This is a genomic window from Pseudoduganella aquatica, assembly GCF_009857595.1.
Taxonomy (GTDB): domain Bacteria; phylum Pseudomonadota; class Gammaproteobacteria; order Burkholderiales; family Burkholderiaceae_D; genus Rugamonas; species Rugamonas aquatica_A.
Map to the genome: position 1 here is coordinate 1 of NZ_WWCU01000008.1, position 112608 is coordinate 112608.

General features: G+C 65.1%; 107 protein-coding genes, 1 tRNA gene and 2 pseudogenes (1 of these 110 only partly in view). 42 read left to right on the forward strand and 68 right to left on the reverse strand.

Annotated features, from left to right (window positions below):
- Together GTP77_RS31200 and blaOXA are read left to right on the forward strand one after the other, a co-directional pair.
- Positions 1-618, forward strand: a pseudogene (locus GTP77_RS31200) (M56 family metallopeptidase); the annotation flags it as partial.
- Between the two features lie 87 nt (positions 619-705).
- Positions 706-1512, forward strand: coding sequence for a class D beta-lactamase (blaOXA, locus tag GTP77_RS31205; RefSeq protein WP_371869343.1), 807 nt, complete (start codon positions 706-708; stop codon positions 1510-1512).
- Here blaOXA and GTP77_RS09380 read toward each other — a convergent pair.
- The 3 genes from GTP77_RS09380 to GTP77_RS09390 form a co-directional block, all read right to left on the reverse strand.
- The gene (locus tag GTP77_RS09380; protein WP_161072056.1) at positions 1507-1902 is read right to left on the reverse strand and encodes a PPC domain-containing DNA-binding protein; all 396 of its coding nucleotides are present in this window, start codon (positions 1900-1902) and stop codon (positions 1507-1509) included. The two genes, blaOXA and GTP77_RS09380, sit on opposite strands and share 6 nt — an antisense overlap.
- 2 nt (positions 1903-1904) lie before the next feature.
- Positions 1905-2282 carry a glutaredoxin gene (locus GTP77_RS09385; RefSeq protein ID WP_161071916.1) on the reverse strand — a complete coding sequence of 126 codons (378 nt, stop codon included), beginning with the start codon at positions 2280-2282 and terminating at the stop codon, positions 1905-1907.
- Positions 2283-2365: 83 nt separating this feature from the next.
- Positions 2366-3568: an MFS transporter gene (locus GTP77_RS09390; RefSeq protein WP_161071917.1), complete on the reverse strand. Its 1203-nt coding sequence runs from the start codon at positions 3566-3568 to the stop codon at positions 2366-2368.
- Between the two features lie 99 nt (positions 3569-3667).
- Here GTP77_RS09390 and GTP77_RS09395 point away from each other — a divergent pair, with 99 nt between their 5' ends.
- Complete coding sequence (locus tag GTP77_RS09395) at positions 3668-4576, forward strand: LysR family transcriptional regulator (protein ID WP_161071918.1); 909 nt, start codon at positions 3668-3670, stop codon at positions 4574-4576.
- Positions 4577-4607: 31 nt separating this feature from the next.
- Here the strand turns inward: GTP77_RS09395 and GTP77_RS09400 are convergent, their stop codons facing one another.
- The 4 genes from GTP77_RS09400 to GTP77_RS09415 all read right to left on the reverse strand — a co-directional run bounded on the left by GTP77_RS09400 (position 4608) and on the right by GTP77_RS09415 (position 11163).
- A complete protein-coding gene (locus GTP77_RS09400; protein ID WP_161071919.1) occupies positions 4608-6809 on the reverse strand; it encodes a DUF3466 family protein in 2202 nt (733 codons plus the stop codon).
- A gap of 194 nt (positions 6810-7003) precedes the next feature.
- Positions 7004-9166, reverse strand: coding sequence for a putative bifunctional diguanylate cyclase/phosphodiesterase (locus GTP77_RS09405; RefSeq protein ID WP_161071920.1), 2163 nt, complete (start codon positions 9164-9166; stop codon positions 7004-7006).
- Entirely contained in the window at positions 9159-10130 is a 972-nt protein-coding gene (locus tag GTP77_RS09410) for an EAL and HDOD domain-containing protein (RefSeq protein WP_161071921.1), read from the reverse strand. The genes GTP77_RS09405 and GTP77_RS09410 overlap by 8 nt, the downstream gene beginning before the upstream one ends.
- Before the next feature lie 115 nt (positions 10131-10245).
- A complete protein-coding gene (locus GTP77_RS09415; protein WP_161071922.1) occupies positions 10246-11163 on the reverse strand; it encodes a LysR substrate-binding domain-containing protein in 918 nt (305 codons plus the stop codon).
- 153 nt (positions 11164-11316) lie between these two features.
- Here GTP77_RS09415 and GTP77_RS09420 point away from each other — a divergent pair, with 153 nt between their 5' ends.
- From GTP77_RS09420 to GTP77_RS09435, 4 genes are all read left to right on the forward strand, one after another.
- Positions 11317-12018, forward strand: a complete 702-nt coding sequence (locus GTP77_RS09420) for a pirin family protein (RefSeq protein WP_161071923.1) — start codon at positions 11317-11319, stop codon at positions 12016-12018.
- Between the two features lie 136 nt (positions 12019-12154).
- The gene (gene ribA / locus GTP77_RS09425; protein ID WP_161071924.1) at positions 12155-12805 is read left to right on the forward strand and encodes a GTP cyclohydrolase II; all 651 of its coding nucleotides are present in this window, start codon (positions 12155-12157) and stop codon (positions 12803-12805) included.
- A gap of 36 nt (positions 12806-12841) precedes the next feature.
- Entirely contained in the window at positions 12842-14260 is a 1419-nt protein-coding gene (locus tag GTP77_RS09430) for a S1 family peptidase (protein WP_161071925.1), read from the forward strand.
- On the forward strand, positions 14257-15240 hold the full coding sequence (locus tag GTP77_RS09435) for an FHA domain-containing protein (protein ID WP_161071926.1): 984 nt from the start codon (positions 14257-14259) through the stop codon (positions 15238-15240). Before GTP77_RS09430 ends, GTP77_RS09435 begins: the two co-directional genes overlap by 4 nt.
- Positions 15241-15302: 62 nt before the next feature.
- Here GTP77_RS09435 and GTP77_RS09440 read toward each other — a convergent pair whose 3' ends face one another.
- From GTP77_RS09440 to GTP77_RS09555, 25 genes are all read right to left on the reverse strand, one after another.
- Positions 15303-15710, reverse strand: coding sequence for a VOC family protein (locus GTP77_RS09440; protein WP_161071927.1), 408 nt, complete (start codon positions 15708-15710; stop codon positions 15303-15305).
- A 9-nt stretch (positions 15711-15719) separates the two neighbouring features.
- Positions 15720-16022 carry a hypothetical protein gene (locus GTP77_RS30180; protein ID WP_187358669.1) on the reverse strand — a complete coding sequence of 101 codons (303 nt, stop codon included), beginning with the start codon at positions 16020-16022 and terminating at the stop codon, positions 15720-15722.
- Between the two features lie 395 nt (positions 16023-16417).
- Positions 16418-16909, reverse strand: a complete 492-nt coding sequence (ispF, locus tag GTP77_RS09445; protein ID WP_161071928.1) for a 2-C-methyl-D-erythritol 2,4-cyclodiphosphate synthase — start codon at positions 16907-16909, stop codon at positions 16418-16420.
- Positions 16906-17643 (reverse strand): 2-C-methyl-D-erythritol 4-phosphate cytidylyltransferase, encoded by a 738-nt coding sequence (ispD, locus tag GTP77_RS09450; RefSeq protein ID WP_161071929.1) that lies wholly within the window; start codon positions 17641-17643, stop codon positions 16906-16908. Before ispD ends, ispF begins: the two co-directional genes overlap by 4 nt.
- Before the next feature lie 10 nt (positions 17644-17653).
- On the reverse strand, positions 17654-18373 hold the full coding sequence (locus tag GTP77_RS09455) for a hypothetical protein (RefSeq protein ID WP_187358670.1): 720 nt from the start codon (positions 18371-18373) through the stop codon (positions 17654-17656).
- 5 nt (positions 18374-18378) lie between these two features.
- A complete protein-coding gene (locus GTP77_RS09460) occupies positions 18379-18936 on the reverse strand; it encodes an NUDIX domain-containing protein (RefSeq protein WP_161071930.1) in 558 nt (185 codons plus the stop codon).
- Positions 18937-18972: 36 nt separating this feature from the next.
- Positions 18973-19326, reverse strand: a complete 354-nt coding sequence (locus GTP77_RS09465; protein ID WP_161071931.1) for a DUF2818 family protein — start codon at positions 19324-19326, stop codon at positions 18973-18975.
- A complete protein-coding gene (gene nuoN, locus GTP77_RS09470) occupies positions 19326-20831 on the reverse strand; it encodes an NADH-quinone oxidoreductase subunit NuoN (RefSeq protein ID WP_161071932.1) in 1506 nt (501 codons plus the stop codon). Before nuoN ends, GTP77_RS09465 begins: the two co-directional genes overlap by 1 nt.
- Positions 20832-20853: 22 nt before the next feature.
- Complete coding sequence (locus GTP77_RS09475) at positions 20854-22335, reverse strand: NADH-quinone oxidoreductase subunit M (protein WP_161071933.1); 1482 nt, start codon at positions 22333-22335, stop codon at positions 20854-20856.
- A 37-nt stretch (positions 22336-22372) separates the two neighbouring features.
- Entirely contained in the window at positions 22373-24457 is a 2085-nt protein-coding gene (gene nuoL / locus GTP77_RS09480) for an NADH-quinone oxidoreductase subunit L (protein WP_161071934.1), read from the reverse strand.
- A gap of 36 nt (positions 24458-24493) precedes the next feature.
- Positions 24494-24802 (reverse strand): NADH-quinone oxidoreductase subunit NuoK, encoded by a 309-nt coding sequence (gene nuoK / locus GTP77_RS09485; RefSeq protein WP_008450334.1) that lies wholly within the window; start codon positions 24800-24802, stop codon positions 24494-24496.
- Positions 24799-25431 carry an NADH-quinone oxidoreductase subunit J gene (locus GTP77_RS09490; RefSeq protein WP_161071935.1) on the reverse strand — a complete coding sequence of 211 codons (633 nt, stop codon included), beginning with the start codon at positions 25429-25431 and terminating at the stop codon, positions 24799-24801. The genes nuoK and GTP77_RS09490 overlap by 4 nt, the downstream gene beginning before the upstream one ends.
- 28 nt (positions 25432-25459) lie before the next feature.
- Positions 25460-25948 carry an NADH-quinone oxidoreductase subunit NuoI gene (gene nuoI, locus GTP77_RS09495; RefSeq protein WP_056397264.1) on the reverse strand — a complete coding sequence of 163 codons (489 nt, stop codon included), beginning with the start codon at positions 25946-25948 and terminating at the stop codon, positions 25460-25462.
- 9 nt (positions 25949-25957) lie between these two features.
- A complete protein-coding gene (nuoH, locus tag GTP77_RS09500; RefSeq protein WP_161071936.1) occupies positions 25958-27040 on the reverse strand; it encodes an NADH-quinone oxidoreductase subunit NuoH in 1083 nt (360 codons plus the stop codon).
- The gene (gene nuoG / locus GTP77_RS09505) at positions 27040-29370 is read right to left on the reverse strand and encodes an NADH-quinone oxidoreductase subunit NuoG (RefSeq protein WP_161071937.1); all 2331 of its coding nucleotides are present in this window, start codon (positions 29368-29370) and stop codon (positions 27040-27042) included. Before nuoG ends, nuoH begins: the two co-directional genes overlap by 1 nt.
- A 17-nt stretch (positions 29371-29387) precedes the next feature.
- Positions 29388-30683 (reverse strand): NADH-quinone oxidoreductase subunit NuoF, encoded by a 1296-nt coding sequence (nuoF, locus tag GTP77_RS09510; protein ID WP_161071938.1) that lies wholly within the window; start codon positions 30681-30683, stop codon positions 29388-29390.
- On the reverse strand, positions 30680-31168 hold the full coding sequence (gene nuoE / locus GTP77_RS09515; RefSeq protein ID WP_161071939.1) for an NADH-quinone oxidoreductase subunit NuoE: 489 nt from the start codon (positions 31166-31168) through the stop codon (positions 30680-30682). Before nuoE ends, nuoF begins: the two co-directional genes overlap by 4 nt.
- A gap of 18 nt (positions 31169-31186) precedes the next feature.
- The gene (locus tag GTP77_RS09520; protein ID WP_161071940.1) at positions 31187-32440 is read right to left on the reverse strand and encodes an NADH-quinone oxidoreductase subunit D; all 1254 of its coding nucleotides are present in this window, start codon (positions 32438-32440) and stop codon (positions 31187-31189) included.
- Positions 32440-33033, reverse strand: coding sequence for an NADH-quinone oxidoreductase subunit C (locus GTP77_RS09525; protein WP_161071941.1), 594 nt, complete (start codon positions 33031-33033; stop codon positions 32440-32442). Before GTP77_RS09525 ends, GTP77_RS09520 begins: the two co-directional genes overlap by 1 nt.
- 18 nt (positions 33034-33051) lie before the next feature.
- Positions 33052-33528 carry a NuoB/complex I 20 kDa subunit family protein gene (locus GTP77_RS09530; protein WP_056397301.1) on the reverse strand — a complete coding sequence of 159 codons (477 nt, stop codon included), beginning with the start codon at positions 33526-33528 and terminating at the stop codon, positions 33052-33054.
- A 3-nt stretch (positions 33529-33531) separates the two neighbouring features.
- Positions 33532-33891: an NADH-quinone oxidoreductase subunit A gene (locus tag GTP77_RS09535; protein WP_093556298.1), complete on the reverse strand. Its 360-nt coding sequence runs from the start codon at positions 33889-33891 to the stop codon at positions 33532-33534.
- Positions 33892-34079: 188 nt separating this feature from the next.
- Positions 34080-34164, reverse strand: a tRNA-Leu gene (locus GTP77_RS09540).
- 125 nt (positions 34165-34289) lie between these two features.
- Positions 34290-34727 (reverse strand): preprotein translocase subunit SecG, encoded by a 438-nt coding sequence (gene secG / locus GTP77_RS09545; protein ID WP_161071942.1) that lies wholly within the window; start codon positions 34725-34727, stop codon positions 34290-34292.
- Positions 34728-34781: 54 nt separating this feature from the next.
- Entirely contained in the window at positions 34782-35543 is a 762-nt protein-coding gene (gene tpiA / locus GTP77_RS09550) for a triose-phosphate isomerase (RefSeq protein ID WP_161071943.1), read from the reverse strand.
- A 98-nt stretch (positions 35544-35641) separates the two neighbouring features.
- On the reverse strand, positions 35642-36619 hold the full coding sequence (locus GTP77_RS09555) for an NAD(P)H-quinone oxidoreductase (protein WP_161071944.1): 978 nt from the start codon (positions 36617-36619) through the stop codon (positions 35642-35644).
- A 196-nt stretch (positions 36620-36815) separates the two neighbouring features.
- On the opposite strand from GTP77_RS09555, the gene GTP77_RS09560 reads away from it, so the two are divergent.
- The 5 genes from GTP77_RS09560 to GTP77_RS09580 all read left to right on the forward strand — a co-directional run bounded on the left by GTP77_RS09560 (position 36816) and on the right by GTP77_RS09580 (position 41935).
- Positions 36816-39200: a TonB-dependent receptor gene (locus GTP77_RS09560; protein WP_229202139.1), complete on the forward strand. Its 2385-nt coding sequence runs from the start codon at positions 36816-36818 to the stop codon at positions 39198-39200.
- 124 nt (positions 39201-39324) lie between these two features.
- Positions 39325-40425 (forward strand): alpha-hydroxy acid oxidase, encoded by a 1101-nt coding sequence (locus GTP77_RS09565; RefSeq protein WP_161071945.1) that lies wholly within the window; start codon positions 39325-39327, stop codon positions 40423-40425.
- On the forward strand, positions 40419-41102 hold the full coding sequence (locus GTP77_RS09570; RefSeq protein WP_161071946.1) for a Fe2+-dependent dioxygenase: 684 nt from the start codon (positions 40419-40421) through the stop codon (positions 41100-41102). Before GTP77_RS09565 ends, GTP77_RS09570 begins: the two co-directional genes overlap by 7 nt.
- Positions 41103-41136: 34 nt before the next feature.
- Positions 41137-41400, forward strand: a complete 264-nt coding sequence (locus GTP77_RS09575; RefSeq protein ID WP_161071947.1) for a PepSY domain-containing protein — start codon at positions 41137-41139, stop codon at positions 41398-41400.
- Complete coding sequence (locus GTP77_RS09580) at positions 41390-41935, forward strand: cytochrome b/b6 domain-containing protein (protein WP_229202140.1); 546 nt, start codon at positions 41390-41392, stop codon at positions 41933-41935. Before GTP77_RS09575 ends, GTP77_RS09580 begins: the two co-directional genes overlap by 11 nt.
- Here GTP77_RS09580 and GTP77_RS09585 read toward each other — a convergent pair.
- From GTP77_RS09585 to GTP77_RS09610, 6 genes are all read right to left on the reverse strand, one after another.
- Positions 41932-42549, reverse strand: a complete 618-nt coding sequence (locus GTP77_RS09585; RefSeq protein WP_161071948.1) for a tetratricopeptide repeat protein — start codon at positions 42547-42549, stop codon at positions 41932-41934. The genes GTP77_RS09580 and GTP77_RS09585 overlap by 4 nt on opposite strands.
- Before the next feature lie 67 nt (positions 42550-42616).
- The gene (locus GTP77_RS09590) at positions 42617-43393 is read right to left on the reverse strand and encodes a GIN domain-containing protein (RefSeq protein ID WP_161071949.1); all 777 of its coding nucleotides are present in this window, start codon (positions 43391-43393) and stop codon (positions 42617-42619) included.
- 126 nt (positions 43394-43519) lie between these two features.
- On the reverse strand, positions 43520-44575 hold the full coding sequence (locus tag GTP77_RS09595) for a zinc ribbon domain-containing protein (protein ID WP_161071950.1): 1056 nt from the start codon (positions 44573-44575) through the stop codon (positions 43520-43522).
- A 9-nt stretch (positions 44576-44584) separates the two neighbouring features.
- Positions 44585-46042: an ATP-binding protein gene (locus GTP77_RS09600; RefSeq protein ID WP_161071951.1), complete on the reverse strand. Its 1458-nt coding sequence runs from the start codon at positions 46040-46042 to the stop codon at positions 44585-44587.
- Positions 46035-46748: a response regulator gene (locus tag GTP77_RS09605; RefSeq protein ID WP_321170365.1), complete on the reverse strand. Its 714-nt coding sequence runs from the start codon at positions 46746-46748 to the stop codon at positions 46035-46037. The genes GTP77_RS09600 and GTP77_RS09605 overlap by 8 nt, the downstream gene beginning before the upstream one ends.
- Before the next feature lie 6 nt (positions 46749-46754).
- Positions 46755-48026, reverse strand: coding sequence for an ABC transporter substrate-binding protein (locus tag GTP77_RS09610; RefSeq protein WP_229202141.1), 1272 nt, complete (start codon positions 48024-48026; stop codon positions 46755-46757).
- A gap of 342 nt (positions 48027-48368) precedes the next feature.
- Between GTP77_RS09610 and GTP77_RS09615 the strand changes: the two genes are divergently transcribed.
- The 7 genes and pseudogenes from GTP77_RS09615 to GTP77_RS09655 all read left to right on the forward strand — a co-directional run bounded on the left by GTP77_RS09615 (position 48369) and on the right by GTP77_RS09655 (position 57049).
- Positions 48369-49637: a maltoporin gene (locus GTP77_RS09615; RefSeq protein WP_228895744.1), complete on the forward strand. Its 1269-nt coding sequence runs from the start codon at positions 48369-48371 to the stop codon at positions 49635-49637.
- A 61-nt stretch (positions 49638-49698) separates the two neighbouring features.
- Positions 49699-50949 (forward strand): ABC transporter substrate-binding protein, encoded by a 1251-nt coding sequence (locus GTP77_RS09620; RefSeq protein WP_161071953.1) that lies wholly within the window; start codon positions 49699-49701, stop codon positions 50947-50949.
- 149 nt (positions 50950-51098) lie between these two features.
- The gene (locus GTP77_RS09625; protein ID WP_161071954.1) at positions 51099-52043 is read left to right on the forward strand and encodes a carbohydrate ABC transporter permease; all 945 of its coding nucleotides are present in this window, start codon (positions 51099-51101) and stop codon (positions 52041-52043) included.
- The gene (locus tag GTP77_RS09630) at positions 52033-52911 is read left to right on the forward strand and encodes a carbohydrate ABC transporter permease (protein ID WP_161071955.1); all 879 of its coding nucleotides are present in this window, start codon (positions 52033-52035) and stop codon (positions 52909-52911) included. Before GTP77_RS09625 ends, GTP77_RS09630 begins: the two co-directional genes overlap by 11 nt.
- Before the next feature lie 10 nt (positions 52912-52921).
- Positions 52922-54061: an ABC transporter ATP-binding protein gene (locus GTP77_RS09635; RefSeq protein WP_161071956.1), complete on the forward strand. Its 1140-nt coding sequence runs from the start codon at positions 52922-52924 to the stop codon at positions 54059-54061.
- Between the two features lie 125 nt (positions 54062-54186).
- Positions 54187-55342 (forward strand): annotated as a pseudogene (locus GTP77_RS31410) (methyl-accepting chemotaxis protein); the annotation flags it as partial.
- A gap of 96 nt (positions 55343-55438) precedes the next feature.
- Positions 55439-57049, forward strand: a complete 1611-nt coding sequence (locus GTP77_RS09655; protein WP_161071960.1) for an Ig-like domain-containing protein — start codon at positions 55439-55441, stop codon at positions 57047-57049.
- 18 nt (positions 57050-57067) lie between these two features.
- Here GTP77_RS09655 and GTP77_RS09660 read toward each other — a convergent pair whose 3' ends face one another.
- Positions 57068-58081 (reverse strand): aldo/keto reductase, encoded by a 1014-nt coding sequence (locus GTP77_RS09660; protein WP_161071961.1) that lies wholly within the window; start codon positions 58079-58081, stop codon positions 57068-57070.
- Between the two features lie 98 nt (positions 58082-58179).
- Here GTP77_RS09660 and GTP77_RS09665 point away from each other — a divergent pair, with 98 nt between their 5' ends.
- Entirely contained in the window at positions 58180-59076 is an 897-nt protein-coding gene (locus tag GTP77_RS09665) for a LysR substrate-binding domain-containing protein (RefSeq protein WP_161071962.1), read from the forward strand.
- A gap of 15 nt (positions 59077-59091) precedes the next feature.
- Here the strand turns inward: GTP77_RS09665 and GTP77_RS09670 are convergent, their stop codons facing one another.
- Positions 59092-59529, reverse strand: coding sequence for a DUF29 domain-containing protein (locus tag GTP77_RS09670; protein ID WP_161071963.1), 438 nt, complete (start codon positions 59527-59529; stop codon positions 59092-59094).
- A gap of 107 nt (positions 59530-59636) precedes the next feature.
- On the opposite strand from GTP77_RS09670, the gene GTP77_RS09675 reads away from it, so the two are divergent.
- On the forward strand, positions 59637-61079 hold the full coding sequence (locus tag GTP77_RS09675; RefSeq protein ID WP_161071964.1) for a c-type cytochrome: 1443 nt from the start codon (positions 59637-59639) through the stop codon (positions 61077-61079).
- Here GTP77_RS09675 and GTP77_RS09680 read toward each other — a convergent pair whose 3' ends face one another.
- A complete protein-coding gene (locus tag GTP77_RS09680; RefSeq protein WP_161071965.1) occupies positions 61080-61439 on the reverse strand; it encodes a c-type cytochrome in 360 nt (119 codons plus the stop codon).
- A gap of 245 nt (positions 61440-61684) precedes the next feature.
- On the opposite strand from GTP77_RS09680, the gene GTP77_RS09685 reads away from it, so the two are divergent.
- From GTP77_RS09685 to GTP77_RS09700, 4 genes are read left to right on the forward strand one after another with little or no spacing between them, the layout of a single operon-like run.
- On the forward strand, positions 61685-62959 hold the full coding sequence (locus GTP77_RS09685; protein ID WP_161071966.1) for a dicarboxylate/amino acid:cation symporter: 1275 nt from the start codon (positions 61685-61687) through the stop codon (positions 62957-62959).
- A 23-nt stretch (positions 62960-62982) separates the two neighbouring features.
- The gene (locus tag GTP77_RS09690; protein ID WP_161071967.1) at positions 62983-64077 is read left to right on the forward strand and encodes a porin; all 1095 of its coding nucleotides are present in this window, start codon (positions 62983-62985) and stop codon (positions 64075-64077) included.
- A 35-nt stretch (positions 64078-64112) separates the two neighbouring features.
- Positions 64113-65978: a sensor histidine kinase gene (locus tag GTP77_RS09695; RefSeq protein WP_161071968.1), complete on the forward strand. Its 1866-nt coding sequence runs from the start codon at positions 64113-64115 to the stop codon at positions 65976-65978.
- Positions 65978-67312 carry a sigma-54-dependent transcriptional regulator gene (locus GTP77_RS09700; RefSeq protein ID WP_229202142.1) on the forward strand — a complete coding sequence of 445 codons (1335 nt, stop codon included), beginning with the start codon at positions 65978-65980 and terminating at the stop codon, positions 67310-67312. The genes GTP77_RS09695 and GTP77_RS09700 overlap by 1 nt, the downstream gene beginning before the upstream one ends.
- Before the next feature lie 226 nt (positions 67313-67538).
- Here GTP77_RS09700 and pnp read toward each other — a convergent pair whose 3' ends face one another.
- Positions 67539-69665: a polyribonucleotide nucleotidyltransferase gene (gene pnp / locus GTP77_RS09705; protein ID WP_161071969.1), complete on the reverse strand. Its 2127-nt coding sequence runs from the start codon at positions 69663-69665 to the stop codon at positions 67539-67541.
- 198 nt (positions 69666-69863) lie between these two features.
- Positions 69864-70133 (reverse strand): 30S ribosomal protein S15, encoded by a 270-nt coding sequence (gene rpsO / locus GTP77_RS09710; protein WP_056405183.1) that lies wholly within the window; start codon positions 70131-70133, stop codon positions 69864-69866.
- A gap of 166 nt (positions 70134-70299) precedes the next feature.
- Here rpsO and bamE point away from each other — a divergent pair, with 166 nt between their 5' ends.
- A complete protein-coding gene (gene bamE / locus GTP77_RS09715; protein WP_308807705.1) occupies positions 70300-70785 on the forward strand; it encodes an outer membrane protein assembly factor BamE domain-containing protein in 486 nt (161 codons plus the stop codon).
- 35 nt (positions 70786-70820) lie between these two features.
- Here the strand turns inward: bamE and GTP77_RS09720 are convergent, their stop codons facing one another.
- The 3 genes from GTP77_RS09720 to GTP77_RS09730 form a co-directional block, all read right to left on the reverse strand.
- Entirely contained in the window at positions 70821-72368 is a 1548-nt protein-coding gene (locus tag GTP77_RS09720) for a 2-isopropylmalate synthase (protein WP_161071971.1), read from the reverse strand.
- A gap of 43 nt (positions 72369-72411) precedes the next feature.
- A complete protein-coding gene (gene pssA, locus GTP77_RS09725) occupies positions 72412-73290 on the reverse strand; it encodes a CDP-diacylglycerol--serine O-phosphatidyltransferase (RefSeq protein WP_161071972.1) in 879 nt (292 codons plus the stop codon).
- A gap of 116 nt (positions 73291-73406) precedes the next feature.
- Entirely contained in the window at positions 73407-74174 is a 768-nt protein-coding gene (locus tag GTP77_RS09730) for an SIMPL domain-containing protein (RefSeq protein ID WP_161071973.1), read from the reverse strand.
- Between the two features lie 145 nt (positions 74175-74319).
- Here GTP77_RS09730 and GTP77_RS09735 point away from each other — a divergent pair, with 145 nt between their 5' ends.
- Positions 74320-74736, forward strand: a complete 417-nt coding sequence (locus tag GTP77_RS09735) for a YidB family protein (RefSeq protein WP_161071974.1) — start codon at positions 74320-74322, stop codon at positions 74734-74736.
- A 19-nt stretch (positions 74737-74755) separates the two neighbouring features.
- Here the strand turns inward: GTP77_RS09735 and GTP77_RS09740 are convergent, their stop codons facing one another.
- Positions 74756-76555, reverse strand: a complete 1800-nt coding sequence (locus GTP77_RS09740) for a putative bifunctional diguanylate cyclase/phosphodiesterase (protein ID WP_161071975.1) — start codon at positions 76553-76555, stop codon at positions 74756-74758.
- 174 nt (positions 76556-76729) lie between these two features.
- On the opposite strand from GTP77_RS09740, the gene GTP77_RS09745 reads away from it, so the two are divergent.
- On the forward strand, positions 76730-77269 hold the full coding sequence (locus tag GTP77_RS09745) for a BPSL0067 family protein (protein ID WP_229202143.1): 540 nt from the start codon (positions 76730-76732) through the stop codon (positions 77267-77269).
- Positions 77270-77275: 6 nt separating this feature from the next.
- Entirely contained in the window at positions 77276-77728 is a 453-nt protein-coding gene (locus GTP77_RS09750; protein WP_308807706.1) for an STY0301 family protein, read from the forward strand.
- Between the two features lie 42 nt (positions 77729-77770).
- Here the strand turns inward: GTP77_RS09750 and GTP77_RS09755 are convergent, their stop codons facing one another.
- Entirely contained in the window at positions 77771-79885 is a 2115-nt protein-coding gene (locus tag GTP77_RS09755; RefSeq protein WP_161071977.1) for a DUF4214 domain-containing protein, read from the reverse strand.
- A 161-nt stretch (positions 79886-80046) separates the two neighbouring features.
- On the opposite strand from GTP77_RS09755, the gene GTP77_RS09760 reads away from it, so the two are divergent.
- A complete protein-coding gene (locus GTP77_RS09760; protein WP_161071978.1) occupies positions 80047-80757 on the forward strand; it encodes a hypothetical protein in 711 nt (236 codons plus the stop codon).
- A gap of 64 nt (positions 80758-80821) precedes the next feature.
- Here the strand turns inward: GTP77_RS09760 and ilvC are convergent, their stop codons facing one another.
- From ilvC to GTP77_RS09775, 3 genes are read right to left on the reverse strand one after another with little or no spacing between them, the layout of a single operon-like run.
- Complete coding sequence (ilvC, locus tag GTP77_RS09765; RefSeq protein ID WP_161071979.1) at positions 80822-81838, reverse strand: ketol-acid reductoisomerase; 1017 nt, start codon at positions 81836-81838, stop codon at positions 80822-80824.
- A 38-nt stretch (positions 81839-81876) separates the two neighbouring features.
- Positions 81877-82368: an acetolactate synthase small subunit gene (gene ilvN / locus GTP77_RS09770; RefSeq protein ID WP_055935546.1), complete on the reverse strand. Its 492-nt coding sequence runs from the start codon at positions 82366-82368 to the stop codon at positions 81877-81879.
- Positions 82368-84092, reverse strand: coding sequence for an acetolactate synthase 3 catalytic subunit (locus GTP77_RS09775; protein WP_161071980.1), 1725 nt, complete (start codon positions 84090-84092; stop codon positions 82368-82370). Before GTP77_RS09775 ends, ilvN begins: the two co-directional genes overlap by 1 nt.
- A 482-nt stretch (positions 84093-84574) precedes the next feature.
- Here GTP77_RS09775 and GTP77_RS09780 point away from each other — a divergent pair, with 482 nt between their 5' ends.
- From GTP77_RS09780 to GTP77_RS09795, 4 genes are read left to right on the forward strand one after another with little or no spacing between them, the layout of a single operon-like run.
- Positions 84575-85144 (forward strand): RNA polymerase sigma factor, encoded by a 570-nt coding sequence (locus tag GTP77_RS09780; protein WP_161071981.1) that lies wholly within the window; start codon positions 84575-84577, stop codon positions 85142-85144.
- Entirely contained in the window at positions 85141-85548 is a 408-nt protein-coding gene (locus GTP77_RS09785; RefSeq protein WP_161071982.1) for a DUF3619 family protein, read from the forward strand. Before GTP77_RS09780 ends, GTP77_RS09785 begins: the two co-directional genes overlap by 4 nt.
- 2 nt (positions 85549-85550) lie before the next feature.
- Positions 85551-86318 (forward strand): DUF3106 domain-containing protein, encoded by a 768-nt coding sequence (locus tag GTP77_RS09790; RefSeq protein ID WP_161071983.1) that lies wholly within the window; start codon positions 85551-85553, stop codon positions 86316-86318.
- 1 nt (position 86319) lies between these two features.
- The gene (locus GTP77_RS09795; RefSeq protein WP_228895707.1) at positions 86320-86841 is read left to right on the forward strand and encodes an RDD family protein; all 522 of its coding nucleotides are present in this window, start codon (positions 86320-86322) and stop codon (positions 86839-86841) included.
- Between the two features lie 94 nt (positions 86842-86935).
- On the opposite strand, the gene GTP77_RS09800 is transcribed toward GTP77_RS09795, so the two are convergent.
- The 13 genes from GTP77_RS09800 to GTP77_RS09860 form a co-directional block, all read right to left on the reverse strand.
- Positions 86936-88462: a tetratricopeptide repeat protein gene (locus tag GTP77_RS09800; protein ID WP_161071985.1), complete on the reverse strand. Its 1527-nt coding sequence runs from the start codon at positions 88460-88462 to the stop codon at positions 86936-86938.
- Positions 88463-88521: 59 nt separating this feature from the next.
- Positions 88522-89250: an rRNA pseudouridine synthase gene (locus GTP77_RS09805; RefSeq protein ID WP_161071986.1), complete on the reverse strand. Its 729-nt coding sequence runs from the start codon at positions 89248-89250 to the stop codon at positions 88522-88524.
- Positions 89247-90266, reverse strand: coding sequence for a low-specificity L-threonine aldolase (gene ltaE, locus GTP77_RS09810; protein WP_161071987.1), 1020 nt, complete (start codon positions 90264-90266; stop codon positions 89247-89249). Before ltaE ends, GTP77_RS09805 begins: the two co-directional genes overlap by 4 nt.
- A gap of 18 nt (positions 90267-90284) precedes the next feature.
- Positions 90285-91193 (reverse strand): class I SAM-dependent methyltransferase, encoded by a 909-nt coding sequence (locus GTP77_RS09815; protein ID WP_161071988.1) that lies wholly within the window; start codon positions 91191-91193, stop codon positions 90285-90287.
- Positions 91180-91374 (reverse strand): Fe-S cluster assembly protein IscX, encoded by a 195-nt coding sequence (gene iscX / locus GTP77_RS09820; RefSeq protein ID WP_161071989.1) that lies wholly within the window; start codon positions 91372-91374, stop codon positions 91180-91182. The genes GTP77_RS09815 and iscX overlap by 14 nt, the downstream gene beginning before the upstream one ends.
- A gap of 10 nt (positions 91375-91384) precedes the next feature.
- Complete coding sequence (gene fdx, locus GTP77_RS09825; protein ID WP_056405212.1) at positions 91385-91726, reverse strand: ISC system 2Fe-2S type ferredoxin; 342 nt, start codon at positions 91724-91726, stop codon at positions 91385-91387.
- 14 nt (positions 91727-91740) lie between these two features.
- Positions 91741-93621, reverse strand: coding sequence for a Fe-S protein assembly chaperone HscA (gene hscA, locus GTP77_RS09830; RefSeq protein ID WP_161071990.1), 1881 nt, complete (start codon positions 93619-93621; stop codon positions 91741-91743).
- A gap of 4 nt (positions 93622-93625) precedes the next feature.
- On the reverse strand, positions 93626-94141 hold the full coding sequence (gene hscB / locus GTP77_RS09835; protein ID WP_161071991.1) for a Fe-S protein assembly co-chaperone HscB: 516 nt from the start codon (positions 94139-94141) through the stop codon (positions 93626-93628).
- A 26-nt stretch (positions 94142-94167) separates the two neighbouring features.
- Complete coding sequence (gene iscA, locus GTP77_RS09840; protein WP_161071992.1) at positions 94168-94491, reverse strand: iron-sulfur cluster assembly protein IscA; 324 nt, start codon at positions 94489-94491, stop codon at positions 94168-94170.
- 15 nt (positions 94492-94506) lie between these two features.
- Positions 94507-94899, reverse strand: a complete 393-nt coding sequence (iscU, locus tag GTP77_RS09845) for a Fe-S cluster assembly scaffold IscU (protein WP_161071993.1) — start codon at positions 94897-94899, stop codon at positions 94507-94509.
- A 24-nt stretch (positions 94900-94923) separates the two neighbouring features.
- Positions 94924-96189: an IscS subfamily cysteine desulfurase gene (locus GTP77_RS09850; protein ID WP_161071994.1), complete on the reverse strand. Its 1266-nt coding sequence runs from the start codon at positions 96187-96189 to the stop codon at positions 94924-94926.
- A 34-nt stretch (positions 96190-96223) separates the two neighbouring features.
- On the reverse strand, positions 96224-96697 hold the full coding sequence (gene iscR / locus GTP77_RS09855; RefSeq protein WP_056405225.1) for a Fe-S cluster assembly transcriptional regulator IscR: 474 nt from the start codon (positions 96695-96697) through the stop codon (positions 96224-96226).
- Positions 96698-96896: 199 nt separating this feature from the next.
- Positions 96897-97508: a LysE/ArgO family amino acid transporter gene (locus GTP77_RS09860; RefSeq protein ID WP_161071995.1), complete on the reverse strand. Its 612-nt coding sequence runs from the start codon at positions 97506-97508 to the stop codon at positions 96897-96899.
- A gap of 112 nt (positions 97509-97620) precedes the next feature.
- Between GTP77_RS09860 and argP the strand changes: the two genes are divergently transcribed.
- The 7 genes from argP to GTP77_RS09895 all read left to right on the forward strand — a co-directional run bounded on the left by argP (position 97621) and on the right by GTP77_RS09895 (position 108405).
- Positions 97621-98511 (forward strand): HTH-type transcriptional regulator ArgP, encoded by an 891-nt coding sequence (argP, locus tag GTP77_RS09865; protein WP_161071996.1) that lies wholly within the window; start codon positions 97621-97623, stop codon positions 98509-98511.
- Positions 98512-98577: 66 nt separating this feature from the next.
- Positions 98578-102315, forward strand: a complete 3738-nt coding sequence (locus GTP77_RS09870) for an ATP-binding protein (RefSeq protein ID WP_223149326.1) — start codon at positions 98578-98580, stop codon at positions 102313-102315.
- A 39-nt stretch (positions 102316-102354) separates the two neighbouring features.
- A complete protein-coding gene (locus GTP77_RS09875) occupies positions 102355-103578 on the forward strand; it encodes an efflux RND transporter periplasmic adaptor subunit (RefSeq protein WP_228895690.1) in 1224 nt (407 codons plus the stop codon).
- Positions 103575-104273, forward strand: coding sequence for an ABC transporter ATP-binding protein (locus GTP77_RS09880; RefSeq protein ID WP_161071997.1), 699 nt, complete (start codon positions 103575-103577; stop codon positions 104271-104273). The genes GTP77_RS09875 and GTP77_RS09880 overlap by 4 nt, the downstream gene beginning before the upstream one ends.
- Positions 104274-104282: 9 nt before the next feature.
- Positions 104283-105440, forward strand: a complete 1158-nt coding sequence (locus tag GTP77_RS09885; protein ID WP_161071998.1) for an ABC transporter permease — start codon at positions 104283-104285, stop codon at positions 105438-105440.
- A complete protein-coding gene (locus tag GTP77_RS09890) occupies positions 105440-106606 on the forward strand; it encodes an ABC transporter permease (RefSeq protein WP_161071999.1) in 1167 nt (388 codons plus the stop codon). Before GTP77_RS09885 ends, GTP77_RS09890 begins: the two co-directional genes overlap by 1 nt.
- A gap of 89 nt (positions 106607-106695) precedes the next feature.
- Positions 106696-108405 (forward strand): GGDEF domain-containing protein, encoded by a 1710-nt coding sequence (locus tag GTP77_RS09895; protein WP_229202144.1) that lies wholly within the window; start codon positions 106696-106698, stop codon positions 108403-108405.
- 100 nt (positions 108406-108505) lie between these two features.
- Here GTP77_RS09895 and maiA read toward each other — a convergent pair whose 3' ends face one another.
- Genes maiA through GTP77_RS09910 form a run of 3 tightly spaced genes read right to left on the reverse strand, consistent with a single transcriptional unit; the run spans position 108506 to position 110712 of the window.
- Positions 108506-109150, reverse strand: coding sequence for a maleylacetoacetate isomerase (gene maiA / locus GTP77_RS09900; RefSeq protein WP_161072000.1), 645 nt, complete (start codon positions 109148-109150; stop codon positions 108506-108508).
- Positions 109150-110172, reverse strand: coding sequence for a fumarylacetoacetate hydrolase family protein (locus GTP77_RS09905; RefSeq protein ID WP_161072001.1), 1023 nt, complete (start codon positions 110170-110172; stop codon positions 109150-109152). Before GTP77_RS09905 ends, maiA begins: the two co-directional genes overlap by 1 nt.
- A gap of 3 nt (positions 110173-110175) precedes the next feature.
- Entirely contained in the window at positions 110176-110712 is a 537-nt protein-coding gene (locus GTP77_RS09910; protein ID WP_161072002.1) for a VOC family protein, read from the reverse strand.
- Positions 110713-110801: 89 nt separating this feature from the next.
- On the opposite strand from GTP77_RS09910, the gene GTP77_RS09915 reads away from it, so the two are divergent.
- Complete coding sequence (locus GTP77_RS09915) at positions 110802-111695, forward strand: LysR family transcriptional regulator (protein WP_161072003.1); 894 nt, start codon at positions 110802-110804, stop codon at positions 111693-111695.
- A gap of 7 nt (positions 111696-111702) precedes the next feature.
- Here the strand turns inward: GTP77_RS09915 and GTP77_RS09920 are convergent, their stop codons facing one another.
- Positions 111703-112608, reverse strand: the 3' portion of a protein-coding gene (locus GTP77_RS09920; protein WP_161072004.1) for a LysR substrate-binding domain-containing protein. Its footprint extends 9 nt past the window's final position; only the last 906 of its 915 coding nucleotides appear in the window; its start codon lies off the right edge, out of view; it ends in the stop codon at positions 111703-111705.

Below are 112608 nucleotides of genomic sequence, written 5' to 3' on the forward strand. Positions count from 1 at the left end.
GGCCCCACCGCGCCGCCGTCCGCCGCCGGTACGGCCGCCGCCGGCGCCGCCCAGCTCCAGCCGGCCTCCTGGCTCACGCGCGCCGCGCAAGCCTGGCTGCTGGCCTACCTGCTGGGCCTGGGCTACACCGTGTTCCAGCTGCTGCAGGCGCGCCGCATGCTCAACGGCCTGGCCGCCAGCGGCAGCCGCGTGCCCGCAGCCATGGCCGCCGCGCCTGCGCCCGCCATGATCGAAGTGGACGCCCCGATTTCCCCCATGCTGTTCGGCCTGCTCAAGCCGCGCCTGCTGCTGCCGCGCCACCTGCGCAGCTTCGACGCGGCCCAGCAGCAGCTGATCGTCGAGCACGAGCTGACGCACTGGCGCCGCCGCGACCTGCAATGGATGAGCGTCGGCATCCTGCTGCAGACCCTGCTCTGGTTCAATCCCTTCATGCGCCTGCTGCGCGGCAGCCTGTCCTGGGCGCAGGAACTGGGCTGCGACCGCGACGTGCTGCGCGGCCGCCCACCGGCCCAGCGCAAGGCCTACGCGGCGGCGCTGGTGGCCCAGCTGCGCCTGCAGCACGGCACGCCCAAGACCGCGCTGGCCTTCGGCGGCGTGTGCGCCAGCACCCTGGCCTCGCGCATCGCGCTGATACGCGAACCGGGCCGCGAGCAAGGCCGCCGGGCGCGCGGCGCCCGCCTGCTGGCGCTGGCCGGCCTGGCCTGCGTGTTCGCCGCCAGCCTCGCCTTCCAGCCCGCGCTGGCGTGGCGCATCGCCCCCGCCGCCTCGCAAACGCCCTTCGTCTGCACCGTGCTGATGGACGCCGCCAGCGGCAGGGAGCTGGCGCGCGAAGGCCATTGCGAGGAACGCGTCACGCCCGCCTCCACCTTCAACATCCCCGTCGCGCTGATGGGCTACGACAGCGGCTTCCTGCGCAGCGAACACGCGCCGGTGCTGCCGTTCAAGGGCGGCTACCCCGCCTACATCCCGTCCTGGCGCGCCGCTACCGATCCCAGCAGCTGGCTGCAGAACTCGGTGCTCTGGTACGCGCAGCAAGTGACGGCGCAGCTGGGCGCCAGGCGCTTCCAGGACTACGTGGCGCGCTTCGGCTACGGCAACCAGGACCTGTCCGGCGATCCCGGCAAGGCCAATGGACTGTCGCAGTCCTGGGTCGGTTCCAGCTTGCGCATTTCGCCGCTGGAGCAAGTGGCCTTCCTGCGCCAGCTGGCCAACCGCACGCTGCCGGTATCGGAACAGGCCTATGCGCTGACCGAGCGCATCATGCCGCGCCAGGTGCTGGAGAATGGATGGGAAGTGTTCGGCAAGACCGGCACCGCCTCGGCGCTGCTGCCGGACGGCGCCGACGACCCGGCCCGCCAGTACGGCTGGTATGTGGGCTGGGCGAAAAAAGAAGGACGCACCGTGGTGTTCGCCCGCCTGGCGATGGATACGAAACAGCCAGAGGCCATGGGCGGCGCGCGCTCCCGCGAGGCGATGCTGCGCGAGCTGCCCGCGCGGCTGGGCGCGCTATAGCGTCCGCACCACCAGCTCCTTGTAGCCCGAGGCCGGATCGGTCTCGCGGCTGAAAGCGTGGCCGGGCAGCAGCGCCAGCAGCACTTCGGCCGTGGTGCGCACCACGCAGCCCGGCGCCACATGGCCGCCGGACACGCGGCCCTGCCCGTCCGACACGGACATATGCAGATGCGCGCCATCCGGCGCCACCGAACCCGCCAAGGTCAGGATTTCCAGGTCGCCGCGCAGCTCGCTCGCCGACGGCATGCCCGCATAGCGCAGCTGCGCCACGCTCAGGCTGCCGATGCCCTGCACCACAAAAGCCGCCTGCGCGCCCAGCTCGGCGGCGGCCGCCTCGATGGCCGCGCGCAGATCCGCGCCCGGCCCCAGCCTGAGCGGATGCGCTCGCAGGCTCATAGCAGCTTGGGCGCCACCAGCGCGGTGAACTCGCCGCTGTCGACCAGCTTCTTCAAGTCCTGGAAGCCGCCCACCAGCGTGCCGTTGATAAACACCATCGGCAGCGTGGGCCAGCCGCTCCACATCTTCAGCGCGGTGCGGCGGCGCCACTGGCTCAGGTAACTGCCGTATTCAAGGTAGACGTAGGGCGCACCCTGCGCATCGAGCAGCGCGCGCGCCTTGCGGGGGAAGGGATTCATCGCCATGCCGACCACCACCACCTTGTTGGCGGCGACGGCGGCCTGCACTTCCTGCACGATGTCGGCGTGCAGGCCCTCGATCTTGCTGCGGATGGCGGGATGGATGCGGGATGCTTCTAAAACGGGACGGCTCATGGCGCCTCCAGGGATATTGCGGATGACGCAATGTATCCGGCATCGCGCGCCTTGACAAGCGCGCGCTCCGGCTCAGGTCCAACTCAGTGGGCGGCCACCGCGCCGGCCGGCGCGCCGATATTGCGCCGCGCCAGCCAGGCCAGCGGCGCCAGCGCCGCCAGCGAGATCGCCACGCCGGCCCACGGCGTTGCGCCCATCAGGCTGCGCGCCACCATCAGGCCGCCCAGCGAGGAACCGAAGGAGATGCCGAAGTTGAAGGCCGAGATGTTCAGGCCGGACGCGAAGTCCACCGCCTTCGGCGTGTAATGCTCGGCCGTGGCCAGCATGCCGGCCTGCAGGCCGGGCGACAGGCCGAAGGAGAACAGGCCCCACAGGAACAGCAGCGGCACCAGCGCCCAGGGCGTATGCAGCGACAGCGCCAACCCTGCGTGCGTCACGGCCAGTAGCACCAGCATCATGCGCAGCGAACGCTGCCAGCCCAGATTGCTGCTCAGATAGCCGCCCGCCAGGTTGCCGGCAAAGGTGGCCGCGCCGAACACGATCAGCAGCGCGCTGGCGGTGGTGGCCGAGAAGCCCGCGATTTCCGTCAGGATGGGAGTGACATAGGTGAAGGCGGCGAAGATGCTGCCGAAGCCCAGCGTGGTCACCGCCATCATGGTGAGGATATGGCGGTCGCCCAGCGCGGCCAGCTGCGTCGACGCCTTGCCGCTGGCCGCTTGCGCCATGCCGGACGGCAGCCAGCGCAGCATGGCCAGCAGGCCCGCCAGCGCCATTGCCGCCACCGCGAAGAAGGGCAAGCGCCAGCCCATCAGGTTGCCCAGGAAGCTGCCCAGCGGCACGCCCAGCACCATGGCCAGGGTCAGGCCGCCGAACATGACCGAGATCGCCTTGCCCGCCTGCCCCTTGGGCGCCAGCGACGCGGCCACCGTGGCGCCGATGCCGAAGAAGGCGCCGTGCGCCACCGCCGTGATCACGCGCCCGGCCAGCAGCACGCCGTAGCTGGTGGAAAACGCCGCCAGCAGGTTACCGAGCAAGAACACCGCCATCAGCCCGGCCAGCACCTGCTTGCGCGGCAGGCGCGACAAGCCCAGCACCGCCAGCGGCGTGCCGAGCGCCAGCGCCAGCGCGTACAGGCTGACCAGCGCGCCCGCCGCTTCCAGCGACACCTTCAAGTCCGCCGAAATGGCCGGCAGCACGCCCACCACGATGAATTCCGTCACGCCGATGGCAAACGCGCCCACCGACAGCGACAGCACGCCCGGGTGCATTTTTTCCTGGTTGTTCATGGAGTACTCCATTTGTGAATTAATTGACTCCATTGTAGAACCCGGCGCACTGATGATATAGACTCTCAAATAGCCAAACTCTTATGAAATGGATTCACTATGGCCCGGCAGGAGATCAACCGCGCGGCGGAAATGGCGGTATTTGTGGACGTGGTGGACGCGGGCGGCTTCAGCGCGGCCGCCCAGCGCCTGAAGATGACGCCGTCGGCCGTCAGCAAGCTCATTGCGCGGCTCGAAGCGCGCCTGGGCACGCGGCTGCTGCACCGCTCCACGCGGCAGGTGCGCGCCACGCCCGAAGGCGCGGCCTTCTACAGCCAGTGCGTGCGCATCCTGGAAGACATGGACAGCGCCGAGCGCGAAGCGGCCACCACCGGCGTGCCGCGCGGGCGGCTGCGCATCAACTGCTTCGTGCCCTTCTTCATGCTCTACCTGCTGCCCATCCTGCCCGAATTCCTGCAGCGCTACCCCGACATCACGGTCGACATCGCGAGCACCGACATGGTGGTGGACCTGCTGGAAGACCGCACCGACATCGCCATCCGCGCCGGCAGCCTGAAAGACTCCAACCTGGTGGCGCGCAAGCTGGGCGAAGGCCGCATGGCGGTGCTGGCCTCGCCCGATTATCTGGCCCGGCACGGCACGCCGCAGACCCCGGACGACCTGGCGCGGCACAACCTGCTCGGCTTCAATTTCCGCCGCCAGGTGCCGCTCTGGCCCTTCCTGGACGGCAAAGGCGGCATGCTGCAGCTGCGTCCGGAAGGCAACGCGCTGCTGGGGGATGGGGAAAGCATGCGCCACATGGCGCTGGCCGGCGTGGGCCTGGTGCGGCTGTCGCGCATGCACACCAAGCACGACATTGCCGCCGGGCGGCTGGTGCCGGTGCTGGAAGACTACAACCCGGCCGACCTCGAAGCGGTGCACGCCGTCTTCCTCGGCCCCGGCAAGCAGCTGCCGCCGCGCGTGCGCGTGATGCTGGACTACCTGATCGAAAAAATCCGCCTCGATTAAGCCGTGTCTCCGCAGGGTGCCGCAAGACGGCTCAGCCGCCCCGCTGGCGCAACCGGCCGCGCGCCACCGCCACCGCGCCCATGCCCGCCGCCAGCATACCCCAGCTTGCCGGCTCCGGAACCGGGCTCAGCAGCGCCGAATAGCACAGGTCGCCATTGCGGCAAGCCAGGCCCACGATCTGGCCGCCGTCGTTGATATCGGCCGCGCTCGCGATGTGCCAGCCCGGCGCATCGGCCAGCAGGGCATCCAGATCGCTCTGCACCCCACCGCTGTACAGATAGCTGTGCCGGTCGGCCGGACCATCGCCGGCCTTGGAGAAATAGCCGACCACGTCGCCCCGGTTGTTGACCGCGACGGCCGCGTTGTCCCCCTCCAGGCTGCCGATCGCCCGCATGCGCCCGCCTTCGTACAGAAAGGAATGCTGGTGCAGCGCGCCGCCGCCATAGGTGGCGCCGCCGACCACCGCGCCGGCCTCGTTCATGCCCCTGGCCACCGCCACGGCGGATGGCGCGCTCGACAACAGTCCCAGGTCGATCACGCGGCCGCGGTCGTACAGCACGGCACGGCCGCCGCTGGCGCCGGCCACCTGGCCCGCGTCGTTGATCGCCGCAGCCGTGTCCATCGGCAGCACCGTGATGACGCCGCCGGCGTAGGTATACGCATGGTCTCCGCCGGGCCGATGGCTGTTGACCAGCAAGGTGCCGCTGCTGTTCACGCCCTGCGCGGCGGTGTAGCCGGAGGGCCGCGCGGGGTCGCCAGGGAAGGCCTCCGGCACGGCGCCCGCCTTGCCCTCGTAATAACTGGCGGCGTGCAGCTCGAACCAGCCGGGGCCGACGCTGGTCAACTGGCCGATCCCGGCGACGTGGCCGCGCTCGCTGACGGCCAGGGCCATGCTCATGTCCAGCTCCGGCAGCCATGTCATCTGGCCGGCTTTCCACATGAAGGCGCGCCCCTCCCCCAGCATCTGGCCGTAGTCGCTCGACATGCCGCCAACCACCACGCCGGCGTTGTTGATGGCCCGCGGCACGCTGGCGCGCGCCACGCCGTCAAGCAGGGTCAGGCTGTAACGCGCCGGCGACGCCATGGCGCAGGCGCCGGCGCCGCCTAGCAGGATGGCAGCCGCACAGCGGCTGAGCCTGGGCCTGGGCCGCCGCGGCCGGCGCAGCCATGCGAGTACGCCGAGGCCGGCCGCCAGCATGCCCCAGGCCGCAGGCTCGGGTACCGGCGTCAGCAGCGCGGCGAAGCAGGCGCCGGCCGTGTCGCAGGCCTGGCCGATGATCTGGCCCGCGTCGTTGATGTCGGCCGCGCTCACCAGCCGCAGCGCCGGGTCCGGCCCCAGCAGCGTGTTCAGGTCGTACACCAGGCCGCCCTGGTACAGATACGGGCTGCCCTGCCCGGAAGGCCCTTGCACCGTGCCCACCACCGCGCCATCATTGTTCACCGCGTTGGCCTGGTTGTCGGTCAGCCAGTCGCCGATGGCCTGCATCTGCCCGTTCCGGTAGACAAAGGAATGCGTGTGCTGGCCCGGCCCGGTGCCGTAGGTGGAACTGCCGACCACCCAGCCGTGGTCGTTCAGGTCGCTGGCGTTGCTGAAGCGGCCCTGCTCCAGCGCGCCCAGGTCGATCACGCGCACGCCGTCGTACAGGGCCGCGTGCTCACTGTTGCCAAAGAAGGTGCGGCCGGCCACCTGGCCCTGTTCATTGATGGCGCTGCTCCACATCATGGGCAGCACCGTCAGCGCCTGGTTCGCGAACAGATAGGCGCTGGTGCGCCGGTTGGCCCCGGCGTTGCCCACCACCGTGCCCGCGCTGTTGACCCCGACCGCCGTGTTCACCTCGAACGGCGGCGCGCCTTGCGGATCGGCGCTGAAGGGATTGGGGACCGTACGCAGCTCGCCCTGGTAATACAAGGTGGCGTTGCGGAACGTGAAGCCCTGCACCGTGACGGTGTTGGTGGCGCCGGCGATGTGGCCCTGGCCGCTGATCGCGCGTGCGGTGGCCATCGGTTCGGGCAGCACGCTCATCTGGCCGGAACGCCAGGCAAACGCCCGCTGCACGCCCGTCAGCGGATCGCGCCAGTCGCCGGCGATCTCGCCCCGGCTGTTGATCGCGTTGGCGCTGCTGGCGTTGGGCGCCGGATCGAGCAGCGTCAGCCGGTACTGCGGCGTGGCGGCGGCCGCGCCGGCCAGCGCCAGCATCAGCAACGCCGGCAAGGCATGGAAACGAAAGACCATGGGTATCTCCTGAGCACCATCGACGAAAGATGGGGCCATCCTATGCTCGCGGGAAGAGCGCACGGTTGCTACACGCAGCTTGTTTGCGCCAGATCGAAAACGCGTCAAGGCACAATCGTGCGCGCGCCGCGCGGGTATAAACTAAGGAAGGCCAGATCGAGGCGCCCAGGCTGCAGGGGCCGGCGTGCGGCGTGTTACCGCGCGCCGAAGGCCAGCCGCTTGCCCTCGCGCAGCATGCGCTCGAAGTCGTCGGCCGGCACCGGCTGGCTGAACAGATAACCCTGCAGCTGGTCGCAGCCCAGCTCGCGCAGGAAGCTCATCTGCTCGGCCGTCTCCACGCCCTCCGCCACGATCTCCTGGCGCAGCTGCTGCGCCATGGTCACGATGGCGCGCGCAATGGCGCAATCGTTCTCCTCATAAGGCAGGCCGATCACGAAGGACCGGTCTATCTTCAGCGTACTGATGGGGAACTTCTTCAAATAAGCCAGGCTGGAATAGCCGGTGCCGAAATCGTCCAGCGCCAGTGCCAGCCCCATCGCCACCAGCTCGTTCATGATCGCCACCACATTCTCGGTGCCGCGCACCAGCAGGCTTTCGGTAATCTCCAGCATGATCTGCTCGGGATGCACCTGGTGGCGCTGCAGCACGTCGGCCATGCGCGCGGGCAGCTGGCGGTCGAACTGGCGCGCCGACAGATTGACCGCAATCGGCGGCATGATCAGGTTGGCGTCCTTCCACGCGCGCACCTGGCGGCAGGCCTCCTCCAGCACCCAGTTGCCCAGCTCCAGTATCAGCCCGGTCTCCTCGGCCACCGGAATAAACACGCCCGGCGACACCAGGCCGCGCACCGGATGGCGCCAGCGCAGCAGCGCCTCGGCGCCCACGATGCGGCCGCTGCGCAAGCTCACCTTGGGCTGGTAGTACAGCTGCAATTCGTCGTGCTGCAAAGCCTGCCGCAGCTCGCTCTCGATGCGCAGATGCTCCTTGGCGCGCTGGTTCATCTCCTCGCTGTAGAACAGGAAGGCCGACTCGGCCTGCACCGCCTTCGAGGTGGCCACGTCGGCGTGGCGTATCAGCGCGCCGGTCTCCAGCCCGTCCTCCGGGTACACGGAAATGCCGATGCTGCAGCCCACCTGCAGGCTGTGCGCGGCCAGCTGGATGGGCGCGGCCAGTGTCGACGCCAGCTTCTGCGCCACGATGGCGGCGTGCTCGCGCTTTTCGATATGCAGCAGCGCCACGCCGAAGCGGTTGCCGTCCAGCCGCGCCAGGATGTCGGCGTCGCGCAGCGCGGTGCGGAACAGCTTGCCGATCGCGCTCAGCAGCTCGTTGCCCACGTCGTGGCCCAGCGTGTCGCTGATCGAGCCCAGGCGGCTGATCTCCACCACCAGCAGGGCGCCGTGCTCGTGGTTGCGGCGCGCCTCGGTCAAGGCCTGCGTCATCAGCTGCGTCAGCAGGCACTGGTTGGGCAGGCCGGTCAGCGTGTCGTAGTTGGCCATGCGCTGCATGCGCGCCTCGGCGTCCTTGTGCACGCTGATGTCGGAAAACAGCGAGAAGGTGTGGCTGACCTTGCCCTCGCCGTCGCGCACCGCGCTGATGGTGACCGACTGCGGGAACAGCTCGCCGTTCTTGCGCCGGCCGACGATCTCGCCGCGCCACGGCCCCTCGCCGTTCATGGCGGCGCGCACCTTGGCGCGGAACTCCGCGTCGTGCACGCCCGAGCGCAGCAGGTCCGGCGTCTTGCCCAGCGATTCGCCCGGCGTGTAGCCGGTGATGCGGGTGAAGGCGCTGTTGATGGAGACGATGCGCTCCTTGGCGTCCGTGATCAGCACGCCCTGGTCGCTGTCCTCGATAATCCGGGCGTGCAGGCTGATCTTGTCGTGGTCCGACAGCGGCTCGCTCACGTGCGCCATGCGCACCCGCATGCCCTGCGGCTCGCCCAGCTCGTCCTGCAGCAGCGCCAGCGCCAGCTGCACCCAGATCACCTCGCCGGACTTGCGGCGCCGCCGCACCTCGGCCATGCCGCCGTCCTGCTCGTGCAGCAGCTCGGCCAGCGCGCCGTCGTCGTCCTCGGTGTACAGGAACAGGATGTTCTGGCCCAGCGCCTCCGCGGCCGGGTAGCCGAACAGGCGCTCGGCGCCCGCGTTCCAGGCGGTGATGTAGCCGGCCAGGTCCAGCTCCAGCATGGCGCCCGGGTCGGCGCCGCTGCCGCTGTCCGCGCCGCGCTGGGCGGCGCGCGCGGCGGTCAGCTCGGCCAGCGCCGTGTCGAGTTCGGCCAGCGTGGCGGCCAGGGTGTCGCCCTGTTGCGTCCGGGCGGCCTGGCTCAGGGCCAGGCAGCGCGCGATCGCCGCGTCAAGCATGGCCACCGCCGGCCCGGTCCGTGGCTACCGTCAGCATCCATAAATGGGCGTCGGCCACCACGCGGTTGAACTCGGCGGCCTCCAGCTGCACCGCCTCCAGCCGGCCCGCCACGGCGGCGAAGTCGCCGCGCTCGGCCGCTTCCAGCAGCGCCAGCAGCTCGCCCAGCTCGCCCCATTCGCCGGGCTTGCCCAGCAGCGCCTGCTGCGCCGCCTCGCTGATGGTGAGCGGCTCCAGCACCTCGGCCAGCGGCATGCCGAACAGCACGCCCAGCAGCGAAAACATGCCGACCATGAAAGCCTGCTCCTGCTGCGGCTTGCCCAGGCCGGTGCTGCGCGCCAGCAGTTCCAGCGCATGCGCGCGCACCGCCACCCGCGCCAGCAGCATGGGCGAACGGATGTCGCCCTCGCGCGCCGAGAACAGCATCAGGTTGAGCCAGCGGCGCAGTTGCTGGCGTCCCAGGATCAGGATGGCCTGCGCAAAGCTGCTCACGCGGCGGCTGCTGCCCATGCCCAGCGAATTGACCAGCTTGAGCAAATGGTAGGACAGCGTGGGATCGCGCCGCAGCAGCGCCTCGATTTCATGGGTGTCGCCGTCGTTGCTGACCAGCTGCACCAGCTGCAGCGCCAGCGCGCGCGAGGCCGCCTGCGCGCCCACCGCCTTGGCGGGCGGCGCCAGCGGCCAGTTGCCTTCGATCAGCACCACCCCGGCCGGCAGCGCGGCCTTGTCGAACACCGTGTCGGCCCGCACCATCTGGCCCGGCAGGGCCAGCCAGCCGGCCTCCAGCCAGGCCTGCGCATGCTCCAGCCCGGCCCGCACAAAACAGGGGAACTGGCCCGCCAGCGCGTGCATCTGCTCGTCCGGCAGCGCGGCGGCGCCGCCGTCCAGCACCAGCCCGGCCGGCTTGCCGTTGCGGTCGGCCAGCAGTTGCAGGAAAACGGGTGGAGTGTCGGTGATTACGGTCATGTTGTGGTTCCGGGTGTAGCGCGAGGCTGGGCCTTTAATGATTCCATCATGTTACTCCGAAAGCATTGGCACTGGTCAACAAAGCTGCCGCTTGGACACGACGGCGGCGCAACACTCAGTTCGATAAAAACCGGCACAAATGGGCGAACATGCCCGGCTGCCGCATGCGCTCTATCCACCAGCTCAGCGCCGCGCCCTCCTCGCCCGTGCGCCAGGCCAGGTAGAAGGTCTCGTCCGGCTTGGGCTCCTCCACCTCCTTCTCCACCAGGCGCCCGGCCGCGATGGCCGCGCGCGCGCACTGCTCGGGCAGGAAGCCAAAGCCCAGGCCGGCCTCCTGGTACTGGAACTTGGCGTGCATGGTGGGCACGGTCAGCGTGTCCTGCCCCAGCAGCAGGCCCACGGTGCGCGGCGCCATCTGGCGCGCCGAGTCGGCCATGACGATGGCGCGGTGGTGCTGCAGCTCGTTGCGGCCCAGCTTGCCCGTGGCCGAGGCCAGCGGATGGCTGGGCGCCACCGCGAACACGAACTTGATCGTGCCCATGGGGTGCGACACATAGCCGCCGCCGGCCGGGCCGTCGCCGGGCGCGCCCACCAGCAGATCCACCCGGCGCGCCAGCAGCGCCTCCCAGGTGCCGGACAGCGCCTCCTGCACGATGCGCAGCCGGGTCTGCTGCGCCACTTCATAGAAGGCGCGCACGTCCTGGTCGAAGGCCACGGCCGAGAACATGGAATCGATGCCCAGTGCCAGCTCGGTTTCCCAGCCGGACGCCACGCGCCGCACGCGGTGCTCCAGGTCCAGCGCCGCCTTCAGCAGGTAGCGCCCTTCCTTGAGCAGCTCGCGGCCGGCGCGCGTCAGCTCCACGCGCGGGCCGTTGCGCTCGAACACCTGCACCCCGAGATCGTCCTCCAGTTTGCCCACGGTGTAGGAGATGGTGGACGGCACACGGTGCAATTCCTTGCCGGCGGCCGAGAAGGAACCGCGCCGGTCGATAGCGTCCACGATTTGCAAGGCTTCCAGGCTCAGTCTAAGCATTCGATTTTTTCGATGATAGGTCCATAAATTTTCCGTTTTTTGAAACGGCTGCGCAGGCCTATACTTTGACCTATCGATGCAGCGAATTCAAGGCTCAAGTAAGAAAACCCTTCGAATTTATCGCACATAACCTGAAAAGAAACGGAGTTCACCATGTTGCAAGTACGTAAAAGCGAAGAACGCGGTCTGGCTAATCATGGTTGGCTGAATTCGCGCCACACTTTCTCTTTCGGCCATTACCATGACCCGAAACACACCGGCTTCGGCCCGCTGCTGGTCATCAATGAAGACAAGGTCACCCCGGCGCAAGGCTTCGGCACCCACGGCCACCGCGACATGGAGATCATCTCCTACGTGCTGGAAGGCGAGCTGGCCCACAAGGACAGCATGGGCAACGGCTCGGTGCTGAAATACGGCGACGTGCAGCGCATGAGCGCAGGCACCGGTGTGCGGCACAGCGAGTTCAACCACTCGGAAACGCAAGGCGTGCACTTCCTGCAGATCTGGATCCAGCCCAATGTGACCGGCATCCAGCCCAGCTACGAAGAGAAGCACTTCGCGCCGGAAAGCAAACAGGGCCAGCTGCGCCTGGTTGCCTCCAGCGACGGCCGCGACGGTTCCGTGCTGATCCACCAGGACGCGGCGATCTACGCCACCATCCTGAACGGCGCCGACGCCCTGGAGCACACGCTGGAAAAAGGCCGCACCGCCTACGTCCACGTAATCCGCGGCAACGTGACGGTGAACGGTGTGGACCTGAAAGGCGGCGACGCCCTGAAGGTCACCGGCGAGCCCGGCCTCACGCTGGCGCGCGGCGACGCGGCCGAAGTGCTGGTCTTTGATTTGCCCTATTGAAATAGGGATAACAGGGCCTAACATATCTATAGCGTAATTTTTGCTATGATGGCAGGGCGCGCGCGATCCGCAGGACGGTTCGGCGCGCCCTTTTTAGTTTCAAGCACCTGAATTTAAAGCAATAGAGAGTACAGCCATGCAGTCCGCCGCCGAAGCACCAGTGAAAGAAGAACTCGATTACGTGACCTCCTGCGCGCTCCCCACGCCATGGGCGCAGTTCACGCTGCACGCGTTTGTCGAACACGCCACGGGCAAGGAGCACCTGGCCATGGTGCTGGGCGACATCAGCGACGGCGCGCCCGTGCTGGCGCGCGTGCACTCCGAGTGCCTGACGGGCGACGTGCTGTTCTCGCAGCGCTGCGACTGCGGCGCCCAGCTGGAAGGCGCGCTGAAGAAAGTGGCGGCCGAAGGACGCGGCGTGGTGCTCTACCTGCGCCAGGAAGGACGCGGCATCGGCCTGATCAACAAGATGCGCGCCTACCGCCTGCAGGAAGCCGGCGCCGACACGGTGCAGGCCAACGAACAGCTCGGCTTCAAGGCCGACCAGCGCAACTACGCGCTGGTGGAGCCCATGCTCAAGCAGTTCGGCGTGCAAAGCCTGCGCCTGATGACCAACAACCCGCGTAAGATCGCCGCCATGGAAGCGCTGGGCATCCCGGTGGCCGAGCGCGTGCCGCTGCTGGTCAACCGTAACAAGTTCAACCAGAATTACCTGAATACCAAGGCCGCCAAGCTGGGCCATATGATGACCCCGCCTCCGGCGGCCGCCGAGGACGGCGAACTGTAAGCGCCAACGCCCCCGTCCCCAAGTCACAAGGAATGCATGAAACTTACCCGTCTTGCCACCGTATTGACCATGACTTGGGGCTGCGCCCAGGCGCTGGCGGCCCCGCCAACGGCGCCGGCGCCCTCGGCAACGTCAGTCCCGCCCACGCCCAGCATCGTCCAGCGCCCCATTCCCGGCTCGCCGCCGCAAATTCAGCCCGGCCAGCCGCCTTCCGCTGAAGCCGGCCAGCCGCTGCCGCCGCCGTCCAGCGCGGCGCAAAAACTGTACTCCTCCGCCAAGGCCGACCTGCTGCAGGTGCGCTCGCTGCTGAAAAGCGGCCGCACGCAGTCCTCGGTCGGCTCCGGCTTCCTGGTCGGTAACAGCAATCTGGTCGTCACCAACTACCACGTGGTCTCGCAGTTTGCGCTCGATCCGGACAACTACGTCGGCGAATGGGTGGACACCGGCGGCCAGCGCGGCAACGTCGAGCTGCTGGCCGTGGACGTGCTGCACGACCTGGCCGTGGTGCGCGTAAACCGCAACGGCACCGGCGTGTTCAAGGTGCCCGAACAGCTGGCGCGCCTGAGCCAGGGCCAATACCTGTATTCGCTGGGTAACCCGCTCGACCTCGGCTTCGCCATCTCGGAAGGCTCCTACAACGGCGTCATCACGCGCAGCTTCTACGACCAGCTGATGTTCACCGGCCCCATCAATTCCGGCATGAGCGGCGGCCCCAGCGTGACGGTGGACGGCGACATCGCCGGCGTGAACGTGTCCAAGCGCCTGGACGGCGAACTGGTGAGTTTCCTGGTGCCGGCCCGCTTCGCGCAGGAATTGCTGAAGAAAGTGCCGCAGGACAAAGCGCCGCCGCGCAACTTCACTTCGGTGGTGGTGGAGCAATTGCTGCAGCACCAGAAAGCCATGGTGGACCAGCTGCTGGCCACGCCCATGACCATGAAGCCCATGGGCCCCTATATGGTGCCGGTGCGCGAGTCCGAACAGATGCGCTGCTGGGGCCGCTCCAACGTCAAGGCCAACAAGCCCTACACGGTGGACATCACCAGCTGCTCGATGGAATCGGCCATTTTCGTGTCCGGCACCCTGCAGACCGGCGCCATCGGCATCCGCCACCAGTTCATGCGCAGCACCGGCCTGGACCCGCTGCGTTTCGCCCAGCTCTCGAGCGCCTCTTTCCAGAATGAGAATTTCGGCGGCAACAAGGACGCGCACCTGACCGGCCCGCAATGCACGGAAATGTTCGTCAAGAACCAGACCCTGCCGCTGCGCGCCGTGCTGTGCGTGCGCGCCTACCGCAAATTCACCGGCCTGTACGACTTCGCGCTGCTCACCGCCAGCACCGATGAAAGCATGATGAATCTGCAAAGCCGCATGGACGCGCGCGGCGTGTCCTACGACAACGGCATGCGCGCCACGCAGGCCTTCCTGCAGGCGCTGGCGCGGGGAGCGGTCAAATGACGCCACCCTATTTCATCGAAGTGCTGGCCGCCAACGGCGACGTGCTGCAGCGGCAGCGCATCGAGCACCTGCCCATCCACATCGGCCGGGGCTACGGCAACGACTTCATCCTGGACGACGCCCACACCGCCGAACGCCACGCCGTGGTGGAAGCGGACGACAACGGCCATCTGGTGCTGCACGACCTGGGCACGCACAACGGCGTGATCCATCTCGGCAAGCGCCAGCTCAGCGTGCCGCTCAGCGGCACCACCGTGGTGCGCCTGGGCCACACCCGCCTGCGCGTGCGCGACGCCAATTTCCCCGTGCCGCCGGAAGTGGCGGACACCACCATGCACGCCTGGGAGGGCGGCGCTCCGGCGCTGGCCGGCCTGGCGCTGATCGCGCTGTTCATCGGCGCCGAGGCCGCGCTGGTGGATGCGGAGACGCAATCCTTCCAGACCATCCGTTATCTGCTTGTCATTGCATCCGGCCTGGCCGGCGGGCTGGTGTGGAGCGGCCTGTGGGCGCTGGCCAACCGCCTGTTTGGCGGCCACGCCCGCATGGGGCGGCATCTGTTCATCCTCGGCTCCGGCCTGGTGATGGCGGGCGCGTGGCGCGTGCTGAGCAATGTGCTGGCCTATGCGTGGTCGCTGGAGTGGCTCACCCGCTACGGCAATCTTGTCACCTTGGCCATCGTCTGCGGCGTGATCTTCTTCCACATGCGCACCATCAAGCCGCGCAATCCGAAGACGCTGATGAAGGGCTGCATGGTGCTGATGGCCCTGGGCTCAGGTTTGATACTGGCAAGCAATATGCAGAATTCCGGCCGGCTGGCGGACGAGCTCTACATGTCCGTGCTGCTGCCGCCGGTGGTGCGCCAGAGCCCGGACCATCCGGTAAGCGACTTCATGGCCGAAGCCGCCAAACTGAAAACCCAGGCCGACGCCGCCCGCGCGCGCGCCGGCAAATCCGAGCCGGACGACGACGACCAGGATTAAAAAGGCAGGCTCACACCTCACACCGTAGGGCGGGTTAGCGCAGCGTAACCCGCCATGCCGGCTCAATCCCAGGCCGGCCCTTTTAATTCCACAGTATTACCTTCCGGGTCGTCGACATAAATCGATGGCCCCTCTCCTTCCGCGCCATAACGCGATTCCGCAGGCCCGGCGACAATACCCGCCGCAGCCAGCTCGGCCAAAATAGCCGCCTCGTCAAAATCCTCCACCCGGAAACAGAAATGGTCCATATTGCGGCCTTCCTTGCCGGGCGCCGCACCGCCCATTTTCCCGAGTTTGCCGTCCACCGGCACCAGATCCACCAATGAGCTGCCTGCGCGCAATTGAATCAGCCCGATTGCCTCCTGCCGCTTTTCAATAGTGCATCCCAGCACCCCGGTATAAAACTGGACCATCTTATCCAGATCCACTACCCGCAGCACGATATGGTCAATTTCCCGCAGTTTAATCATTACGCCTCCTTAAATACGGCCACGAATGAACTTGCCGAGGAAAGTATCGCATTCCTTCGGGGTCAATACTTTCACCGGATCGCCATGATAAACGTAAAGAAACGGCGTCCCCCCCAAACGATCGGTTAATTTAGCCGATACCAGGAATTGCGTTCCCAAGGGATAAGTTTCCGTATCACTCATGCTGCGCGCGCAATGCACCAGCAGGGAATTGGAATAAGCCTGTCCCGGCACGGGGCAAATCTTCACCTGCCCATCCCGCCAGCAAGACTCCACCGCCACATCCCGATAAGCATAAACATCGCGCGCCATTGCCACTCCTCATTGAAAACCAATCCTCATTATACCCACGCCAAGGCGCAGCAGCCACGATCATGCCTTTTCCCGGCATGAACAAGCTAATAATTAGCATACCAAGCCCGTGACGATGAGCGAACTCAAGGCGAGAGTATGCGATTCACATCAAGATGCTATAACTTGCACTGGATTGGGGAGCCGCTAAAATGAAGACAGAGCGCCTCACCTGGGATGAATCCAAACGGCCGAGCAATATGCGCAAGCCTGTTTCTGTCATTTATACGGAGAATGAAAATGAAATCAGAATTATCTCGCTCCGAAAAACAACTCGATCCGAAGAAAAAATCCTCACCCGAGATCTCCCTGACTGAATGGGAGCGCTTAGAAGATACGTCCTAACAAATAGATTATCAAGCCAAAATAAGCAGCGCAACTGCATCCGCATTAATTCCTTCTTCGCGGCCGAGATAACCCATCTTTTCGTTGGTCTTGGCTTTGATATTCACCTGGCCAACTGCCACGCCCAAATCCTCAGCAATATTCGCGACCATCGCGGGGATATGCGGCGCCATTTTAGGGCGCTGGGCGATAATCGTGGCGTCGATGTTGCCAATGTCATAGCCGGTGGCTTTAACGCGTTTCGCGGCTTCGCGCAGCAATGCCCGTGAATCCGCGCCCTTGAATTCAGGGTCAGTATCCGGGAAATGCTTGCCGATATCGCCCAGCGCGGCGGCGCCCAATATTGCGTCGGTAATAGCGTGCAGCAAGGCATCCGCGTCGGAATGGCCCAGCAGGCCGAGATGATGGGGAATATCCACCCCGCCCAAGATCAGTTTGCGGCCTTCCACCAGGCGGTGGCAGTCATAACCCTGGCCAATTCGGAATGGGAGTTGCACGGTCATTTTTCTTCCTTTTCTGGATGCGCCAGATACATTTCGGCGATGCGTATGTCGCTGGGTAAAGTAACTTTCAGGTTGCGCGGATGGCCTTCCACCAACTGCGGCGATAGGCCCAGCAGCTCGACGGCGCTGGCGTCGTCGGTGATCGCGCTGGGGTCGGCGGCACTCGACAGGGCGCGCAGCAGCAGTTCATAGCTGAACATTTGCGGCGTCTGCGCCAGCCACATGCCGTCGCGCGGGATGGTGGCGGTGGCGCCGGAACGGGTGGTTTTAACGGTGTCCACCACGGGCAAGGCCAGCAGGCCGCCGGCGGGATTGCCGCCCGCTTCCGTGATCAGTTTGGCAATTAATCCCGGCGTCAGGCCGGGGCGCGCAGCGTCGTGGACCAAGACCAGATCGGCGGCCCCAATACGCTCACCGGCGGCGCGCAGACCGTTCAGAATGCTGTCCATGCGCGTTGCGCCGCCGCAGCGCAGCACGGTGACGCGCGCCTCGCCGGCGGCAAGGACACTGGCGCCCTCACCCGCCTCCGGCAGCACGCCGGCGATATAGCCGTCCGCCTCGCTCACGACCACGAAGACATGCGCAATCAGCGGGCTGGCCAGGAAGGCGTCCACCGTCAGGCGCAGCATCGGTTTCCCGTTGATGGGCAGATACTGCTTGGGACTGGCCGCCGCCATGCGGGCGCCGACGCCCGCCGCCGGGATCAGCGCGAAATACTGTATTTGTTCTGTCATTCTGCTCTCATTATCGGCGGCCCAGGCCCTTGCTCAGCACGGCCTGGATCTCGCCATTGCACGCCTTGCTCAGGCGCATATACTCTGCCGGCGCGTCGATCTGCGCCTGCACGGTTTCCACTTTGGCCATCTCGGCCTTGATATAGGGCAGCCAGCCGGTATCGATTTCCCGCGCCAGCGCCGTCCTGGCCGTGCCGCCCGGCGCATACAGCGGCTTGCCGCCATAGCGGTTGGCCAGCGCTGCCCGCACGGTCTGCTCCACCTTGGGCAGGTGGTCCATATACGCTTTCATATGGCGGAACTCGTGCTCCAGGATCTCCTTGTAGCCGCAGCTGCCCGGCGGGAATTCGCTGCTGACGTAGATCAGCACCGGCGCATAGCTCAGCTTGACCGACACCTGCGGCGATACGCACTCGTAGCCCGTGACCGGATCGGTCAGCATGGCGCCGTCGGACGCGATGGCCACGCGGGAATCGGTCTTGGTCAGTCCCAGCACATAGGTGTTGGCGCGCGCCGCCCCCTTCATGACGGTAAGCGCGCGGAAGGACAGGCGGTTGTCCACGCTGTAGCCGTTCTGTTGCGCCGTCAGGATGGACACGGACTTGTTGATGCTGTCCTCGCAGCGGGCCTGGAACGGCGTGCGGCCCGCGCCTGCGGCAGCGGCCGGGCTTGCGGCCAGCCAGCAAAGCGCCAGGCACCAGCCCGGCAGCGCGCACGCCAGTTTGCTCATCGCGCTCAGCCCGGCTGCCACGCTCCGGCCAAGATTTTCTCCAGCCAGAACGCGCCTATCATGGTTTTCACGTCCGTGATCTCGCCGCTGCGCACCCAGTCGAGCATCTGCTCCACGCTCACGGCCATGGTTTCCACGAACTCGCCCTCGTCCAGCTTGGGCGGGCCGGCGGTCAGCCCGCGCGCCAGGAAGATGTCCAGGTGCTCGTCCGAGTAGGCGATGGCGTTGTGGATGGTGCAGACGAACTGCCAGTCGCTGGCTGTATAGCCGGTTTCTTCCTCCAGCTCGCGCTTGGCGCCCTCGAGCGCGGTCTCGCCGGCGTCTTTCTTGCCTGCGGGGAGTTCGATGAATACGCGGTCGAGCGGATAGCGGAACTGGCGTTCCAGCAGCACGCGGCCGTCGTCGAGTACGGGAATGATCACCACCGCGCCGGGGTGCTTGATGTATTCGCGGCCGGTGGGCTTGCCATCCGGTAGCGTTACGCGGTCTTTGTGGACTTTGAGGAAATAGCCGTCATAGGCCAGGCCGCCGTCGATCTTGGTTTCTTTCAGGTGCGCATCCATGCGCCCTCCTCTTGCTGAGACAGAAACCGCAGTGTATCAGTGACGGGGCTTGTACAGGTAGCGCAGGACGAAACCGGGGAAGGCCAGCACGATGAACAGGCAGGCGGAGATGGCGTAGAACTCCCACGATTGCGGGAACACGGTGCCGATGCGGCCTTCCAGCAGCACGGCCACGCCGCCTACCAGGAAGTACAGCACGGCCAGTTCCGCCAGCCGCACCAGGAAGGTCTTGTGCGGGGAGGAACCGGCGCGCCGGCTGGCCGAAGGCGCGCCCGAGGTGAGCGCGGCCTTGACCGGAATAACTGCGAATACCTTGTCGTTGAAGAAAGGCAGATTGGCGCCCGCAACCGCGAGCAGGATGACCAGCCAGCTGGAGGCGCCAATATCCATCAGGCCGCCAGGGTCTTGCGCATGGCGTCCAGGCAGGCGTTCAGCAGCGGGCCCGGAATCATGCCCATGCCCACCACGGCCAGCGCGTTCAGGCCCAGCACCAGGCTGGTGTCGGCGTTCACGGCCAGCGGCGCGGTGTCTGCAGGCTCGTCGAACCACATCACTTTCACAACGCGCAGGTAGTAGAACGCGCCGATCAGCGAGAACATCACGGCCAGCACGGTCAGCCATACGGCGCCGGTGTGCAGCACGGATTGCAGGACCGAGAACTTGGCGGCAAAGCCCACCAGCGGCGGTACGCCGGCCAGCGAGAACATCATGATGGACATGATCAGCGCGTACCAGGGCGAACGCTTGCTCAGGCCCTTGAAGTCGTTCAGCTCGTCGGCCTCGAAGCCGGCGCGCGACAGCACCATGATCAGGCCGAAGCTGCCCAGCGTGGTCAGCACGTAGACGATGGAGTAGTACATCGCGGCGCTGTAGGCAGCGGCGGCGTTGCTCTTGTCCACGCCGGTTACGCCGGCCAGCAGGCCCAGCAGCACGAAGCCCATTTGCGCGATGGTCGAGTACGCCAGCATGCGCTTCAGGTTGGTCTGCGCGATCGCGGTCAGGTTGCCGATGCCCAGCGACAGCACGGCCAGTATCATCAGCATCTGCTGCCAGTCGTTAGCCATAGGCAGCAGGCCTTCCACCAGCAGGCGCACGCAAATGGCGAACGTCGCCAGCTTGGGCGCGGCGCCCAGCAGCAGGGTCACCGGCGTCGGCGAGCCCTGGTACACGTCCGGTACCCACATGTGGAACGGCACGGCGCCCAGTTTGAAGGCCAGGCCGGCAACCACGAACACCAGGCCGAACACCAGGATGGCAGGCTTGATGGTGCCGTCGGCGGCTTTCGCGGCCACGGCGTTCAGTTCCATGGTGCCGGTGGCGCCGTACAGCATCGAGATGCCATACAGCAGGAAGCCGGAAGCCAGCGCGCCCAGGATGAAGTACTTCATGGCCGCTTCGGTCGATTGCGCGTGGTTGCGGCGCAGCGCCACCAGGGCGTACAGCGACAGCGACATCAGTTCCAGGCCCAGGTAGATCGACAGGAAGTTGTTACCCGAGATCATGACCATCTGGCCCAGCAGCGCGAACAGCGCCAGCACGTAGAACTCGCCGCCCAGCTCGCCGCCCAGCATGCCGCGCTGGTGCGCGTACTGGCGGGAGTAGATCAGCGTCAGCGCCACGGCCACGTAGGACGCGATCTTCAGCAGGTTCGCCATCGGGTCCGAGATGAACATGTCGTTGAAGGCGTACACCGTGGTGCCGGCGTTGAAGTCGGCGAAGGAGAACACCGCGCAGCCCGCCAGCGTCAGCAGCGAGAGCACGTAGGTGATGCCGCGCTTGCTCTCACCGAGGAACATATCGATCAGCAGGATGGCCGAGGCGGCCACCAGCAGGAAGATCTCGGCGGAGAGCGGCGCCAGTGTGGCCACGTGGGTGGCCTGAGTGATTGGATTCATGTAGAGCTTTCCCGTTTATTTCTTATGGCAGCTTGGTCTGCGCGACATGCTTGAGCAGGTCGGCCACCGAGGTTTGCATGGTGTCGGTGAATGGCGCCGGGTACAGGCCCATCACCAGCACAGCGATTGCCAGGATGCCCAGCATCAGGAACTCGCGGCCGTTGATGTCGGTCAGTTCCGCCACGTGGTGGTTGGTCACTTTGCCGAAGATCACGCGCTTGGCCATCCACAGCGAGTACGCCGCGCCCCAGATCAGCGCCGAAGCAGCCACGATGCCGGTCACGAAGTTGAACTGCACCGCGCCCAGGATCACCATGAACTCGCCCACGAAACCGGAGGTCGCTGGCAGGCCGCAGTTGGCCATCGAGAACAGGATGAAGAAGGCGGCGAATTTCGGCATCTTGTTCACCACGCCGCCGTAGTCGGCGATGTTGCGCGAGTGGGCGCGGTCATACAGCACACCGATGCACAGGAACATGGCGCCGGAGATGAAGCCGTGCGAAATCATCTGCACGATGCCGCCCTGCACCGACATGTCGTTGAACATGAAGAAGCCCAGCGTGACGAAGCCCATGTGGGCGATCGACGAGTAAGCAACCAGCTTTTTCATGTCCTTCTGCACCAGCGCCACCAGGCCGATGTAGACCACGGCGATCAGCGACAGGCCGATCACGAACCAGGCCAGTTCGCGCGATGCGTCCGGCACGATAGGCAGCGAGAATCGGAGAAAACCATATGCGCCCAGTTTCAGCATGATGGCGGCCAGCACGGCGGAACCGCCGGTCGGCGCTTCCACGTGGACGTCCGGCAGCCAGGTGTGGACCGGGAACATCGGCACTTTCACGGCGAAGGCCATGAAGAAGGCGAAGAAGATGGCGATCTGCTCGTTCATCGTCAGCTTGGCCGCATGCCAGTCCAGCACGCTGAAGCTGCCGGTCTTGTTGTACAGGTAGATGATGGCGACCAGCGTCAGCAGCGAGCCAAAGAAGGTGTACAGGAAGAACTTGAACGACGCGTAAATGCGGTTCGCGCCGCCCCACACGCCGATGATGATGTACATCGGGATCAGCGTGGCTTCAAAGAAGAAGTAGAACAGCAGGCCGTCGGTGGCGGTGAAGACACCGATCATCAGGCCGGACAGGATCAGGAAGGCGCCCATGTATTGCGCCACGCGTTCCTGGATCACTTCCCAGGCCGAGATCACCACGATGATGGTGATGAAGGCGGTCAGCGGCACGAACCACAGCGACAGGCCGTCGATGCCCAGCGAGTAGAAGATGTTGAAGCGCTCGATCCACGGCGACTTCTCGACGAACTGCATGCCGTGGGCGGCGTTGTCGAAATGCGAGATCAGCGGCAGCGTCGGCAGCAGCGAAACGATGGAGCCGATCAGGGCCATGACACGCACCATGCCGGCGCGCGAATCGCGCCCGGTAGCCAGCACGATCAGGCCTGCCAGTATCGGCATCCAGATCGAAAGGCTCAAGTAAGGAAGATTATTCATTGTTGACTGTATCTTTTTTCTAGTTGCGTGTCAGCTGTTAAGCGTGCCAAAACGGCAGGAAGTAGACCAGGAAACCGACAATGCCCAGGATCATCACGAACGCATAGTGGTAGATGTAGCCGGTCTGCGCCAGGCGGGTCAGCGAGGAGAACCACGCCACCACTTTTGCACTGCCGTTCACCACCAGGCCGTCGATCAGGGTACGGTCGCCCACTTGCCACAGGCCGTTGCCCAGCACGCGCGCGCCGCCGGCGAACACTGCCTGGTTGAACTTGTCCATGTAGTACTTGTTGTCCAGCAGGGTGTGGATCGCCTTGAACTTGGCGTAGAACCAGGCCGGTACGCGTGGATTGATCATGTAGCAGTAGTACGCGGTCGCAACGCCGGCGATGGCCAGCCACAGTGGCAGCGAAGTCAGCGAATGCACGGCCATGGCCCAGGCGCCGTGGAATTCTTCGGTCAGGATTTCCATCGCCTTGTGGTTCTCGCCGATGGTGATCACGCCTTTGAAGAAGTCGCCATGCAGCATAGGTGCAATGGTGAAGTAGCCGATCAGGACCGACGGAATCGCCAGCATCACCAGCGGGAACCAGACCACGAATGGGGACTCGTGCGGTTTCTCGCCCGGCGCCAGGCCGTGGTGCTCGTGCTCGTCATGGTCGTCGTGACCGTGGTCGTCGTGCGCGGCGTGGGCCGCGGCGGGAGCATGCGCATCATGGCCATGTGCTTCGTGCGCGTGGGCCTTGCCGAAACGCTCTTCGCCGTGGAACACCAGGAAGTACATGCGGAAGGAGTAGAACGCGGTCACGAACACGCCGGCCAGCACGGCGAAGTTCGCAAAGCCTGCACCCCAGATATGGGTTTCATGCACGGCTTCGATGATCGAATCCTTCGAGTAGAAGCCCGAGAACAGCGGCGTACCGATCAGCGCCAGGGAACCCAGCAGCGAGGTGAACCAGGTGATCGGCATGTACTTGCGCAGGCCGCCCATGTTGCGGATGTCCTGGTCGTGGTGCATGCCGATGATGACCGAACCGGCGCCCAGGAACAGCAGTGCCTTGAAGAACGCGTGCGTCATCAGGTGGAACACGGCCACCGAGTAGGCCGAAGCGCCCAGCGCCACGGTCATATAGCCCAGCTGCGACAGCGTGGAGTAAGCCACCACGCGCTTGATGTCGTTCTGGATAATGCCCAGGAAGCCCATGAACAGCGCGGTAATCGAACCGATCACCAGCACGAAGGACAGCGCGGTGTCCGACAGCTCGAACAGCGGCGACATGCGGGTCACCATGAAGATGCCTGCGGTAACCATGGTTGCGGCGTGGATCAGCGCGGAGATCGGGGTTGGACCTTCCATCGAGTCCGGCAGCCACACGTGCAGCGGGAACTGGGCCGATTTGCCCATGGCGCCGATGAACAGGCAGATACAGGCCACGCTCAGCAGCATCCAGTCGGTGCCCGGCAGGTGCAGCAGCGCCAGTGCGTCCTTCTTGGCGAACACTTCCTGGTAGTCCATGGTGCCGGCGTAGGCCAGCAGCAGGCCGATGCCCAGGATGAAGCCGAAGTCGCCCACGCGGTTGACCAGGAAGGCCTTCATGTTGGCGAAGATCGCGGTTGGACGGGTGTACCAGAAACCGATCAGCAGGTAGGAAACCAGGCCCACTGCTTCCCAGCCGAAGAACAGCTGCAGGAAGTTGTTGGACATGACCAGCATCAGCATCGAGAACGTGAACAGCGAGATGTAGGAGAAGAAGCGGTTATAGCCTTCGTCGTCCTTCATGTAGCCGATGGTGTAGATGTGAACCATCAGCGACACGAAGGTCACCACGTTCATCATCATGGCCGTCAGCGCGTCGACCTGGAAGCCCACGGCCAGCTTCACGCCGGCCACGGTCATCCAGCGGTACACATCGCCGTTGTAGGATGCGCCGTCCAGCACTGCGAGCAGGGTCTGGAAGGAAATAATGAATGCAATCAGCACGCCCAGGATGGTCGCAGTGGTTGCCACTTTTCGGCCAACTACGTTGCCGAAGAATTTGGTGCCGAGCAGGCCCGCAATTGCTGAGCCCGCCAGCGGAGCCAGCGGTACAGCCAAAAGGAGGTTAGGGTTAAGCCCCGTCATGATGAACCTTAATGTTTATTATTCGAGGTTGTTAACTCAGCCTTTGAGGCTGTCCAGGTCTTCCACGTTGATGGTGTCCAGGTTACGGAACATCACCACCAGGATCGCCAGGCCGATTGCCGATTCGGCAGCCGCCACGGTCAGAATGAAGAAGACGAAGATCTGCCCGGCCGCGTCGCCAAGGTAGTGCGAGAAGGCGATGAAATTCATGTTCACTGCCAGCAGCATCAGTTCGATGGCCATCAGCAGGACGATGATGTTCTTGCGGTTCAGGAAAATACCGACGATCGAGATCGCGAACAGGATCGCGCCCAGGACCAGGTAGTGAGCCAGAGATAAAGTCATTGAGCCTCCTTCGGTGCTACGTTCGTTGCCGCGTCGCGGGCGGTCGCCTTCATCTTGACGATGCGCAGGCGGTCGTTGCGCTTGACGCGCACAGCGTCAGCAGGATCGAAGTACTTGATGTCCTTGCGCTTGCGCAGGGTCAGCGCCACGGCGGCGATAATCGCCACCAGCAGCACCACGGCCGCGATTTCGAAGGCGTAGATGTACTTGGTGTAGATCAGCATGCCCAGCGCCTTGGTCGAGCCGATGTGGCCGGCCGCTTCCGGCGCGGTGGCGCCGTTGATGCCGAAGGAGCGCCAGATCACCGACGCCATTTCCAGCACGATGATGCCGCCGATCACGCCGGCGATGGGCAGGTAGCCCCAGAAGCCTTCGCGCAGCTTGGCCACGTGGATGTCCAGCATCATCACCACGAACAGGAACAGCACCATCACGGCGCCGACATACACCAGCACCAGCACGATGGAGAGGAATTCAGCTTTGAGCAGCATCCAGATGCCGGCCGCCTGGAAGAAGGCCAGCACCAGGAACAGCGCGGCCTGAACCGGGTTCGGGGCCGTGATTACGCGGATCGACGCCAGCACGAGGATGGCGGAGAACACGTAGAAAAGAATGGTTGTAAAGTCCATTTGTAGTCCAGATCAGTATCGGTGGCGATCAGCGGTACGCTGCATCCGCTTCGCGGTTGGCGGCGATGTCGGCTTCGTAGCGGTCGCCCACTGCCAGCAGCATCTCTTTGGTGTAGTACAGATCGCCGCGCTTCTCGCCGTGGTATTCCAGCACGTGGGTTTCCACGATGGAGTCCACCGGGCAGGATTCTTCGCAGAAGCCGCAGAAGATGCACTTGGTCAGATCGATGTCATAGCGCGTGGTGCGGCGCGAGCCGTCGTCGCGCTGTTCCGATTCGATCGTGATGGCCATGGCCGGGCACACCGCTTCGCACAGCTTGCAGGCGATGCAGCGCTCTTCCCCGTTGGGGTAGCGGCGCAGCGCATGCAGGCCGCGGAAGCGCGGCGACATCGGCGTCTTCTCTTCCGGGTACTGCACCGTGATCTTGCGGGCAAACATGTACTTGCCCGTCAGGGCCATGCCTTTGATCAGTTCCGACAGCATCAGGCTGCCGAAGAAGTCTTTAACTTTTTCCATGTCGCTTCCTTACTTCCAAATATTCCACGGCGAATTGATCACGCCTGCTACCAGCACCAGCCAGACCAGGGTCAGCGGGATGAAGACTTTCCAGCCCAGACGCATGATCTGGTCATAGCGGTAGCGTGGGAAGGTACCGCGCACCCAGATGAAGATCGAGACGATGGCGAAGGTTTTCGCGAACAGCCAGAAGAAACCGCCGAAACCGCCGCCGAACTCCAGGAACTTGAACGGTGCAGCCCAGCCGCCCAGGAACATGATGGCGGCCAGCACGCCGACCAGGATCATGTTGGCGTATTCGGCCAGCATGAACATGGCGTAGGACATGCCCGAGTATTCCACCATGTGGCCGGCCACGATTTCCGACTCGCCTTCCACCACATCGAACGGGTGGCGGTTGGTCTCGGCCAGGCCGGAGGTCAGGTAGATCACGAACAGCGGCAGCAGCGGCAGCCAGTTCCACGACAGGAAGTTCATGCCCATCTCCACCATCTGGCCCTTTTCCTGGCCCTGGACGATGTCGATGAAGTTCAGCGAGCCCGATACCATCAGGATCACCACCATCACGAAGCCCATCGGGATCTCGTAGGAGATCATCTGGGCCGAGGCGCGCATGGCGCCCATGAAGGAGTATTTCGAGTTGGACGACCAGCCGGCGATGATGATGCCGTACACCTCCATCGAGGTGATCGCCAGCAGCAGCAGCAGGCCCGCGTTCACGTTGGCCAGCACGGCTTCCGGACCGAAAGGCACCACCGACCAGGCGGCCAGCGCCGGCATGATGGTCATCACGGGACCGATCACGAACAGGCCTTTGGCGGCCTTGCTCGGAATAACGATCTCTTTGAGCAGCAGTTTCAGCGCGTCGGCGATAGGCTGCAGCAGGCCGCCGGGACCGACGCGGTTAGGGCCGATACGGATCTGGATCCAGCCGATCAGCTTGCGCTCCCACAGGGTGGCGTAAGCGACCAGGCCCATCAGCGGCAGCAGCACGCACAGCAGCTTGATCATGGTCCAGACAAAGAACCACACTTGCGGACCCAGCAGAGCCGAGCCGTTGGTGGTGATGGTGTTGACGAATTCCAGCGCCATTACTTGGCCTCCCCTGCTTTGGCTACGGTGATGGCGCCGAACATGGCGCCCAGCTTGGCGGTCGACTCATGCGCGGCCGGCACGCGGACCACATTGGCCGCCAGGCCAGCGTCGATCACGGCTTCCAGCACGGCAGTACCACTGCCCTGGGTCACGGTCACTTTGTCGCCGGCCTTGACGCCCAGCGAGGCGGCGGTCGCCACCGAGATGCGCGCCACGGGGGCGGCGCCGTCGATGGTGGCCAGCAGCGGACCGGAACGGCGCGCGATGGCGTCGGCGAAGTGGATAGGCACGTCGGCCAGGCGCTCCAGCGAACCGGCGGTGCCGAACTTGGCGGCGGCGACAGCTTGCTTGGACACGTTGTTCAGCTTGCCCGACAGGTCGGTCACGCCCTTGCCCAGCAGCTCGTCGCGGATCGCTTCCGAGGTGTCGTAGTCGAAACCGGACAGGCCCAGGATGTTGCCCAGTACGCGCAGCACTTTCCAGCCCGGACGGGTTTCGCCCAGCGGCTTGACGGTGGCGTTGAAGCTTTGCGCGCGGCCTTCGGCGTTGACGAAGGTGCCGGAGGTTTCGGTGAACGGCGAAATCGGCAGCAGCACGTCGGCGTGGTCCATGCCATGCTTGAAGGCGGACAGCACGACGACCATCTCGGCCTGCTTCAGCGCGGCGGCGGCCGTTTGCGGGTTGGCCGCATCCAGTTCCGGTTCCGCGTTCAGCAGCAGATAGGCTTTCTTCGGTGCGGAGAACGCAGGAGCGGCGCTTTTCGCGGTGGCGTTGGCCAGGTAGCCGCCCACGGTGTTGGCGGCTTCCACCAGGTAGCCCAGCTTGGCGCCGGTCTGTTCGGCGATCCACTGCGCGGCGGCGTGCAGCGCGGACGCTTGCGGATGCGCGGCGGCGGCGTTGCCCAGGAAGACGGCCTTGCGCTCGCCGGACAGCAGCGAAGCAGCGATGCCCTTGGCGGCGTCCGAAGCTTCAATGCCTTCGAAGCCTGCGGGAGCGGCCACTTCTTTCGCGGCGGCCACGGCCACAACGACTTGCGACAGCGCGGCCAGCCAGTCCGACGGCGCGGCGGTGATCTGGTTTGCCACGTTGATCAGGCTGTCGTCTGCGGTGCCGTTCAGCACGGACAGCTTGGCGCCCGATTTGACGGCGGCGCGGATGCGGGTTGCCAGCAGAGGGTGATCCTTGCGCAGGAAGGAGCCGATGACGAACACGCGCTGCAGCGACGTCACGTCGGCAACCGGCATGCCCAGCCATGGCGACACCTGGCCGTCCAGCGCGAAGTCGCTCTGGCGCAGGCGGAAGTCCACGTGCTCGGAACCCAGCGAACGGGTCAGCTTTTGCAGCAGGTGCAGTTCTTCGGTGGTCGAATGCGCGGTCGCGTAGGACGCGATCGCGTCGGCGCCGTGTTCATGCTTGATGTTTTTCAGGCCGTGCGCCACGTATTCCAGCGCGGTCTGCCAATCCACTTCTTTCCACTCGCCGCCTTGCTTCAGCATGGGCTGGGTCAGGCGTTCGGCGCTGTCCAGCGCTTCGTAGGAGAAACGGTCTTTATCGGAGATCCAGCATTCGTTGACCGCGTCGTTTTCCAGCGGCAGCACGCGCATGACCTTGCCAGCCTTGACCTGGACCACCAGGTTGGCGCCCAGCGAGTCGTGCGGCGAGACCGATTTGCGGCGCGACAGTTCCCAGGTACGGGCGCTGTAGCGGAAAGGCTTGGACGTCAGTGCGCCCACCGGGCACAGGTCGATCATGTTGCCGGACATTTCGGAGCTGACCGCTTCGCCGACGAAGCTGGTGATTTCCGAGTGTTCGCCGCGGCCCACCATGCCCAGCTCCATCACGCCGGCCACTTCCTGGCCGAAACGCACGCAGCGGGTGCACTGGATGCAGCGCGCCATTTCCTGCATGGACACCAGCGGGCCGGCCTGCTTGGGCGTGACCACGCGCTTGTCTTCCTGGTAGCGCGATTCGCCCTTGCCGTAGCCCACGGCCAAGTCCTGCAGCTGGCATTCGCCGCCCTGATCGCAGATCGGGCAGTCCAGCGGGTGGTTAATCAGCAGGAATTCCATCACGGACTTCTGCGCCTGCACAGCCTTGTCGCTGGCGGAGCGCACGATCATGCCGGCGGACACGGGCGTGGCGCAAGCGGGCAAAGGCTTGGGCGCCTTTTCCACTTCGACCAGGCACATGCGGCAGTTCGCTGCGATCGACAATTTCTTGTGATAGCAGAAGTGCGGGATGTAGGTTCCCAATTTGTTGGCAGCGTCCATCACCATGCTACCAGCAGGGACTTCGACTTTCTTGCCGTCTATTTCGATTTCAACCATGGTGATCGTTACGCAGCTTAGAGGTAAGCGGGCACCAAGCAATGCTTGTGCTCGACGTGATATTCAAATTCTTCGCGGAATTGCTTGACGAAGGCGCGTACCGGCATCGCGGCGGCATCGCCCAGAGCGCAGATGGTGCGGCCCTGGATGTTGTCGGCGACCGAGTTCAGCAGGTCCAGATCTTCCGGACGGCCCTGGCCGTTCTCGATGCGGTGGACCACGCGGTACATCCAGCCCGTGCCTTCGCGGCATGGGGTGCACTGACCGCACGATTCTTCGAAGTAGAAGTAGGACAAGCGCTCCAGCGCCTTGACCATGCAGCGCGTCTCGTCCATGACGATGATGGCGCCCGAACCGAGCATGGAGCCGGCCTTGGCGATCGAGTCATAGTCCAGATCGGTTTGCATCATCAGTTCGCCGCGCACCACCGGGGCCGAGGAGCCGCCGGGGATGACCGCCTTGATCTTCTTGCCGCCGCGCATGCCGCCGGCCAGTTCCAGGAACTCGGCGAAGGGGGTGCCCAGCGGGACTTCGTAGTTGCCCGGACGCTCGACGTCGCCCGAGATCGAGAAGATCTTGGTGCCGCCGTTGTTCGGCTTGCCCAGCGCCAGGTAGTTCTCCGGACCCATGTTCAGGATGAAGGGAACAGCGGCGAAGGTTTCCGTGTTGTTGATGGTGGTCGGCTTGCCGTACAGGCCGAACGACGCAGGGAAAGGCGGCTTGAAGCGCGGCTGGCCTTTTTTGCCTTCCAGCGATTCCAGCAGCGCGGTTTCCTCGCCGCAGATGTAGGCGCCGTAGCCGTGGTGCGCGTGCAGCTGGAAGCTGAACTCGCTGCCCATGATCTTGTCGCCCAGGAAGCCGGCGGCGCGCGCCTCTTCCAGCGCTTCTTCAAAGCGCAGGTACTCGGCGAAGATTTCGCCGTGGATGTAGTTGTAGCCCACCGTGATGCCCATGGCGTAAGCGCCGATGGCCATGCCCTCGATCAGTGCATGCGGATTGTAGCGCATGATGTCGCGGTCCTTGAAGGTGCCCGGCTCGCCCTCATCTGTATTGCAGACGAGGTACTTCTGGCCCGGGAACTGGCGCGGCATGAAGCTCCACTTCAGGCCGGTCGGGAAACCCGCGCCGCCGCGGCCGCGCAGGCCGGAGGTTTTCAGGTCGGCGATGATGGCTTCGGGCGCGATCTTCTCTTCGATGATGCGGCGCAGCGCCGAATAGCCGCCACGTTTCACGTAGTCGGCCAGGTGCCAGTTGTCGCCGTTCAGATCCTTCAGGATCAGCGGCTTGATGTGACGGTCGTGCAGACTGGTCATTTGTTAGCTTCCTTCAGTTCCACCACCAGCGCGTCGATCTTGTCGTTGCTCATGAAGGAGCACATGCGGTGGTTGTTCACCAGCAGCACCGGCGCGTCGCCGCAGGCGCCCATGCACTCGCCTTCCATCAGCGTGAATTCGCCGTCTTCGGTGGTGTCGCGGTAGTCGATGCCCAGCTTCTGCTTCAGGTGGTGCGCAGCGCGCTCGCCGCCCGACAGGGCGCACGGCAGGTTGGTGCACACGGTGATCTTGTGCTTGCCGACCGGCTTGGTGTTGTACATATTGTAGAAAGTAGCCACTTCCTGCACGGCGATGGCCGGCATGCGGATGTAGTCGGCCAGTTCCTGCATCACATCGGTCGACACCCAGCCCAGTTCAACCTGGGCGTGGGCCAGCGCGGCCATCACGGCCGATTGGCGCTGGTCGTCCGGATACTTGGCCAGTTCGCGGTCAATTTTTTTATAGCACTGCTCTGATAACAACATTCTCTTTGCCTCTCGGACTTAGCGGTCAATACTGCCGAACACGATGTCCTGTGTACCAATAATGGTCACGGCATCGGCAATCATGTGGCCACGCGCCATTTCGTCCAGCGACTGCAGGTGGGCGTAGTCTGGCGCGCGCAGCTTCATGCGGTACGGCTTGTTCGCGCCGTCCGACAGCAGGTAGATGCCGAACTCGCCTTTCGGGTGCTCCACCGCGGCGTATGCTTCGCCCGGCGGCACGTGGAAACCTTCGGTGAACAGCTTGAAGTGGTGGATCAGCGATTCCATATTGGTCTTCATGTCCACGCGCGACGGCGGCGCCACCTTGCGGTTGCTGGACATGACAGGACCCGGATTGTTGCGCAGCCACTCCACGCACTGCTTGATGATGCGGTTCGACTGGCGCATTTCTTCAATGCGCACCAGGTAGCGGTCGTAGCAGTCGCCGTTGGTGCCCACTGGAATGTCGAAGTCCATCAGGTCGTACACTTCGTATGGCTGCTGCTTGCGCAGATCCCACTCGATGCCCGAACCGCGCAGCATGGCGCCGGTGAAGCCCATGGCCAGCGCGTCTTCCGGCGTGACCACGCCGATGCCGACGGTACGCTGTTTCCAGATACGGTTGTCGGTCAGCAGCGTTTCGTATTCGTCGACATAGGTCGGGAAGCGGCGCGAGAAGTCTTCGATGAAGTCGAGCAGCGAACCCTGGCGGTTGTCGTTCAGTTCCTTGATGGTCTTGGCCGACTTGATCGGCGAAGCCTTGTGCTGCGGCATGGTGTCCGGCAGGTCGCGGTACACGCCGCCCGGACGGTAGTAGGCCGCGTGCATGCGCGCGCCCGATACCGCTTCGTAGCAGTCGAACAGGTCTTCGCGGTCGCGGAAGGCGTACAGGAAGGGACCCATGGCGCCCACGTCCAGCGCGTGCGCGCCCAGCCACATCAGGTGGTTCAGCAGGCGCGTCATTTCGTCGAACATCACGCGGATGTACTGTGCGCGCAGCGGGACTTCAACGCCCAGCAGCTTCTCGATCGCCATCACGTAGGCGTGCTCGTTGCACATCATCGACACGTAGTCCAGACGGTCCATATAAGGCACGGACTGCAGGTAGGTCTTCTGCTCGGCCAGCTTCTCGGTGCCGCGGTGCAGCAGGCCGATATGCGGGTCGGCGCGCTGGATGACTTCGCCGTCCAGCTCCAGCACCAGGCGCAGCACGCCGTGCGCTGCCGGGTGCTGCGGACCAAAGTTCAGGGTGTAATTCTTAATCTCAGCCATTATTTCATCCCGTAGTTTTCTTCGCGGATCACGCGCGGCACGTTTTCGCGCGGCTCGATCGTGACAGGCTGGTAGACCACGCGCTTCTGTTCTTCGTCGTAGCGCATTTCCACATAGCCGGAGACCGGGAAATCCTTGCGGAACGGATGGCCCACGAAACCGTAGTCGGTCAGGATGCGGCGCAAGTCGTTGTGGCCTTCGAACAGGATGCCCAGCAGGTCGAACGCTTCGCGCTCGTACCAGTTGACGGCGCGCCAGATCGGCATGACGGACGCCACCACGGGCATGTCGTCGTCCGGTGCGAACACGCGCACGCGCACGCGCCAGTTGTGCTTGACCGACAGCAGGTGCGACACGGCCGCGTAGCGCAGGCCGTCCCAGCTACCGTCGCCGTAGGTCGAATAGTCGACGCCGCACAGGTCGATCAGCTGCTCGAAATGCAGCGTGGGATCGTCGCGCAGGGTCTGCATGACGGCGTAGTAATCGGCCGCTTTCACGGTCAGGGTGATTTCACCCAGCGCTACTACCGTAGTAACGCGATCGCCCAGGGCCGTAGCCAGGGCGTTTTGCAAGACTTCCAATTGTGTACTCATAGTTCTGAAGCGCCCCGTTTAGCGTGCGATCGTGTTGGTACGCTTGATCTTGTTTTGCAACTGCAGGATGCCGTACAGCAGCGCTTCGGCCGTAGGCGGGCAGCCCGGCACGTACACGTCCACCGGTACGATGCGGTCGCAGCCGCGCACCACGGAGTAGGAATAGTGATAGTAGCCGCCGCCGTTGGCGCAGGAGCCCATCGAGATGACCCAGCGCGGCTCGGACATCTGGTCGTAGACCTTGCGCAGCGCCGGCGCCATCTTGTTGCACAGCGTGCCGGCAACAATCATCACGTCGGACTGGCGCGGCGACGGACGGAACACGATGCCGAAGCGGTCCAGATCGTAGCGGGCTGCGCCCACGTGCATCATTTCAACCGCGCAGCAGGCCAGGCCGAACGTCATCGGGAACATAGACCCGGTGCGCGCCCAGTTGATCAGCTTGTCGGCTGTGGTGGTGATGAAACCTTCGTTTAATACGCCTTCAATAGCCATGGCTTATTCCCAATCAAGGGCACCTTTCTTCCAGATATACCAAAAACCGACCACGAATTCGGCGATAAACACCATCATCGTAATGAAACCTTGCCAGCCCAGTTCGCGCATGGAGACGCCCCATGGGAAGAAGAATGCCGTTTCCAGATCGAACAAAATAAACAGAATTGCGACGAGGTAGTATCGTACGTCGAATTTCATGCGTGCGTCTTCGAAGGCCTCGAAACCGCATTCGTAGGGGGACAATTTGGCCGCGTCAGGCTTGTGTGGACCGAGCAGACGGCCAAGCACCTGGGGAACTACGCCGACACCGAGGCCGACGAGCAGGAATAAGAGAACGGGGAAGTAATTTTCGAGGTTCATTGATGAGCTTAATGTTGAACGATCGTTTAGGAAGGCACCGCGCTACCCTGCGGTGCAGTAAACGCTCGACCCCAATCAACATTGAGACCAGGATCAAACGACACATCCTCGTAAAAAAACCAGCTTAGGCCGGGGTGGAGGGATTATTTCCCCTGCCCTGGCGCACCTGCTGGCTTTCTGTATTTCTTTGGTGCCGACGACGAGACTCGAACTCGTACAGCTTTCGCCACTACCCCCTCAAGATAGCGTGTCTACCAATTTCACCACGTCGGCGTTAAGCCCGTTATTCTACAGTGATTTCACTGCTTTGTTAATGCGTATTGCGGCAAAACAAGAAGAAAACGGTAAAGCTTGACTGAATTCCTAGAGTATCAAGGATATCAGGGATATCGAGGGGATTACTTTTGCGGCGCCGGGGCCGGAGCGGACGCAGGCGCGGCAGGCGCCGATGCGGCTGCCGGAGCAGGCACACCGGCGGCGGCGGCAGTGTCAGCGGCGCTCGGCGCGGCTGGCGCGGCGGCCGGGATCGCTGCCGAACCCTTGGTCGGAGCCGGGGTGGTGACCTTGTCCATCACGCCGCCGCCGGTGCTCACGCCCGGGTTGGTGGCCATCGACGCCAGCGCCAGGGTGGCGGCGAAGAAGATGGCCGCCGCCACGGCGGTCGACTTCGACATGAAGTTCGACGAGCCGCTGGCGCCGAACAGGCTGCCGGATGCGCCGGAACCGAAGGCTGCGCCCATGTCCGCGCCCTTGCCGTGCTGCAGCAGCACCAGGCCAATAATAGCCAGCGCCGACAGCACCTGGACGACGACGATGAGGTTGTGCAAAGTGTTCATGCTATTCCATTTCCAATTGAGGGTATTTCAGTTAAATCGTTTTCGGTTAATACATTATTCCGCAGCGTGCACGATGGCGAGGAAATCCGCCGCCTTCAGTGCCGCACCGCCGATCAGGCCGCCGTCGATATCCGGCTGGGCCATCAATTCCCCGGCGTTTTCCGGCTTCATGCTGCCGCCGTACAAAATCTGCACGCCGCCGGCCACCGCCGCGTCGCGGGTGGCCACTTGCTTGCGCAGCTGCGCATGCACCTCCTGCGCCATGGCCGGGGTGGCGGTCTTGCCGGTGCCGATCGCCCATACCGGCTCGTAAGCCAGCACGATCTTGCCCAGTGCCGAAGTTTCCAGCACGTCCAGCACCGCTTGCAGCTGGGCGCACACCACCACATTGGTCTGCCCTGCTTCGCGCTCGGCCAGCGTTTCACCCACGCACACCACCGGGGTCAAGCCAGCAGCCAGCGCAGCCAGCGCCTTCTTGGCCACCAGCTCATTGCTCTCGTGGTGATAGGCGCGGCGCTCCGAGTGGCCCACGATCACATAGCGGCAGCCGAAGTCGGCCAGCATGGACGCGGCAACCTCGCCGGTGTAAGCGCCTGCGGCGTAAGCAGAGACATCCTGCGCACCCCATGCGACGGGCGAACCTTGCAGCGCAGCCTGGCACTGGGCCAGGTAAGGCGCAGGCGCGCACACGGCGCAGTCAGCCTGCCTGGCCGCAGATTCGGCGGCAACGCCAGCCGCAATGCCGGACAACAGCGCAGCGTTGCTGTCGCGGCTGCCGTTCATTTTCCAATTTCCGATGACGAGTTTGCGTCGCATAGTAGCCTAAAATTCAATAACCCGTTATTTTAACGCGAGCCGCAAACCGGGGTCAAACCAGCATCGCTGGAGTGTTGCTCATTGGCTTGATTATTTGCTCATATTTCAAGCATGATCTTGCCCACGTGGGTGCTGCTTTCCATCAGCGCGTGCGCGGCGGCGGCCTGCTCCAGCGGGAACACCTGGTGTATCACCGGCTTGATGGCGCCCGACTCCAGCAGCGGCCAGACGCGCGCGCGCAACTGCGCCGCAATACGCGCCTTGAAGGCCACCGGGCGCGGGCGCAGCGTGGAGCCGGTGACGGTAAGGCGGCGGCGCAGCACCTGGCCCAAGTCCAGCGTGGCCTTGGCGCCGCCCAGCAGCGCGATCACGGCGATGCGGCCGTCATCGGCCAGGCAGTTGATTTCGCGCGGTAAGTAGTCGCCACCCACCATGTCAAGGATCACGTCCACGCCTTTGCCGCCGGTCAGCTCCTTGGCGATGGCGGCAAAATCCTCGGTCTTGTAGTTGATGCCGCGCTCGGCGCCCAGCTGTTCGCAGATGCGCGCCTTCTCATCGCTGCCGGCGGTGGCGAACACGCGGTGGCCCATGGCTGCGGCGAGCTGGATCGCCGTCACGCCGATGCCGGACGTGCCGCCCTGCACCAGCAGCGTTTCGCCCTGCATCAAATGGGCGCGGTCGAACACATTGCTCCACACGGTAAAGAAGGTTTCCGGCAGCGAAGCCGCCTCCAGCATGGACAGGCCCTTGGGGATGGGCAGGCACTGGTCGGCCGGCGCGGTGCAGTATTCCGCATAGCCGCCGCCCTGCGCCAGCGCGCACACCAGGTCGCCCTTGCTGAAGCGGCTGCCGGCCAGGTCGCCGTCGACGATCTCGCCCGCCACCTCCAGGCCCGGCAGGTCGGACGCGCCCGGCGGCGGCGCATAGCTGCCCAGGCGCTGGAACACGTCCGGCCGGTTGATGCCGGCCGCGCGCACCTTGATCAGCACCTCGCCGGCCTTGAATTCGGGTATGGGACGCTCGCACAGGCGCAGCACGTCGGCCGGGCCGGGCTGGCTGATCTCTATTGCACGCATGGCTGCCCTCTCCTAAGTTCATCGCTGAAAAAGGCGATTGTACGCGAGCGGAGACAGCCGCGCAGCCAGCCCCTGCCACCGTCCGCAGCACTGAACGATATTAGTAGTGATAATGAGATCGATTCCTATTTACTTTTTATCTTGGGGAAACTATACTTTCGGGAACTTATAAAACCAGCATCTTCCCGGGAACTCCATGAAACAGCCAGCTATCAGCAAGCCTAAAAGCCTCCGCCTCGAACAAGACAGCGCCCTGAGCGCCATGGCCAAGACCACCCTGGCCGTGAGCATTTCCACCGCCATGCTGATGCCGCTGGCCGCGCATGCGGACAACGGCGCCGACACCGCCGCTGCCGAGAAGGACGAAAAAACCGGCTCCGTCATCATCCTGGGCAAGCGCCTGGACCCAAATCCGAACGCCGAACAAGGCGCCGCTTATAAAGCCAAGACCTCGGCCGATAGCCGCCACACCCGCCCTATCGCTGAAACGCCGCAAACCATTTCCGTGGTGACCAAGGCGGCCATCGACGACTCCGGCCTGACCGACCTGAAACAAATCCTGGGCGCGCAGCCCGGCGTGACCCTGGGCACCGGCGAAAACGGCAACGCCTTCGGCGACCGCTACATCATTCGTGGCCAGGAAGCCCGCAGCGACGTCTTCGTCGACGGCCTGCGCGACCCCGGCATGAGCACCCGCGAAAGCTTCGCCATCGAGCAGCTGGAAATCTCCAAAGGCCCGAACTCGAGCTTTGCCGGCCGCGGCACCGCCGGCGGCGCCATCAACGCCATCACCAAGCAAGCCACGCTGGACCACGACTTCACCCGCGTTTCCGCCGCCGTCGGCAGCGACAGCCACCACCGCGTGTCGACCGACATCAACAAGGGCTTCGGCGAAAACTTCGCCCTGCGCGCCAACCTGCTGGACGCCAAGGAAGACGTGCCTGACCGCTCGCCGTCGAGCCGCCAGCGCCAGGGCGTGGCCATTTCCGGTCTGTACGAAGCGAGCAAGGACCTGTCCGTCACGCTGGACTACTACGGCCTGCGCACGCACGACAAGATGCCGGACCTGGGCACCTACCTGAGCGGCACCGTGCCCAACCGCGTGGCCGTGACCAACATCCCCGTGTACGCCCAGCAGAGCGACTTCCTGAAGTCCGACGTCGACACCGGCACCGCCCGCATCAACTGGACCATCCAGCCCGGCCTGAAGCTGACCAGCCTGACCCGCTACGGCAAGTCCAGCAACGCCTACGTCACCACCGGCGCCTCCGGCGGTACCCGCTACGACGGCGCCACCGGCAAGGCCTACACCACCTCCTACATCGACAGCGGCCACACCGGCTGGCAAGACATCGACTACTTCGCGCACCAGAGCAATCTGCGCTGGGACAAGCAGCTGGGCGGCCTGAAGCATGAATTCATCTTCGGCCTGGAATACACCGACCATCAGGTCGTGTCGGGCAACTACAACCTGAACAACAGCGGCTTCAACTGCCGCAGCGCCACCGGCAACGCCACCAGCCCCTTCATCGGCCCCAACAACGCCCTGTGCTTCACCAACAGCGCCGGCGTGCCGGTGGCCAACCTGAGCACACTGGCCGTGCGCAACGTCCAGCGCCTGAGCTGGAACCAGGACTGGCGCGTGAAGACCACCTCGCTCAGCGTTATGGACACCGTGGACCTGAGCGACAAGTTCACCGCCTTCGGCGGCCTGCGCGCCGACTACTTCGACCTGTCGCTGGTACGCCGCAACAACACCACCGACGTCATCACCGGCAGCTACGGCTATAACGACACCCTGGTCAACGGCCACTTCGGCCTGAGCTACAAAGTGGCCAAGGACGCCATCGTCTACGCCAGCGCCGCCACCGCGCAGGACATCAACGGCGGCGAGGCCGACGCCGGCACCGCCAGCGGCTACGGCGGCGCCGTGCTGTACAACAACCAGATCGCCGGCGCCAAGCCAGAGACCTCGACCAATCTGGAACTGGGCACCAAGTGGGACCTATTCGACCACAAGCTGCTGGCTACCGCCGCACTGTTCCAGACCACCAAGAAGGACGTGATGGAAGGCGCCAACTACGACACCATCGGCACCTTCAACACCGGCAAGAACCGCGTGCGCGGCATTGAATTCGGCCTGGTGGGCAACTTCACCGAAAACCTGTCCGGCCAGCTGGGCGGCGCTTTCATGAACTCGAAAGTACTGGCCTCGGCCACCGCCAGCAACCTGAACAACCCGCTGAGCAACTTCGCCAAGCAGACCTACTCGGCCCAGCTGAAGTACCAGGCCACCGACGCCTTCTCCTTTGGCGGCACGGCGCGCCATGAGAGCGACCGCTGCGGCGGCCAGCCCGACACCGGCGCGGCCGTCACCGGCGGCGTGTGCCAGCAGCCGGTGCCTGCCTTCACCGTGTACGACGCCTTCGCCAGCTACCGCTTCAGCCGCCGCTTCGACCTGCGCCTGAACGTGCTCAACCTGAGCAACAAGGACTACTACACCGCCGTCTACCGCGCCGGCTTCTTCATGTACAAGGGCGATGCGCGCGCCGTGCGCCTGACCCTGAACTACGAGCTGTAATCCCTCGTGTAGGGCGGGTTAGCGTAGCGTAACCCGCCATAGCCGTCGAAATGCATGCGAACGGCGGGTTACACTACGCTAACCCGCCCTACAGCGCATACCACTTCCCGGCATTTCTTCATTCATGAGCCACTCCATTCCTCCCGACATACGCTGCGCGCAGGACTACGAAGCGCTGGCGCCGCGCCACCTGGCCGCGCCCACCTTCGCCTATGTGGCCGGCGGCAGCGGGCACGACCTCACCGTGGCGGCCAACCGGGCCGCGTTCGGGCAATGGCATATCGTGCCGCGCCTGCTGCGCGACGTCGGCACGGGCAACACCCGCATCACACTGGCCGGCGAGGACTACGCCCATCCACTGTTCCTGGCGCCGGTGGCCTTCCACAAGCTGGTGCACGGCGCGGGCGAAATCGACACGGCGCGCGCCGCCCACGCGGTGGACGCCTGCATGATCACCAGCACGCTGGCCTCCTGCACGCTGGAAGACGTGGCGCGCGCGGGCGGGCCGCAGCGCTGGTTCCAGCTCTACTTCCAGCCGCAGCGCGAAGCCACGCTGGACCTGCTGCGACGCGCCGAGGCCGCCGGCTACGGCGCCATCGTGGTGACGCTGGACGCACCCATCCAGGTAGCCAGCCGGGGCGCCCTGGCGCTGGACTTCCGGCTGCCGCCGGAGTGCGTGGCGGCCAGCCTGGCGCCCTACCCCGCCGCCGCCCCGGCCCAGCTGGCGGACGGCGAGAGCCGCATCTTCCAGGGCGTGATGCGCAGCGCCCCCACCTGGGACGACCTGGCTTGGCTGCTGGCGCAGGCCCGCGTGCCGGTGTGGGTGAAAGGCGTGCTGCACCCGGACGACGCCACCGCCCTGCGCAGCGCGGGCGTGGCCGGCATCGTGGTGTCCAACCACGGCGGCCGCAGCCTGGACGGCGCGCCTGCCAGCCTGGACGCCCTGCCCGCCATCCGCGCCGCGCTGGGACCGGATTTTCCGCTGCTGTTCGACGGTGGCATCCGTTCCGGCGCGGACATCTTCAAGGCGCTGGCCCTGGGCGCCAGCGCCGCCGCCGTGGGCCGCCTGCAGCTGTACGCGCTGAGCGTGGCCGGCGCGCTGGGCGTGGCCCATATGATGAAACTGCTGCTGGAGGAACTGGAAGTGTGCATGGCCCTGGCGGGCTGCGCCACGGTGGACCAGATCACCGCCAGCGCCCTGCAAGCGAAAAGGACGCCATGCTGATTACCATAGACAATGTGCTGAGCAAGGACGAAGTGGGCCAGTTCCGGGCCTGGCTGGACCGCGCCGAATGGCAGGACGGCGCCGCCACCAGCGGCAGCCAGGCGCGCCGCGTGAAGCACAACCTGCAGCTGGCCGACGGCGTGGAACCGGCCGTCAGCCTGGGCAACCATATCCTGCGCGCGGTGGCCAGCCATCCGCTGTTCGTGTCGGCAGCGCTGCCGCGCCGCATCTACCCGCCCAAGTTCAACCGCTACCAGGACGGCGGCACCTACGGCACCCACGTGGATAGCGCGGTGATGCAGCTGCCCGGCGGCGGACAGGCGCTGCGCAGCGACCTGTCGGCCACGCTGTTCCTGGCCGAGCCGGACGAATATGAAGGCGGCGAATTGGAAATCGAGGGCGAGTTCGGCGTGCAGGCGGTCAAGCTGGCGGCGGGCAGCCTGGTGCTGTACCCGTCGTCCAGCCTGCACCGCGTGGCGCCGGTGACGGCCGGCGCGCGCCTGGCCTCCTTCTTCTGGATCGAAAGCCTGGTGGCGGACGACGGCGAGCGCAGCATGCTGTTCGACCTCGACCAGTCCATCCAGCGCCTGACACCGGCGCTGGAGCAGCATCAGCGGGAACTGGTCAAGCTGACCGGGATCTACCATAATCTCTTACGGCGCTGGGCCACCACCTGAAGCAGCGCCATACATAACATTCCAAGGACAAGCCATGAAATCGAAAATCATCCTGCCGCTGCTGCTCGCACTGGCCACCAGCGGCGCCTGGGCGCACGGCGACGTGAAATGCACCAAGGCTCCGAAAACCGAGTGGAAATCGCACGAGGAACTGGAGCAGAAACTGACCAAGGAAGGCTGGCAGATCCGCCGCATGGAAGCCACCACTTCCTGCTACGAGGTGTACGCCAAAGACCCCAAGGGCAAGCGTGTGGAAGCCTTTTTCGACCCTGTGACTTTCGCCCGCGTTGAAGAATAAGCTGAAAATCTGGGACCTGCCGGTGCGCCTGCTGCACTGGCTGCTGGTATCGAGCATCGCCGCCGCCTGGTACACCAGCGAGGACATCGGCCCGCTGCACGAGTACTGCGGCTACGCGGCCGCGTCTGCCGTCGCGGCGCGCTTGCTGTGGAGTTTTGCCGGCAGCAGCTATGCGCGCTTTCCGCAGTTCGTGCTGGGCGCGGGGCCGACCATGGCCTATCTGCGCCAGGTGCTGGCCGGCACGGCGCCGCGCTACCTGGGCCACAATCCGCTGGGCGGATGGATGGTGGTGGCGCTGCTGTCCTGCGTGGGCCTGGTGGCGTTCACCGGCTGGCTCACCACCACCGAGCTGCTGTGGGGCTACGCCTGGCCGGTGCGCATCCATGAAAGCCTGGCCTGGCTGCTGGTGGCGCTGATCGCTGCCCATGTGGGCGGTGTCATCTTCACCAGCTGGCAGCACCGCGAGAACCTGGTTGCCGCCATGTTCAGCGGTAATAAGTCCCCCGAAGAGTCCCCCGAAACGCCCGCCGACTAGCCGCCGCCGGTGCGCGACTGCTTGGGCAGCGGCGTGCCGACTTTCCACGCGGCCGACAGCGCCTGCCCTTCCTCGATCTGCTCCGGCGTCATCTTCCGCACCACGGCCGCGCGCTGCTCGGCCGCGTTCATGGAGCCGCTGGCGGCCGCCAGGTTCCACAGCATATAGGCCAGCACGTTATCCTGCGGCATGCCGCCGATGTGATAGCGGTACATCAGCCCCAGCGTCTGCTGCGCATCCGGGTGGCCCTGCTCGGCGGCCTTGCGGAACCAGATCACCGCCTGCTTGTGGTCCTGGATCACGGCGTTGCCGGTGTAGTACATGGCGCCCACCACGTATTGCGCGTCCGCCTTGCCCTTCACGGCCGCCTTGCGGTGCCAGTTCAGCGCCTGCTTGTAGTCCTGCGGCACGCCGCGGCCCATGTAATACATCAAGCCGAGCAGGTGCTCGGCGTCCGTGTTGCCGTTGCGCGCCAGCGGTTCGATTTCCTTGTACGCCAGGCTGTAGTTCCGGTTGTTGTAGGCCGTGGCCCCTTCCGCGAAGCCGGCCTGCGCGGCGCCTTGGGCGCCCAGCACCAGACCGATCGCGATCATCGCTAGTAGTAGTTTTTTCATGTTGCTCAAGAAATGGGTACTTGTATCCGTACTTGTGTTTTATTGCCGCGCCAGCGCGCGGCACCATTTACTTCCAGCTGACTTTGCCCAGGCCGTCCACGCTGACATTGCGGCTGGCCGGCTTGCCATAGACTGTGACCGAGCCCAGACCGGAGAGGTTCAACGTGGCGTTGTCGCGCGCGGTGACGGTGGCGTTGCCCAGGCCGCTCAGCTCCAGGTTCACGCTGTCGGCCTGGAACTGCTGCGCGTTCAGGCCGCCCAGGCCGCCCAGCGTGGCCTTCAGCATCTTGCTGCGCCCGCCGATGGTGACGTAGCCGGCGCCCTGCAGGTCCAGTTCCACGCTGTCGTTCTCGCTGGCCCACACGTGCATGCTGCCCACGCCGCCCAGGTTGACGCGCATCGTTCGGTAGTCACACACCACCTTCATGCTGCCGGCGCCCTCCAGCGTCAGCTCGATGTCGTCGCCGCTGAAACCCGTCACTTCGGTGGTGCCCACGCCGTCCGACACCACCTGGCGCAGATTCGGCAGCACCAGCTCGGCGCGCACCAGGCTGTGGTTGAACTTGAAGCTGCGCACGTCCGACTCCAGATGCAGCGTGTCGCCCGACTGGGCGCTGGTGATTTTGCCCATGTAGCGCTTGTCGGCGATGATGGTGAGCGAAGGCGTGTCGCCTCGTCGCAGTTTCAGGTCCAGCACCCCGTCCAGCTTGACCCGCACCACGCGCGCATCGATGGTGCGGCTCTCGGTGACGGTATCGTCGGCGGCGCGGGCGCCCGGCAGCAGCAGGCCGAAAGCGGCCAAAATCAGGCCCAGGCGGAACAGAATACGGGAAGAAATGGTCATATCAGGAATCCTCGGTAGGCGGGATGGCCGCGCATTATCGGTATTCCAGCACTATACCCAAGCCGATGCCGCCCCGGCCGCTTTTGCGACGAACTGCAAAAAACGCGGGGCAGATTACAGTTCAGGTCACCCAGTCTGCTGGGGTGCAGCCGGTGCGGAGGTGCCGCAGGCGTGGCAGAAGCGGCTGAAGGCGCTCTTGCGGGTCTGGCAGTGGCCGCAGTGGTCGAACAGGCCAATGCCGCAGTGCGGGCAGAAGTCGATGGACGGGTCTTTCAGGTCGACCTTGCGCTCGCAGCCGGGGCACACGCTTTTGGCCAGCCGCGCCAGCGCCACGTCGTATTGCAGCGTTTCGCGGCGTTCGCGGTCCGGCATGGCTTCGGCGGCCTTTTGCCGCTCCAGGTAGCGCTGCAGCGAGACTATCGCCTGCCGCCCCACCAGCACCGTCAGCGCAATGCCCACGATGTAGCGCACATAGCCGCCGTAGCTGGGCAGATAGGGCACAAGCTCGACGAAGAAGGCGAATCCGGCAAAGATGATGAAGCCCCACACGAAAGGCCAGTACTTGCCCTTGCGCCGGGTCTTGAACAGCCAGCCTGCCAGCGCCAGCAGCGGCAGCGTGAGCAGCAGGCGATAGCCGAACACGCGCAGCTCCCTGGCCCGCAGCGCGTCGCCGTAGGGCTCGCGCGCGGCCTCCTCCAGCACCTGCCATTGCGCCTGCGCCTTGTCGGTGGCCTGGCTGGCGTCCAGGTAGGCCTGCTCCTGGGCTTCCACCAGCGCCAGCGCCTGGCGTTCCGCGCCGGCCAGCCCGTCCAGCTCGCGGGTGCGTTTGATCACTTCCGGATCCTGCTCCGAGCGCGCGGTGACGCTGCGGGTGGCCAGCCAGTTGTCAAAGGTCTCGCGCGTGCTGTGGCTGTTGGCGACCGCCACCTGGTGCTTCTGGCGTGCCTGCAAGAGGGCCGCGTTGGCCTCGGCCTGGCGCTGGCGCTGCTGCGCCAGCGTGGCCTTGAGCTGCGCGGCGCGCGGCTGCTGCATGAACTGCTCCAGCGTCAGCGTGTCCTCCACGCCGCCCAGGTTGCCGACGATCTTGCCGCCCAGGCCGATCAGGAACCACGCAAACGCCAGCGCCACCAGCCACAGCCCGCGCTGGAACCATTTCTCGGACAACCGCAGCGATTTGCTCATGCCTGCCTTTCAAAGTGGAACGAAGGCGCCGCCCGGCAAAACGATGGTGGCGCGGAAGCCGCCGCCGGGGGCGTTGGCCAGCAGCAGTTCGCCGCCGTGCGCCTGAACGATACCACGGGCGATGCCCAGCCCCAGACCCATGCCGCTGCTGTTCTGGCTGCGCCCGTGTTCCAGCCGCACATACGGTTCGCACAGGCCGGCCAGCGCGGCCTCGGGCACGCCGGGGCCGTGGTCGCGCACCTCGATTTCAATATTGCCGGCCCGCTCGCGCACCGCCAGCTCCACCTTGTCCCCGTAGTGCAGCGCGTTGTTGAGCAGGTTGCCGATGGCGCGCTTGAGCGCCAGCGGCTTGGCCGCCACGCTCAGCCCTGATGCGCTGAACAGCACCGCGTGTCCTGCCAGCTGCGCGTCGCGCACCATGCGGCCCAGCAGCGCGTCCAGCCGCACCTCGGTGGGGTTCTCGTGGATGTCGCTGTCCTTCACGGTTTGCAGCGCGCCCTTCACCATCATGTCCAGTTCGTCCAGGTCGTCGTGGAATTCGCTTTGCATGGCCTCGTCGTCCAGCAGTTCGGTGCGCAGCTTGAGCCGCATGATGGGCGTGCGCAGGTCGTGCGAAATGGAGACGAACAGGCGTTCTCGGTCTTCGATGTAGCGCTGGATGCGCTGGCGCATGGCCTCGAAGGCGCGCGCCGTGTTGACGAACTCGCGGCTGCCCGTCTCCGGCAGCGCGGGACCGTGCTCGCCCTTGCCGAAGGCGGTAGCCGCTTCGGACAGCGCGGCCAACGGCCGCGTGATCCAGCGCACCACCATGATGGACAGCAGCAGCACCGCCGCCAGCGACAGCGCCTGCAGCAACAGCCGGTCGCGCGTGAGCGGATTGCCGGTTTCGAGGAAATAGGGATTGGGCATCAGCGTGGCCAGGTAGAGCCAGTGGCCGGGGTCCATTTCCACCTGGATCAGCAGCACCGGCGCCGGCTTGGTCAGCATGATGTGCTGCACCCAGGTGTCCGGCAGGTCGGCGATGGTGGCGCCGTTGTCACCCACCGGCAGCTTGTCCGGCCAGGCAAAGGCCAGCCGCACTTCCGAGATATTGGGCAGGTCTTCCTTCAGCGTGGCGCGCACCTGCTTGAGCGCGGCGTCCGCCAGTTCCTGGCCCGCAATGGCGCGCGCCGGCACCGGCGCCTGGTTGATGTTGACCAGGAAGCGCGTGCCGCCCATCTCGCGGAACTGCTGGATGATCAGCGGCCGGTAATTGGGCGGCAGGCTGAGAAAGAAACGCACCGCGCTGGAAGCACTGTGCGCCAGGTGCTGCGCGGCGGTGCCGGTTTCGCTGAGCGCCTCCGCGCGGCGCTGCGCGGCCCAGATGAAGTTGCCCACCAACTGGGTCAGCAGCACGCCGATCACCATCACCAGCGTGAGGCGGCCTTGCAGGGATTGCGGCAGCAGGCGCGCCAGGAATTTAGGCATTGGAAGCGGTAACGTCGGCCGAGAACACATAGCCCGCGCCGCGCACCGTCTTGATGAGCAGCGGATTGCGGCCGCCGTCGTTCAGGCGCAGGCGCAAGCGGCTGATCTGCACGTCGAGGAAGCGGTCCAGCGGCCCGGAGTCGCGCCCGCGCGTGCCTTCGCACAGCGCGCTGCGGTCCAGGATGTCGCCCGCGTGCTCGACGAAGTATTTAAGCAGCTGGAAGTCCAGCCCCGTCAGCGGCACGATCTCGCCGTCCGCGCCGGTGACGGTGCGCGCCACCGTGTCCAGCGTGAAGCCGACGAAGCGGTAGTAGCGCGGCGCGGCCGCATTGTCCATGCCGGTGCGGCGGTGGATGGCCTTGATGCGCGCCAGCAGCTCGCGCGGGCTGTAGGGCTTGGACACATAATCGTCCGCGCCCAGTTCCAGGCCCACCACGCGGTCGGTCTCGTCCGAGCTGGCGGTGAGCATGATGATGGGCACATTGGAGCGGCTGCGCACCGCCTTGCACAGCGCGAAGCCGTCCGTATCGGGCAGCATCACGTCCAGTATCACCAGCGACAACTCGTCGGCGTAGCGGTTGAACTCGGCCATGAAGGTCTGGCCGTCCTGGGCCAGGCCGACGTCGTACTGGTTTTTCTCCAGGTAGGCTTTCAGCAGGGTCCGCGTTTTTTGGTCGTCGTCGACGATCAGGATCTTGCGCATGATGAGCTTCTATTTTGTCTTGGTAAAAGTGCGGGCGATGGCGGCCAGCCTGCGCTGGGTGTCGGCCACACCGGCATTATCGTCCAGGAAGTAGCGGTGCACCTCGGCCACGATGGCGTCGCGCACCACTTCCTCGGTCGCCATGCGGTGCACCAGGCTGGGCACCAGCGCTTCCGGGCCGCTGTTAAAGAGCTTCCACGAGGCGCGCGCGCACACGTCCATCTTCGCCAGCGCGGGATTGCGCAGCACGGGGATGGAGCCCTTGATCTGATTGTAGTCGTTCTGCACGGCGGGCGACATGATGAGCGCGGCCAGCTTTTCCTGCGCCATGCGGTGCGGCTCGCGCGTGGCCAGCATGCCCAGCGTGTCGATGTTGTACAGGTGGTAGCTGGCGGTGCCGGGCGCGGCGGCGCAGCCGAAGCCCTCCTCCACCGTCAGCCCGCGCGACACCAGTTCGCCCTTGGCCCAGTCGCCCATCACCATGAAGGCGGCGCGGCCGTCCGCCAGCTCGCGCACGCCCTCGTCCCAGCTGCGCTCGACGATGGGGCTGCCCATCCATTTCTTCAGGCCGCGCAGGCGCTGCAAGGCCGCAGCCAGGCGCGGGTCGGCGTAGGCGGCGGCATTGCGGCGCTGGAACAGGTCGCGGTGGAACTCGGCGCCTTCGGACAGCACCAGCGCTTCGAACAAGGTGGTCACCTGCCACGGCTCGCTGCTTTGCGCCAGCGGCACCACGCCCGCCTGGTGCAGCCTGGCGGCGGCCTGCTCGAACTGCGCCCAGGTCTCCGGCACGGCCAGGTTCAGGCGCGCCAGCAGCTTGCGGTTGTAGAACATGGTGTTCATGCGGTGGACGCCCAGCGGCGCCGCATACACATGGCCGTCCGACTTGATGGCGTCGGCCACGGTGGGCAATAACTGTTTATCCCATTTTCCGGCCGCAGCCACGGCGTCCAGGTCGAGCAGCAGGTCCAGCCTGGCCCAGTCGCGGATGACGATGCCGTTCACCTGCGCCACCTCCGGCGCGTCCTTGGCCAACATGCGGCTGCGCAGCACGATGCCGGCGCCCGCGCCCGAGCCGCTGGGGATCATGCTGTCGCGCCAGCCGATGTCGGACTCCGCCAGCCGCAGCGCGATCAGGTCGACCGCCCTGCGCTCGCTGACGGACTTCCACCAGTGCAGTACCTGCAGGGACTCCGCGCGCGCACTGGCGCACGCCATGGTCGATAGCAGAATGGATAGCAAGCAGGCGGCCAAGCGCAGCTTGTGGCTGATGGTTTCCGTCATGTCTCTGAGATTTTTTTGTAGCCATTCCAGGATGGCGTTTTGTGTGCCCAGACTATAACCCAAAGCATTCTTGAAACGATGGTAAGGATGCAAAGCATTTTGCAAGAAAGCGTATGGATTTATTGCGAAATGTTGCAGCCGCTGCGGCGCAGCACACAGGAGCTGTGTAAGTTTATGTTAGCGGCCGGCCTGCGTGGAAAGTACTATTTTTCATAAAAATCAACTACTTAAGCAACACTTTCCTGCCCTCCGCGCGCCTGCTGGAATCACATTTCGGCCGGTGCTACTGTCCGTCCCGGTAGCAAAAAACACAAAACAAACTTATACCGGAGACCTGACCTTATGATGACCCGATTCGTCCGCCTTTCCCTGCCCGCCGCCATTGCGCTGGCCCTGTCCTGCGGCGCCGCTTACGCTGGCGACCATGAAACCGAAGGCTTCCACGGCTATCTGCGCGCCGGCGGCGGCACCAGCAACCACGGCGGCACGCAAAGCTGCTACGGCCTGGGCGGCATCACCATGTCCTACCGCCTCGGCAACGAGTGCGACAGCTTCACCGAGCTGGGCTACACCAAGGAGCTGGCCAAGTCCGCCAACGGCGCCAGCTTCGTCGGCACCTTCTGGGCCGACGCTTACAAGAACAGTTCCGACTTCGGCGACGCCAAGCTGGGCGTGTCCAAGGCCTATATCGAAGCGAAGAACCTGCCCTTCATGGACGGCGGCATCGTCTGGGTCGGCAAGCGCCATTACTACCGTCCTGATATCCACATGCTGGATATGCAGTACATCAATATGAACGGCACCGGCGGCGGCATCGACGGCTACCCCCTGGGCGCGGGCAAGATCAGCTACGCCGTCTTCAAGGATAACGACTTCAACACCACCGACCCGGCCACCGGCAAGGTCATCGACTCGCCGTCCGCGCTGCGCCAGAACCTGGTGTACGAAGGCCTGCCGGTCAACCCCAACGGCACGCTGGACTTCGCCGCCTCCGTCATCTCGGCCCAGGGCCAGGACAAGACCACGCACGACGGCTGGCAGCTGTCGGTGTTCCACCGCCAGGCCAAGGTCTTCGGCGGCGGCAACACCGTTGGCGTGCAATACGGCGTCGGCCCCGGCACCGGCATCAACGGCCCGTGCTGCGCGCGCATCGGCCCGTCGGGCAGCACGCTGCTGGGATCGGACTACACCCGCCTGCGCATATTCGACGACGTGGTGATACAGCCCACCCGCGACTTCAGCATGGAGTTCGTGGCCCTGTACCAGCGCGACAAGAACGACAAGGACGGCGCCACCACCTGGACCACCGTCGGCGCCCGCCCCGTGTACGCGCTGGCCGAGAACTTCAAGCTGCAGGCCGAACTCGGCGTGACGCAGCTGAAGGCCGACAAGACGCCAGGCACGCAGCGCCTGACCAAGCTGACCATCGCTCCCACCATCAGCCTGGCGCGCGACTACTTCGCCCGTCCCGAGCTGCGCTTCTTCGTCAGCTACGGCAAGTGGAACGACGCGGCCAGCAAGTCGGTCAACGCGTCCAACAACTCCGGCGCGGTGTACGGCAGCGACACCAGCGGCGTTTCCTACGGCATCCACATGGAAGCCTGGTGGTAAGCGCTGGCAGTAAGACCCGGCACCAAGACCTTCACTCATAAAATTCAACAGGAGACACACAATGAAACTGCATCCACTGGCGCTGAGCGCCCTCGCCTTCGCCCTGAGCACCGCCACCCTGGCCCAGGCCGCGCCGCAAGTCGAAGTACTGCACTACTGGACCTCGGGCGGCGAAGCAAAGTCCATCGCTGAACTGAAGAAGATGATGGAGGCAAAAGGCGTGGCCTGGAAAGACTTCGCGGTGGCGGGCGGCGCAGGCGAGAACGCCACCACCGCGCTGAAGGCGCGCGTGATGGCGGGCAGCGCCCCGGCCGCAGCCCAGATCAAAGGCCCGGCCATCCAGGAATGGGGCCAGGAAGGCGTACTGGCCAATATCGACGCGGCCGCCGCCGAGGGCAAGTGGGAATCGGTGCTGCCGCCGGTGGTCACCAATGTGATGAAGTACAAAGGCCATTACGTGGCGGTGCCGGTGAATGTGCACCGCGTGAACTGGCTGTGGGTGAACCCGGAAGTACTGGCCAAGGCCGGCGCCAAGGCGCCCACCAACTTCGCCGAGTTCTTCGACGCGGCCGACAAGATCAAGAAGGCCGGCCTGGTGGCCGTGGCCCACGGCGGCCAGCCATGGCAGGACGCCACCGTGTTCGAGTCCGTGGTGCTGGGCGTGGGCGGCGCGGACTTCTACCGCAAGGCGCTGGTGCAGCTGGACCAGGCCAGCCTGTCCAGCCCCACCATGATCAAGTCCTTTGAAACGCTGGCCCGCATCAAGACCTACATCGACAAGGACGCGGCGGGCCGCGACTGGAACCTGGCCACGGCCATGGTCATCAACGGCAAGGCCGGCATGCAGTTCATGGGTGACTGGGCCAAGGGCGAATTCACGGCTGCGGGCAAGGTCGCGGGCAAGGACTTCCTGTGCGTGCCGGCGCCGGGCACCGGCAATGCCTACACCTTCAACATCGACTCGCTGGCCATGTTCAAGGTCAAGAGCGCGGAAGAGCAGAAGTCGCAGCTGACGCTGGCCGGCGCCGTGATGAGCCCCGAGTTCCAGGAAGTGTTCAACCTGAACAAAGGTTCGATTCCGGTGCGCTCGGGCGTCTCCCGCGCCAAGTTCGACAGCTGCGCCACCCGCTCGATGGACGACATGGCGGCCACCAGCAAGGCCAACGCGCTGCTGCCGTCGCTGGCGCACGGCATGGCCATCGACAGCGCCAAGGCCGGCGCCATCCAGGACGTGATCGCCAAGTTCATGAACTCGAACATGACGCCGCAAGCCGCCGCGCAAGCGCTGGCCAAAGCCGCCAAAACCATGTAAGCCGCCGTACCGAGGCAAAGCAACACCGTAGGGCGGGTTAGCGCGCAGCGCGTAACCCGCCGGCGCCGCCGCAACGCACGCACAGGCGGGTTACGCGTTCCGCCAACCCGCCCTACGGATACCGCCTCACGCTCTGGAGAATTCGCATCATGTCCGCCATACCGCTTCACCCTGTTTCACCCGCCGCGCGCGCCAAACAGCGCGCCGCCAGCCGCTTCGGCGCGCTGGCCGACGCCTGGCTGCCGCGCCTCGTGCTGTCCCCCACCATCATCGCCTCGCTGGTCTTCGTCTACGGCTTCATCGCCCTGACTGCCTACCTCTCGCTGACCGAGTCGCGCATGATGCCCAACTTCGAGTACGCCGGCTTCGCCCAGTACGAACGCCTGTTCGGCATCGAACGCTGGTGGGTTTCGGCCAGCAATCTCGGCCTGTTCGGCGCGCTGTTCATCATCGGCTGCCTGATCATCGGCCTCATCATGGCCATCCTGCTGGACCAGCGCATCCGCCACGAAGGCGCGCTGCGCGCCATCTACCTGTACCCGATGGCGCTGTCCTTCATCGTCACCGGCGCGGCGTGGAAGTGGATACTGAACCCCGGCCTCGGCCTGGAAAAAATGATGCACGACTGGGGCTACACCAATTTCACCTTCGGCTGGCTGGTGGACTCCGACATGGCCATCTACACCGTCGTCATCGCCGGCGTGTGGCAGTCGTCCGGCTTCGTCATGGCCCTGTTCCTGGCCGGCCTGCGCAGCGTGGACGACAGCATCATCAAGGCCGCGCAAGTGGACGGCGCCAGCCTGCCGACCATCTACCGCCGCATCGTCATCCCCTCGCTGCGGCCTGTGTTCTTCAGCGTGCTGCTGGTGCTGGCCCACATCGCCATCAAGAGCTTCGACCTTGTGATGGCATTGACCGCCGGCGGCCCCGGCACCTCGTCCGACGTTCCGGCCATTTTTATGTACCAGTTTTCCTTCACGCGCGGCCAGCTGGGCCTGGGCGCCGCCTCGGCCATGATGATGCTGGCCACCGTGCTGGCCGTGCTGGTGCCGCTGATGTACCTCGAAACGAAAGGAGCGCGCCATGGCCGCTGACCTGAACCACGACGGCAGCCGCGTCACGCCAGGCCGCCTGATGCTTTATGCTTTACTGGTGCTGGTGGCGCTGTACTACCTGGCGCCGCTGTACGTGATGCTGACCACCTCCGTGAAAACGCTGGACCAGATCCGCGACGGCAACCTGCTCGACTTCCCGCTCGCGCCCACCACGGCGGCCTGGGGCAAAGCCTGGTCGCAAGCCTGCACCGGCGTGCGCTGCGAAGGGCTGGCGCCCTACTTCTGGAACTCGGTCCGGATGGCGATACCGGCCGTGCTGATCTCCAGCCTGATCGGATCGCTGAACGGCTATGTGCTGGCGCACTGGCGCTTCCCCGGCCACAACGCCGTCTTCACCGCGCTCATGGTGGGCTGCTTCATCCCCTTCCAGGTGGTGATACTGCCGATGGCGCGCCTGCTGGGCATGGCCGAACTGGCCAACACCACCAGCGGACTGGTGGTGGTCCACATCATCTACGGCATCGCATTCACCACGCTGTTTTTCCGCAATTACTACGTGACCGTGCCGGAGGAACTGGTGAACGCCGCGCGCATCGACGGCGCGGGCTTCTTCATGATCTACCGCCGCATTATCTTCCCGCTGTCGCTACCCATCTTCATGGTGTGCTTCATCTGGCAGTTCACGCAGATCTGGAACGACTTCCTGTTCGGCGTGGTGTTCGGCGGCTCGGACGCGCAACCCGTGACGGTGGCGCTGAACAACCTGGTCAACACCTCCACCGGCGTGACCGAATACAACGTGAACATGGCGGCGGCCATTATCGCCGCGCTGCCCACCCTGCTGATCTACCTGGTGGCAGGCAAATACTTCGTGCGCGGCCTCACCGCCGGCGCCGTCAAAGGTTAAGGAGACTCTCATGGCAAGCTTATCTATCCGCAATGTGCGCAAGGTGTATCCCAACGGCGCCGAAATCCTCAAGGGCATCGACCTCGATATCGAAGACGGCCAGTTCCTGATACTGGTGGGCGGGTCCGGCTGCGGCAAGTCCACCCTGCTGAACATGATAGCCGGCCTGGAAAACATCTCGCAGGGCGAAATCCGCATCGGCGAGCGCGTGGTGAACAATGTGCCGCCCAAGGAGCGCGACATCGCGATGGTGTTCCAGTCCTACGCGCTCTACCCCACCATGACGGTGCGCGAGAACATCTCTTTCGGCCTGGGCATCCGCAAGGTGCCCAAGGCCGAGCAGGAGATCATCGTCAACCGCGTGGCAGAGACGCTGCAGATGAAGCACCTGCTGGACCGCAAGCCGGCCATGCTGTCCGGCGGCCAGCGCCAGCGCGTGGCCATGGGCCGCGCCATTGCGCGCGATCCCTCGCTGTTCCTGTTCGACGAACCGCTGTCCAACCTGGACGCCAAGCTGCGCGTGGAAATGCGCGCCGAGATCAAGCTGCTGCACCAGCGCCTGGGCGCCACCATCGTCTACGTGACGCACGACCAGATCGAGGCGATGACCCTGGGCGACCGCATCGCCGTCATGCGCGACGGCGTGGTGCAGCAGTTCGGCAGCCCGCAGGAAATCTACGACCAGCCGGACAATCTGTACGTGGCCGGCTTTATCGGCTCGCCGTCGATGAATTTCCTGCGCGGCAAGCTGATGGCCCACGCTGCGGGCGCAGCCTTCGCGCTGGAGCACCAGGGCACGACCACGCTGCTGCCGCTGCCGGCCAACCACGCCGCCGCCGGCCACTTCGGCGCCTGGCTGGGCCGCGAGCTGATCCTGGGCATCCGCCCCGAGCACGTGACCGACGCGCTGAGCGCGCGCCGCGCCGAAACGCCGGAAGGCTACCACCCGATGGAAGTGCCCTGCACCATAGAGATGACCGAGCCCACCGGCCCGGACACCCTGGCCTTCGCCTGGTTCAACGGCGTGCGCGCCACCTGCCGCACCCACCCGCGCGCAGGCGCCGAGCCGGGCGCGAGCATTCCGCTGGCCTTCGACCTCTCCAAAGCCATCCTGTTCGACCCGGCCTCGGAGATGCGCCTGGGCGCCTGAGGCGATGCACCTCCGTTTTACCGCTGTACCCTCTTTTGACCGGCAAACGCCGGTCTTTTTTTGCCCTGCTCTTCTCCCGGCTGATACATTTTGATACTTACCACACAAATGAATTTATCGATGCAGATGTCGAGAAAACGCCGCAGCGCGCCGAGGGCTTTATCGCCGAATCTGAAAAAGCATGGCAACAGTACCTCGCCCTGCCACGCGACGCCGAGGAGGACGCCATGGCCAAGGCCGTGGAGCAGCAGCGCAAGCTCTACATCAACGACGGCCTGCTGGCGCTCAGCAAAGCCGTGCGCGAACGCAATGCGGAGCAGATCGAGCTGCTGTCCATGAAAAAACTGCAGTCTGCCTTCGGCGGCTTCAACGCGGCTTCCGACAAACTGGATGAGGAACAGATGCGCGGCGCGCGCGAGAACTACGACTCCAGCCAGAAGCTGTTCCGCAACATGATGCTGGTGTCCATCGCCGGCGGCGTGGTCGGCATCGTGCTGCTGGTGCTGGTGCTGGTGCTGGCTTCGGCGCAACTGCTGCGCGCCATCCTGCGCCCGCTGAACCAGGCCCTGCGCCACTTCGACGCCATGGCGGCGGGCGACCTGTCGCGCGCCGTGCAGGTCGAGAGCAAGGATGAAATGGGCCGCCTGCTGCAGGGCTTGTCCACCATGCAGCAGCAGCTCGCGGCCACGGTGCGCAGCGTGCGCGACGGCAGCAGCGCCATCGCCAGCGCCAGCAGCGAGATCGCCTCCGGCAATATGGACCTGTCGCGCCGCACCGAGCAGCAGGCAGCCTGGAAGAGACCGCGTCCTCGCTGGAGGAAATGACCAGCACCGTGCGCCAGAACGCCGACAATGCGCGCCAGGCCAACAAGCTGGCCGCCAGCGCGTCCAGCGTGGCGGTGCGCGGCGGCCAGATCGTGTCGCAGGTGGTCGACACCATGGATGAAATCAACAGCTCGTCCCGGCGCATCGTCGACATTATTTCCGTCATCGACGGCATTGCTTTCCAGACCAATATCCTGGCGCTGAACGCCGCCGTAGAAGCGGCGCGCGCTGGCGAACAGGGCCGCGGCTTCGCCGTGGTCGCCAGCGAAGTATCGAGCAGATCAACCAGGCCGTGGCGCAGATGGATGAAGTAACGCAGCAAAATGCCTCGCTGGTGGAGGAAGCGGCGGCGGCGGCCGAATCGCTGCAGGACCAGGCCCATGCGCTGGAACGCGTGGTCCGTGTTTTCAAAGTTGACCACAGTGTTGCCGGAAGTGCATTAGCAATCCGCAAATGAGTGCACACTCACCCCGCGCACGATTGCCGTGACGGTTGACCAGGCGGTGCCACGGGCTGAATACTGACCAGCCCGATTCCTCGTAGGCACCGCGACATGGCAACCGTATCCGAAGTCAAAAGCACCACCCTCTCCGGCCTGAACCACATCGATGCACTCCTGAATAATTTGCCGAACTGGAATTACCAGACCGCCGGCGGTAACACCCTCTACTACAGTTTTTCCACGGCGGCCGGCCTTGAATCCGGCAACAGCGCCATCCTGGGCACGCCGCAGGCCTTCAGCGCCGCGCAGCAGGCGGCCACGCGCGGCGCGCTGGCCTATGTTGCGCAGCTGACCGGCATCCAGTTCGCCGAAACCGGCGACGGCAGCGCCGCGCAGATCCACTTTGCCAACGCCAACATCAACGGCGCCAGCACCACCGGCCTGGACAGTTCCCGCTACAGCTATTCCTACAACAGCAGCAATGTGGTGACCAAGTTCACCGCCGCGACCTGGGTCTACCTGGACAACGCGGAATGGGCCGGCATGAACGCCAATCTGGCCATCGGCACGCAGGGCTACGAAACGCTGCTGCATGAACTGGGGCACGCGATGGGGCTGAAGCACTCCTTCGAGGGTACGATCAAGCTGCCCGCCGCGACCGACAGCACGGCCTATACGCTGATGTCCTACACCCATGGCGGCGGCGTGCACTCCACCTTCGGCGAGTACGATATCGCCGCGCTGAAATGGCTGTACGGCGGCGACGGGCTGGGCGGCGCACTGGGCGTGAACTCGGTCGGCGGCGGACGCTACATCACCGGCACCAGCCAGGCCGACACACTGACCGGCACCGCCGCCAACGACATGCTGGAAGGCGGCGCAGGCAATGACATCCTGAACGGCGGCGCCGGCACCGACACGGCCTTCTACAATGGCGCGCACACGGCCTACACCGTGTCGCAGCTCAGTGCCGACAGCTGGCGCGTGAGCGGCGCACAGGGCACGGACACGCTCAGCGGCATCGAGCGGCTGCGCTTCAGCGACGGCGTGTTCGCCATCGCCGCCACGGCGCCGCAGCCGGACGTCACCGCGCCGGCGCAGCCCACGCTGGTCTTCACCAAGGACGGCTCGGCTGCGGCCAGCGGCAACCATCCCACCTTCAGCGGCGTGGCCGAAGCGGGGGCAAAAGTGGAGATTTTCAACGGCGCCACCAGCATGGGCGTGGGCACGGCGGCGGCCAACGGCAGCTGGAGCATCACGCCGGTGGCGGTGGGCAATGGCAGCTATCACGTGACGGCCAAGGCGACCGACGCGGCGGGCAACGTGTCGCTGGCCTCGGCGGCGCAGGACTTTACCGTGCTGAGCGCGCGCAACGTCACCGGCACGGCCGGCAACGACACGCTGAATGCGCTAACCGCCAACAACTACATCGACGGCGGCGCCGGCGTCGACACCGTGGTGTACGGCGGTGTGCGCGCCAACTACACCGTGGGCAAGACCGCCTACGGCTACAAGGTGACCGACGTGGCGGGCACCGGCGGCGGCAGCGACCTGCTGGTGCGTAGCGAGTTCATCAAGTTCGCGGACCAGACCATTGCGCTCGACAACAGCGGCATCGTGGTCCAGTCCGCCAGCGCGATGGCGCTCGACCTGGCGCCGCAGCACGAGGTCCAGCTCATCGGCCGCCACGAGCATGCGGCCGAGCACGCACACTTCGCCTGAACCCGGGCCTGTGCCTGCTTAGGCGCCGTAAGGCAGCGGTGCGTTGTCGGCCACCAGTTTTTCGGCGCGCAGCGCGTGCCAGAATTCGGCGGGGATCTTCTCCGCCATCGCTGCAGCGTCTTCCGCGATGCGCTCCGGACGGCTGGCGCCTGGGATCACCGCCGCCACGGCCGGATTGGCCAGCGCGAACTGCAGCGCCGCCGCCTTGATGCTCACACCGTGGCGCTGCGCCAGTGCTTTCAGGCGCGCCACCTTGGCCAGAATGTCAGGCGAGGCTTGCTGGTACTCGAAGTTCTGGCCGCCGGCCAGCACGCCCGAGCTGTAAGGGCCGCCCACCACGATCTCGGCGCCGTGCTCCAGCGAGAGCGGCATCACGCGCTGCAAGGCGCTGGCGTGGTCCAGCAGGGTGTAGCGGCCAGCCAGCAGGAAGCCGTCCGGCTTGGGTTCGTCCAGCGCCAGCGTCAGCTCGATAGGCTCGACGCGGTTCACGCCCAGGCCCCAGGCCTTGATCACGCCTTCCTCCTTCAGGCGGGCCAGCGTGCGGAATGCGCCGGTGCGCGCGCTTTCGAAGTAAGACAGCCACTCGTCGCCAAAGAAGTCCTGCGCCACGTCGTGCACCCAGACGATGTCCAGGCGGTCCGTCTTCAGGCGCTTCAGGCTGCCTTCGATGGAGCGCAGGGTGGCGTCGGCCGAGTAGTCGTTGACGATCTTGTTGCGGTTGCCATGCTCGAACAGGCCGCCCTTCTCGCCCATGCTGCGCTGGGATGGATCTTCCAGCTCGTCCAGGATCAAACGGCCCACCTTGGTGCTCACCACGTAGTCGTCGCGCTTGCGCTTGCTCAGCGCTTCGCCCAGGCGGATTTCGGCCAGGCCAGCGCCGTACAGCGGCGCCGCGTCGAAGAAGCGCACGCCGTGGTCCCAGGCTGCGTCCACGGTCGCCAGCGCTTCGGCTTCCGGAATGTTGCGGAACATATTACCCAGAGGAGCGGTGCCGAAACCCAGTTGGCCTGGCAGTTTATCTTTGAGACTCATTGCATTTCCTTTCGAGAAGTTAGTGATGAAATCTTAGCTTGCCAAGTTAATGCAGTCCAAGACATAATTTGCACAACTTAAGTCTCAACAGGTCTTATATGCTGGACATACGCCAACTCAACTATTTCGTCGCCGTGGCCGAAGAGGAACACGTGGGGCGCGCAGCAGAACGCTTGCACATTTCGCAATCCCCGCTCAGCAGGCAGATTGCCCAGCTGGAGGAAAGGCTGGGATTAACACTATTCGAACGCAGCCAGCAGCGCATCCGTCTTACGGCGGATGGCAAAACCTTTCTGGCCGAAACGCGGGCTTTTCTGACGCACGGACAGCGGCTGGAGTCGCTCGGGCGCAGGCTGGGCCAGGGCGACGAGGGCGGGCTGTGCATAGGCTATGTGGAAAACGCCATGCATTCCGGCGTGCTGCCGGCCGCCCTGCGCGCCATCCGCAGCACGCGGCCGGCGGTGCATGTGGCGCTGTACAACCAGCAGTCGTCCGACCAGCTGGAAGGCCTGCGCCAGCGCAGCCTGGACGTGGCCCTGGTCTGCGCGCCGCCGGCGGCGGACGACGAGGAACTGGACCGGCTGCAAGTGGTGAGCGATCCCATGCTGCTGGCCCTGCCCGCCGGCCATCCGCTCGCGCAGGCGGACGCCCTGGCGCGGCCGCTGGCGGTGGAAGAGCTGCGCAACCAGGAGTGGATCGCCATCCACCACAAGGACGGCGCTTTCGAGCACGACCACCTGACCGTCACCTGCGCCAAGGCAGGCTTTACGCCGGACGTGCGCATGCGCGCGCCCGAGCCGATGACGGCGCTGGGCCTGGTGGCGGCCGGCCTGGGCATCGCCATGATCCAGCAAAGCCTGCGCCACCAGACCCCGCCCGGCGTAGTGCTGCGCGAAGCGCCCTGGTTCGACTACCGCACCCCGCTGTGGGTGGTGTGGCACCGCGTTACGCTGCGGCCGCTGGTGGATATCTTCCGGAAAATACTGGTGGACTAAGCCTTCCGCGCCGGCTTACGGCAGAAACTGTTCGTCGCGCAGCTGCGCCATGCTCCAGGGGCAGCGCTCGGGCAGGATAGCCGGGTCCAGGCCGGTTTCGCGCGCGGTGCGGTCGACAGCGTCGTCCCAGTTTTCCTCCAGCCACTCGGGATCGTCCAGCAGGTGGCGCAGGCTGGGCGTGCGCTTGAGAATGCGCTCAATCGCGCGGCGCTGAACGCGGATGGTATTGCGCCAGCTGGCGCTGCACCGTTCGGGCTGGTACTGCCACTTGAGCAAATGATGCTGCAGCACGACGAAGCGGCTGGAGATGCCGCGCCGTTCGCTCAGGCTCAGGCCTATCAATTCCTCGGCAATCTGCTCGGCGTCGATCAGCCCCAGCTGGCCCGCGCGCAGCAGTTGCGCCTGCTCAAGCGCCCATGCGGCAATGTCTTCTTCGTAAGCCGTGGTGTCCATAGCGTCCTCCCGTATCGGTGGGACAGCCGCGCGGCGAAAAAGTTCCCTGCGGCGGCGGCTGGATGGCGGTAAGATGCGCGCATCCCAACAACAACATTCCACTTGCCATGAACAAGTCCCTACGAGTACGCCTTGCCGCGCTGTTGTGCCTGTCCGCGCTGGCGCCGCTTGCCGCGCACGCCGCCATCAGCGCCGGCGAAAAACTGTACCAGGCGCATTGCGCCGCCTGCCACGGCGTGAAACTGGAAGGCGCCACCGGCCCCAGCCTGATCGACCAGGTATGGCTGCACGGCGCGCCGACCAAGGCCAACCTCATCACCGTCATCAGCAAGGGCGTGGCCGACAAGGGCATGCCGCCCTGGTCGCCCACGCTGAACGCGACGCAGATCGCGCAACTGGCCGACTACGTGGCGCTGTCGGCACGCACCGGCGGCAAGACGGCCGCTGCCGCCGCGCCTGCGGCAACTGCCGCCGCTGCTGCGCCCGCAGCCCCGTCCGACAAAACCGCCGCCATCCTGAGCGGGCTGAAGCTGCCGAAAGGCTTCCGCATCGCCGTCTACGCCGACAAGGTGGAAACCGCGCGCTCGATGGCCGTATCCGGCAGCGGCGTGGTCTACGTGGGCTCGCGCAAGGCGGGCAAGGTGTACGCGCTGGTGGACGAGAACAAGGACGGCGTGGCCGAAAAAGTGATCACCATCGCCGAAGGCCTGCAAAACCCGATCGGCGTGACGCTGCTCAACGGCGCGCTGTACGTGGCTGAAATCTCGCGCATTATCCGCTTCGACAATATCGACGCCACCTATGCCGCCAAACCGGCCTACAAGGTGGTGAAGGACGACCTGCCGAAGGAAACCTGGCACGGCGAGAAATTCATCAAGGCCGGTCCGGACGGCAAGATCTACGTGCCGATAGGCGCGCCGTGCAACACCTGCAACAAGGAAGACCAGCCCTATTCCAAACTCTGGCGCATGAATGCGGACGGCAGCAATTTCGAGGAATACGCGCGCGGCATCCGCAACACGGTGGGCTTCGCCTGGCACCCGGTCACCAAGGAAATGTGGTTCACCGATAACGGTCCGGACATGATGGGCGACAACTCGCCGTCGTGCGAACTGAACGTGGCGCCGAAAGCCGGCCTGCATTTCGGCTTCCCTTACTGCCACGGCGGCGTGCTGCCCGATCCAGAGTTCGGCAAGCTGCAGTCCTGCGAGCAGTTCGTGGCGCCGGTGGCCAAGCTGGGCCCGCACGTGGCGCCGCTGGGCCTGGGCTTCTACACCGGCACCCAGTTCCCGGCGCAGTACCGCAACAACCTGTTCATCGCCGAACATGGCTCGTGGAACCGCGAGAACAAGATAGGCTACAAGGTCAGCCTGGTGACGCTGTACAACAGCAAAGTGGTGAGCATCACCACCTTTATCGACGGCTTCCTGCGCGACGGCGACGAAGTGGTGGGCCGCCCGGTCGATATCGCCGTGCTGGCGGACGGCTCCATGCTGGTGTCCGACGACCACGGCGGCCGCGTCTACCGCGTCACCTACGCCGGGAAATAATCACCGCACCGTGCGCAGATACGCCAGCAGGTTGGCGATCTGCTGCTCGTCCCCGATACCCCAGAAGCGCATCTGGTTATCGGGGACCACCTTCTTGGGCGACTTCAGGAAAGCCGCCAGCGTCTGCTCCGTCCACACGATGCCGGAGCGCTTCATGGCCGGCGAATAGCTGAAATCCGTAGTCGATCCCGCCTTGCGGCCCACGATGCCATTCAGCTGCGGCCCAAACGCCCCGCGCGCCGACGGCCCCACCTGGTGGCAGGACGCGCAGCGCATAAACGCCCGCTTCCCCGCCGCCGCATCTCCCTCCGCCCCCATCGCCAGCGCGGGCAGCATCAGCAATATCAATACTCGCAGCATCACGAACCTTCCACTTCCGTCAGTTCCAGCAGTCTAGCACTCCGTCCCAAATCTCATACGCAGGCAGCAAAAGCCGTCCAAATACCAGGACAACAAAATTGCCACATGGCATATCACCGCAAAACCCCATCTTATAAATCAATAACTTAGCGTTATCGCCTCCTAAAAAAACGGCGGGCATACGGCTTGCTATTGAGGCTGGACCCCGCCTACCGCGCGGGGATCTGACTACAACGGAGACCGGTATGCAAAAGAAGCGCCCCCTCACCCTCTATATCCTGGTTGCGATGCTGCTCGGCATTGCCGTCGGCTACGCCTGCCACACGGTGTTCCCCGACAAGAAACTCACCGCCGATATTTCCTCCCACATCTCGCTGGTGACCGACATCTTCCTGCGCCTGATCAAGATGATCATCGCGCTGCTGGTGTTTTCCACCCTCACGGTGGGCATCGCCAACCTGAGCGACGGCAAGGCCGCCGGCCGCATCGGCGCCAAGGCCTTTGCCTGGTTTATCGCCGCCTCCATGGTCTCGCTCGCGCTCGGCATGCTGCTGTCGAACCTGATGCAGCTCGGCACCAACCTGGGCCTGCCGCTGCCCGCCATCGACGCCAGCACCGGCCTGAAAACCTCGGCCTTCACCTTGAAGGACTTCATCAGCCACGTCGTGCCCAAGTCGCCCATCGAAGCGATGGCCAACAACGAGATCCTGCAGGTGCTGGTGTTCTCCATCTTCTTCGGCTCCGCACTGGGTGCGCTTGGCGAGTCCGGCAAGCGCCTGCTGGGCGTGGTCGACGAGCTGGCCCAGGTGATGCTGCGCATTACCGGCGCCATCATGAACATGGCGCCGCTGGCCGTGTTCGCCGCCATGGCCTCGGTGGTCACCACCAACGGCCTCGGCATCCTGGCCACGTTCGCCAAATTCATGGGCGGCTTCTACCTGGGCCTATTCTGCCTGTGGGCCTTGCTGATCGCGGCCGGTTTCGCCGTGCTGGGGCCGCGCGTGCTGCGCCTGGTCGGCCTGATCCGCGAGCCCTTCCTGCTGGCCTTCTCCACCGCCAGCTCCGAGGCGGCCTACCCGAAACTGCTGGTGGCGCTGGATAAATTCGGCGTGCAGCGCCGCATCTCCAGCTTCGTGCTGCCGATGGGCTACTCCTTCAATCTGGACGGCTCGATGATGTACTGCACCTTCGCCGTGCTGTTCATCGCCCAGGCCTACGGCATCGACCTGTCGCTCGGCACCCAGATCACCATGCTGCTGCTGTTGATGCTGACCTCGAAAGGCATGGCCGGCGTGCCGCGCGCTTCGCTGGTGGTGATCGCCGCCACGCTGACCCAGTTCCACATTCCCGAGGCCGGCTTGCTGCTGCTGATGGGCGTGGACCAGTTCCTCGACATGGGCCGCTCGGCCACCAACGCGGTGGGCAACGCCATCGCCACCGCCGTGGTCGCCAAGTGGGAAGGCGCGCTGGGCGAGGAAGAAGAACAAAACGGCGAACACGCTTACGCGCGCGCCGCATAAAAATAAATACACAAGGAGACCTGATGAAATACGCAATAACCCCTTTGCTGGCGCTGGCCTGCTGCGCCGCGCAAGCGCAGTCCGCCGTGAAAATCTACGGCGTGGCGGACGCCGGCCTGGTGTTCGAACGCGGCGGCCCCGCCGGCGGCACCAGCTATGTAAGCAGCGGCGTGGCCTCCGGCTCGCGCCTCGGCTTCAAGGGCACGGAAGACCTGGGCGGCGGCATGTCGGCCGGCTTCGTGCTCGAAAGCGGCATCAGCATCGACAGCGGCGCCTCCGGCCAGGGCGGGCTGACCTTCGGGCGCCAGTCCTTCGTGTCGCTGGGCGGCGCGCTCGGCACGCTGAGCGCGGGCCGCCAATACTCGCCCTACTTCAAAGCCCTGCGCGACATTGCCGATCCCTTCAGCGACGGCCTGGCCGGCCAGGCCGCCAACCTGATGGCGCCCAACCGCCGCATGGACAACTCGCTGGTCTACGCCTCGCCCAAGCTGGCGGGCTGGTCCACCGACCTGGCCTACAGCGCAGGCGAAGTGGCGGGCGACAGCACCCGCAAGCGCGCGCTGAGCGGCGCCGTCAATTTCGCGGCGGGGCCGCTGGCGCTGGTGCTGTCGCACTACCGCCGCGAGGACGCCGCCGCCAGTCTGCACGCGCGCAACAGCCTGCTGGCCGCGCGCTACACGCTGGGCGCCTACCAGCTGCACGCCGCCTACGCCGTCAACCGCGGCATGGGCACCGTGGGCGGCGGCGGTACGCTGGCCTTCACGGCGGGCGGAACCGGTGCTGCCGTCGGCACGCTGGCGGCCGGAGGCGCCATCGCCAGCGGCCCTGTGGGCGCGCCGGGCGCGGCCAGCCGCGACATCGTGCTGGGCCTGTGCGCCACCTTCGGCCCGCACCGCTACGCCGCGTCGGTGGTGCAGCACCTGGACCGCAGCCCGGCCAACAAGGACGCGCGCCAGTTCGGCGTGGGCTATCTGTACGGCCTGTCCAAGCGCACCGACCTGTACGCCGCATACGGCCGGGTCAGCAACAGCAACGGCGCCACCTTCACCATCGGCAACGCCACCGACGACGGCAAGGGGCACAGCGCAATCAATCTCGGCCTGCGCCACCTGCTGTAAAAGCATTGCGCGCGCGCAGTTTGCTATAGTTGCCCATGATGCCAGCCCAGTCCTCCGCCCCCGCAACGCCCCAGGCGCAGCCGCGCCGGCCGCAGCACGTCCGCACGGTCTGGGGCCTGGTGCTGCTGGCGGGGCTGGCCCTGCCCTATCTGGCCTATTGGTGGGTGAACCTGGTCACCACCGAGCGCCTGCGCGCAGCCGGTGCGCAGCGGCTGGAGGTGTACGCCACCAGCCTGGAAAACCTGCTCGACAAATACGACCTGGTGCCGCGCATGCTGGAGCTGGACAAGGACGTGCTGGGCTTGCTGGAAAAGCCCGGCGACGAGGACTTGCGCAACAACGTCAATGAATACCTGGAAGGCTTGAACCAGAAGGCCGGCTCCAGCAATATCTACATCGTCAACCTGCAGGGCCGCACGCAAGCGGCCAGCAACTGGCGCCAGAAGGACAGCTTCGTCGGCGACGACGTCAACTTCCGGCCCTACATCCGCAACGCCCTGCGCGGGCATCCCGGCGGCTTCTACGGCGTGGGCACCACCAGCCTGGAGCCGGGCTACTTCTACGCGCACGGCATCTACAAGAACGGCCGCATGCTGGGCGTGGCCGCCATCAAGGTCAGCATCGAGAGCCAGCAGCTAAGCTGGGCGCAAGGCGCGGACAAGGTGATGCTGGTGGACAGCAACGGCGTCATCTTCCTCACCTCCGCCTCGGCCTGGAAATTCAAGACCCTGCAGCCGCTGGCGGCCAGCGTGCGCGCCGAACTGGAGCAGACCCGCCAGTACCACGAACAGGCGCTGCCCCCGCTGACGCTGGCGCACGACGAAGCGCTGGCCAACGGCACCCGATTGCTCGCCATCCGCGACGGCAACGCCGGCCTGGCCGCGGCCCCGCCGCGCATGCTGGCGCAAACCCGCTCGCTGGCGCCGCGCGACTGGACCTTCATCTACCTGTCGGACCTGAACGCGGCGCGCGCCAACGCCCGCGTGGCCTTCCTGTTCACGCTACTGGCTTACGGCTTCCTGGTGCTGCTGTTCCTGTTCTGGCGCCAGCGCCTGCGCGCCAAGGAAGACCTGCAGCACGCCTACGACGGCCTGGAGCGCATGGTGGACGAGCGCACCGCCAGCCTGGCGCGCATGGCGCAGGACCTGAGCAAGGAAGTGGACGTGCGGCGCCAGGCCGAGCAGCAGCTGCACATCACGCAGAACGAGCTGTTCCAGGCCGGGAAAATGGCCGTGCTGGGGCAGATGTCGGCCAGCATCACGCACGAGCTGAACCAGCCGCTGACGGCGCTGCGCACCATGTCCGACAACGCCGTGCTGCTGTTCGAGCGCGGCCGCATGGACGACGTGCGCAGCAACCTGAAAACCATCTCCCAGGTGGTGGCGCGCATGGGCACCATCACCGGCAAGCTGAAAAGCTTTGCCCGCAAGTCGAATGCGGAGCTGGCGGCGGTGTCCATCCACACCTCGATCTCCAACGCCCTGGTGCTGGTGGAGCGCCGCCTGCAGCTCGACAAGGTGAGCTTCCAGCTGCATATCGACCAGGCCGACATCTACGCGCTGTGCGACAGCAACCGGCTCGAGCAGGTGCTGCTGAACCTGATGACCAACGCGCTCGACTCCATGGCGGGCAGCCCGGTGCGCGAGCTGCGCGTGGACGTCAACAGCACGCCGCAGCGCGTGTTCATCCGCGTGGCCGACAGCGGCCCCGGCCTGAGCGACGAAGCGCGCACGCGCCTGTTCGAGCCCTTCTACACCTCCAAGCCGCAAGGCGAAGGACTGGGCCTGGGGCTGGCCATTTCGGAACAAATCATCCGCGACTTCGGCGGCAGCCTGCAAGCGGAACAGGCCAGTGCCGGCGCCTGCTTCGTGATCGAACTCAAAGCGGCACAGGAGACGTGATGGACGATGCAATGAACGATATCCAGGTGATCCTGGTCGAGGACGATCCCACCGTGCGCGCCGGCAGCGCGCAGGCGCTGGACCTGGCCGGTTTTGCCGTGCGCAGCTTCGACAGCGCCGAGCCGGTGGCCGAGCTGCTGCAGCCGCACTGCGCGGCAGTGCTGGTGAGCGACGTGCGCCTGCCCGGCATGAGCGGCCTCGATCTGCTGGCCGCCGCGCGCGCCATCGACCCGGAACTGCCGGTGATACTGGTGACGGGCCACGGCGACATCGCCATGGCCGTGCAGGCCATGCATGACGGCGCCTACGATTTCATCGAAAAGCCCTACTCGTCCGAACAGCTGGCCGACGTGGTGCGCCGCGCGGCCGACAAGCGCCGCCTGCAGCTCGAAGTGCACGCGCTGCGCCAGCGACTGGCGCACAGCGAGGGCATCGCCGCCTATCTGCTGGGCAACGCGCCCGCCATGCAGGCGCTGCGGCAAGTGATACTGGAAGTGGCCGGGCAGCCTGCGGACGTGCTGATCTACGGCGAAACCGGCACCGGCAAGGAGCTGGTGGCGCGCTGCCTGCACCAGTTCGGCGAGCGCGCCAGGCACCACTACGTGCCGATTAATTGCGGCGCCATTCCGGAGACCATTTTTGAGAGCGAGCTGTTCGGCCACGAGCAAGGCGCCTTCACCGGCGCGGCCAAGCGGCAGATCGGCAAGATCGAGCATGCGTCGCAGGGCACGCTGTTCCTGGACGAGATAGAAAGCCTGCCGCTGGCCATGCAGGTCAAGCTGCTGCGCGTGCTGCAGGAGCGCTGCATCCAGCGCCTGGGATCGAACACGCCGGTGCCGCTGGACGTGCGCGTGATCGCCGCGTCCAAGGAGGATTTGAAGGCCTGGTCGGACCAGGGCAAGTTCCGCAGCGACCTGTATTACCGGCTGAACCTGATCATGCTGCGCATTCCGCCGCTGCGCGAGCGGCGCGAGGATATTCCGCTGCTGTTCGAGCACTTCATACTGGACGCGGCGGCGCGCTACAAGCGGCCTTGCCCCGTGGTCCCGGCGGCGCAGATGCAGCAGCTGATGGCGCAGGACTGGCCCGGCAATGTGCGCGAGCTGCGCAATGCGGCGGACCGTTTTGTGCTGGGCCTGCCGGCCGGCGAGGCGGCCGCGCCGGTGCTGCCGCTGGCGGACCAGGTGGGCGCTTTTGAACGCATGCTGATCGAGCAGGCCCTGCGCGCAGCCAGCGGCAATGTGGGCGATGCTTGCGCGGCGCTGGGCCTGCCCAAGCAGACCATGTATCACAAGATGCAAAAATACGGGCTCGCCGCCGAGGATTATCGCTAGCGGTTTTGGCGGCGCCGGCGGGTTACGCGGTTCGCGCTCGGCGCGCCCCGCTAACCCGCCCTACGGGAAGAATTCCTGCGATTGAATTTGTTTGCGATATCCTGGTCGTATAGCGTTCCCATGACGGCCTCCTGTTGGAGGAGTCAAGCAAGCACCGCCTTGGTTCCGTAAGGACGTAAAAAAGCCGCCAGGGCTTGCGCGCTGGCGGCTCTTTAAGCGGCGAAGATTACTGCGCGGCGGCTGGCGCTGCGCCTTCTTCGGCGGCTGCTTTCATCGACAGCTTCAGGCGGCCGCGGTCGTCGGTTTCCAGAACCTTGACGCGCACTTGCTGGCCTTCTTTCAGGTAGTCGGCAACGGCGTTCACGCGCTCGTTGGCGATCTGCGAGATGTGCAGCAGGCCGTCTTTGCCTGGCATGACCTGGACGATGGCGCCGAAGTCCAGCAGCTTCAGCACGGTGCCGTCGTAGGTCTTGCCCACTTCGACCGACGCGGTCAGCTCTTCGATGCGGCGCTTGGCTTCCTGGCCGGCAGCAGCGTCAACGGAAGCGATGGTGACCACGCCTTCGTCGCTGATGTCGATCTGGGTGCCGGTCTCTTCGGTCAGCGCGCGAATGACTGCGCCGCCTTTACCGATCACGTCACGGATCTTCTCCGGGTTGATCTTGATGGTGATCAGGCGCGGTGCGAAATCGGACAGTTCCGTTTTCACGTGCGGCATGGCTTTCTGCATTTCACCCAGGATGTGCTCGCGGCCTTCTTTGGCTTGCGCCAGCGCCACTTGCATGATTTCCTTGGTGATGCCCTGGATCTTGATGTCCATCTGCAGCGCGGTAATGCCATTGGCGGTACCGGCTACTTTGAAGTCCATGTCGCCCAGGTGGTCTTCATCGCCCAGGATGTCGGACAGCACGGCGAAACGGCCGCCTTCCTTGATCAGGCCCATGGCGATACCGGCCACGTGTGCTTTCATCGGCACGCCGGCGTCCATCAGTGCCAGGCAGCCGCCGCAGACGGAAGCCATCGACGAGGAACCGTTCGATTCGGTGATTTCCGATACCAGGCGCACCGAGTAGCTGAACTCGTCAGCTGCCGGCAGCGCGGCGATCAGCGCGCGCTTGGCCAGGCGGCCGTGGCCCACTTCGCGGCGCTTCGGCGTACCGACGCGGCCGGTTTCGCCGGTGGCGAACGGAGGCATGTTGTAGTGCAGCATGAAGTCGTCGGTGTACTCGCCCATCAGCGCGTCGATCTTCTGCGAATCGCGGGCGGTGCCCAGGGTCGCTACGACCAGCGCCTGGGTTTCGCCGCGGGTGAACAGGGCCGAACCGTGGGTGCGCGGCAGAACCGAGGTGCGGATCGAAATCGGACGCACGGTGCGGGTGTCGCGGCCGTCGATACGTGGCTCGCCTTCCAGGATCTGCGAACGCACGACCTTGGCTTCCATGTCGAACAGGATGTTGCCCACGTCCACGCCGTTTGGCGCTTCGGCGCCGTTGGCGGCAGCGTCGGCTGCCAGGTCGGCTACGACTTCGGCGGACATGGCGCGCAGCTTGTCGGTACGGGCTTGCTTGTCTTTGGTCTGGTAGGCTTCGCGGATTTTCGACTCGGCGAACTGCGCCACTTTGGCGATCAGCGCTTCGTTCTTCGGCGCCGGCGCCCACTGCATTTCAGGCTTGCCGCCGTCGCGCACCAGGTCGTGGATCGCGTCGATGACTGCTTTCATTTCGGTGTGGCCGAAGACGACCGCGCCCAGCATGATTTCTTCGGACAGCTGCTTGGCTTCCGATTCCACCATCAGCACGGCGGTTTCGGTACCGGCCACAACCAGATCCATCTGCGAGGTTTTCAGCTGGGTGGTGGTCGGGTTCAGGATGTACTGGCCGTTGGCGTAACCCACGCGGGCGGCGCCGATCGGGCCGTTGAACGGCAGGCCGGCCACGCACAGGGCGGCCGAGGCGCCGATCATCGAGGCGATGTCAGGATCGATTTCCGGGTTGACCGACAGCACGTGAATGATCACTTGCACTTCGTTCATGTAGCCTTCCGGGAACAGAGGGCGGATAGGACGGTCGATCAGGCGGGACGTCAGCGTTTCTTTTTCGGAAGGACGGCCTTCGCGCTTGAAGAAACCGCCAGGGATTTTACCGGCCGCGTAGGTCTTTTCGAGGTAGTCAACGGTCAGCGGGAAGAAGTCCTGGCCAGGCTTGGCTTCTTTGCGCGCCACGACGGTTGCCAGCACGACGGTGTCTTCGATCGACACCATCACCGCGCCGGATGCCTGGCGAGCGATCTCGCCGGTTTCCAGGGTCACGGTGTGTTGGCCGTACTGGAAGGTTTTCGTAACTTTGTTAAACATGGGTAATCCCTTTCTATTTGCCGACAGATTTTCAGGAGCTGTCGTTCACCTCACCACAGACAGCGGCCGGGGCCGCCGCCTTTACTACTTTTGCTACAGGTATTGCCGGATTGCCCTATTTCCACCGCTCAGAATGACAAAATGCCCGCGGCAGAGAACTGACGCAGGCATTTCGGCTCAAGCCGGGACGTACAAAGATTACTTACGCAGACCCAGTTTAGCGATCAGATCGCGGTAACGGGTTGCATCTTTGTTCTTCAGGTAGGACAGCAGCGATTTACGACGGTTAACCATCATGATCAGGCCACGACGGCTGTGGTGATCTTTGCTGTGGGCTTTGAAGTGACCGTTCAGTTCGTTGATGCGTGCGGTCAGCAGCGCAACTTGAACTTCTGGGGAGCCGGTGTCGTTCTGGCCACGTGCGTTGTCCGCGATGATCGCGGCTTTGTTGATGTTTTCTACGGTCATGATATTACCTTTCACATGCGGTATGCGGAGTCTGAACCCTGCGCACCGTGAGTACGATTAAAAATATACTGATCCAAAGACCAGACCCGCGAGTATAACGGAATACACCACGGATGGCTAGAATTACCCGTAGACGGAGAGCGCGAGGGTTGCAACCATGAGAAAAATGATCACAACGGCAATATTGCCACTGCTATTGGCGGCCTGCGCCGGCCCGGGCGGCACGCCGCCGGCCCTCGGCGAGCGCCTGGACGCCGTCAAGGCCAGGCTGGGCCAGCCCGGCGCCAGCTACCAGCTGGGCGGCGACACGTTGCTCGAATACACCACCCAGCCCTTCGGCCAATACGCCTACATGGCCCGCTTCGGGCCGGACGGCGCGCTGAAATCCTACGAGCAGGTGCTGACGGACGAAAAATTCGCCACCCTCACAGTGGGCATCGCCACCCGCGACGACGTGCTGCGCACCATAGGCCACCCGGCCGAGACCAGCTACCTGGCGCTGCGCGACCTCACGGTCTGGTCCTACCGCTACAAGCAGTCAGGCGTGTGGAACTCCATGATGCACGTGCATTTCGACCAGGCCGGCATCGTGCGCGAAATGATGGCCGGGCCGGACCCGGCCTACGACGACAAGCCGCGCTTCTTCCGCTAGCCCTGGGGTCTGACCCGGCGGGTCAGACCCCGACCTCACTCGGTTTGCGGGTTGACGCGCTCGATCTTGGAATGCAGCTTGTTCAGGCCGGACAAGTAGGCCTTGGCCGAGGCCACCACGATGTCCGGATCCGAGCCGACGCCGTTGACGATGCGCCCGGCGTTCGACAGCCGCATCGTCACCTCCCCCTGCGACTGGGTGCCGGTGCTGATGGCGTTAATCGAGAACAGCACCAGCTCGGCCCCGCTCCTGGCCTGGCATTCGATGGCGTTGACCATGGCGTCCACCGGGCCGTCGCCCTCCCCGTCGCAGCTGTATTCCTTGCCGCCCATGGAGAACACTACCTTGGCGGTAGGCGTTTCGCCGGTCTCGGAGCGCTGCGCCAGCGACACGAAGCGGTAGTACTCGTTCTCCTGCGCCGTTTCCTCGTCCGACACCAGGGCCATGATGTCCTCGTCGAAGATTTCGGCCTTGCGGTCCGCCAGCTCCTTGAAGCGGCCGAAGGCGGCGTTCACTTCCGCTTCCGACTCCATTTCTATGCCCAGCTCCTGCAGGCGCTGCTTGAAGGCGTTGCGGCCGGACAGCTTGCCGAGCACGATCTTGTTGGCGGTCCAGCCCACGTCCTCGGCGCGCATGATCTCGTAGGTTTCGCGCGCTTTCAGTATGCCGTCCTGGTGGATGCCGGACGCGTGCGCGAAGGCGTTGGCGCCCACCACCGCCTTGTTCGGCTGCACCGCGAAGCCGGTGATCTGCGACACCATCTTGGACGCGGCCACGATCTGCGTGGTGTCTATGCCCACGGTCAGGTTGTAATAGGCTTGCCGCGTGCGCAGCGCCATCACCACTTCCTCCAGCGCGGTGTTGCCGGCGCGCTCGCCCAGGCCGTTGATGGTGCACTCGATCTGCCGCGCGCCGCCTATCATCACGCCGGCCAGCGAGTTGGCCACGGCCAGTCCCAGGTCGTTGTGGCAGTGCACCGACCACACGGCCTTGTCCGAATTGGGGATGCGCTCGCGCAGGCGCTTGATGGTGGCGCCGAACATTTCCGGCACGGCGTAGCCCACCGTGTCGGGGAAGTTGATGGTGGTGGCGCCTTCGGCGATCACGCCCTCCAGCACGCGGCACAGGAAGTCTTCTTCCGAGCGGCTGCCGTCTTCCGGGCTGAATTCGATATCGTCCGTGTGCTGGCGGGCGAAGCGCACGGCCAGCTTGGCCTGTTCCAGCACCTGCGCCGGCTCCATGCGCAGCTTCATCTGCATGTGCAGCGGCGAGGTGGCGATGAAGGTGTGGATGCGCTTGCGCTCGGCGGGCGCCAGCGCTTCGGCGGCGCGGGCGATGTCGCGGTCATTGGCGCGCGACAGGGAGCAGACCGTGGAGTCGCGCACGTGCGCGGCGATGGACTTGATGGATTCGAAGTCGCCCTGCGAGGCGGCGGCGAAGCCCGCTTCGATGACGTCCACCTTCAGCCGTTCCAGCTGCTTGGCGATGCGCAGCTTCTCTTCGCGCGTCATCGAGGCGCCCGGCGATTGCTCGCCGTCGCGCAGGGTGGTGTCGAAAATAATGAGGCGGTTGCTGAGGCTCATAACGATGTCTCCTTATGGCTAGGGTTGAACCGCCCCGTACTTGCTAGCGGCGTTCGCTCTCGTCCACCGGTTCGTGGCCGGTCTGCACGATGCTGACCGGCTTGCCTTTGGCCATGCGCCAGAAGAACACCGCGTAGCCGGACAGGCCGTACACGATGAACAGCGGGAACAGCACTTTGGGCGGATCGATCGACACCAGCGCGAAGAACAGTGCAATCAGGAATACGGCGATAAAGGGCACGGACTTGCGGAAGTTCAGTTCCTTGAAGCTGTAGAACGGCACGTTGGTGACCATGGTGAGCCCCGCGAACAGCGCAATGGCGAACGAGGTCCACGACAGCTGCAGGCCGGGCACTTCCATGTCCACCATCAGCAGCACGAAGCCGCCCACGATGGCCGCCGCGGCCGGGCTGGGCAGGCCCTGGAAGAAGCGCTTGTCGACCACTTCGATATTGGTGTTGAAGCGCGCCAGGCGCAGCGCGGCGCCGGCGCAGTAGACGAAGGCGGCGATCCAGCCCAGCTTGCCCATGCCGCGCAGCGACCATTCGTAAATCACCAGCGCCGGGGCGGCGCCGAAGGACACCATGTCCGACAGGGAGTCGTACTGGGCGCCGAATTCGCTTTGGGTATTGGTCAGGCGGGCAATGCGGCCGTCCAGGCCGTCCAGCACCATGGCGATGAAAATGGCCCAGGCCGCATGCTCGAAGCGCTGGTTCATGGCCATGACGATGGCGTAGAAGCCGCAAAACAGTGCGCCCGTCGTGAACGCGTTGGGCAGCAAATAGATGCCGCGCGAACGCGGGCCGGCCACGCCGCTCTCGTTCTCGCCACGGGCCTTGCGCGCGAACCGGGCGAAACGCGAGTTCTTGGGCTTGGCCAGGGTTACGCCATTTTTAGGTCTGCGACGGGGGAAATTTGCCATTGGGTTCCATTTCTAGTGCTGCGGTGTGTGCTTTTCCGGCCGCCCGGGCGGCCGGAATCTCCCGCCTATTATATAAGGGAGCACGCAGCAAAGAGAAAGTTTGGCCTATTGAATGCTTATTTGAACTTCACTTTGCCCACGACGCGCATTTCCAGCGTGGTCTCGCCGGGTTCGAAGCTCGGTTCGGACACTTCGGCGCTGTCCATGGCCTTGGCGCGCATCATCATCATGGGCGCCGGCGCGGCCATGGCTTCGCGGGCGTAGGCGCCGGAGCCTTCGAAGTCCACCGTGTCCAGCGTGGCGTCGCTGACCTTGCGGCCCATGGCGGCGGCGATGGAGGCGATGCGCTCGTTCAGGTTCTGGTAGGTGGCGGCGATGCGCTGCTCGTCCAGCTTCTTGGTGGCGGCGGGCGACAGGCCGAAGCTCAGATTGTTCAGGGTCAGCACTTTCTGCGCGGCGGCCACGGTTTTCGGCAGCTTGTCCAGGCTGGTGGTGGTCACTTGCAGGTACTGGCCCACGCGCCAGGCGGTGGGCACGCGCGGCTTGGGCGTGGCGCCGGCCGGCAGCGGGCGCTCGTCCGGGTACACCGGGTAGGTGTAGTAGCCCTGGGTTTTCAGGCTGGCCTGCGGGTCTTCCTTCTTCACGATGTCCAGGCCCTGCTTCATCTTCTGGTTCACGCGCGAGGCGGCGGCGGCCTTGTCCTTGTCCTGCTCCTCGATGGCCAGCGTGGCCACGGCCTGGTCGTTATTGGCGCGCACTTCGCCCTGGGCCGGCACGATGACCAGGGTGCCGCTGGTCGGGGTTTGCTGGGCTTGCGCTTGCGCGCCCAGGATCAGCATGGCGGCGGCGATAAGGGTCTTGGCAGCGGTTTTCTTGGCGGTCATTCTGTTGCTCCTTGGTTAAATCGTGAAGCAACTTTAACCGAATTTCACGATGCCACAGGCACAACTAAGTGAGCGTTTGTAACAGTGAAAGCCCGGTGCGCCGTGATAGTATCGACAAGATCACCACCACCACTGGGAGTACGTCATGGGATTGCTCGATCAGCTTGCAGGACAAGTGCTCGGTTCACTGGGCTCGCAACAGCAGGACCCGGTGCCGCAGGGCGACCTGGTCAACACCGTGATGGGCCTGCTCAACCAGGCCGGCGGACTACAGGGCCTGCTGCAGAAATTGCAGGCCAGCGGCCTGGGCGACCAGGTGGCGTCCTGGGTGGGCACCGGCGAGAACCAGACCGTGTCCGGCAACCAGATCGCGGATGCGCTGGGCAGCGGGCAGCTGGCGCAGATCGCGCAGCAGGCCGGCCTGGAGCCGGAGCACGCCAGCGCCGGCCTGGCCCAGCTGCTGCCGCAAATTATCGACCAGCTGACGCCGAACGGCGCCGTGCCGCAGGACGACATGGTGGCGCAGGGCCTCAGCCTGCTCAAGGGCAAGCTGTTCGGCTAAGCCCTGCCCCGCGCCGGCCTCAGGCCAGCGCGCGCAGCAGGCGGCGGCCCGCCTGCGCTTCCGCAGCGCCGCCGCCGCACCAGGCCAGGAAGCCGGCCGGCTCGAGCGGACGCGCAAACAGATAGCCTTGCGCCTCGTCGCAGCCGGCCAGTTTCAAAAAGGTCTGCACTTCGCCGCATTCCACGCCTTCGGCCACCACGCGGTGGCCCAGGTCCTGCGTCAGCGAAATCATGGTGCTGACCAGCGACTGCTTGCGCACGTCGTCTTCCAGGCCGATGATGAAGGACTGGTCGATCTTGACCACGTCGGCCGGCATGCTCTGCAAATAGGACAGGCTGCTGTAGCCGGTGCCGAAGTCGTCGATGGCCAGGCGCACGCCGATGGCGGCGATGGCTTGCAGCGTGGCATGGGCGCGCTCCGGGTGTTCCATGATGGCGCTCTCGGTAATCTCCAGCTCCAGGCAGGACGGGGGCAAGTCATACATATTCAGGTAATGCTCAACCTGGGCCACGAAGTCCGGCTCCAGCAGATTGGCGGCCGACACATTGACCGCCAGCTGCAGCTGCATGCCGGCATTGCGCCAGGCGCGCTGCTGGCGCAGCGCCGCGTTCAGCACCCAGGCCGTGGTGGCCTGCGCCAATCCGGAACGCTCAATCACGGGAATGAACTCGCCGGGCGACACATTGCCCAGTTCGGGATGCGTCCAGCGCAGCAGCGCCTCGGCGCCCACGCAGGCGCCGCTTTCCATGTCCACGCGCGGCTGGAACACCAGGCGCAGCTGGCTGCTGCTTTCCAGCGCGTCGCCAAACTCGTTGAGCAGGCGGAAGCGGCGCTGGCAAGCGTCGTCGTCGCTACGCGAATAGATGGCAATGCGGCTGGACTGGAAAATGGCGCCGTGGGCCGCGCTCTGCGCGGTGCGCAGCACGTCCAGGCAGTCGGCCCCGCCCAGCACGAAGGGCGCCACGCCTATGGTCGGCGTGGCGATATGGCGCGACTTGGCCAGGCTGGACGCCCGGGCCAGCTTTTCCTTCAGCACCGGCAGGTATTCCTCCAGCGTGGTGCAAGGCGGGGCGAACAGCGCGAACTGGGCGTCGCCCACATGGTAGACCTGGCGGCCCGGACCGAGCTGGGAGCGTATCCATTGGCTGGCCTCGGTCACCAGTTCGTCCAGGTAGGACGAGCTGCGCACCCGCGCCGCGCTGCCCAGCTGCTCGGGCGTGGCCAGGTTGACCACCACCGCCAGGCGCAGCTCGTCCGGCGGGCAGTCGTTCTTCATGTCCTGGAAGTCCTCGATGAACTGGCTGCGGTTGGGCAGGCCGCTGAGCGGGTCCACCCGCCCTGCCGTATGCCGCAGCTCGATCTGCGCCATCACCATCTCGGCCAGGTCGGACAGGCAGGCTACTTCCTCGGGCGTGGTGTGGCGCCGCTCGTAGCCCATCACGCACAGGGCGCCCAGGCAATGGCCGTCGGCCGTGATCAGCGGCGCGCCGGCGTAGTAGCGCACGCCGCTTGCGGCCAGCGCGCCGTGGCGGAAATAGTGGTCTTCCAGCAGATCGGCAATGACCAGCGCGCCGCCGGTGTCCACCACTTCGGCGCAAGGCGCCTTCAGGCGCGGAATGGAGTTCTGCTCCAGGCCCAGGCGGGACTTGAACCACTGCCGGTCGCTGTCGGTGAGGGAAATGGCCGCGATCTCCAGACCGAATATGCGCGCAGCCAGGCGCGTGATGCGGTCAAAGGCTTTGCTCGGGCGGGTGTCGAGCAATTGCAGTTTATACAGGGCGTCGAGACGGGCTGCTTCGGTTTGGCAAGAAATAGTCATGGCTGGTCCGGTCAGGGTCGATACGGCGCGCGCAGCAAGGCAGCGGCGGGGTAATCAATGCGGGACTGGGCACTGGCACGTGCCGGCGGCGGCACGAGAAATCGGGTAAAACTGAGCGGGAGTAGGGCTCGGAGGGGCGCTGCTTTATTACTTATTGCTGAGTTGCAGAATAGCATGAGACACAAAAAACTGCACGTTCAAAATGCAAGCCGTGCGCCATGCAGGCCTGACAGCGAAAGGTTTGCGCTGAGACAAATCGCCCTGACCGCTGCAACGGTAAAGTCTAATGACCTTCCAACCATTTCTTTAGAGCAAGAAAGGAAAGTCATGCCATATACCTATTCCAAAGTCGATGATCTGCAAAAAACCGACATGGTCGGCTCCCATCAGTGCGTTGCTCTCGTGCAAGTCTATGCAGGAGCGCCATCGACACTGGCGTGGCGTAAAGGAGATGATGTCGTTGGCAACGCTGCAATTAAGAAAGGCACAGCAATCGCAACCTTCATCGATGCGAAATATCCCAACCGCAGTACTGGCAACCATGCCGCGTTCTATCTGAAGGACGGTGTCGGCGGGATCTACATCATGGACCAATGGAAGACGAAACCTGGCGGCAAGGTATCGTCGCGCTTTATTCCGCGCTTGGGCAAACACAAAAAAGGACGCTTCATCCGCCCCAGCAATAATGCCGACGCCTACTCCATCATCGAATAGCTATTCATGCGCCCTCTCACCTCAAAAGTATTTCCATTGCCGGCTATCCTAACTCTGACTCTGGGAGTACTAATTCCAGGCAAAGCAATGAGTGCGCAAGCGCTCGAATGCCCAAAGGAGCTCCCTGCCACATCATTCCAGTTGGCAAACGCACCACCTGGCTGGCGGTTCTTTGCGGAACTGCCTCTCTACCTGCATGCGGCAGAGCCAATGAGCGGGCCTCCAGAGCAACTAGGCCATCTGATTGAAGATTCCGTAAAAAAAAATAAGGATCAGTGGACTTACACATACACTCTGGATGGCCCCTTTCCCAATGGAAAATGGCTGCTCTGCTCTTACGGCGCCCATAGCGAAATGACACTCTCGAAACGCATCAGCGACGAAACGCAGATGTGCAAGATAAGCTATCGCAAGGGCAGTAAGGCCGAACAGCGCGAGATAAATATCCATTGCGAATAGCCCGCCGGCTTGCGCGGGCGGGCTGCGGGTGCCTGAGGAGGATTAGAGGAAGAAGGCCTCGGGTTCGGCGACGCCGACCAGCGCGGCGAATTGCGCAACGGGCGGGAACGGGCCTGGGTTCTCGTTCAGGCTCTTGAGCAGGGCTGGCAGCGCGGCAATGGCGCTGGACAGCGTGGCGTCGTCCTGGATGCCGGCCAGCCAGGCCGAGGCGGCCGCCAGGTTCTGCCCGGTGTAGGCCGCTTCCGTTTGCAGCACCGTCAGGCCGGCGGTGAATTCCGCCGCCGCCACGGCCTTGGCTTGCAGCGCCAGCGCGTCGCTGCCCTGCGCCGCCTGCGTCAGCGCGATGGCGGTGCCGCCCAGGGTCAGGTAGCCCTTGGTGATCAATCCGGTCCAATACTGCAAGCCGGCGCTGTCGGCGGCGTGGCCGAACATGTTCAGATACATCTGGTTGACGGCCACGTCAGTTGCCTTCCCGCCGAACTGCTGCTGGAATTCGGCCGACTGCACCAGCGCCGTCTCCAGCACATGCACGCTGCTCTGGGCCTGCCAATAGCCCTGCCCCGCCGGTTCCGCCGGACGGTGCAGGAGGGCCGCGTACAGCTTGCCGACTTCTATCGCGCTGATGGCGGGTACGCCCGCGCCGCTGTTGGCGCGCGCGATGGCGGCCGCGTCGTTCAGGCTGCCGGTGTCGATATCGCCGATGTGCGCGGCCGGCGTGCTCACGCCGAGCGCGGAGCCCAGGTAGGACGTCAGCAGCGTTTCCGGATGCCCGCTGGCCATGGCGGCGGCCAGCTTGTCGACCAGCGACGCCTGCAGCACCACCGAGGCCTGGCCGATGTGGGCCAGCGCGCCGTAAATGCCGCCGCCGGCGGTATTGGTTTGCTCGATATTGGCCAGGCCCGCTTCCAGCACCTGGCCGAAAGCCTGCGTCGCCAGGGCGCTCAGTTTTGCGGCAGCCGCCGTCAGGCTGGCATTGCCGGCCTGGGCGACGCTGCTGGCGAGCAGCGCGCTGATGAAGCTGGCGCTGCTCAGGTCGGTGGCGCCGCTGGCGTGCGCGAGGGTGCCTGCCAGCGCGCCGGCAACCGCCTTGAAGGCTTGCGCTTCGCTGAGCTGGCCGGATCCGCCAGCCAGGCTGACCAGCGTGCGGGCCACCGCCAGTTGCAGGCCGTCCAGGCTGGCAGCCACCACTTGCAGGTGCAGCGCTGCCGGCACGGAGGCGGGTGCTCCCGGATCGCTGTCGATGGCGGCGGATAGCGGGCTGGTCTTGCTCACGTCGGTGGCGCCCAGGCCGAACGCTTCGGCCAGGCGGGCGCTGGCCTGGGCCGCGCTCGCGCCCTGCAGCTGCAGCTGCAGGTGCAGCGAGGACAGCGCGTTGACGGCCTTGCTTTGGGTGGTGGCGGCATAGCTGCCGTGCTGCGCCAGGCCGGTGGTGGCGTCGGTGCCGCCGGTGACCAGCAGCGACACGGGAATCTGGCCGGGCGGCACGATGCCGGCATTGGACGCCGTCAGGATGTAGCGGCCTTGGCTGTCCGTGACAGCATTCCATTCGCCCTGGTCGAACTGGCCGTTGCCGTTGGCGTCGTTAAAGACGGTGGCGCCCTGCACATAGCCGGTCGCTTGCACCTGGCCGGTGTAGGCGGTATAGCCCCAGTCCTTGAGCGTGGAAGCCAGGAAGGGCAGCTCGGCCTTGAAGGCAGCCAGCGAAGCGGCGTCGGTGACGCGATCCAGGTAGGCGCCCACGAGGGCAACATTGCTGCCCTGGTAGGCGGCCAGTTCCGGCCCGGTGTCCATTTCTGCGCTGAACGCCAAGGCCGCCGCCGCTTTGCTCTCCAGCGCCGTCTTGTCGCTGCCTTGCGCGCCGAGCGCCAGATAGAGCGGCAATGCGCCGCGGCTGATCGCGCCGCTGTCCAGCAGCGCGGTCCAGTAATTCGCCCCGGCGGCGTCGGTGGCATGGCCGAACAGCTGGTGATAGAAGAAGCGCACCATGGCGGCATTGCTTTCGTCCGCATGCGCAACCTTGAACTCAGGCGAAGCGGCGAGCGTCGCCGCCACCTCCGCGCTGCTCTGGCTGGCGACGAGGGTGATGGTCAGCGCTTCCGGCACGCGGTTGCTGTAGGCGACGAAGAGCTTTGCGATATCGGTCGGTGAGAGGGGCATAGTGGCGCCTGTAAGGTTGAGTAATCGAAACAGCTTGAAGTTATAAGATTGTCATAATTATTAATTTGAGAATGTGCCAGCCATCACAAACATGGCGCGGAAAACTTGCCAAAAGGAACATTGTTTGCGAATATGGTGAATTGTTGTCTTTTTGAGAATACATGAAACATTTAGTCCCCCTGCTGCTATTTGCCTGCTGCGCCGCGAGCGCCCAGCAAACCGATGCCAACAGCGATACCGCCGCTCCGGCGGTGGAAGTGGCCAATTTGCGCAATCCGGTGCTGAAGTCCTACAAGACCATGCTGGCTGGGGTGGACATCTACGAACGCATGAAGGCCAAGGCGCCCAACACCACGCTGCGTTTCCGCCTGCTGGCGCCGGACGGCGCGCACGCCAAACCCTTCACCTTGCGCATCGCCAACGATGACACCTCGGTCGGCGTGCCGGTGGAGGCCAACGGCACCTTCGCCCTCCCCCTGCTGCCGGAGCTGAGCGGCGACGCCGAACTGATCGTCAACGCCAAAAAAGGCAGCGTGCGCTGGACTCCGGACATCCGCCCGGCAGGCGAGCCGGACACGGTGCGCCGCCTGGGCGACCTGCGGCTGGAGTGCGAGGTGTGGTGGGTTATCGAGCAGGAGGATATGGGCTTTTTCCGGCGCAAGCTGATGCAGGCCGTGGGCAGCCCTTGCGCCAGCAAGATGAGCACGCTGTTTTACGAGCCGGGGCGCAAGGTGAGCGGCGCCACGCTGGAGCACGGCGGCAAGCGCTTGCCGCTGAAGGTCGTGCGCAACGGTTATGCGTTTGTCCTGCCGCTGCAGGACAAGAGCCTGGAGGATGAGGCGGCCATCGTGATCGAGTATGCGGAGTCCTGAATAAAAAAGCCCGCCGGCTTGCGCGGGCGGGCTCGATGCAGGACGGGCTTGCGCCCGCGCCGCATTAGTTCTTCGACTGGTCGACCAGCTTGTTTTTCGCGATCCAAGGCATCATGGCGCGCAGCTTGGCGCCGACTTCTTCGATCGGGTGCTCGGCGGTCAGGCGGCGGCGGGAAATCAGGGTCGGTGCGCCGGCCTTGTTTTCCAGGATGAAGCTCTTCGCGTATTCGCCGGTCTGGATGTCCTTCAGGCACTGGCGCATCGCTTCCTTGGTGGCCGAGGTCACGACTTTCGGGCCGGTCACGTACTCGCCGTATTCGGCGTTGTTCGAGATCGAGTAGTTCATGTTGGCGATGCCGCCTTCGTAGATCAGGTCGACGATCAGTTTCAGCTCGTGCAGGCACTCGAAGTAAGCCATTTCCGGAGCGTAGCCCGCTTCGGTCAGGGTTTCGAAGCCGGCCTTGATCAGCTCGACCGCGCCGCCGCACAGGACCGCTTGTTCGCCGAACAGGTCGGTCTCGGTTTCTTCACGGAAGTTGGTTTCGATGATGCCGGCCTTGCCGCCGCCGTTGGCCGAAGCGTAGGACAGGGCGATGTCGCGGGCGTTGCCGGACTTGTCCTGGTACACGGCGATCAGGTGCGGCACGCCGCCACCCTGGCGGTAGGTGCCGCGCACGGTGTGGCCTGGGGCCTTGGGCGCAACCATGATCACGTCCAGGTCGGCGCGTGGCACGACTTGGCCGTAGTGCACGTTGAAGCCGTGTGCGAAGGCCAGCACTGCGCCCTGCTTGGCGTGCGGCGCCACGTTTTCGTTGTAGACCTGGGCGATGTTCTCGTCCGGCAGCAGGATCATGATGACGTCGGCCGCTTTGACGGCGTCGTTCACTTCAGCCACTTTGATGCCGGCTGCTTCCACTTTCTGCCAGGAGGCGCCGCCTTTGCGCAGGCCGACGGTGACGTTCACGCCGGAGTCGGTCAGGTTTTGCGCGTGCGCGTGGCCCTGCGAGCCGTAGCCGATGATGGCAACGTTTTTGCCCTTGATCAGGGAGAGGTCGGCGTCTTTGTCGTAGAAAACTTTCATGGTCATTCCTTGGTGAGATATTTGGTAAATTTTTAAAATTAAACTTTGAGGATGCGCTCGCCGCGTCCGATGCCCGAGCCGCCGGTACGGACGGTCTCCAGGATCGAGGTGCGGTCGATGGCATCGATGAAGGCGTCCAGCTTGCTCTTGGCGCCCGTCAGCTCAATGGTGTAGGTCTTTTCGGTGACGTCGATAATGCGGCCACGGAAAATGTCGGCGGTGCGCTTCATTTCCTCGCGCTCCTTGCCCACCGCCCTCACCTTGATCAGCATCAGCTCGCGCTCGATGTGCTGGCCTTCGGTCAGGTCGACCACCTTGACCACTTCAATCAGGCGATTGAGGTGCTTGGTGATCTGTTCGATGATGTCGTCCGAGCCGGTGGTGACGATGGTCATGCGCGACAGGGTCGCGTCTTCGGTCGGCGCCACGGTCAGCGTTTCAATGTTGTAGCCGCGCGCCGAGAACAGGCCCACTACGCGGGACAGGGCGCCGGCTTCGTTTTCCAGCAGTACAGAAATAATATGTCGCATTACAGATCCTCCGAACCCAGCAGCATTTCGGAGAGGCCTTTACCCGCCTTCACCATCGGCCACACATTCTCGCTCTGGTCGGTAATGAAATTCATAAAGACCAGCTTGTCCTTCATACGGAAGGCGTCCTTGAGCGCGTTCTCGACGTCGCCCGGCTTCTCGATCTTCATGCCGACGTGGCCGTAGGCCTCGGCCAGCTTCTCGAAGTCCGGCAGCGAATCCATATAGGACTCGGAGTAGCGCGAACCGTAGTCGATCTGCTGCCACTGGCGGACCATGCCCAGGAAGCGGTTGTTGAGCAGGATGATCTTCGGCGTCAGGTGGTACTGTTTGCAGGTCGCGAGTTCCTGGATGTTCATCTGGATCGAGCCTTCGCCGGTGATGCAGGCGACGGTGGCGTCCGGATTGGCCATCTGCACGCCCATGGCGTATGGCAGGCCGACACCCATGGTGCCCAGGCCGCCGGAGTTGATCCAGCGGCGCGGCTTGTCGAACTTGTAGTACTGCGCGGCCCACATCTGGTGCTGGCCCACGTCGGAGGTGACGTAGGCGTCGCCGCCGGTGACCTGCCACAGCTTCTCGACCACGTCCTGAGGCTTGATGACCAGGTCGGAGCCGCTGTATTTCAGGCAGTCCTTGCCGCGCCATTCATTGATCTGCTTCCACCAGTTGCCCACGGCGGGATTCGGCTTCTGCTCGGCCGCGTCCAGCTGGGACAGGAACTCGACCAGCACGTCCTTGACGTTGCCGACGATGGGAATGTCCACTTTCACGCGCTTGGAGATCGACGATGGATCGATGTCCACGTGGATGATCTTGCGCGGGTTGGTGGCGAAGTGTTTCGGGTTGCCGATCACGCGGTCGTCGAAACGGGCGCCGATGGCGATCAGGACGTCGCAGTTCTGCATCGCCATGTTCGCTTCGTAGGTGCCGTGCATGCCGGGCATGCCGACGAACTTGTCGTCGGAGGCGCGGTAGGCGCCCAGGCCCATCAGCGTGTTGGTGACCGGGAAGCCCAGCTTGTCGACCAGCTTGTTCAGCTCGGGCGCGGCATTGGCCAGGATCACGCCGCCGCCGGTGTAGATCATCGGGCGTTCGGCTTGCAGCAGCAGTTGCACGGCCTTGCGGATCTGGCCCGAATGGCCCTTGTCCACTGGCTTGTACGAGCGCATTTCGATCTCCTTGGGATAGGAGAACGGGGCCTTGTGCATGCTGATGTCTTTGGGGATATCGACCAGCACGGGGCCGGGACGGCCGGTGCGGGCGATAAAGAAAGCTTTTTTAATGGTTTCCGCCAGGTCTTTCACGTCCTTGACCAGGAAGTTGTGCTTGACCACAGGGCGGGTGATGCCCACGGTGTCGCATTCCTGGAAGGCGTCCTGGCCGATGGCGTGGCTGGGCACCTGGCCCGAGATCACAACCATGGGGATGGAATCCATGTAGGCGGTGGACAAGCCGGTCACGGCATTGGTCACGCCCGGGCCGGAAGTCACCAGCGCAACGCCCACCTTTTGCGAGCAACGCGAATACGCGTCGGCGGCATGGATGGCGGCCTGCTCGTGGCGAACGAGGATGTGCTGGAATTTGTCCTGCTTGAAGATGGCGTCGTAGATGTAGAGCACTGCGCCGCCGGGGTAGCCAAAGACGTGCTCAACGCCTTCTTCGGCCAGACAACGGACGAGTATCTCTGCGCCCGTGATGGGTGCATTGGCTTCGGTGTTCATAAAACATTCCTTTCAAGGTCCATAGGAGATTGATCGGATGCTCTTTCCTGGCGAAGCTATGCAATGCGGGGCAGTTCTCCTGGCTTCCCTTCTCTCTGCGGTCACGTCACTTCTTCCCGTAGCCATAGATACGGTGCAAAGTGGCGCTAAACGCAACTCGTTTGGCCGGAGTGTCTGCCGCGGTTGTGCATACCTCTCGCGCTTGTGGCGCGGGTTAGAGCAAACTGCTGACAAATGAAAGCGGGAGTTGCCGATGACAGCCTTGTGTGCTGCCGGACAAAACCAAGGACTTCGTGGTGTTCGAAGCGATCTATACGGTACTGCGCCGCACCAATTTGGTCAAGTAAAATAGCGAGCAATCTGCAATTGAGGGGCCATTCTGGTGCACTTACTTGTTGCAAAACGTGAAAAACAAGCGGAAAGGCCCGTTTTTTGCTAGGATGCAGCCTGTTCATCTCCCCCCGGCAGTACGTCCCCGACGCATGGCAACAGATAAAGAATTATCGGATTTTCTCGAGAACGTCGAGCGGCGCGCCTTCAAACAAGCCGTCTACGCGGTGCGCAAGGAAGAAAGCGCGCTGGACATCGTGCAGGACGCGATGATCAAGCTGGCCGAAAAATACGGCGACAAGCCGGCCGCCGAGCTGCCGATGCTGTTCCAGCGCATCCTGCAGACCACCATCCTCGATTATTTCCGCCGCGAAAAGGTGCGCAACACCTGGGTCAGCCTGTTCTCCGGCATGAGCTCCTCGGCCGACGAGCACGACGACTTCGACATCCTGGAGTCCTACGAGGCCGAGCAAGGCTCGCAGGCCGCCGAGTCCAGCGCCGACAAGGTCGAGCGCATGCAGACGCTGAGCGCCATCGATGACGAAGTACAAAAACTGCCCGCGCGTCAACGGGAAGCCTTCCTTATGCGTTACCTACATGATCTGGACGTGGCCGAGACGGCCGAAGCGATGGGATGTTCCGAAGGGAGCGTGAAAACACATTGCTCAAGGGCAACCCACACTCTCGCCGAAGCGCTCAAAGCCAAGGGAATTAAATTATGAATACCGACGATCTGAACTTTGCCTATCGGGTGCGGCACGCACTCAACGAGAAGCTGGACGACCTGCCGGCTTCGACCACCGACCGCCTGGCCGCCGCCCGCAAGGCCGCCATGGCGCGCAAGAAGGCGCACGTGCCGGTGCGCGTGACCCAGGCCGAACTGGCCGGCGCGGGCACGCACGCGGCCGGCTTCTTCAGCAGCCCGTTCAGCTGGCTGGGCCGCATGCGCGTGGCCGTCCCCATGCTGATCCTGGTGGCCGGCATGGTGGGCGTGTACCAGTACGAAGAACAGCAGCGCATCGCCGAGCTGGCCGAGCTGGACGCGGCCGTGCTGTCGGACGAACTGCCGCTGTCGGCCTATCTGGACCACGGCTTCAACGCTTACCTTGAGAATCGCGAGCAATAAGGATGGCGCGTATCAGCCTGATTACTCTGTCTCGCTACAAGGGTGAACTGGTCAGCCTGGCGCTGTGCGGCTGGGCTGCCGTGGCCGCCGCACAAGGCGGCGCTGCCACTGCCACGCCGGCCTCCGCGCCGGCGGCGGCGCCCGGCAAGCACGCGGTTGCCCCGATCGCCCTCGAAAAACCGCTGTGGAAAGACCTCACGCCCGCCCAGCAGCGCGCCCTTGAGCCGCTGTCGGCCGAGTGGAACAAGCTGACCGGCCTGCGCAAGCAGAAATGGCTGGAAATCGCCAACCGTTTCGCATCGATGAAGCCGGACGAGCAACAGCGCGTGCATGAGCGCATGCGCGACTGGCTGCGCCTGACGCCGGAGCAGCGCCGCCAGGTGCGCGAGAATTTCGCCCGCTCGCAGAAGATCACGCCGGGCCAGAAATCGGCCCAGTGGGAGCAGTACCAGCAACTGCCGGAAGAAAAGAAAAAACAGCTGGCGGACAAGGCGCCCAAGAAACTGGTTGCCAATCCGCCAACGCCGACCCAAAGCAAGGCGCCCACCGTGGCGCCGGTGAAGTCCAAACTGCCGCCGGCAGCCGGCGCGCAGGTTCCAGGTGTACCGGCCCCAGGCACACCGGCCGCCGCCCCTGCGCCTGGCGCCACGCCGGCCAGCCCTGCAGCCGCCCTGCCCGGCGCGGCCAATGTGGTTCCGGGCGCCGCCCCTGCCACCGTTGCTCCGGTCCCAGCCACTCCGACCCAGCCCACGCCAGCCAATGTCAAATAGCATGCCGATCGAGCAGCCGGCGCCCACCGTCAAGCGCCGCCTGATTTCCATGGTGTACGAATTGCTGCTGGCGTTCGCGGTGCTGTTCCTGCCCTTCCTGATTTTTGAAATCGTCTCCGGCGCATCGCACACGCCGGTAGCCGAGCACATGCGCCAAATGCTGGCCTTCCTGGTGCTGGGCGCCTACTTCATCCACCAATGGGTGCGCGAGGGCCAGACGCTGGCCATGCGCACCTGGCGCATCAAGGTGGTGCTGCCGGGCCATGCCCACGTGCCGCCCAAGATCGCCGCGCTGCGCTATCTGCTCAGCTGGGGCTGGGTGCTGCCCGCGCTGGTGGTCGACTACGCCTTCGGCCTGAGCCGCTGGCAGGCGCTGAACGCCATCGGCGCCGGCATCCTGGCCTGGGCGCTGACCGCCTTCTTCAACAAGGACCGCCAGTTCCTGCACGACCGCATCGCAGGCACCCGCCTGGTCCAGCTGCCCAAGCCGGCCGAAAAGGGCAAAGAGCAGGCCGCAACATGACGATGGAAGGCTTGGCCAGCGCCAGGCCGACGGGTCGCCCCTGCAAATGCCCGCCCGCTGACCTGAACCCGCCTGCCTGACAGGCGACGCTTCCTTACTTCGCAGCGGCACCCGCAAGTTCAGCAAGGATCTGCCGCGCCCGCTCGTTTCGCTCAGCGCTATGGGCTTGCGCCGCCTCCGGACTCTTGAGGTACTTTTCCAAAGCGTCCGCAACGCCTTCCGTGGTACCTGAGCGCAGCAGCACGGTGACGCGCCGGTGCCATGCTTCCCCGTTTGCCGGATATTCGGCATTCAGCATATCCACATAGGTGCGCGCCTGGTCCTGCTGCCAAGTGACGAGCATGACCTCGAGCAGACTCAATAAAGCGCGCTCACGCGTCGCGCCGGTCGTCATAGCGGCCTTGAGCTGCGGAACGGCATCGTCGTAGCGTTCCAGGCGCAAATAGGCTCGCCCGAGCAGCAATTGCGTATCGGCGTCCTTGCTGTCGAGCTGATAGGCTGTAGTCAGCACCACGGCTGCAGCATCCGGCTCGCCCAGGTTCAGCAGATTGCGGCCGGCCTCGCGGCTTGCGAACGGATCGACGCTGAATCGCATCCACTGCAGTTGGAAAGTGAGCGCTTCCCAGCGATCGCCGGTATTCGCGAGCGCGGTATTCATCACCAGAGAGTCGTAGATCTCGTGAAACGGCAAGGCCAGCGCCATTGGCTTCATGAACGTGGCCCTTTCCGCGTGCTGCTCCGTCCTTAACTGCGTATCAACCAGGTCGAGCGGAAGATAGGCCATGCTGTCTGCCACCAGCGGGCGCGCCGCCATATAAGGTTCAAGTTTCCTGGCATAAGCCTGCATAGCCTCATAGCTGCCGCCCCAACGCGGCCTGAGGGCGCGCATCGCGGCAACCGCCAGATGCCGGCAAGCCGGGTCAACAGCTTCCCCCTGCCGCAGCGCATCGGCCTGGACTTTGTCTTCGCTGAGCAGCATGCCGAGAAACAGCGACGTTGCGTGCGCGTCGGTGAGCCGTGGCTCGCGTGCCGCAGCCTGGCCGAGCATGTGCAGCGCCTTGAAGGCGTTGGCCGACATGAGGCGCATTTTCTCGTCCGACGTTTCCGCCGCCGCAGCAGTGCCACGCGCAGCGATCGCGGCGCGGCTGAAGTGCCTGCCACGTGCCGCCAGGGCAAAGGCGCTTTGCGGCGCGTTTTCCAGCCAGGCAGCGCTCAACCGGTCTGACTCGGCGCCGCCGTCAAATATCTCGAAGTCGCGGTGGATGATTTCGCTGGGCTCGCCCTGGACCGGAAAATGCCGCTCCAGGTCACCTTGAAAGAGCGCATCGAGCGCGGCGTATGCCTTACGCTCCACCAGGACTGCCACTTGGGCAGTCGTTACCGAACGGCCAAACAGATATTCACACTGTGCCCTCGCCTGCCCGGCGGGCCAGCGATTGCCAGGCAAGTCGGGAAAGGCAAGACAGCGCTGCAAAGGGTCTTTGATGGCATCCGCGTCCATGGCGGCGCGAAGATAGGCTTGCATCGCAGGCGGCGCGCGCGAAAAAATGGCGGCCGGGGTTTGCGCTTGTGCAGCTAGGCAGGCGAGCGCCAGGCCAAGCATCATCACGAATTTGGACATGGCATACCAGCAATATTAAGAACACCATCTTGCCATGCAGCTACTTCGATCGCAACAAATTAAAAGCGCTCGAAGTCCGTCAGGTAGCGCCACTCGCCGACCGGCAGGCTGGACATGGCGATGCGGCCGATGCGGATGCGCTTCATGGCCACCACTTTCAGGCCCACCAGCTTGCACATGTGCTGGATCTGGCCCGGCTTGGGCGCCTTCAGCGCGAAGCGCAGGCGCTTCTCGTTCTGCCAGCTGACCTTGATCGGCGGCAGCGGCTTGCCGTTGTAAGGCAGGCCGTGGTTCAGCAGCGCCAGGCCATTGTCGGCGATGCTGCCCTCCACTTCCACGATGATTTCCTGCTCCAGCCCTTCGGACAGCTTGCGCGTGACGCGGAAGTCCTGCGTCAGCACCACCAGGCCGCTGGCCATGGTTTCCAGCGGCGACTCCAGCGACAAATTCACCAGGTGGCGCTTGAGGAAGCGCTCGCCGCGCGCGGCCTCGGTGCGCGTGGCTTCGCTGATGCAGCTGAATACCGGCTGGCCGTCCTTGTCGATGCCGGCGCTGATGCCGGCCGGCTTGTTCAGCAGGATGGTGGCCGGCGCGATCTCCAGCAGGGTGGCGTCCTTGTCCAGCTCCACGGTCTGTTCCGGCGCAACGCGCGCGCCCGCCTCCTCGACCAGCACGCCGTCCACGCGGACGAAAGCGCCTTCGATATACAGCTCGGCCTCGCGGCGCGAGCACGGAAGCATGTCCGCCACGCGCTTGGCGAGGCGGACGGTGTTGTCTTGTTCGGTCATAATTTGCTGAAGTAGGCCGCAAAGACTGCGGCGGTGCGTTCGAGGCCGGCGCGCGGCGCGTCGAGATGGGTGACGAGGCGCAGGCGCGGCGCCATGGATACGCGGATGTGCGCAGCCTGCAGCGCTGCCTGCAGCCCTGCCGTGTGCTGCTGCGGCACCTCCACGTAGAAGATATTGGTTTGCGGCGTGCTGACTTTCAGGCCGGGGATCTTGCCCAGTTCGGCGGCGAGGAAGGCGGCGTTGGCGTGGTCGTCCGCCAGGCGGCCCACATTGTGCTGCAGCGCGTACAGGCCCGCAGCGGCGATGACGCCGGCCTGGCGCATGCCGCCGCCCAGCATCTTGCGCCAGCGCTTGCCCTGCTCTATCAGCGCGCGCGAGCCGCACAGCACCGAACCCACCGGCGCGCCCAGTCCTTTGGACAGGCACACGGACACGCTGTCGAAGCCCTGCACCGCGTCGCGCAGGCTCACGCCCTGCTGCACGGCGGCGTTGCAGATGCGGGCGCCGTCCAGGTGCGTGGCGAGGCCGCGCTGGTGCGCGTAGGCGGTGGCCTGCGCCACGTAGGCGGCGGGCAGCACGCGGCCGCCTATGGTGTTTTCCAGCGCCAGCAGGCGCGAACGGGCAAAGTGCACGTCGTCCGGCTTGATGTTGGCTTCGATGTCGGCGATGGCGATGCTGCCGTCGGCCTGGTTGGGCAAAGGCTGCGGCTGGATGCTGCCCAGGACCGCCGCGCCGCCGCCTTCGTAGCGGTAGGTGTGCGCTTCCTGGCCGACGATGTATTCGTCGCCGCGGCCGCAGTGGGCCAGCAGCGCGATCAGGTTGGACTGGGTGCCGGAGGGCGCGTACAGGGCCGCTTCAAAGCCGAACAGTTCGGCGGCGGTGTCCTGCAGCAGGTTGACGGTGGGGTCGTCGCCGTAGACGTCGTCGCCGGTGTCGGCGGCGCGCATCGCTTCCAGCATGGCTGGACTGGGGCGGGTTACGGTGTCACTGCGAAGGTCTATCCACTGCTCACTCATGTTCCCGCCCTTTTTCGATTATTCAGCTTTGGCTAACTGCTCCGCAAAGAAGCGATTGCCCATTTCTTCCAGTCCCAGCGTCTCCAGCACTTCCTGCAAGCGCTCCGTCGGACGGCGGCGCGGCAGGTTTTTGTAGCTGGCGATGATGAGTTCATTCTTCATCGAGTGCTCCCACCCAACCAGCTCGGTCACGTTCACGTGGTAGCCATGCGCTTCCAGCTGCAGGCAGCGCAGCACGTTGGTGACCTGGCTGCCGAATTCGCGCGTGTGGATGGGGTGGCGCCAGATTTCGGTCAGCGGGCTTTTCAGCTGCCTGGCCTTGTTCTTCTTCAGCACCGTGGCCACTTCGGCCTGGCAGCACGGCACCAGCACCATGAACTTGGCCTTCTTCTTCAGGGCGAAGGCGATGGCGTCGTCGGTGGCGGTGTTACAGGCGTGCAGCGCGGTGACGATGTCGATCTGCTCCGGCAGTTCTTTGGACTCGGTCGATTCCGCCACCGACAGCGGCAGGAAGGACATGCCCTTGAAGCCGAACTTGGCGGCCAGCTCCTGCGAACGCGCCACCAGCTCGGCGCGCGTTTCAATGCCGTAGATGTGCGAGTTGTCTTCCAGGTGCTTGAAGAACAGGTCGTAGATGATGAAGCCGAGGTAGGACTTGCCTGCGCCGTGGTCGACCAGCGACACGCCCGGACCCTGCGCCTGCACTTCCTTCAGCAGCGGCTCGATGAACTGGTACAGGTGGTAGACCTGCTTCAGCTTGCGGCGGCTGTCCTGGTTCAGCTTGCCGTCGCGCGTGAGGATGTGCAGTTCCTGCAGCAGCGCGACCGACTGGCCTTCGCGGACCTCGGGCATATTGGCGGCAGCGGTGACGGTGTCGCCCAGCGGGGCCGGCTTGGCTGGCTTGGCTGCTGTCTTAGGCTGCTTCATCGATCCACGCCTGCTGTATCGCTTCCAGTACCTTCTCGCCGCCACGGGTGTGGTCGTCGTCGAAGCCGTCCAGGTCCACCACCCAGTTGTGCAGGTCGGTGAAGCGGATGGCGATCGGGTCGATCTCCGGGAACTTGTCGTACAGCGCTTCGGCGATGGCCGTAATGTCGCTCCATTTCATGCTGCGCTCCTCAGTGCCCGCCTTCGCTGGCGTGGTTGATGGTGTACTTCGGAATCTCGACCACCAGGTCTTCGTCCGCCACCACCGCCTGGCACGACAGGCGCGACACCGCTTCCAGGCCCCAGGCCTTGTCCAGCAGGTCTTCTTCCGTTTCGCTGGCTTCGCTCAGCGAATTGAAGCCTTCGCGCACCAGCACGTGGCAAGTGGTGCAGGCGCAGCTCTTCTCGCAGGCGTGCTCGATGTGGATGTCATTTTCCAGCATGACGTCGCACAGCGTCTTGCCAGCGGGAGCTTCAACAACGGCGCCTTCGGGGCACAGCTTGGCGTGTGGCAGGAATACGATTTGGGGCATGGTTCTCTTTCGGATTAAACAAGCTGGTCCAGCGATTTGCCGGCCAGTGCGCTGCGCACGCTGCGGTCCATGCGGCGCGATGCGAATTCTTCGGTGCCGCGCGCCAGGGCTTCCACGGCCAGCTTGACGGCGGCGTGGTCGGCCTCGCCGGTGGCGGACTGCGCCAGCACGGTGCGGGTCTGCGCCATCAGCGCGTCCACCTCGGCGCGCTCGGCCTCGTCCAGCAGGGCCGCGTCCTCGTCCAGCGCGGACTGCGTGGCCAGCAGGATGCGCTCGGCTTCCACCTGCTCTTCGCGCAGCGCGCGCGCCTTCATGTCCACGTCGGCGGACTTGTAGGAGTCCTGCAGCATGCGCGCCACGTCGTCGTCGCCCAGGCCGTAGGACGGCTTGACCGAGATCGACGCTTCCACGCCGGAGCGCAGCTCGCGCGCCGACACGGACAGCAGGCCGTCCGCATCGACTTGATAGGTGATGCGGATGCGCGCCGCGCCGGCCGCCATCGGCGGAATGCCGCGCAGCTCGAAGCGCGCCAGCGAACGGCAGTCGGTCACCAGTTCGCGCTCGCCCTGCAGCACGTGCACGGCCAGGGCGGTCTGGCCGTCCTTGAAGGTGGTGAACTCCTGCGCGCGGGCGCAAGGAATGGTGGAGTTGCGCGGGATGATCTTCTCGACCAGGCCGCCCATGGTCTCGATGCCCAGCGACAGCGGGATCACGTCCAGCAGCAGCCAGTCGTCGCCCGGCGCGCGATTGCCGGCCAGCAGATTGGCCTGGATGGCGGCGCCCAGCGCCACCACTTTGTCCGGATCGATATTGGCGTGCGGGATGGTGTGGAAATGCTCGCTCACGGCGCGCTGCACATGCGGCATGCGCGTGGCGCCGCCCACCATGACCACGCCGTCCACGTCGTCCGCGTCCACATTGGCGTCGCGCAGCGCTTTCTTGATGGCGTTCATGGTCTTGCCGACCAGGTGCTTGGTGATCTCGGCGAAGGTCTCGGCGGTCACTTTCAGGTGCACTTCCTCGCCCGAGCCCAGGATGGCGTCCACCGTCACTTCGGACTTGGTGGACAGCAGCTCCTTGGCTTCGCGCGCCTTCACCATCAGCACGGCGGTGTCCTCGTCGGACAGCGGGGCCAGCTTTTCCTGCTCGTGGATCCAGCAGAACAGGCGGTGGTCGAAGTCGTCGCCGCCCAGCGCTGAGTCGCCGCCGGTGGACAGGACTTCAAACACGCCCTTGCTCAGTTTCAGGATGGAGATGTCGAAGGTGCCGCCGCCCAGGTCGTACACGGCGAACAGGCCTTCCGAACCGTTGTCCAGGCCATAGGCGATGGCGGCGGCGGTCGGCTCGCTCAGCAGGCGCAGCACGTTCAGGCCGGCCAGCTGCGCCGCGTCCTTGGTGGCCTGGCGCTGCGCGTCGTCGAAGTAAGCCGGCACGGTGATCACCGCTCCCACCAGGTCGTCACCCAGCGAGTCCTCGGCGCGCTGGCGCAGCGTGGCCAGGATCTGCGCCGAGGTTTCCACCGGCGACTTCACGCCGGCCACGGTTTTCAGCTGCACCATGCCGGGGCCGTCGACGAAGTCGTACGGCAGGTTCTCGGCGTAGGCGATGTCCTTCAGGCCGCGGCCCATGAAGCGCTTGACCGACACGATGGTGTTCTTCGGGTCGGTGGTCTGCGCCGCTTGCGCCTTGTAGCCGATATTGGCGTTGCCGTTCGCAAGGTAGCGCACCACGGAAGGCAGCAGCGGGCGGCCCTCCTCGTCGTTCAGCACTTCGGGAATGCTGTTGCGCACGGTGGCCACCAGCGAATTGGTGGTGCCCAGGTCGATGCCCACCGCCAGGCGGTGCTGGTGCGGCGCGGTCGACATGCCGGGTTCGGAAATCTGCAGTAGTGCCATGGTGTTATATTTCTAAGGCGTCAAAGGCGAAGCGGACTTCTTCGCCGAATTTTTCAAGGAACATCAGGGCGCGCACGCCTTGGGCGGCGGCATGGAAGTCGCCGGCCGTGATGCGGGCCTCGATGTCCTTCAACTGGTCTTTGCGCGCGGCGCGCAACTGGCCGTCCAGCTTCTCCAGCAATGCCATATCCTTGCCGCCGCGCGCGTCGTCCAGCTCCTCTCGCCATTCCATCTGCTGCATGAGGAAGGCCGCCGGCATGGCGGTGTTCGACTCGGTCTGCAGATCCACGCCATTGAGCTCGCACAGGTACTGCGCGCGCTTCTGCGGGTTTTTCAGGGTCTGGTAGGCTTCGTTGGCGCGCGTGGCCCATTGCATGGCGACGCGCTTTTCGGCGTCGGTAGCGTTGACGAAACGGTCGGGATGGACGCGGCTCTGGACGTCGCGGTAGGCGCTGTCAAGCGCCCCCGCGTCGACGGCGAACTGCTGCGGAAGATGGAATAGTTCGAAGTGGTTTTGCACGGCGCATTACTAAGAGAACTGCGGATTTAAATACGGAAGCTTTCGCCGCAGCCGCAGGCGTCTTTTTCGTTCGGGTTGTTGAACTTGAAGCCTTCGTTCAGGCCTTCGCGCGCGAAGTCCAGCTCGGTGCCGTCGATGTAAGGCAGGCTTTTCGGATCGACGAACACCTTCACGCCGTGCGACTCGAACACGCTGTCCTCGTCCGCCACTTCGTCCACATATTCCAGCTTGTAGGCCAGACCGGAGCAGCCCGTGGTGCGCACGCCGAAGCGCAGGCCCAGGCCTTTGCCGCGGCGTTCGATGTAACGGTTGATATGCTTGGCCGCTTTTTCGGTCAGGGTAATTGCCATGCTGTCCTCCGGCGTTTAAGCCGCTTGTGCCGAGTGTTTGGCCTTGTAGTCTTCAACTGCCGCCTTGATGGCGTCTTCAGCCAGGATGGAGCAGTGGATTTTCACCGGTGGCAGCGCCAGTTCTTCGGCGATGGCGGTGTTCTTGATGGCCAGCGCTTCGTCCAGGGTTTTGCCCTTGACCCATTCGGTCACCAGCGACGACGAGGCGATCGCCGAGCCGCAGCCGTAGGTCTTGAACTTTGCATCTTCGATCAGGCCGTCGGCGCCAACCTTGATTTGCAGCTTCATCACGTCGCCGCAGGCCGGCGCGCCGACCATGCCGGTGCCAACCGATTCGTCGCCCTTTTCAAAGGCGCCGACGTTGCGTGGATTTTCGTAGTGGTCCAACACTTTTTCCGAGTAAGCCATTTTGATGCTCCTGTAATCTTTAAATTAGTGCGCTGCCCATTGGATCGAGCTGATATCGATGCCTTCTTTGAACATGTCCCACAGCGGCGACAGTTCGCGCAGCTTGCCGACCTTGGACTTCATCAGCTCGACCGCGAAGTCGATGTCCTTCTCGGTGGTGAAACGGCCGATGGTGAAACGGATGGAGCTGTGCGCCAGTTCGTCGCTGCGGCCCAGGGCGCGCAGCACGTAGGATGGCTCCAGCGAGGCCGAGGTGCAGGCCGAACCGGACGATACCGCCAGGTCCTTCACTGCCATGATCAGCGATTCGCCTTCGACGTAGTTGAAGCTCACGTTCAGGTTGTGCGGCACACGGTGTTCCATGTCGCCGTTGATGTAGGTTTCTTCGATTTCCTGCAGGCCGGCGGCCAGGCGGTCGCGCAGCGCTTTGATGCGGGAGATTTCGCTGTCCATTTCCACTTTCGCCAGGCGGAAGGCTTCGCCCATGCCGACGATCTGGTGGGTAGGCAGGGTGCCGGAGCGCAGGCCGCGCTCGTGGCCGCCGCCGTGCATCTGCGCTTCGATGCGCACGCGCGGCTTGCGGCAAACGTACAGCGCGCCGATGCCTTTCGGGCCGTAGGTCTTGTGGGCGGTGAAGGTCATCAGGTCGACCTTGGTCTTTTGCAGGTCGATCACCACCTTGCCGGTCGCTTGCGCGGCGTCGCAGTGGAAGATGATGCCTTTCGAGCGGCACAGCGCGCCGATTTCGTCGATGGGCTGGATCACGCCGATTTCGTTATTGACCAGCATGACCGAGACCAGGATGGTGTCCGGACGGATCGCCGCTTCCAGCTGGGCGATGGTGATCAGGCCGTTGTCCTGCGGTTCCAGGTAGGTGGCTTCGAAGCCCACGCGCTCCAGTTCGCGCACCGTGTCCAGCACCGCCTTGTGCTCGGTCTTGACGGTGATGATGTGCTTGCCCTTGGTCTTGTAGAACTGCGCCGCGCCCTTGATGGCCAGGTTGTTCGACTCGGTGGCGCCGGAGGTCCAGATGATTTCGCGCGGATCGGCATTCACCAGGGCAGCCACGTGGCCGCGCGCCTCTTCCACCGCTTTTTCAGCGGTCCAGCCGTACATATGGCTGCGGGAGGCGGGATTGCCGAACTGCTCGCGCAGGTAGGGGATCATCATGTCGGCCACGCGCGGGTCGATCGGCGTGGTGGCCGAGTAGTCCATGTAGATCGGGAAGTGCGGGGCGGTCTTGAATTCCACCGGGGCTACCTGGGCGACGTTTTTTTCTGGGGCGTTCATCTATTACTCCAATCAGCGTATCTGCGTATCTTTGTTAGCCGACAGCGGCGTTGCGGTGCATCACCACCACGGCCTGCTCGGCGTGTTTTTGTCTCTGTTGATCGACCAGATCCTGCAGCGATACGGAGTCCAGGTAATCGACCATTTTTTCATTCAGCGTGGCCCACAGCTCATGGGTCATGCAGCGCGCGCCGGTGGCGGCGTCCGCCCCGTGGCAATTCTCTTTGCCGCCGCACTGGGTGGCGTCCAGCGGCTCGTCGACGGCGATGATGATATCGGCCACCGTCACTTTATCGGCGCGGCGGGCCAGGCTGTAGCCGCCGCCGGGACCGCGTATCGATTCAACAATCTCGTGGCGGCGCAGCTTGCCGAACAGCTGCTCCAGGTAAGACAGCGAAATGGCCTGGCGCTGCGAAATGCCGGACAGCGTGACCGGGCCTTTGCCTTGGCGCAAAGCCAGATCGATCATCGCAGTCACTGCAAAACGGCCTTTGGTGGTCAGACGCATCACAACCTCGGTTCGGTTAAAATATCGCGCTTGTTTCACGCGATCTCAACTAGCCGAAACACCGATTAGTTGAATGATTTAGTCAAGTATACCAAACTTGACCAATTTTGTCAGGCACCCCGCCAGAAGCTTGCCTGGCAGCGGGTTTTCTTAGGCATGGGGCAAGATTTTACCCGACCCCGGCATTCCTCGCTTGCGCTCACCCGAATACGAGTCCGCCCGCCAGCGCCAGCATGATGGCGCCGGTCAGCCCCTCTATGCCCTTCCATACCAGCGGCCGCTGGAAGACCCCGGACAGGCGGCTGGCGCCGAAGCCCAGCGCGGTAAACCACAGCAGCGACGCGGTCATGGCGCCGGCCGCGAAACTGGCGCGCTGGTGGGCCGGATAATTGCCACCCAGCGAGCCGAGCAGCACCAGCGTGTCCAGATAGACATGGGGATTGAGCAGGGACAGCGCCAGCACGCTCACCAGCGCGCGCTGCAGGCTGGGCGGCACGGTGCCGCACTGGGTATCCAGCGCGTCCGCGCGCAGCATGGAGGCCCAGCTGCGCAGCCCGTACCACACCAGGAAGGCCGCCCCGCCCCAGCGCGCCAGCCCCATCAGCAGCGGCGAGCCCTGGATCAGCGCGCCCATGCCGGCCACGCCGGCGGCAATCAGCGCCACGTCAATGACGATGCAGGCGAGCACCGTCACCGCCACGTGCTGGCGGCGCACGCCCACCCGCAATACATGGGCGTTCTGGGCGCCGATGGCCATGATCAGGCTGGCGCCCAGGCCCAGGCCGTTGAGGAATACGTGGGGAGTAAACATGGCAAGCTCGCTGATGAGTGGGGAAGCGGCCATTTTGCGGCGCTTGCCGGCCAAGATGAAGCTGGATTAATATTCTTCACGATAGTTAAGAATTCCTAATCCGGAGACCGCCATGCTGCCCGACGCCCGCCAGGCCGAAGCCCTGCTCGCCATCGTAGCCACCGGCAGCTTTGAACAGGCCGCCGCGCTGCTGCACGTTACGGCCTCGGCCGTGTCGCAGCGCGTCAGCGCCATGGAAGTGGCGCTGGGCACGCCGCTGCTGATACGCAGCCGCCCTTGCCGCCCCACCAGTGCCGGCCAGCGCCTGGTGCAGTACTTGCGCCGCAGCAAATTGCTGGAGGAAGAATTCCTGTCCGGCATGGAGGAAGACGACGCGCGTCCGCTGAGCGTGTCGCTGGCCGTCAACAACGACACCCTGGGCACCTGGCTGCTGCCCGGCTTGGCGCCCTTCCTGATTGCGGAAAACATCCTGCTGGACCTGTCGCTGGACGACCAGGACCACACGTACACGCTGATGGAGCGCGGCCAGGCGCTGGCGGCCATCTCCACCGAGCCGCAGCCCATGCGCGGCTGCGTGGCGCAGCCGCTGGGCGTGATGCGCTACCGCATGATGGCCACGCCCGCCTTCGCCGCGCGCTGGTTCCCGGACGGGCTGAACCGCCAGGCCGCGCTGGCCGCCCCCATGATGGTGTTCGACCGCAAGGACTTGCTGCAATCAAACTTCATGCAGCGCGAATTCGGCCTCACGCCGTTCAGCCATCCCTGCCACTTCATCCCGGCCAACGAAAGCTTTCTGCGCTGCATAGACCTGAGCCTGGGCTACGGCATGGTGGCTGAGCAGCAGATCGGCGAACGCCTGGCCAGCGGCGCCCTGCTCGACCTGGCGCCGGGCAAGCACAGCGACATCGCCCTGCACTGGCACACTTGGCGCGTGCAGTCGCCCAAGCTGGAGCGGCTCAGCACCGCCATCGTGGAGGCGGCGCGCCATGCCTTGCGGCAGTGAGCGGGCGCGCCACGGCAGGAAAAATGGATATACTGACAAGATCAATCCATCTTTCCAGGAGAAACAGTGGCCGAGTCGATCCAGGCATGCCTGCCACCTGCGCGCAACAGCCGCGCCGGCAGCCTCAGCTTTCTTGCCGCGCCCGGTGAAATGGGCGCGCGCATCGCCGCCGCCGACTGGACCGCAACCCCGCTGGGCGACCTGCACGCCTGGCCGCAAAGCCTGCGCACCGCCGTCAGCCTGATGCTCAATTCCAGCCACCCCATGTGGATAGGCTGGGGGCCGGACGCCACGTTCCTCTACAACGACGCCTACATCAGCGTGCTGAGCCTGGCCAAGCATCCGCACGCGCTGGGCCGCCCGGCGCGCGAAGTGTGGGCCGAGATCTGGGACTTTTGCGGCCCGCTGGCCGACAAGGTGTTCCGCAACGCCGAAGCCACCTTCGTCGACGACGTGCAGCTGTTCCTGAACCGGGGCAGCTGGCTGGAAGAAACCTGGTACTCGTTTTCCTACAGCCCCATCGTGGACGAGTCAGGTGGCGTGGGCGGCCTGTTCTGTCCCTCCACCGACGCCACGCCCAAGAACCTGAACACGCGCCGCCTGGCCTCGCTGTCGGCCTTGTCGGCATCCGCGCTGCGCGAAAACGGCGTGGCCAGCGCCTGCGAGAAAGCGGTCCAGACCATCGCCCGCAACCCGCACGACATTCCCTTCGCCGCGCTCTACCTGGCGGACGCGGCCGGCAACGCCGTCCTGCAGCAATCCGCCCATTTGCCGTCCGGCGACACGCCAGGGCGCTGGCCGGTGCAGCAGGTGCTCGCCAGCGGCAGCGGCGTGGCGCTGGACGTGGACGGCATGGCCGCCCTGCCGCTGGGCATGGCCGGCCAGCGCATCACGCAGGCGCTGGCGCTGCCGCTGTCCATGCCCGGGCAGGAGCGGCCGGCCGGCGTGCTGGTGATGGGCGTGAGCCCTGCCTGCAAGCTGGACGCCGAGTACAGCACCTTCTTCGAACTGGTGGCGGGCCAGGTGGCGGCCGCCGTGCAGAACGCCATGGGCGCCGAGGCGCAGCGCCAGCGCGCCGACATGCTGGCCGAACTGGACCAGGCCAAGACCGCCTTCTTCTCCAACGTCAGCCACGAATTCCGCACCCCGCTCACGCTGATGCTGGCGCCGCTGGAAGAGGCACTGGCGCAGGACGCCGGCCTGCCGCCGGCGCAGCGCGAGGGCTTGGCGCTGGCGCACCGCAATGCGCTGCGGCTGCAGCGCCTGGTGAACACCCTGCTGGACTTCTCCCGCGTGCAGGCCGGGCGCATGCAGGCGTCCTACGCCGAGGTAGACCTGTCCGCCCTCACGCGCGACCTGGCCAGCGGCTTCCGCTCGATCGTCGAAAGCGCGGGACTGGCGCTGGACGTGCGCTGCGCGCCGCTGTCCGCGCCCGCTTATGTGGACACCTCGCTGTGGGAGAAAATCGTCCTCAACCTGCTGTCGAACGCCTTCAAGTTCACCTTCCAGGGCGGCATCTCCGTCGCGCTGGAACAGGTGGACGGAGATGCCGTGCTCAGGGTGGGCGACAGCGGCGTGGGCATCGCGCCCGAACACCTGGGCCATATCTTCGAGCGCTTCCGGCGCGTGGAAGGCGCGCGCTCGCGTTCGCATGAAGGCACCGGCATCGGCCTGGCGCTGGTGCGCGACTTGGTGGACCTGCACCACGGCGCCATTGCCGTGGACAGCACGCCCGGACAGGGCAGCACCTTCACTGTCGCCATCCCGCTCGGCCGCCGCCATTTGCGCGACGAGCAGCTTGGCGCCCCGCCGGCCGGCGCCGGCGCCAGCAGCACCACGCTGCGCAGCTACACCGCCGAAGCGGAGCACTGGCTGCCCGCCGGCGAGCAGCCGGTCCACATCCCCGCCTCCGCATCCGCCGCTGCGCCGCTCTCCGCCGCCGGCGGCTATGTGCTGGTGGCGGACGACAACGCCGACATGCGCGCCTACATAAGCCGCCTGCTCGGCCAGCGCTGGCAGGTGCAGGCCGTGGCGGACGGCGAACAGGCGCTGCGCGCCGCGCGCATCCGCCAGCCGGAACTCATCGTGTCCGACGTGATGATGCCGGCGCTCGACGGCTTCGGCCTGCTGTCGGCCCTGCGCGCCGACGCCGCGCTGCGCGGCACGCCGGTGCTGCTGCTGTCCGCGCGGGCCGGCGAGGAAGCGCGCATCGAAGGCCTGAACGCCGGCGCGGACGACTACCTGGTCAAGCCCTTCTCCGCCAACGAACTGCTGACCCGGGTGGAGGCGCAGATCATGCGCGGCCGCCTGCGCCAGGCGGAGCGCGCCAACGCCGCGCGCATGGCCGCCGTCTTCAGCCAGGCCCCGGTGGCCATCGCCATTCTGGAGGGCCCGCAGCTGCGCTTCGAACTGCTGAACGAGCGCTACGCCGACATGATACGCCGGCGCGACGTGCTCGGCCTGCCGCTGCGCGAAGCGCTGCCCGAGCTGCAGGGCCAGGGCATTTTCGAAGAGCTGCAGCACGTGCTGGACACCGGCCAACCCTGGCTGGGCAGCGCGCGCCGCGTCATGCTGGCGCGCGGCGAGGAAGGAGAGACGCAGGAATGCTACTTCGACTATGTGTACCAGCCCATGCGCGACGACAGCGGCGCCATCGACCGCGTGGCCGTGGTGGCATTCGAAGTGACCGAGCTGGCGCGCGCGCGGCGCGCGGCCGAAGTGGCCAACCGCGCCAAGGACGAATTCCTGGCCATGCTGGGCCACGAGCTACGCAACCCGCTCTCGCCCATCCTGGTGGCGCTGGAGCTGATGCGCATGAAAGGCGTGCCGGGCGCGGACAAGGAACTGGCCGTCATCGAACGCCAGGCCCGGCACCTGGTGCGGCTGGTGGACGACCTGCTAGACGTGGCCCGCATCACGCAGGGCAAGATCGCGCTGCGCCCGGAACGCGTGGAACTGAGCCAGCTGATGGCGCAGGCGCTGGAAACGGCCAGCCCGCTGATCGAGGAACGGCGCCACCAGCTGGTGGTGGACATGCCGGCCGAAGGCCTGGCGATCGACGCCGATCCGGTGCGCTTCTCGCAAGTGCTGTCCAACTTGCTGAGCAACGCCGCCAAATACACCAACCGGGGCGGCCGCATCGAAGTGGCGGCGCGCGCCGAACACGGCGAGGCGGTGATACGCATCAGTGACAACGGCATCGGCATCTCGGCCGACATGCTGCCGCAGCTGTTCGACAAGTTTGTGCAGGAGCGCCAGGCGCTGGACCGCTCGCGCGGGGGCCTCGGACTGGGCCTGGCCATCGTGCGCAGCCTGCTGGCGCTGCACGGCGGCGCCATCACCGCGCACAGCGAAGGCCAGGGCAAAGGCAGCGTGTTCGAGCTGCGCGTGCCACTGTCCGCCACTGCGGCGAGCACCGCCGCCGCGCCGGACAAACCAGGCAGGGCCGGCAAGCGCGTGCTGCTGGTGGACGACAATGCGGACATGCTGGCCTCGCTGCGCGGGCTGCTGGAGCTGGAGGGGCACGAAGTGTACGCCCTGCCCGACCCGGCCAGCGCCCTCAAGCTGGCCGACACCATCCAGCCCGACATCGCCATCCTCGACATCGGCCTGCCCGGCATGGACGGCTACGAACTGGCGGCCGAGCTGCGCTGCCGGGGCATGCTGGCCGCCACGCGCCTGGTGGCGCTCACCGGCTACGGCCAGCCGAACGATGCGCCGCGCGCCGCCGCCGCCGGCTTCAGCGGGCACCTGGTGAAGCCTGTGCATCCTGAAGACCTGAACCGCATTCTGCATACAAAATAATCGCCGAGTGACCCCGATCAATCCCTGCCGAGGTGCGCCTTGCCACAGTCTCCCGATCTCTCCAAGCTGAAAATCGAACGCAACGCGAAAGCGCAAGTGCCGGGCCAGCGCTCGCGCAGGCGCAAGTGGCTCGAGATCGGGCTGGCCGTGCTGGCATTGGCGGCGGCGGCCGTGTTCATCAGCCGCCAGGGCGGCGGCAAGGCGGAGGTCGAGACAGTGACCGTGTCGCAGGCCTACCCATCGCAGAATTACACCCTGCTCAACGCCACCGGCTATGTGGTGGCGCAGCGCAAGGCGGCGCTGTCGTCCAAGGCCACCGGGCGGCTGGAGTGGCTGGGCGTGCTGGAGGGCTCGCGCGTGAAGAAGGACGAGGTCATTGCGCGGCTGGAGAACCGCGACGTGAGCGCCACGCTGGGCCAGGCGCAGGCCAATATCAAGGTGGCGCAGGCCAATCTGGAACAGGGCCAGGCCGAGCTGCTCGATGCGCAGCAGGCGCTCAAGCGCGCCAGCGAGCTGCTGGCGCAGAAATTCATCGCGGCGGCCAGCTACGACAGCGCGCAGGCGCGCTACAACAAGGCCAAGGCGGCCATCTCGGCGCAGCGCGCGGGCATCGCCGCCGCGCAGGCCAGCGCGCAGTCGGCGCAGGTGGCGCTGGACCAGACCGTGATCCGCGCCCCCTTCGACGGCGTGATCCTGACCAAGAGCGCGAACGTGGGCGACAACATCACGCCCTTCTCCTCCGCCGCCGACAGCAAGGGCGCGGTGGTGACCATCGCCGATATGGATACGCTGGAGGTGGAAGCGGACGTGTCCGAGTCCAGCCTGTCCAGGATCAAGGTGGACCAGCCGGCCGAGATCCAGCTCGACGCCTTCCCCGAACTGCGCCTGGCGGGCGTGGTGTCGCGCATGGTGCCGACCGTGGACCGCAGCAAGGCAACCTTGCTGGTAAAGGTGCGCTTTATCGACCACGATCCCCGGGTGCTCCCGGACATGAGCGCCAAGGTGGCCTTCCTGTCCAAGCCCGTGACGGCCGGGGACAAGGCGGCGGTGACGGCAGTGCAGCCCTCCGCCATCGCCACGCGCGAGGGCAAGGCCGTGGTGTTCGTGGTGGCGGACGGCAAGCTGCGGCAGGTGGCCGTGTCCAGCGGCCGCAAGGTGGGCGAGCTGGTGGAGGTGGGTGGCGTGAAACCGGGCGACAAGGTGGTGGCGAATCCGGACGCCAAGCTGCACGACGGCCAGCCGGTGTCGGTGGCGAAGAAATGACGGCGCCCGGCGATGCGCCCCTGGTGCGGATCGAGCACCTCGTGAAATCCTACCAGCGCGGCGGCCAGGTGGTGCCGGTGCTGACCGACATCACGCTGGATATCCAGGCCGGAGACTTCACCGCGCTGATGGGGCCTTCCGGCTCGGGCAAGAGCACCCTGCTGAACCTCATCGCCGGCATCGACAAGCCGGACTCCGGCGTCCTGCAGGTGGACGGCCTTGACATTGCGTCCATGTCCGAAACCGGCCTGGCGCACTGGCGGGCCGCCAATGTGGGCTTCATCTTCCAGTTCTACAACCTGATGCCGGTGCTGTCCGCCTTCGAGAACGTGGAGCTGCCGCTGCTGCTGACGGCGCTGTCCCGCCGCGAGCGGCGCGAGCGTGTGGAGCTGACGCTGGCCATGGTCGGCCTGTCCGACCGCATGGACCACACGCCCAACGAACTGTCCGGCGGCCAGCAGCAGCGCGTGGCCATTGCGCGCGCCATCGTCACCGATCCCACCATCATCGTGGCCGACGAACCTACCGGGGACCTGGACCGCCAGTCCGCCACCGAGGTGCTGGCGCTGCTGCAGCAGCTGAACCGGGAGCTGGGCAAGACCATCATCATGGTCACGCACGACGCGCACGCGGCGGCGCAGGCGCGCACGCTGATCCACCTTGAAAAAGGTGAACTGATTTCCGCGCCGGCCTGAGGCTGCGGCATGTATCTGCTCAAGCTGATCTCCAAGAACGCCCTGCGCCACAAGCTGCGCACGGCGCTGACGGTGCTCGGCCTGGTGGTGGCCACGCTATCCTTCGGCCTGCTGCAAACCGTGGTGGACGCGTGGTATGCGGGCGCCGAGGGCGCCTCCAACACCACCCTCGTCACGCGCAACGCCACCTCGCTGGTGTTCCCGCTGCCGCTGGCCTACCAGGCCCGCATCCGCGCCGTGGAGGGCGTGACCGGCGTGGGCTACGCGAGCTGGTTCGGCGGCGTGTACAAGGATCCGAAAAACTTCTTCGCGCAGTTCGCCATTTCCGGCCAGAGCTACCTGGACATCTATCCCGACTACCTGCTGCCGGAAGACGAGCGCGCCGCCTTCCTGCGCGACCGCAAAGGCGCCATCGTGGGCCGCAAGCTGGCGAACCAGTACGGCTTCAAGGTGGGCGACACCATTCCCATCAAGGGCACCATCTATCCCGGCCAGTGGGAGTTCGTGGTGCGCGGCATCTATGACGGCAAACAGGACTCGACCAACACCGCCACCATGTTCTTCCACTGGGACTATGTGAACGAGGGCCTGAAGAAGATCTACCCGCGCCGCGCCAACCAGGTGGGCGTGTACGTGGTGCGCATCGCCCGCGCGGAAGACGCCGCCGCCACCTCCGGCGTGATCGACGGCCAGTTCCGCAACTCGCTGGCGGAGACGCTGACCGAGACCGAGAAGGCCTTCCAGCTCGGCTTTGTGTCGATGTCCGAGGCAATTGTGGTGGCGGTGCGCGTGGTGTCCTTCGTGGTCATCGTCATCATCATGGCGGTGATGGCCAACACCATGGCCATGAGCGCGCGCGAGCGGCTGGGCGAATACGCCACGCTAAAGGTACTGGGCTTCGGCCCCGGCTACCTGGCGGCGCTGATCTTCGGCGAATCGCTGCTGCTGTCGCTGTTCGGGGCTGCGCTCGGCATCGCGCTGCTGTTCCCGCTGGCGGCCATTATCGGCTCGGCCATGGGCACCATGTTCCCGGTGTTCCAGGTGGCGCCGCTGACGTTGCTGCTGCAGGCGCTGGCGGCGCTGTTGATCGGCGTGGTGGCCGGCATCGCTCCCACCCTGCGCGCGGTGCGCGTCAACATCGTCGAGGGACTGAGGAGCATAGGCTGATGCGCATTCCCCTCTCCTACATCGCACGCAACCTGTGGGCGCGGCGCCTGACCACGGCGCTCACCGCCAGCGGGCTGGCGCTGGTGGTGTTCGTGTTCGCCACCGTGCTGATGCTGGACGAGGGCCTGCGCACCACCCTGGTCACCACCGGCGAGTACGACAACGTGATCCTGATACGCCGCTCGGCGGAAAGCGAAGTGCAGAGCGGCGTGGACCGCGTGCAGGCCAACATCGCCTCCAGCCACCCGGCCATTGCGCTGGGCGCGGACGGCCAGCGCATGGTGTCCAAGGAGACGGTGGTGCTCATATCGCTGCGCAAACGTGGTTCCGACAAGCCGTCCAACGTGGTGATACGCGGCATAGACCAGCGCGGCCTGGTGCTGCGCCCGCAGGTGAAGCTGAGCGCGGGCCGCATGTTCCGCCCCGGCGCGTCCGAGATCGTGGCCGGGGCCAGCATCGCCAAGCGCTTCGCCGGCGCGGGCATAGGCGAAAAGCTGCGCTTCGGCCAGCGCGAATGGACCGTGGTGGGCCTGTTCGACGCCGGCAACAGCGGCTTTGACTCCGAAATCTGGGGCGATGCGGACCAGCTGATGCAGGCCTTCCGCCGCAACGGCTATTCATCCATGGTGCTGCGGCTGGCGGACAGCACGCTGTTCGAGCGCTTCAAGCAGGACATGGAATCGGACCAGCGCCTGACGCTGGAGGCCAAGCGCGAGCAGACCTTCTATTCGGACCAGTCGCGCGCACTGTCCACCTTCATCAGCATCCTGGGGCTGACGCTGTCCATCATCTTTTCCATCGGCGCCATGATAGGCGCGGCCATCACCATGTACGCGTCCGTGGCCAACCGCACCGGCGAGATCGGCACGCTGCGCGCGCTGGGCTACCAGCGGCGCAACATCCTGGCCGCCTTCCTGGCCGAGTCCATGCTGCTGGCGGTGGCCGGCGGCGCGGTGGGACTCGGGTTTGCATCATTCATGCAGTTCCTGTCTTTTTCGACCACCAATTTCCAGTCCTTCTCCGAACTGGCGTTCGGCTTCCGGCTGAATGCCGCCATTGTGGCCAAGACCTTGCTGTTCTCGCTGGTGATGGGCTTTATCGGCGGCTTCCTGCCGGCCGTGCGCGCCGCGCGCATGAAAATCGTGGACGCATTGCGCGCAGCCTAGGCTGGAGCCAGCCAGCGCCGCGAGACAAATGTCAACAGCCATAGATACTTTGTGTCAAACTGTCTTGTTCGTCAGACAAACGCCGTTTTATGGAACATCCGCCCCTTTTCAGCCCCCTCTTGCGCCGCGCCGGCTGGCTGCTGGCCGCTTGCGCACTGTGCCTGCTGGCGGTGCTGGCTGCGGGCCAGGCCCGCGCGGCCGAGCAGCGCAAGGTGCTGGTGCTGTATTCGCTGGGATCGGAAGCCTCGTCGGCGTGGCAGCGGCTGGTGCACAAGGGCCTGCACGATGAAATGGCCAGCAGGCGCTGGAGCGAGGCTCCCAACGTTTTCGAGGAGCGCTTCGACTTTATCCGCGTGGGCGAGCAGGCTTCGCTGGACAGCATGGAGCCCTATCTGCGCACCAAATACGCTGGCGTGAAGCTGGACGCCATCGTGACCGAAAACTACCTGGCGGCGGGATTCCTGAATAGCCACCCCGGCTTGTTCCCCGGCGTGCCGCGCTACTACGTGAATCACGGCCGCCGCAACTGGCGGCCGGGCGACGGCGAAGCGCTGGAAGTGGCGCCGGACTACGGGCGCATCGTGGGCGCCATTCCGCTGGTGGCGCCGAATGTGAAGCGCGTGGTGGTGGTGGGCGACCCGACGCCGCGCGTGCAGGAATGGATAGCCGGCGTGCGCGCCGCGTCGCGCCCCTATAGCAAGCAGATCACCTTCGACTACTGGGACAAGCAGAGCTTTGCCGACTTGTACCGCCGTGCCGGCATGCTGGGCGACGACACCGCCGTCCTGCTGCTCGCGACCTACAGCGACAGCACCGGCGCCCGCGCCTCGCCGGCGGAGGTGGCGCGCAAGCTGGCGGCGGTGTCGCCGGCGCCGGTGTTTACGCATGTGGAGTCGCTGATCTATCCCGGCATCCTGGGCGGCTATGTGCTGAGCGGCGAGGCGATAGGCCGCGTCATTGCGCGCATCCTGCATGGACAGCCGGCCGATCTGGGCGGCGTGCAGCGCTATATTTTCGACTACCCTGCGGCCGAACGCCATCAGCTGTACAAGCTGCCGCCGGACGCGGTGCTGCTGAACCGGCCGATGGGTGTGTGGGAACTGTACCGCTGGCAGATTATCCTGGTCGGAACGCTGATCCTGATCCAGGCGGCGCTGATCACGGTGCTGGTGCGCGTGCTGCGCTCGCGGCGCGTGGCGCTGGCGGCGCTGAACGACGAACGCAACAACCTGGAGGACCGGGTGCTGCAGCGCACGCTGGAACTGCTGATGGCCAACACCAAGCTGGAACAGCTGGCCACCACCGATCCGCTCACCGGCATTGCCAACCGGCGCCGCATGACGGAGCAGATCGCCAAGGAGCTGGACCGCGCGCGGCGCTACCGGCATCCGCTGGCGCTGCTGATGGTGGACATCGACCACTTCAAGCGCATCAACGACACCTATGGGCATGACGTGGGCGACCAGGCCATCGTGGCGGTGGCGGGCGCGCTATCGGCCGGCCTGCGCAGCATAGACCTGGTGGCTCGCTTCGGCGGGGAGGAGTTTGTGCTGCTGATGCCGGAAGCATCGCTGGAGACGGCGGGCGGCGCGGCGGAGCGGCTGCGCGAGACGGTGTCGCAGTTGCGCATCGAGATTGATGGCGGGCTGGAAGTGTCACTGACCATCAGCGTGGGCGTGGCTGCCTCTTATTTGCAGGAGGCGCCGGATTCGCCCTCGTCCCTGCTGATGCGGGCGGATAAGGCCTTGTATCAGGCGAAGAACGAGGGGCGCGACCGGGTGGTGCTGGGGACCGCGTGACGGCAGGCTGCGGCGGGTTACGCTGCGCTAACCCGCCCTACGCAAGAACGACGGCCTGGTAAGCCCGTAGGGCGGGTTAGGCGCTAGCCGTAACCCGCCATCACTCGGCGTCCGGCTGCTGCGACGGGTGCGCGGCATGGAAGGCCGGCAGTGCGGCGCAATTGGCGGCAATGCGCGCGATATTCGGATACGGCGCCAGGTCCACTTCGAACCGCTCCGCATTGAACACCTGCGGCACCAGGCAGCAATCTGCCAGCGTGGGCGTGTCGCCGTGGCAGAAGCGGCCGGTGGCGCCGTCGCGCGCCAGATGCGCTTCGAAGGTGGCCAGGCCCAGGCGCATCCAGTGCCGTATCCAGTCCAGCTTGGCCGCTTCGTCCAGCTTGAGCGTGTGCACCAGATACCTGAGCACGCGCAGATTGCTGAGCGGGTGCGTGTCGCAGGCGATGGTCATGGCCAGCGCGCGCACGCGGGCGCGGCCCGCTGCGTCGGCCGGCAGCAGGGCCGTCTGCGGATGCGTCTCCTCCAGGTATTCCACGATGGCCAGCGACTGCGTCAGCAGCGCGCCCTCATCCTCCAGCGCGGGCAGCAGCGCGCCCGGATTGATGTCGCGGTAAGCCTCTCCCAGCTGCTCGCCGCCGTTGCGCAGCAGGTGCACCGGCACCGCCTCGTAGGGCAGCCCCTTCAAGTTGAGCGCGATGCGGACGCGGTAGGCGGCCGAGCTGCGGAAGTAGGTATAAAGTTTCATCAGCCCCGCTCCTGGTAGTGCGCCACGGTCTGGTCGATGGCGCCGAACACGCTGGCGCCCTGCCCGTCGAACATCTCGATGCGCACTGTGTCGCCGAACTTGAGGAAGCCAGTGGCCGGCTTGCCGCCTTCGATGGTTTCATACATGCGCACTTCGGCCAGGCAGCAGTAGCCCACGCCGCCGTTGGCGATGCTCGAGCCGTGCAGGCTGCCCTGCTTGTTGGACACGGTGCCGGAACCGATGATGGTGCCGGCCGCCAGCTCGCGCGTCTTGGCGGCGTGCGCCACCAGCTGGGCGAAGCTGAAGGTCATGTCTTCGCCCGCGTTGGGCTTGCCGAAAGGCTGCTGGTTCAGGTGCACGGTGAGCGGCAGGTGCAGCTTGTTGTCCGCCCAGTGCGCGCCCAGTTCGTCCGGCGTGACGGCCACCGGCGAGAAGGCGCTGGCCGGCTTCGAGTTGAAGAAGCCGAAGCCCTTGGCCAGTTCGTTCGGGATCAGGTTGCGCAGGGAGACGTCGTTTACCAGCATCACCAGGCGGATCGCGCCGGCGGCGTCGGCGTCGCTGGCGCCCATCTTCACGTCGCCGGTGATCACGGCCACTTCGGCTTCCAGGTCGATGCCCCAGTCTTCGCTCAGCGCGTAGATGCTGTCGCGCGGGCCGACAAAACTGTCCGAGCCGCCCTGGTACATCAGCGGGTCGGTGTAGAAGGAGGCCGGCACTTCGGCGTTGCGCGCCTTGCGCACCAGTTCCACGTGGTTGATGTAGGCGGAGCCGTCGGCCCACTGGTAGGCGCGCGGCAGCGGCGAATGGCAGGCGCTTTCGTCGAAAGGCTGCGCATCGGCGGCGCGGCCTTCGTTCAGGGCGGCGTACAGCGCGGCCAGCTGCGGCGCGGTGTACTCCCAATTGTCCAGCGCCGCTTGCAGCGTGGGGGCGGCGCCGCCGGCGCTCACGTAGTGCTTCAGGTCTCGGCTGACGACCACCAGGGTTCCGTCACGGCTGCCGTTTTTCAGGGTGGCTAATTTCATTGCTTATTCTCCGGTGGCGGGGGCGTGCATCCAGGCGGCGTGCTTGGGCGCTTTTTTGGTTTTGGACCATTCTTCCAGCATGTCCCATTTGACTTCGTCCAGCTTGCGCATCATTTCCGGCGTGCCGGTGTTGACGGACAGCTCCAGGCGGTGGCCGTTGGGGTCGAAGAAGTAGATCGACTTGAAGATGGTGTGGTTGACCGGGCCGATCACATCGATGCCGGCGGCCGTCAGACGCTCTTTCGCTTCCAGCAGCTCGTCCATGCTGTCCACTTCCATGGCCAGGTGCTGCACCCATGCCGGGGTGTTGTGGTCGCGGTCCATGGCGGGCTGGGTTGGCAGCTCGAAGAAGGCCAGCACATTGCCGTGGCCCGCATCCAGGAACACGTGCATATACGGATCCGGCGCCTTGGTGGACGGCACTTCGTCTTCGGCGATGGCCAGCACGAAGTCCATATTCAGGTGCTTGACGTACCACTCGACGGTTTGCTTGGCGTCCTTGCAGCGGTAGGCGACGTGGTGGATTTGCTTGATTTTCATGGTGGTCTCTCCAAGAGTATGCCGATATTAGAATCCAGAATGAGATATCATACAAACGGTATTTTTCAATCGATTTATCGGATTTCCCTATGAGTCCCACACTGCGCCAGATGCGCGCCCTCGTCGCCATCGCCCGCACCGGCAGCTTTACGCTGGCCGCCGAATTGCTGAACCTGACGCAGTCCTCGCTGAGCGGCCAGATCAAGGAGCTGGAGCAGGTACTGGGCGTGAAGGTGGTGGAGCGCAACACGCGGCGCGCGCAGCTGTCCGAACTGGGACGCGAACTGTATCCGCTGTTCGACAAGATGCTGCAGGACCTGGACGGCGCCATGGCCGACATTGCCAACCGCAAGGCGCTGAAAAAAGGCACGGTGCGCGTGGCGGCGCCGCAAATGATGGCCTGCACCCTGCTGCCGGAGGTGATCGCCGCCTACCGCGCGGCCTACCCGTCGGTGCAGGTGATGCTGGTGGACTGCCCGGTGGAGAACGTGTCCGGCCGCGTGTTCAGCGGCGAGGTGGATTTCGGCATCGGTCCGGAGCGCGATCCGGCGGCAGAAATCGCGGCGCAGCTGCTGTTCGAGATGCCCTTCGTGCTGGTGCTGCCGGTGGCGCATCCGCTGGCGGGCAAGGACAGCGTGACCTGGGGCGATGTCAACGAGCATCCGCTGATCGCGCTGCAGGGCCAGTTCACCGAGCGCCTGCTGCGCGACGTGGCGCTCAATCCCTACAACGAAGTCACTTTCATGACCACCGCGCTGGCGATGGTGAACGCGGGCCTGGGCGTGACGGCCTGCCTGCCCTACGCGGAGCCCATGGTCAAGCTGTACGGCTTGCAGATGCGCTTGCTGCGCGAGCCGGAGCTGACGCGGCGCTTCTTTGTCTACACCAAGAGCGCGCGTTCGCTGTCGCCCGCCGCGCAGAGCTTTGCCGACTTCCTGTTCCAGTTCGTGGCGGCGCACGAGTGGAACATTCCGCAGTCCTGATTTTTTACTAGGCCAGGCAACTGTTGCTTTCGTAGCCCAGCACCAGCTCGTCGAGCAGGCCGCGCACTGCGGGCACCAGGCCCCGGCGCGAGGGGAACACCGCATGCACCAGGCGGAAAGGGAAATTAAGCTGCGGCAGCACGCGCTCGAGCAGGCCGCTGTCCAGGTCGGCTTGCACTTGGGCCTGCGGCAGCTGCGCCACGCCGAGGCCGTCGACGGCGGCCAGCTTCAGCGTGGGCATATCGTCCGTCACCATGCGCGGCGCATGCGTGACGGTGACGCTGGCGCCGGCCACATTGATAAAGTTCCACACGAATTTGTCGCCGGGGTGGGCCATGGCCAGCGTGGGCAGCTGCGCCAGCCCGGCCGCATCCGTGGGGCGCGGGTAGTGCGCGAACAGGCGCGGGCTGGCCACCAGGATGGGCTCGGAGCGCGCCAGCACGCGCACGGCCAGGTCGCTGTCGTCCAGCGGCGGCGTGCGCACGCGCAGCGCGATGTCTATGCCTTCTTCGATGACGTCGACGCGGCGGTTGGTGGCGTCGATGGCGATGCGCACCAGCGGATTGGCGGCCAGATAGGCGGAAATAATGCATCCCACGCCGTTTTGCAGCAGACCCAGCGGCGCGCTCAGGCGCACCAGCCCCTGCGGCGTGGAGCGGGTGCGCTCGATGGCGTCGCGCGCGGCCTGGGCCTCGGCCACCACGGCGGCGCAGTGGCGATAGTAGGTTTGGCCCGCTTCTGTGACGGAAATACGACGCGTGGTGCGGTTTAGCAGGCGCACGCCCAAATCCTTTTCCAGCGCTACAATGTGCCTGCTGAGGCGGGACGCCTGCATGCCCAAAGCGGCCGCCGCCGCGCTGTAGCCGCCATGTTCGACAACTTTAGCGAACAAATACATGTCGTTAAGGTTTTC

Coding starts and splice junctions, on each gene's coding strand:
- GTP77_RS09385 (WP_161071916.1), bottom strand. CDS start 2,282: ATGAGCCGTCCCGTTTTAGAAGCATCCCGCATCCATCCCGCCATCCGC.
- GTP77_RS09390 (WP_161071917.1), bottom strand. CDS start 3,568: ATGAACAACCAGGAAAAAATGCACCCGGGCGTGCTGTCGCTGTCGGTG.
- GTP77_RS09395 (WP_161071918.1), top strand. CDS start 3,668: ATGGCCCGGCAGGAGATCAACCGCGCGGCGGAAATGGCGGTATTTGTG.
- GTP77_RS09400 (WP_161071919.1), bottom strand. CDS start 6,809: ATGGTCTTTCGTTTCCATGCCTTGCCGGCGTTGCTGATGCTGGCGCTG.
- GTP77_RS09405 (WP_161071920.1), bottom strand. CDS start 9,166: ATGCTTGACGCGGCGATCGCGCGCTGCCTGGCCCTGAGCCAGGCCGCC.
- GTP77_RS09410 (WP_161071921.1), bottom strand. CDS start 10,130: ATGACCGTAATCACCGACACTCCACCCGTTTTCCTGCAACTGCTGGCC.
- GTP77_RS09415 (WP_161071922.1), bottom strand. CDS start 11,163: ATGCTTAGACTGAGCCTGGAAGCCTTGCAAATCGTGGACGCTATCGAC.
- GTP77_RS09420 (WP_161071923.1), top strand. CDS start 11,317: ATGTTGCAAGTACGTAAAAGCGAAGAACGCGGTCTGGCTAATCATGGT.
- ribA (WP_161071924.1), top strand. CDS start 12,155: ATGCAGTCCGCCGCCGAAGCACCAGTGAAAGAAGAACTCGATTACGTG.
- GTP77_RS09430 (WP_161071925.1), top strand. CDS start 12,842: ATGAAACTTACCCGTCTTGCCACCGTATTGACCATGACTTGGGGCTGC.
- GTP77_RS09435 (WP_161071926.1), top strand. CDS start 14,257: ATGACGCCACCCTATTTCATCGAAGTGCTGGCCGCCAACGGCGACGTG.
- GTP77_RS09440 (WP_161071927.1), bottom strand. CDS start 15,710: ATGATTAAACTGCGGGAAATTGACCATATCGTGCTGCGGGTAGTGGAT.
- GTP77_RS30180 (WP_187358669.1), bottom strand. CDS start 16,022: ATGGCGCGCGATGTTTATGCTTATCGGGATGTGGCGGTGGAGTCTTGC.
- ispF (WP_161071928.1), bottom strand. CDS start 16,909: ATGACCGTGCAACTCCCATTCCGAATTGGCCAGGGTTATGACTGCCAC.
- ispD (WP_161071929.1), bottom strand. CDS start 17,643: ATGACAGAACAAATACAGTATTTCGCGCTGATCCCGGCGGCGGGCGTC.
- GTP77_RS09455 (WP_187358670.1), bottom strand. CDS start 18,373: ATGAGCAAACTGGCGTGCGCGCTGCCGGGCTGGTGCCTGGCGCTTTGC.
- GTP77_RS09460 (WP_161071930.1), bottom strand. CDS start 18,936: ATGGATGCGCACCTGAAAGAAACCAAGATCGACGGCGGCCTGGCCTAT.
- GTP77_RS09465 (WP_161071931.1), bottom strand. CDS start 19,326: ATGGATATTGGCGCCTCCAGCTGGCTGGTCATCCTGCTCGCGGTTGCG.
- nuoN (WP_161071932.1), bottom strand. CDS start 20,831: ATGAATCCAATCACTCAGGCCACCCACGTGGCCACACTGGCGCCGCTC.
- GTP77_RS09475 (WP_161071933.1), bottom strand. CDS start 22,335: ATGAATAATCTTCCTTACTTGAGCCTTTCGATCTGGATGCCGATACTG.
- nuoL (WP_161071934.1), bottom strand. CDS start 24,457: ATGACGGGGCTTAACCCTAACCTCCTTTTGGCTGTACCGCTGGCTCCG.
- nuoK (WP_008450334.1), bottom strand. CDS start 24,802: ATGACTTTATCTCTGGCTCACTACCTGGTCCTGGGCGCGATCCTGTTC.
- GTP77_RS09490 (WP_161071935.1), bottom strand. CDS start 25,431: ATGGACTTTACAACCATTCTTTTCTACGTGTTCTCCGCCATCCTCGTG.
- nuoI (WP_056397264.1), bottom strand. CDS start 25,948: ATGGAAAAAGTTAAAGACTTCTTCGGCAGCCTGATGCTGTCGGAACTG.
- nuoH (WP_161071936.1), bottom strand. CDS start 27,040: ATGGCGCTGGAATTCGTCAACACCATCACCACCAACGGCTCGGCTCTG.
- nuoG (WP_161071937.1), bottom strand. CDS start 29,370: ATGGTTGAAATCGAAATAGACGGCAAGAAAGTCGAAGTCCCTGCTGGT.
- nuoF (WP_161071938.1), bottom strand. CDS start 30,683: ATGACCAGTCTGCACGACCGTCACATCAAGCCGCTGATCCTGAAGGAT.
- nuoE (WP_161071939.1), bottom strand. CDS start 31,168: ATGTTGTTATCAGAGCAGTGCTATAAAAAAATTGACCGCGAACTGGCC.
- GTP77_RS09520 (WP_161071940.1), bottom strand. CDS start 32,440: ATGGCTGAGATTAAGAATTACACCCTGAACTTTGGTCCGCAGCACCCG.
- GTP77_RS09525 (WP_161071941.1), bottom strand. CDS start 33,033: ATGAGTACACAATTGGAAGTCTTGCAAAACGCCCTGGCTACGGCCCTG.
- GTP77_RS09530 (WP_056397301.1), bottom strand. CDS start 33,528: ATGGCTATTGAAGGCGTATTAAACGAAGGTTTCATCACCACCACAGCC.
- GTP77_RS09535 (WP_093556298.1), bottom strand. CDS start 33,891: ATGAACCTCGAAAATTACTTCCCCGTTCTCTTATTCCTGCTCGTCGGC.
- secG (WP_161071942.1), bottom strand. CDS start 34,727: ATGAACACTTTGCACAACCTCATCGTCGTCGTCCAGGTGCTGTCGGCG.
- tpiA (WP_161071943.1), bottom strand. CDS start 35,543: ATGCGACGCAAACTCGTCATCGGAAATTGGAAAATGAACGGCAGCCGC.
- GTP77_RS09555 (WP_161071944.1), bottom strand. CDS start 36,619: ATGCGTGCAATAGAGATCAGCCAGCCCGGCCCGGCCGACGTGCTGCGC.
- GTP77_RS09560 (WP_229202139.1), top strand. CDS start 36,816: ATGAAACAGCCAGCTATCAGCAAGCCTAAAAGCCTCCGCCTCGAACAA.
- GTP77_RS09565 (WP_161071945.1), top strand. CDS start 39,325: ATGAGCCACTCCATTCCTCCCGACATACGCTGCGCGCAGGACTACGAA.
- GTP77_RS09570 (WP_161071946.1), top strand. CDS start 40,419: ATGCTGATTACCATAGACAATGTGCTGAGCAAGGACGAAGTGGGCCAG.
- GTP77_RS09575 (WP_161071947.1), top strand. CDS start 41,137: ATGAAATCGAAAATCATCCTGCCGCTGCTGCTCGCACTGGCCACCAGC.
- GTP77_RS09585 (WP_161071948.1), bottom strand. CDS start 42,549: ATGAAAAAACTACTACTAGCGATGATCGCGATCGGTCTGGTGCTGGGC.
- GTP77_RS09590 (WP_161071949.1), bottom strand. CDS start 43,393: ATGACCATTTCTTCCCGTATTCTGTTCCGCCTGGGCCTGATTTTGGCC.
- GTP77_RS09595 (WP_161071950.1), bottom strand. CDS start 44,575: ATGAGCAAATCGCTGCGGTTGTCCGAGAAATGGTTCCAGCGCGGGCTG.
- GTP77_RS09600 (WP_161071951.1), bottom strand. CDS start 46,042: ATGCCTAAATTCCTGGCGCGCCTGCTGCCGCAATCCCTGCAAGGCCGC.
- GTP77_RS09610 (WP_229202141.1), bottom strand. CDS start 48,026: ATGACGGAAACCATCAGCCACAAGCTGCGCTTGGCCGCCTGCTTGCTA.
- GTP77_RS09615 (WP_228895744.1), top strand. CDS start 48,369: ATGATGACCCGATTCGTCCGCCTTTCCCTGCCCGCCGCCATTGCGCTG.
- GTP77_RS09620 (WP_161071953.1), top strand. CDS start 49,699: ATGAAACTGCATCCACTGGCGCTGAGCGCCCTCGCCTTCGCCCTGAGC.
- GTP77_RS09625 (WP_161071954.1), top strand. CDS start 51,099: ATGTCCGCCATACCGCTTCACCCTGTTTCACCCGCCGCGCGCGCCAAA.
- GTP77_RS09630 (WP_161071955.1), top strand. CDS start 52,033: ATGGCCGCTGACCTGAACCACGACGGCAGCCGCGTCACGCCAGGCCGC.
- GTP77_RS09635 (WP_161071956.1), top strand. CDS start 52,922: ATGGCAAGCTTATCTATCCGCAATGTGCGCAAGGTGTATCCCAACGGC.
- GTP77_RS09655 (WP_161071960.1), top strand. CDS start 55,439: ATGGCAACCGTATCCGAAGTCAAAAGCACCACCCTCTCCGGCCTGAAC.
- GTP77_RS09660 (WP_161071961.1), bottom strand. CDS start 58,081: ATGAGTCTCAAAGATAAACTGCCAGGCCAACTGGGTTTCGGCACCGCT.
- GTP77_RS09665 (WP_161071962.1), top strand. CDS start 58,180: ATGCTGGACATACGCCAACTCAACTATTTCGTCGCCGTGGCCGAAGAG.
- GTP77_RS09670 (WP_161071963.1), bottom strand. CDS start 59,529: ATGGACACCACGGCTTACGAAGAAGACATTGCCGCATGGGCGCTTGAG.
- GTP77_RS09675 (WP_161071964.1), top strand. CDS start 59,637: ATGAACAAGTCCCTACGAGTACGCCTTGCCGCGCTGTTGTGCCTGTCC.
- GTP77_RS09680 (WP_161071965.1), bottom strand. CDS start 61,439: ATGCTGCGAGTATTGATATTGCTGATGCTGCCCGCGCTGGCGATGGGG.
- GTP77_RS09685 (WP_161071966.1), top strand. CDS start 61,685: ATGCAAAAGAAGCGCCCCCTCACCCTCTATATCCTGGTTGCGATGCTG.
- GTP77_RS09690 (WP_161071967.1), top strand. CDS start 62,983: ATGAAATACGCAATAACCCCTTTGCTGGCGCTGGCCTGCTGCGCCGCG.
- GTP77_RS09695 (WP_161071968.1), top strand. CDS start 64,113: ATGATGCCAGCCCAGTCCTCCGCCCCCGCAACGCCCCAGGCGCAGCCG.
- GTP77_RS09700 (WP_229202142.1), top strand. CDS start 65,978: ATGGACGATGCAATGAACGATATCCAGGTGATCCTGGTCGAGGACGAT.
- pnp (WP_161071969.1), bottom strand. CDS start 69,665: ATGTTTAACAAAGTTACGAAAACCTTCCAGTACGGCCAACACACCGTG.
- rpsO (WP_056405183.1), bottom strand. CDS start 70,133: ATGACCGTAGAAAACATCAACAAAGCCGCGATCATCGCGGACAACGCA.
- bamE (WP_308807705.1), top strand. CDS start 70,300: ATGATCACAACGGCAATATTGCCACTGCTATTGGCGGCCTGCGCCGGC.
- GTP77_RS09720 (WP_161071971.1), bottom strand. CDS start 72,368: ATGAGCCTCAGCAACCGCCTCATTATTTTCGACACCACCCTGCGCGAC.
- pssA (WP_161071972.1), bottom strand. CDS start 73,290: ATGGCAAATTTCCCCCGTCGCAGACCTAAAAATGGCGTAACCCTGGCC.
- GTP77_RS09730 (WP_161071973.1), bottom strand. CDS start 74,174: ATGACCGCCAAGAAAACCGCTGCCAAGACCCTTATCGCCGCCGCCATG.
- GTP77_RS09735 (WP_161071974.1), top strand. CDS start 74,320: ATGGGATTGCTCGATCAGCTTGCAGGACAAGTGCTCGGTTCACTGGGC.
- GTP77_RS09740 (WP_161071975.1), bottom strand. CDS start 76,555: ATGACTATTTCTTGCCAAACCGAAGCAGCCCGTCTCGACGCCCTGTAT.
- GTP77_RS09745 (WP_229202143.1), top strand. CDS start 76,730: ATGAGACACAAAAAACTGCACGTTCAAAATGCAAGCCGTGCGCCATGC.
- GTP77_RS09750 (WP_308807706.1), top strand. CDS start 77,276: ATGCGCCCTCTCACCTCAAAAGTATTTCCATTGCCGGCTATCCTAACT.
- GTP77_RS09755 (WP_161071977.1), bottom strand. CDS start 79,885: ATGCCCCTCTCACCGACCGATATCGCAAAGCTCTTCGTCGCCTACAGC.
- GTP77_RS09760 (WP_161071978.1), top strand. CDS start 80,047: ATGAAACATTTAGTCCCCCTGCTGCTATTTGCCTGCTGCGCCGCGAGC.
- ilvC (WP_161071979.1), bottom strand. CDS start 81,838: ATGAAAGTTTTCTACGACAAAGACGCCGACCTCTCCCTGATCAAGGGC.
- ilvN (WP_055935546.1), bottom strand. CDS start 82,368: ATGCGACATATTATTTCTGTACTGCTGGAAAACGAAGCCGGCGCCCTG.
- GTP77_RS09775 (WP_161071980.1), bottom strand. CDS start 84,092: ATGAACACCGAAGCCAATGCACCCATCACGGGCGCAGAGATACTCGTC.
- GTP77_RS09780 (WP_161071981.1), top strand. CDS start 84,575: ATGGCAACAGATAAAGAATTATCGGATTTTCTCGAGAACGTCGAGCGG.
- GTP77_RS09785 (WP_161071982.1), top strand. CDS start 85,141: ATGAATACCGACGATCTGAACTTTGCCTATCGGGTGCGGCACGCACTC.
- GTP77_RS09790 (WP_161071983.1), top strand. CDS start 85,551: ATGGCGCGTATCAGCCTGATTACTCTGTCTCGCTACAAGGGTGAACTG.
- GTP77_RS09795 (WP_228895707.1), top strand. CDS start 86,320: ATGCCGATCGAGCAGCCGGCGCCCACCGTCAAGCGCCGCCTGATTTCC.
- GTP77_RS09800 (WP_161071985.1), bottom strand. CDS start 88,462: ATGTCCAAATTCGTGATGATGCTTGGCCTGGCGCTCGCCTGCCTAGCT.
- GTP77_RS09805 (WP_161071986.1), bottom strand. CDS start 89,250: ATGACCGAACAAGACAACACCGTCCGCCTCGCCAAGCGCGTGGCGGAC.
- ltaE (WP_161071987.1), bottom strand. CDS start 90,266: ATGAGTGAGCAGTGGATAGACCTTCGCAGTGACACCGTAACCCGCCCC.
- GTP77_RS09815 (WP_161071988.1), bottom strand. CDS start 91,193: ATGAAGCAGCCTAAGACAGCAGCCAAGCCAGCCAAGCCGGCCCCGCTG.
- iscX (WP_161071989.1), bottom strand. CDS start 91,374: ATGAAATGGAGCGACATTACGGCCATCGCCGAAGCGCTGTACGACAAG.
- fdx (WP_056405212.1), bottom strand. CDS start 91,726: ATGCCCCAAATCGTATTCCTGCCACACGCCAAGCTGTGCCCCGAAGGC.
- hscA (WP_161071990.1), bottom strand. CDS start 93,621: ATGGCACTACTGCAGATTTCCGAACCCGGCATGTCGACCGCGCCGCAC.
- iscA (WP_161071992.1), bottom strand. CDS start 94,491: ATGGCAATTACCCTGACCGAAAAAGCGGCCAAGCATATCAACCGTTAC.
- iscU (WP_161071993.1), bottom strand. CDS start 94,899: ATGGCTTACTCGGAAAAAGTGTTGGACCACTACGAAAATCCACGCAAC.
- GTP77_RS09850 (WP_161071994.1), bottom strand. CDS start 96,189: ATGAACGCCCCAGAAAAAAACGTCGCCCAGGTAGCCCCGGTGGAATTC.
- iscR (WP_056405225.1), bottom strand. CDS start 96,697: ATGCGTCTGACCACCAAAGGCCGTTTTGCAGTGACTGCGATGATCGAT.
- GTP77_RS09860 (WP_161071995.1), bottom strand. CDS start 97,508: ATGTTTACTCCCCACGTATTCCTCAACGGCCTGGGCCTGGGCGCCAGC.
- argP (WP_161071996.1), top strand. CDS start 97,621: ATGCTGCCCGACGCCCGCCAGGCCGAAGCCCTGCTCGCCATCGTAGCC.
- GTP77_RS09880 (WP_161071997.1), top strand. CDS start 103,575: ATGACGGCGCCCGGCGATGCGCCCCTGGTGCGGATCGAGCACCTCGTG.
- GTP77_RS09885 (WP_161071998.1), top strand. CDS start 104,283: ATGTATCTGCTCAAGCTGATCTCCAAGAACGCCCTGCGCCACAAGCTG.
- GTP77_RS09890 (WP_161071999.1), top strand. CDS start 105,440: ATGCGCATTCCCCTCTCCTACATCGCACGCAACCTGTGGGCGCGGCGC.
- GTP77_RS09895 (WP_229202144.1), top strand. CDS start 106,696: ATGGAACATCCGCCCCTTTTCAGCCCCCTCTTGCGCCGCGCCGGCTGG.
- maiA (WP_161072000.1), bottom strand. CDS start 109,150: ATGAAACTTTATACCTACTTCCGCAGCTCGGCCGCCTACCGCGTCCGC.
- GTP77_RS09905 (WP_161072001.1), bottom strand. CDS start 110,172: ATGAAATTAGCCACCCTGAAAAACGGCAGCCGTGACGGAACCCTGGTG.
- GTP77_RS09910 (WP_161072002.1), bottom strand. CDS start 110,712: ATGAAAATCAAGCAAATCCACCACGTCGCCTACCGCTGCAAGGACGCC.
- GTP77_RS09915 (WP_161072003.1), top strand. CDS start 110,802: ATGAGTCCCACACTGCGCCAGATGCGCGCCCTCGTCGCCATCGCCCGC.